At 72.2% G+C, this 114,428-nt stretch carries 97 protein-coding genes, 1 pseudogene and 1 riboswitch (2 of these 99 only partly in view); of the genes and pseudogenes, 39 read left to right on the forward strand and 59 right to left on the reverse strand.

The window, feature by feature from the left end; all coding sequences use genetic code 11:
* Nucleotides 1–1,190: the 3' portion of a phosphoenolpyruvate--protein phosphotransferase gene (gene ptsP, locus DMA15_RS05160; protein ID WP_125511471.1), read on the forward strand. Its footprint begins 481 nt before the window's first position; the window shows 1,190 of its 1,671 coding nt (coding positions 482–1,671); its start codon lies beyond the left edge, outside the window; the stop codon is at nucleotides 1,188–1,190.
* A 59-nt stretch (nucleotides 1,191–1,249) separates the two neighbouring features.
* Here the strand turns inward: ptsP and DMA15_RS05165 are convergent, their stop codons facing one another.
* Nucleotides 1,250–2,143, reverse strand: a complete 894-nt coding sequence (locus tag DMA15_RS05165; RefSeq protein ID WP_125511472.1) for a hypothetical protein — start codon at nucleotides 2,141–2,143, stop codon at nucleotides 1,250–1,252.
* Between the two features lie 84 nt (nucleotides 2,144–2,227).
* The gene (locus tag DMA15_RS05170) at nucleotides 2,228–4,213 is read right to left on the reverse strand and encodes an acetoacetate--CoA ligase (RefSeq protein ID WP_125511473.1); all 1,986 of its coding nucleotides are present in this window, start codon (nucleotides 4,211–4,213) and stop codon (nucleotides 2,228–2,230) included.
* A gap of 215 nt (nucleotides 4,214–4,428) precedes the next feature.
* Here DMA15_RS05170 and DMA15_RS05175 point away from each other — a divergent pair, with 215 nt between their 5' ends.
* The gene (locus DMA15_RS05175; RefSeq protein ID WP_125511474.1) at nucleotides 4,429–6,786 is read left to right on the forward strand and encodes a TIM-barrel domain-containing protein; all 2,358 of its coding nucleotides are present in this window, start codon (nucleotides 4,429–4,431) and stop codon (nucleotides 6,784–6,786) included.
* A 103-nt stretch (nucleotides 6,787–6,889) separates the two neighbouring features.
* On the opposite strand, the gene DMA15_RS05180 is transcribed toward DMA15_RS05175, so the two are convergent.
* A complete protein-coding gene (locus DMA15_RS05180; protein WP_240659681.1) occupies nucleotides 6,890–7,423 on the reverse strand; it encodes an NUDIX domain-containing protein in 534 nt (177 codons plus the stop codon).
* A gap of 73 nt (nucleotides 7,424–7,496) precedes the next feature.
* Here DMA15_RS05180 and DMA15_RS05185 point away from each other — a divergent pair, with 73 nt between their 5' ends.
* The 5 genes from DMA15_RS05185 to glpK all read left to right on the forward strand — a co-directional run bounded on the left by DMA15_RS05185 (nucleotide 7,497) and on the right by glpK (nucleotide 12,780).
* A complete protein-coding gene (locus DMA15_RS05185) occupies nucleotides 7,497–8,303 on the forward strand; it encodes a M15 family metallopeptidase (protein WP_125511476.1) in 807 nt (268 codons plus the stop codon).
* A 156-nt stretch (nucleotides 8,304–8,459) separates the two neighbouring features.
* Nucleotides 8,460–8,906, forward strand: a complete 447-nt coding sequence (locus DMA15_RS05190) for a zinc ribbon domain-containing protein (protein ID WP_125511477.1) — start codon at nucleotides 8,460–8,462, stop codon at nucleotides 8,904–8,906.
* The gene (locus DMA15_RS05195) at nucleotides 8,903–10,093 is read left to right on the forward strand and encodes a lipid-transfer protein (RefSeq protein WP_125511478.1); all 1,191 of its coding nucleotides are present in this window, start codon (nucleotides 8,903–8,905) and stop codon (nucleotides 10,091–10,093) included. The genes DMA15_RS05190 and DMA15_RS05195 overlap by 4 nt, the downstream gene beginning before the upstream one ends.
* 362 nt (nucleotides 10,094–10,455) lie before the next feature.
* A complete protein-coding gene (locus tag DMA15_RS05200) occupies nucleotides 10,456–11,211 on the forward strand; it encodes an MIP/aquaporin family protein (protein ID WP_125511479.1) in 756 nt (251 codons plus the stop codon).
* A gap of 48 nt (nucleotides 11,212–11,259) precedes the next feature.
* On the forward strand, nucleotides 11,260–12,780 hold the full coding sequence (gene glpK / locus DMA15_RS05205) for a glycerol kinase GlpK (protein ID WP_125511480.1): 1,521 nt from the start codon (nucleotides 11,260–11,262) through the stop codon (nucleotides 12,778–12,780).
* Nucleotides 12,781–12,893: 113 nt separating this feature from the next.
* Here the strand turns inward: glpK and DMA15_RS05210 are convergent, their stop codons facing one another.
* The 5 genes and pseudogenes from DMA15_RS05210 to DMA15_RS05230 form a co-directional block, all read right to left on the reverse strand.
* Nucleotides 12,894–13,499: an ATP/GTP-binding protein gene (locus tag DMA15_RS05210; protein ID WP_125511481.1), complete on the reverse strand. Its 606-nt coding sequence runs from the start codon at nucleotides 13,497–13,499 to the stop codon at nucleotides 12,894–12,896.
* A 336-nt stretch (nucleotides 13,500–13,835) separates the two neighbouring features.
* Nucleotides 13,836–14,111 (reverse strand): annotated as a pseudogene (locus DMA15_RS37325) (hypothetical protein); the annotation flags it as partial.
* Between the two features lie 151 nt (nucleotides 14,112–14,262).
* Nucleotides 14,263–14,724, reverse strand: a complete 462-nt coding sequence (locus tag DMA15_RS05220; RefSeq protein WP_240659682.1) for a DUF742 domain-containing protein — start codon at nucleotides 14,722–14,724, stop codon at nucleotides 14,263–14,265.
* Between the two features lie 9 nt (nucleotides 14,725–14,733).
* Nucleotides 14,734–15,174, reverse strand: coding sequence for a roadblock/LC7 domain-containing protein (locus DMA15_RS05225; RefSeq protein ID WP_125511483.1), 441 nt, complete (start codon nucleotides 15,172–15,174; stop codon nucleotides 14,734–14,736).
* A complete protein-coding gene (locus tag DMA15_RS05230; protein ID WP_125511484.1) occupies nucleotides 15,171–18,128 on the reverse strand; it encodes a nitrate- and nitrite sensing domain-containing protein in 2,958 nt (985 codons plus the stop codon). The genes DMA15_RS05225 and DMA15_RS05230 overlap by 4 nt, the downstream gene beginning before the upstream one ends.
* 451 nt (nucleotides 18,129–18,579) lie before the next feature.
* Here DMA15_RS05230 and DMA15_RS05235 point away from each other — a divergent pair, with 451 nt between their 5' ends.
* Nucleotides 18,580–19,038, forward strand: coding sequence for a hypothetical protein (locus tag DMA15_RS05235; protein WP_276314389.1), 459 nt, complete (start codon nucleotides 18,580–18,582; stop codon nucleotides 19,036–19,038).
* 97 nt (nucleotides 19,039–19,135) lie between these two features.
* On the opposite strand, the gene DMA15_RS05240 is transcribed toward DMA15_RS05235, so the two are convergent.
* Nucleotides 19,136–20,470, reverse strand: coding sequence for an FAD-dependent oxidoreductase (locus DMA15_RS05240; RefSeq protein WP_125517321.1), 1,335 nt, complete (start codon nucleotides 20,468–20,470; stop codon nucleotides 19,136–19,138).
* A 20-nt stretch (nucleotides 20,471–20,490) separates the two neighbouring features.
* Entirely contained in the window at nucleotides 20,491–20,814 is a 324-nt protein-coding gene (locus DMA15_RS05245) for a bifunctional 3-phenylpropionate/cinnamic acid dioxygenase ferredoxin subunit (protein WP_125511486.1), read from the reverse strand.
* Nucleotides 20,815–21,003: 189 nt separating this feature from the next.
* Between DMA15_RS05245 and DMA15_RS05250 the strand changes: the two genes are divergently transcribed.
* The 5 genes from DMA15_RS05250 (at nucleotide 21,004) to DMA15_RS05270 (ending at nucleotide 28,111) form a co-directional block, all read left to right on the forward strand.
* A complete protein-coding gene (locus DMA15_RS05250; RefSeq protein WP_240659683.1) occupies nucleotides 21,004–21,834 on the forward strand; it encodes an IclR family transcriptional regulator in 831 nt (276 codons plus the stop codon).
* Between the two features lie 193 nt (nucleotides 21,835–22,027).
* Complete coding sequence (locus DMA15_RS05255; RefSeq protein WP_125511487.1) at nucleotides 22,028–23,113, forward strand: S-(hydroxymethyl)mycothiol dehydrogenase; 1,086 nt, start codon at nucleotides 22,028–22,030, stop codon at nucleotides 23,111–23,113.
* Nucleotides 23,114–23,211: 98 nt separating this feature from the next.
* Complete coding sequence (locus DMA15_RS05260; RefSeq protein WP_240660160.1) at nucleotides 23,212–25,707, forward strand: FAD-dependent oxidoreductase; 2,496 nt, start codon at nucleotides 23,212–23,214, stop codon at nucleotides 25,705–25,707.
* Nucleotides 25,708–25,799: 92 nt separating this feature from the next.
* Complete coding sequence (solA, locus tag DMA15_RS05265; protein ID WP_125511489.1) at nucleotides 25,800–26,954, forward strand: N-methyl-L-tryptophan oxidase; 1,155 nt, start codon at nucleotides 25,800–25,802, stop codon at nucleotides 26,952–26,954.
* Between the two features lie 32 nt (nucleotides 26,955–26,986).
* Entirely contained in the window at nucleotides 26,987–28,111 is a 1,125-nt protein-coding gene (locus tag DMA15_RS05270) for an aromatic ring-hydroxylating dioxygenase subunit alpha (RefSeq protein ID WP_125511490.1), read from the forward strand.
* On the opposite strand, the gene DMA15_RS05275 is transcribed toward DMA15_RS05270, so the two are convergent.
* The 4 genes from DMA15_RS05275 to DMA15_RS05290 all read right to left on the reverse strand — a co-directional run bounded on the left by DMA15_RS05275 (nucleotide 28,101) and on the right by DMA15_RS05290 (nucleotide 36,307).
* Nucleotides 28,101–32,759, reverse strand: coding sequence for a hypothetical protein (locus DMA15_RS05275; protein ID WP_125511491.1), 4,659 nt, complete (start codon nucleotides 32,757–32,759; stop codon nucleotides 28,101–28,103). The genes DMA15_RS05270 and DMA15_RS05275 overlap by 11 nt on opposite strands.
* Nucleotides 32,760–32,825: 66 nt before the next feature.
* Nucleotides 32,826–33,719 (reverse strand): hypothetical protein, encoded by an 894-nt coding sequence (locus DMA15_RS05280; protein WP_125511492.1) that lies wholly within the window; start codon nucleotides 33,717–33,719, stop codon nucleotides 32,826–32,828.
* Nucleotides 33,720–33,831: 112 nt separating this feature from the next.
* Nucleotides 33,832–35,376 carry a hypothetical protein gene (locus DMA15_RS05285; protein WP_125511493.1) on the reverse strand — a complete coding sequence of 515 codons (1,545 nt, stop codon included), beginning with the start codon at nucleotides 35,374–35,376 and terminating at the stop codon, nucleotides 33,832–33,834.
* A 226-nt stretch (nucleotides 35,377–35,602) separates the two neighbouring features.
* Nucleotides 35,603–36,307, reverse strand: coding sequence for a GntR family transcriptional regulator (locus tag DMA15_RS05290; RefSeq protein WP_125511494.1), 705 nt, complete (start codon nucleotides 36,305–36,307; stop codon nucleotides 35,603–35,605).
* 148 nt (nucleotides 36,308–36,455) lie between these two features.
* Here DMA15_RS05290 and DMA15_RS05295 point away from each other — a divergent pair, with 148 nt between their 5' ends.
* The 5 genes from DMA15_RS05295 to DMA15_RS05315 all read left to right on the forward strand — a co-directional run bounded on the left by DMA15_RS05295 (nucleotide 36,456) and on the right by DMA15_RS05315 (nucleotide 40,994).
* Complete coding sequence (locus DMA15_RS05295) at nucleotides 36,456–37,757, forward strand: MFS transporter (RefSeq protein ID WP_125511495.1); 1,302 nt, start codon at nucleotides 36,456–36,458, stop codon at nucleotides 37,755–37,757.
* Nucleotides 37,754–38,560: a putative hydro-lyase gene (locus DMA15_RS05300; protein ID WP_125511496.1), complete on the forward strand. Its 807-nt coding sequence runs from the start codon at nucleotides 37,754–37,756 to the stop codon at nucleotides 38,558–38,560. Before DMA15_RS05295 ends, DMA15_RS05300 begins: the two co-directional genes overlap by 4 nt.
* A 105-nt stretch (nucleotides 38,561–38,665) precedes the next feature.
* Nucleotides 38,666–39,430, forward strand: a complete 765-nt coding sequence (locus DMA15_RS05305) for a 5-oxoprolinase subunit PxpA (protein ID WP_125511497.1) — start codon at nucleotides 38,666–38,668, stop codon at nucleotides 39,428–39,430.
* Nucleotides 39,427–40,128 carry an allophanate hydrolase subunit 1 gene (locus DMA15_RS05310; protein WP_125511498.1) on the forward strand — a complete coding sequence of 234 codons (702 nt, stop codon included), beginning with the start codon at nucleotides 39,427–39,429 and terminating at the stop codon, nucleotides 40,126–40,128. Before DMA15_RS05305 ends, DMA15_RS05310 begins: the two co-directional genes overlap by 4 nt.
* Entirely contained in the window at nucleotides 40,125–40,994 is an 870-nt protein-coding gene (locus DMA15_RS05315; RefSeq protein ID WP_125511499.1) for a biotin-dependent carboxyltransferase family protein, read from the forward strand. Before DMA15_RS05310 ends, DMA15_RS05315 begins: the two co-directional genes overlap by 4 nt.
* A gap of 38 nt (nucleotides 40,995–41,032) precedes the next feature.
* Here the strand turns inward: DMA15_RS05315 and DMA15_RS05320 are convergent, their stop codons facing one another.
* Together DMA15_RS05320 and DMA15_RS05330 are read right to left on the reverse strand one after the other, a co-directional pair.
* On the reverse strand, nucleotides 41,033–42,457 hold the full coding sequence (locus tag DMA15_RS05320; protein ID WP_125511500.1) for a HEAT repeat domain-containing protein: 1,425 nt from the start codon (nucleotides 42,455–42,457) through the stop codon (nucleotides 41,033–41,035).
* Nucleotides 42,458–42,757: 300 nt separating this feature from the next.
* Nucleotides 42,758–43,150, reverse strand: coding sequence for an ankyrin repeat domain-containing protein (locus DMA15_RS05330; protein ID WP_125511501.1), 393 nt, complete (start codon nucleotides 43,148–43,150; stop codon nucleotides 42,758–42,760).
* A gap of 276 nt (nucleotides 43,151–43,426) precedes the next feature.
* Between DMA15_RS05330 and DMA15_RS05335 the strand changes: the two genes are divergently transcribed.
* On the forward strand, nucleotides 43,427–43,621 hold the full coding sequence (locus tag DMA15_RS05335; RefSeq protein ID WP_030789254.1) for a hypothetical protein: 195 nt from the start codon (nucleotides 43,427–43,429) through the stop codon (nucleotides 43,619–43,621).
* 36 nt (nucleotides 43,622–43,657) lie between these two features.
* Nucleotides 43,658–45,241, forward strand: a complete 1,584-nt coding sequence (locus DMA15_RS05340; RefSeq protein ID WP_125511502.1) for a hypothetical protein — start codon at nucleotides 43,658–43,660, stop codon at nucleotides 45,239–45,241.
* A 69-nt stretch (nucleotides 45,242–45,310) separates the two neighbouring features.
* On the opposite strand, the gene DMA15_RS05350 is transcribed toward DMA15_RS05340, so the two are convergent.
* The gene (locus DMA15_RS05350) at nucleotides 45,311–46,810 is read right to left on the reverse strand and encodes a PLP-dependent aminotransferase family protein (RefSeq protein ID WP_125511503.1); all 1,500 of its coding nucleotides are present in this window, start codon (nucleotides 46,808–46,810) and stop codon (nucleotides 45,311–45,313) included.
* A gap of 64 nt (nucleotides 46,811–46,874) precedes the next feature.
* On the opposite strand from DMA15_RS05350, the gene DMA15_RS05355 reads away from it, so the two are divergent.
* From DMA15_RS05355 to DMA15_RS05370, 4 genes are all read left to right on the forward strand, one after another.
* On the forward strand, nucleotides 46,875–47,591 hold the full coding sequence (locus tag DMA15_RS05355; protein WP_125511504.1) for a hypothetical protein: 717 nt from the start codon (nucleotides 46,875–46,877) through the stop codon (nucleotides 47,589–47,591).
* A complete protein-coding gene (locus DMA15_RS05360; RefSeq protein WP_125511505.1) occupies nucleotides 47,588–48,355 on the forward strand; it encodes a glycerophosphodiester phosphodiesterase in 768 nt (255 codons plus the stop codon). Before DMA15_RS05355 ends, DMA15_RS05360 begins: the two co-directional genes overlap by 4 nt.
* Before the next feature lie 44 nt (nucleotides 48,356–48,399).
* Nucleotides 48,400–49,749, forward strand: a complete 1,350-nt coding sequence (locus tag DMA15_RS05365; protein ID WP_125511506.1) for an MFS transporter — start codon at nucleotides 48,400–48,402, stop codon at nucleotides 49,747–49,749.
* A 256-nt stretch (nucleotides 49,750–50,005) separates the two neighbouring features.
* The gene (locus DMA15_RS05370) at nucleotides 50,006–50,380 is read left to right on the forward strand and encodes an RNA polymerase-binding protein RbpA (RefSeq protein ID WP_030360404.1); all 375 of its coding nucleotides are present in this window, start codon (nucleotides 50,006–50,008) and stop codon (nucleotides 50,378–50,380) included.
* 123 nt (nucleotides 50,381–50,503) lie between these two features.
* On the opposite strand, the gene fxsA is transcribed toward DMA15_RS05370, so the two are convergent.
* The 4 genes from fxsA to DMA15_RS05390 all read right to left on the reverse strand — a co-directional run bounded on the left by fxsA (nucleotide 50,504) and on the right by DMA15_RS05390 (nucleotide 54,609).
* Nucleotides 50,504–51,088: an FxsA family membrane protein gene (gene fxsA / locus DMA15_RS05375; protein ID WP_125511507.1), complete on the reverse strand. Its 585-nt coding sequence runs from the start codon at nucleotides 51,086–51,088 to the stop codon at nucleotides 50,504–50,506.
* Nucleotides 51,089–51,193: 105 nt separating this feature from the next.
* Nucleotides 51,194–51,985: a polyprenol monophosphomannose synthase gene (locus DMA15_RS05380; protein WP_125511508.1), complete on the reverse strand. Its 792-nt coding sequence runs from the start codon at nucleotides 51,983–51,985 to the stop codon at nucleotides 51,194–51,196.
* A gap of 491 nt (nucleotides 51,986–52,476) precedes the next feature.
* Nucleotides 52,477–54,126, reverse strand: coding sequence for an amidohydrolase (locus tag DMA15_RS05385; protein ID WP_125511509.1), 1,650 nt, complete (start codon nucleotides 54,124–54,126; stop codon nucleotides 52,477–52,479).
* Nucleotides 54,127–54,168: 42 nt separating this feature from the next.
* Entirely contained in the window at nucleotides 54,169–54,609 is a 441-nt protein-coding gene (locus tag DMA15_RS05390; protein WP_030789227.1) for an Lrp/AsnC family transcriptional regulator, read from the reverse strand.
* 233 nt (nucleotides 54,610–54,842) lie between these two features.
* On the opposite strand from DMA15_RS05390, the gene DMA15_RS05395 reads away from it, so the two are divergent.
* Nucleotides 54,843–55,271 (forward strand): hypothetical protein, encoded by a 429-nt coding sequence (locus tag DMA15_RS05395; protein ID WP_125511510.1) that lies wholly within the window; start codon nucleotides 54,843–54,845, stop codon nucleotides 55,269–55,271.
* Nucleotide 55,272: 1 nt separating this feature from the next.
* On the opposite strand, the gene DMA15_RS05400 is transcribed toward DMA15_RS05395, so the two are convergent.
* A complete protein-coding gene (locus tag DMA15_RS05400) occupies nucleotides 55,273–56,373 on the reverse strand; it encodes a phosphotransferase family protein (protein WP_125511511.1) in 1,101 nt (366 codons plus the stop codon).
* A gap of 46 nt (nucleotides 56,374–56,419) precedes the next feature.
* Entirely contained in the window at nucleotides 56,420–57,547 is a 1,128-nt protein-coding gene (locus tag DMA15_RS05405) for a hypothetical protein (protein ID WP_125511512.1), read from the reverse strand.
* A gap of 380 nt (nucleotides 57,548–57,927) precedes the next feature.
* On the opposite strand from DMA15_RS05405, the gene DMA15_RS37005 reads away from it, so the two are divergent.
* Complete coding sequence (locus tag DMA15_RS37005; RefSeq protein WP_125511513.1) at nucleotides 57,928–58,335, forward strand: hypothetical protein; 408 nt, start codon at nucleotides 57,928–57,930, stop codon at nucleotides 58,333–58,335.
* On the opposite strand, the gene DMA15_RS05415 is transcribed toward DMA15_RS37005, so the two are convergent.
* On the reverse strand, nucleotides 58,298–59,470 hold the full coding sequence (locus tag DMA15_RS05415) for an acyl-CoA dehydrogenase family protein (RefSeq protein WP_125511514.1): 1,173 nt from the start codon (nucleotides 59,468–59,470) through the stop codon (nucleotides 58,298–58,300). The genes DMA15_RS37005 and DMA15_RS05415 overlap by 38 nt on opposite strands.
* Before the next feature lie 358 nt (nucleotides 59,471–59,828).
* Between DMA15_RS05415 and DMA15_RS05420 the strand changes: the two genes are divergently transcribed.
* On the forward strand, nucleotides 59,829–61,073 hold the full coding sequence (locus DMA15_RS05420; RefSeq protein ID WP_125511515.1) for a glycoside hydrolase family 18 protein: 1,245 nt from the start codon (nucleotides 59,829–59,831) through the stop codon (nucleotides 61,071–61,073).
* 63 nt (nucleotides 61,074–61,136) lie between these two features.
* Here the strand turns inward: DMA15_RS05420 and DMA15_RS05425 are convergent, their stop codons facing one another.
* Entirely contained in the window at nucleotides 61,137–61,760 is a 624-nt protein-coding gene (locus tag DMA15_RS05425; protein ID WP_125511516.1) for a TetR/AcrR family transcriptional regulator, read from the reverse strand.
* Nucleotides 61,761–61,967: 207 nt separating this feature from the next.
* Here DMA15_RS05425 and DMA15_RS05430 point away from each other — a divergent pair, with 207 nt between their 5' ends.
* The 3 genes from DMA15_RS05430 to DMA15_RS05440 all read left to right on the forward strand — a co-directional run bounded on the left by DMA15_RS05430 (nucleotide 61,968) and on the right by DMA15_RS05440 (nucleotide 64,415).
* Nucleotides 61,968–62,516, forward strand: a complete 549-nt coding sequence (locus DMA15_RS05430; protein WP_240660161.1) for a DUF6230 family protein — start codon at nucleotides 61,968–61,970, stop codon at nucleotides 62,514–62,516.
* Between the two features lie 65 nt (nucleotides 62,517–62,581).
* The gene (locus DMA15_RS05435) at nucleotides 62,582–63,484 is read left to right on the forward strand and encodes a DUF6114 domain-containing protein (protein WP_125517325.1); all 903 of its coding nucleotides are present in this window, start codon (nucleotides 62,582–62,584) and stop codon (nucleotides 63,482–63,484) included.
* A gap of 25 nt (nucleotides 63,485–63,509) precedes the next feature.
* Complete coding sequence (locus DMA15_RS05440) at nucleotides 63,510–64,415, forward strand: hypothetical protein (RefSeq protein WP_125511518.1); 906 nt, start codon at nucleotides 63,510–63,512, stop codon at nucleotides 64,413–64,415.
* Here the strand turns inward: DMA15_RS05440 and DMA15_RS05445 are convergent.
* Nucleotides 64,393–64,539, reverse strand: coding sequence for an SCO1431 family membrane protein (locus DMA15_RS05445; protein WP_125511519.1), 147 nt, complete (start codon nucleotides 64,537–64,539; stop codon nucleotides 64,393–64,395). The two genes, DMA15_RS05440 and DMA15_RS05445, sit on opposite strands and share 23 nt — an antisense overlap.
* A gap of 148 nt (nucleotides 64,540–64,687) precedes the next feature.
* Nucleotides 64,688–66,046: a peptidase C39 family protein gene (locus DMA15_RS05450; protein ID WP_125511520.1), complete on the reverse strand. Its 1,359-nt coding sequence runs from the start codon at nucleotides 66,044–66,046 to the stop codon at nucleotides 64,688–64,690.
* A 260-nt stretch (nucleotides 66,047–66,306) separates the two neighbouring features.
* Here DMA15_RS05450 and DMA15_RS05460 point away from each other — a divergent pair, with 260 nt between their 5' ends.
* Nucleotides 66,307–67,053, forward strand: a complete 747-nt coding sequence (locus tag DMA15_RS05460) for a hypothetical protein (protein ID WP_240659684.1) — start codon at nucleotides 66,307–66,309, stop codon at nucleotides 67,051–67,053.
* Between the two features lie 445 nt (nucleotides 67,054–67,498).
* Nucleotides 67,499–69,508: an AAA family ATPase gene (locus tag DMA15_RS05465; protein WP_240659685.1), complete on the forward strand. Its 2,010-nt coding sequence runs from the start codon at nucleotides 67,499–67,501 to the stop codon at nucleotides 69,506–69,508.
* A 44-nt stretch (nucleotides 69,509–69,552) separates the two neighbouring features.
* Here DMA15_RS05465 and DMA15_RS05470 read toward each other — a convergent pair whose 3' ends face one another.
* From DMA15_RS05470 to ribD, 10 genes are all read right to left on the reverse strand, one after another.
* The gene (locus DMA15_RS05470; RefSeq protein WP_125511523.1) at nucleotides 69,553–70,641 is read right to left on the reverse strand and encodes a hemolysin family protein; all 1,089 of its coding nucleotides are present in this window, start codon (nucleotides 70,639–70,641) and stop codon (nucleotides 69,553–69,555) included.
* Complete coding sequence (locus DMA15_RS05475) at nucleotides 70,638–72,026, reverse strand: hemolysin family protein (protein ID WP_125511524.1); 1,389 nt, start codon at nucleotides 72,024–72,026, stop codon at nucleotides 70,638–70,640. The genes DMA15_RS05470 and DMA15_RS05475 overlap by 4 nt, the downstream gene beginning before the upstream one ends.
* A gap of 229 nt (nucleotides 72,027–72,255) precedes the next feature.
* Nucleotides 72,256–72,696: a PH domain-containing protein gene (locus DMA15_RS05480; protein WP_125511525.1), complete on the reverse strand. Its 441-nt coding sequence runs from the start codon at nucleotides 72,694–72,696 to the stop codon at nucleotides 72,256–72,258.
* A gap of 21 nt (nucleotides 72,697–72,717) precedes the next feature.
* A complete protein-coding gene (hisG, locus tag DMA15_RS05485) occupies nucleotides 72,718–73,566 on the reverse strand; it encodes an ATP phosphoribosyltransferase (protein ID WP_055526585.1) in 849 nt (282 codons plus the stop codon).
* 55 nt (nucleotides 73,567–73,621) lie between these two features.
* Complete coding sequence (locus DMA15_RS05490) at nucleotides 73,622–73,894, reverse strand: phosphoribosyl-ATP diphosphatase (RefSeq protein WP_125511526.1); 273 nt, start codon at nucleotides 73,892–73,894, stop codon at nucleotides 73,622–73,624.
* Nucleotides 73,895–73,929: 35 nt separating this feature from the next.
* Complete coding sequence (gene ribH, locus DMA15_RS05495) at nucleotides 73,930–74,415, reverse strand: 6,7-dimethyl-8-ribityllumazine synthase (RefSeq protein ID WP_125511527.1); 486 nt, start codon at nucleotides 74,413–74,415, stop codon at nucleotides 73,930–73,932.
* A 34-nt stretch (nucleotides 74,416–74,449) separates the two neighbouring features.
* Nucleotides 74,450–75,748 (reverse strand): bifunctional 3,4-dihydroxy-2-butanone-4-phosphate synthase/GTP cyclohydrolase II, encoded by a 1,299-nt coding sequence (locus DMA15_RS05500; protein ID WP_125511528.1) that lies wholly within the window; start codon nucleotides 75,746–75,748, stop codon nucleotides 74,450–74,452.
* A complete protein-coding gene (locus DMA15_RS05505) occupies nucleotides 75,745–76,344 on the reverse strand; it encodes a nicotinamide mononucleotide transporter family protein (RefSeq protein ID WP_125517329.1) in 600 nt (199 codons plus the stop codon). The genes DMA15_RS05500 and DMA15_RS05505 overlap by 4 nt, the downstream gene beginning before the upstream one ends.
* 44 nt (nucleotides 76,345–76,388) lie before the next feature.
* The gene (locus DMA15_RS05510) at nucleotides 76,389–77,027 is read right to left on the reverse strand and encodes a riboflavin synthase (RefSeq protein ID WP_125511529.1); all 639 of its coding nucleotides are present in this window, start codon (nucleotides 77,025–77,027) and stop codon (nucleotides 76,389–76,391) included.
* Between the two features lies 1 nt (nucleotide 77,028).
* Nucleotides 77,029–78,087 (reverse strand): bifunctional diaminohydroxyphosphoribosylaminopyrimidine deaminase/5-amino-6-(5-phosphoribosylamino)uracil reductase RibD, encoded by a 1,059-nt coding sequence (gene ribD, locus DMA15_RS05515; RefSeq protein ID WP_125517331.1) that lies wholly within the window; start codon nucleotides 78,085–78,087, stop codon nucleotides 77,029–77,031.
* A 221-nt stretch (nucleotides 78,088–78,308) separates the two neighbouring features.
* Nucleotides 78,309–78,439, reverse strand: a riboswitch (FMN riboswitch).
* A 265-nt stretch (nucleotides 78,440–78,704) separates the two neighbouring features.
* Here ribD and DMA15_RS05520 point away from each other — a divergent pair.
* Both DMA15_RS05520 and DMA15_RS05525 read left to right on the forward strand, forming a co-directional pair.
* Nucleotides 78,705–81,035 (forward strand): chitinase C-terminal domain-containing protein, encoded by a 2,331-nt coding sequence (locus DMA15_RS05520; protein ID WP_206302662.1) that lies wholly within the window; start codon nucleotides 78,705–78,707, stop codon nucleotides 81,033–81,035.
* Between the two features lie 111 nt (nucleotides 81,036–81,146).
* On the forward strand, nucleotides 81,147–81,878 hold the full coding sequence (locus tag DMA15_RS05525) for an NAD(P)H-binding protein (protein ID WP_125511530.1): 732 nt from the start codon (nucleotides 81,147–81,149) through the stop codon (nucleotides 81,876–81,878).
* 47 nt (nucleotides 81,879–81,925) lie between these two features.
* Here the strand turns inward: DMA15_RS05525 and DMA15_RS05530 are convergent, their stop codons facing one another.
* On the reverse strand, nucleotides 81,926–83,080 hold the full coding sequence (locus DMA15_RS05530) for an ROK family transcriptional regulator (protein ID WP_125511531.1): 1,155 nt from the start codon (nucleotides 83,078–83,080) through the stop codon (nucleotides 81,926–81,928).
* A gap of 96 nt (nucleotides 83,081–83,176) precedes the next feature.
* Here DMA15_RS05530 and DMA15_RS05535 point away from each other — a divergent pair, with 96 nt between their 5' ends.
* The 4 genes from DMA15_RS05535 to DMA15_RS05550 all read left to right on the forward strand — a co-directional run bounded on the left by DMA15_RS05535 (nucleotide 83,177) and on the right by DMA15_RS05550 (nucleotide 88,052).
* Entirely contained in the window at nucleotides 83,177–84,385 is a 1,209-nt protein-coding gene (locus DMA15_RS05535; RefSeq protein WP_125511532.1) for an MFS transporter, read from the forward strand.
* Between the two features lie 85 nt (nucleotides 84,386–84,470).
* On the forward strand, nucleotides 84,471–85,877 hold the full coding sequence (locus DMA15_RS05540; protein ID WP_125511533.1) for a solute carrier family 23 protein: 1,407 nt from the start codon (nucleotides 84,471–84,473) through the stop codon (nucleotides 85,875–85,877).
* Between the two features lie 229 nt (nucleotides 85,878–86,106).
* A complete protein-coding gene (locus DMA15_RS05545; protein ID WP_125511534.1) occupies nucleotides 86,107–87,312 on the forward strand; it encodes a Cmx/CmrA family chloramphenicol efflux MFS transporter in 1,206 nt (401 codons plus the stop codon).
* A gap of 35 nt (nucleotides 87,313–87,347) precedes the next feature.
* Entirely contained in the window at nucleotides 87,348–88,052 is a 705-nt protein-coding gene (locus tag DMA15_RS05550) for a DUF5995 family protein (protein ID WP_125511535.1), read from the forward strand.
* A 16-nt stretch (nucleotides 88,053–88,068) separates the two neighbouring features.
* Here the strand turns inward: DMA15_RS05550 and DMA15_RS05555 are convergent, their stop codons facing one another.
* The 9 genes from DMA15_RS05555 to fmt form a co-directional block, all read right to left on the reverse strand.
* Nucleotides 88,069–89,763 (reverse strand): NAD(P)/FAD-dependent oxidoreductase, encoded by a 1,695-nt coding sequence (locus DMA15_RS05555; RefSeq protein ID WP_125511536.1) that lies wholly within the window; start codon nucleotides 89,761–89,763, stop codon nucleotides 88,069–88,071.
* Between the two features lie 49 nt (nucleotides 89,764–89,812).
* Nucleotides 89,813–90,610: a carbon-nitrogen hydrolase family protein gene (locus DMA15_RS05560; RefSeq protein WP_206302663.1), complete on the reverse strand. Its 798-nt coding sequence runs from the start codon at nucleotides 90,608–90,610 to the stop codon at nucleotides 89,813–89,815.
* A 212-nt stretch (nucleotides 90,611–90,822) separates the two neighbouring features.
* A complete protein-coding gene (locus DMA15_RS05565; RefSeq protein ID WP_030787310.1) occupies nucleotides 90,823–91,278 on the reverse strand; it encodes an Lrp/AsnC family transcriptional regulator in 456 nt (151 codons plus the stop codon).
* Between the two features lie 10 nt (nucleotides 91,279–91,288).
* Entirely contained in the window at nucleotides 91,289–92,758 is a 1,470-nt protein-coding gene (locus DMA15_RS05570) for an amino acid permease (RefSeq protein ID WP_125511537.1), read from the reverse strand.
* 300 nt (nucleotides 92,759–93,058) lie between these two features.
* On the reverse strand, nucleotides 93,059–94,501 hold the full coding sequence (locus DMA15_RS05575; RefSeq protein ID WP_125511538.1) for a GuaB1 family IMP dehydrogenase-related protein: 1,443 nt from the start codon (nucleotides 94,499–94,501) through the stop codon (nucleotides 93,059–93,061).
* Between the two features lie 206 nt (nucleotides 94,502–94,707).
* A complete protein-coding gene (locus DMA15_RS05580) occupies nucleotides 94,708–95,760 on the reverse strand; it encodes a sugar-binding domain-containing protein (protein ID WP_125511539.1) in 1,053 nt (350 codons plus the stop codon).
* A 78-nt stretch (nucleotides 95,761–95,838) separates the two neighbouring features.
* The gene (gene rpe, locus DMA15_RS05585) at nucleotides 95,839–96,534 is read right to left on the reverse strand and encodes a ribulose-phosphate 3-epimerase (protein WP_125511540.1); all 696 of its coding nucleotides are present in this window, start codon (nucleotides 96,532–96,534) and stop codon (nucleotides 95,839–95,841) included.
* A 250-nt stretch (nucleotides 96,535–96,784) separates the two neighbouring features.
* A complete protein-coding gene (locus DMA15_RS05590) occupies nucleotides 96,785–98,239 on the reverse strand; it encodes a transcription antitermination factor NusB (RefSeq protein ID WP_125511541.1) in 1,455 nt (484 codons plus the stop codon).
* A 33-nt stretch (nucleotides 98,240–98,272) separates the two neighbouring features.
* The gene (gene fmt / locus DMA15_RS05595) at nucleotides 98,273–99,217 is read right to left on the reverse strand and encodes a methionyl-tRNA formyltransferase (protein ID WP_125511542.1); all 945 of its coding nucleotides are present in this window, start codon (nucleotides 99,215–99,217) and stop codon (nucleotides 98,273–98,275) included.
* A gap of 264 nt (nucleotides 99,218–99,481) precedes the next feature.
* Here fmt and DMA15_RS05600 point away from each other — a divergent pair, with 264 nt between their 5' ends.
* Nucleotides 99,482–100,036, forward strand: a complete 555-nt coding sequence (locus tag DMA15_RS05600; RefSeq protein WP_125511543.1) for a hypothetical protein — start codon at nucleotides 99,482–99,484, stop codon at nucleotides 100,034–100,036.
* A gap of 177 nt (nucleotides 100,037–100,213) precedes the next feature.
* On the opposite strand, the gene DMA15_RS05605 is transcribed toward DMA15_RS05600, so the two are convergent.
* The 12 genes from DMA15_RS05605 to DMA15_RS05660 all read right to left on the reverse strand — a co-directional run.
* Nucleotides 100,214–102,394 carry a primosomal protein N' gene (locus DMA15_RS05605; protein WP_125511544.1) on the reverse strand — a complete coding sequence of 727 codons (2,181 nt, stop codon included), beginning with the start codon at nucleotides 102,392–102,394 and terminating at the stop codon, nucleotides 100,214–100,216.
* A gap of 102 nt (nucleotides 102,395–102,496) precedes the next feature.
* A complete protein-coding gene (gene metK / locus DMA15_RS05610) occupies nucleotides 102,497–103,705 on the reverse strand; it encodes a methionine adenosyltransferase (RefSeq protein ID WP_125511545.1) in 1,209 nt (402 codons plus the stop codon).
* Between the two features lie 332 nt (nucleotides 103,706–104,037).
* Complete coding sequence (gene coaBC / locus DMA15_RS05615) at nucleotides 104,038–105,240, reverse strand: bifunctional phosphopantothenoylcysteine decarboxylase/phosphopantothenate--cysteine ligase CoaBC (RefSeq protein ID WP_125511546.1); 1,203 nt, start codon at nucleotides 105,238–105,240, stop codon at nucleotides 104,038–104,040.
* Nucleotides 105,241–105,350: 110 nt separating this feature from the next.
* Nucleotides 105,351–105,623 carry a DNA-directed RNA polymerase subunit omega gene (gene rpoZ, locus DMA15_RS05620; RefSeq protein WP_005319902.1) on the reverse strand — a complete coding sequence of 91 codons (273 nt, stop codon included), beginning with the start codon at nucleotides 105,621–105,623 and terminating at the stop codon, nucleotides 105,351–105,353.
* A 52-nt stretch (nucleotides 105,624–105,675) separates the two neighbouring features.
* Entirely contained in the window at nucleotides 105,676–106,269 is a 594-nt protein-coding gene (gene gmk, locus DMA15_RS05625; RefSeq protein WP_125511547.1) for a guanylate kinase, read from the reverse strand.
* A gap of 38 nt (nucleotides 106,270–106,307) precedes the next feature.
* The gene (locus DMA15_RS05630) at nucleotides 106,308–106,631 is read right to left on the reverse strand and encodes an integration host factor (RefSeq protein ID WP_005319887.1); all 324 of its coding nucleotides are present in this window, start codon (nucleotides 106,629–106,631) and stop codon (nucleotides 106,308–106,310) included.
* A 255-nt stretch (nucleotides 106,632–106,886) separates the two neighbouring features.
* A complete protein-coding gene (gene pyrF / locus DMA15_RS05635; protein WP_125511548.1) occupies nucleotides 106,887–107,732 on the reverse strand; it encodes an orotidine-5'-phosphate decarboxylase in 846 nt (281 codons plus the stop codon).
* Nucleotides 107,729–108,835, reverse strand: a complete 1,107-nt coding sequence (locus DMA15_RS05640) for a quinone-dependent dihydroorotate dehydrogenase (RefSeq protein WP_125511549.1) — start codon at nucleotides 108,833–108,835, stop codon at nucleotides 107,729–107,731. Before DMA15_RS05640 ends, pyrF begins: the two co-directional genes overlap by 4 nt.
* A gap of 68 nt (nucleotides 108,836–108,903) precedes the next feature.
* Complete coding sequence (carB, locus tag DMA15_RS05645; protein WP_125511550.1) at nucleotides 108,904–112,212, reverse strand: carbamoyl-phosphate synthase large subunit; 3,309 nt, start codon at nucleotides 112,210–112,212, stop codon at nucleotides 108,904–108,906.
* A complete protein-coding gene (carA, locus tag DMA15_RS05650; protein WP_125511551.1) occupies nucleotides 112,205–113,356 on the reverse strand; it encodes a glutamine-hydrolyzing carbamoyl-phosphate synthase small subunit in 1,152 nt (383 codons plus the stop codon). The genes carB and carA overlap by 8 nt, the downstream gene beginning before the upstream one ends.
* Complete coding sequence (locus tag DMA15_RS05655) at nucleotides 113,353–113,922, reverse strand: hypothetical protein (protein WP_125511552.1); 570 nt, start codon at nucleotides 113,920–113,922, stop codon at nucleotides 113,353–113,355. The genes carA and DMA15_RS05655 overlap by 4 nt, the downstream gene beginning before the upstream one ends.
* Nucleotides 113,919–114,428: the final stretch of a dihydroorotase gene (locus DMA15_RS05660; RefSeq protein ID WP_125511553.1), read on the reverse strand. It continues 777 nt past the right edge of the window; only the last 510 of its 1,287 coding nucleotides appear in the window; the start codon falls outside the window, past its right edge — the gene reads right to left on this strand; it ends in the stop codon at nucleotides 113,919–113,921. Before DMA15_RS05660 ends, DMA15_RS05655 begins: the two co-directional genes overlap by 4 nt.

Below are 114,428 nucleotides of genomic sequence, written 5' to 3' on the forward strand. Positions count from 1 at the left end.
CGCCCGCGGACACCGCGCTGCTCGACCCGGCTCTGGTGCTCGGCTTCGTCACCGAGGAGGGCGGCCCGACCAGCCACAGCGCGATCCTCGCCCGTGCGCTCGGCGTGCCGGCCGTGGTCGCGCTGCCCGGGGCCGGGGAGCTCGCCGAGGGCACTGTCGTGGCAGTCGACGGCAGCACCGGTGAGATCTTCGTGGACCCGAGCATCGAGAAGCGTGAGCAGCTCGAGGCCGCCGCTGCCTTGCGCAAGGCGGCGCTGGCGGCGTCGACCGGGCCGGGTGCGACGTCCGACGGGCACAAGGTTCCGCTGCTCGCCAACGTCGGCGGGCCCGCCGATGTGCCTGCCGCCGTCGAGGCGGGGGCCGAGGGTGTCGGTCTGTTCCGTACCGAGTTCCTCTTCCTCGACGACAGCACGAAGGCGCCGTCCGAGGAGAAGCAGGTCGAGGCGTACCGCAAGGTGCTCGAGGCCTTCCCCGAGGGCCGTGTCGTCGTGCGAGTGCTGGACGCCGGTGCGGACAAGCCGCTCGACTTCCTGACGCCGACCGACGAGCCGAACCCCGCGCTGGGCGTGCGAGGGCTGCGGGCGCTGCTCGATCACCCTGAGGTGCTGCGTACGCAGCTGACCGCGCTGGCCAAGGCCGCCGAGGGGCTGCCGGTCTACCTCGAGGTCATGGCTCCGATGGTCGCGGACCGCACCGACGCCAAGGCGTTCGCGGACGCGTGCCGTGAGGCGGGGCTGCAGGCGAAGTTCGGCGCGATGGTCGAGATTCCGTCGGCGGCTCTGCGGGCGCGCTCGATCCTCCAGGAGGTCGAGTTCCTCTCGCTGGGCACCAATGACCTCGCGCAGTACGCGTTCGCCGCCGACCGGCAGGTGGGCGCCGTGTCCCGGCTCCAGGACCCGTGGCAGCCCGCGCTGCTCGACCTGGTCTCGCTCTCCGCGGAGGCGGCGCGGGCCGAGGGCAAGAGCTGTGGCGTGTGTGGCGAGGCCGCGTCGGATCCGCTGCTCGCCTGTGTGCTGACCGGTCTGGGTGTCACCTCTCTGTCGATGGGTGCCGCGTCGATTCCTTACGTGCGGGCGACTCTCGCCAAGTACACGCTTGCCCAGTGCGAGCGTGCCGCGTCGGCGGCCCGTGCCGCGGACACCGCCGAGGAGGCCCGCAAGGCCGCTCAGGCGGTGCTGTCCGGCGAGTAGCCGCACGGTCGTTGTTCCGAGGGGCGTCCCACCCGTGTGGTGGGGCGCCCCTCGGGCGTTCAGTGCGTGTGGCCGTTTTCCTGGTCGTCGTCTTCGAGGTGGGGTGCCGCGCAGTAGTCGACGCCGGATTCCGGGGCGACGAGGTCTCCTGTGATGGCGTCGGTGCAGTACGCGTCGAAGACCTCGGCCGCGGTGAGGGGCTGGAGCAGGCCGCCGTGCATGCGCCAGCCCTGCACGCGGTCGCGGGCGCCTTCCGCGCTGGTGCGCAGCACCATGCCCGCGGCGCGGTGGGTGGCGATGCCGACGGCGAGGACCGTGGCGAACTCCAGGGCCTCGGTCTCGTCGAGCAGGGCGCTGCCGTCGGCGTCGACTTCCACGTGCAGTGCGGCGAGGAGGGTCTCGGAGTCGGAGGGCACGCTGCACACCAGGTGCCGGGTGCCTGGGGCCGAGGTGTCGATGGCGCGGGTGATCAGTTCCGAGGCACGGGCGAACGCGGCTCGGCCGATGTCCTCGCCGCAGGTCGCGCAGGCGCCGGTGCGGGCGAGCACCGTCGTCGCGTACTCCCATGTGGCCTGGCGGACCGCCTCGTCGACGAGGTCGGGCAGGAGGTCGGCGAGGGGCTGGCCCTCGTAGGGAATCGTGGGGCCGCCCGCTGCCAGTTCGGCGGTGAAGCGGGTGCGGCTGGCCGGGGTGTCGGGGTCCAGGCCGGTGTCCTCGCAGTACATCTCGTACTCCTCGGGGTCGAAGAGTGCGACCGAGGTGTGCCTGCCCTGGGATGCGAGGGTCCTGAGCAGGGCTTCGACCTGCTGGAGGTAGGTGTCGTGGTCGTCGAAGGTGAAGGTGCGGTAGCGGCGCATCGCCGCGAAGTCCTCCTCATCGGCCAACAGGCCGATGGTTCCGGCGACTTCGCGGCGCAAGGCGCGTCGCATCGTGTCGGGTCGGGTGTGCGCCATGATTTCCCCCTGCACTCGGTCGATCAATGCTCACTCAGAGTAATCGTGGGCACTGACAACCGGCGCTGAGCTGCGGGGAAGGGGTCAGGAGCGGGTGCGGAAGAGGTCCTCGTAGAAGTGGAGCAGGTCGAGGTTGTCGACCGAACCGGGGTTGACCGCCTTGTTCAGCGGGGTGCCTTGGAGGAGGCGTTTGACGGGGACCTCGATGCGCTTGCCGGTGAGGGTGTGCGGGATGCCGGGGACCTCGATCACTTCGTCGGGGACGTGGCGCGGGGAGAGCTGTTCGCGGATGGTCCGCTTGATGCGGTCGCGCAGGGCGTCGTCGAGGGCCGCGCCGGGGGCGAGGTGGACGAAGAGCGGCATCCAGTAGCCGCCGTCGGGTTGTTCGACTCCGATGACGAGGGATTCGCGGATCTCGGGCAGCCGCTCGACGGCCTCGTAGATGTCGGCGGAGCCCATGCGGACGCCCTGGCGGTTGAGTGTGGAGTCGGAGCGGCCGTGGATGATCACCGAGCCGCGTGAGGTGCGGGTGATCCAGTCGCCGTGGCGCCAGACGCCGGGGTAGGTGTCGAAGTAGCTGTCGTGGTAGCGGGTGCCGTCCGGGTCGTTCCAGAAGTGGATGGGCATGGACGGCATGGGGTTGGTGACGACCAGTTCGCCGACCTCGTCGATGAGCGGCTTGCCCTGGGGGTCCCAGGACTGGAGGTCCGTGCCGAGGCAGGGTGCCTGGAGTTCGCCGATGTGGACGGGGAGGGTGGGGACGGCGCCCGCGAAGCAGGAGCAGACGTCCGTGCCGCCGCTGACCGATGCCGTCCAGAGGCCGCCGGGGGTCTGCGCGAACTCGTCGTGCAGCCAGCGGAAGCCGTCGGGGGGCAGCGGGGAGCCGGTCGTGGCGACGCACTTGACGCGGGAGAGGTCGAAGTCGCGGGCCGGGTGGACGCCGGCCTTGCGGCAGGCCATGACGTACGCGGCGGAGGTGCCGTAGAGGGTGGCGCCGGTGCGTTCGGCGATGCGCCACTGGGCGGCGGTGTCGGGGTGGCCGGGGCTGCCGTCGTACAGGACGATCGTGGTGCCGGTCAGGAGGCCGGAGACGAGGAAGTTCCACATCATCCAGCCGGTCGAGGTGTACCAGAAGAAGCGGTCGTCGGGGCCGAGGTCGCAGTGCAGGCCGAGCTGCTTGAGGTGTTCGACGAGGATGCCGCCCTGGGACTGGACGATCGCCTTGGGCAGGCCGGTGGTACCGGAGGAGTACAGCACCCACAGGGGGTGGTCGAAGGGCACCGGTTCGAAGACGGGTGCCACGTCGGCCGAGGTGAGGGCCGCCCACTCCAGGGCGCCTTCGGGGGCGTCGGTGCCGAGCAGCGGGATGTGCACGACCGCGCGGAGGCCGGGCAGTTCGGAGCGGAGTTCGGCGACGGTGTCGCGGCGGTCGTGTTCCTTGCCGCCGTAGCGGTAGCCGTCGACGGTGAAGAGGACGACCGGCTCGACCTGCTGGAAGCGGTCCAGGACGCTGCGGGCGCCGAAGTCGGGGGCGCAGGAGGTCCAGACGGCTCCGACGGCGGCGGTGGCGAGGAGCGCGACGACGGCCTGGGGGATGTTCGGCAGGTAGCCGCTGACGCGGTCTCCGGGGCGTACGCCCATTGCGCGCAGCTCCGCGGCCAGGGAGCCGACCTGGCGGCGCAGTTCGGCCCAGGTGACGGGCTGTGGGTCGTGGCTCTCGTCGACGTGGAGGAGTGCGGGGGTGTCCGCGCGCGCGGGGTCGTCGGCGGCGCGCAGGGCGTGCTCGGCGTAGTTGAGGGTCGAGCCGGGGAACCACTGGGCGCCCGGCATCGAGCGGTCGCCGAGCACGCGCGCGTAGGGGGTGGAGAAGGTGACGTCGAACCAGTCGGTGACCGCTTTCCAGAACGCTTCGAGGTCGGTCACCGACCAGTGGTGCAGCGCCTCGTAGCCGCCCTCGGCCGGGGCTCCGTATCGCTCGGCGGCCCAGGCCTGGAACCGGGTGATCTGCGCTTCGGCGATCCTCTCCGGGCTCGGCTGCCAGAGCGGCGCGGCGTTCGCTGAGGACGTCATGGGGCGGCTCCCGGACTGTACGCGTCGTGTGCGTGCGGAGTGCGCACGTGCTGGGTGTGCGCGTGAACACGGCTGAAAGGGACGATGCCACGTGATCGACTTCCGCACCAGGGTGTGCCTCACACGGCCGGCCCGGTGGTCATGTGCCGTAGCCCCAGGTGAACGGCAGCTGAACGGGCCACACAGGCGGCGTTTCCGGTGGCAGGGTGAGCAGCATGAACGGTCGTGACCTGGTGCGTTCGGTGAAGGCGGTCGGGGTGGTCGGCACGGCGCAGGGGTTGCGCACGGTGCGCTCCTCGTGGCGCAGGTGGCGGGCCGACGCGGTGGGGCTGGGCCCTCGGCGTGCCGAGCGTGCGCGGGTGCCCGGTCCTGTGGTGGGGGTGGAGCCGGGGCCCGGTGGCGGTGTGGTGCGGTTCGCCCGGTCCGAGCTGCGGGTGCGGGTGACGGCGGGTGGGGCGGTGTTCTGGGGGTGGGACGGTGCGGGGCCGGAGCCCTCGTACGCGCTGTGGGGCGGGAGCCCCGAGCCGGATCCGCGTGCGGTCCTTGAGCCCGACAAGGAGGGCGGCTGGCGGGTCGTGTCGGAGCGCACGACGGTGGTGGTCTCGCGTCAGGGCTCCGTCGAACTGCGCACTCCCGGTGGCGTGATGCTGCGGCGTGATCTGCCGCCGCGCTGGTGGGAGCCGGCCGAGGGGGGCGCGGCGCGCTGGGTGCAGCGGTCGGAGGTGCCCGCGGACGCGCGGTTCTTCGGCCTGGGTGGGCGTGCCGACGGGCCGCGGCTGCGGAACGGGACGTACCGGCTGTGGAACACCGATCCGGGCGGGTCCTTCGGGCCCGGGGACGACCCGCTGTACATCACCATGCCGGTGCAGATGGTGGTGGCCGACGCCGGTACGCATCTGGTCTTCCACGACAACACGTGGGAGTGCGAGGTCTCGGTGCGCGAGGGCGAGGAGGGGGCGGGGTCGGGCCATGACCGGGCCGGCTCGTGCGAGGTGCGGATGGACGGCGGTCCGCTGCGGTGCTGGGCGGTGGTCGGCGCTCCCGCGCGCGTGCTGCACACCTGGGCGTCGCTCACGGGTCCCCCGGCGGTGCCGCCTTCGTGGGCGCTCGGGCACCATCACGCGCGGTGGGGTTTCGGCAGCGAAGAGGAGGTACGGCGGATCGTCGCGGGCTATCAGGAGCACGGGCTGCCGCTGGACGCCGTACATCTGGACATCGATCACTACGAAGCGCATCAGGTGTTCACCGTCGACAAGGAGCGCTTTCCGAAACTGCCGCAGTTCGCCGATGAGTTGCGCAGGGAGGGGGTCCGGCTCGTCTCGATCGTGGATCCGGGGGTGAAGGCCGAGCCGGGTGTCGGGCTGTACGACAGTGGGGTGGCGGCCGACGCTTTTGTGCGGGACGCGGCGGGGCGGCTGGTGCGTGGTGTGGTGTGGCCCGGTGAGGCGGTCTATCCGGATTTCACCGACCCGCGCGCGCGGGAGTGGTGGGGCCGGCTCTACGAGGAGCGGCTCGACCAGGGTTTCGCGGGGTTCTGGCACGACATGAACGAGCCGGTGTCGTTCGCCGCGTTCGGTGAGGCGACGCTGCCCCGTTCGGCGCGGCACTCCCTGGAGGGGCGTGGCGGTGACCATCGGGAGGCCCACAACGTGTACGGGCTGGCGATGGCCCGTGCCGGGTATGAGGGGCTGTGTGAACTGCTGCCCGGGGAGCGGCCCTTCTTGTTCTCGCGTTCCGGGTGGGCGGGGATGCAGCGCTACGGAGGGACGTGGTCCGGCGACGTGTCCTCGGGCTGGCCGGGGTTGCGGGCGTCGCTGTCGCTGGTGTTGGGGCTGGGGTTGTGCGGTGTGCCGTACTCGGGTCCCGATGTGGGCGGGTTCGACGGCAGCCCCTCTCCGGAGCTGTATCTGCGGTGGTTCCAGCTGGGGGCATATCTGCCGTTGTTCCGTACGCACGCGGCGATCGGGGCCGGGCGGCGTGAGCCCTGGGAGTTCGGTGCGCAGGTGCTGGAGCACGCGCGCGTGGCGCTCGTCGAGCGCAGGCGGCTGCGGCCGTACTTCGTGACGCTCGCCCATCTGGCCAAGCGCACGGGTGCGCCTTATGTGCGGCCCCTGTGGTGGGGCCGTCCCGAGGACAGGGCGCTGCGCGACTGCGAGGACGCGTTTCTGCTCGGGGACTCCCTGCTGGTGGCGCCGGTCCTGGAGAGCGGTGCGCGGGAGCGGGTGGTGCGGCTGCCGCCGGGGCGCTGGTACGACACGGCGACCGGGCAGGCGTACGAGGGGCCTGGGCAGGTGCTCCTGGAGGCGCCGCTGTCGCGCGTTCCGGTGCTCGCGCGGGCGGGCACGGTGCACCCGGTGCGGGGCCGCGACGGGGGCCTTGAGCTGGAGGTGTGGGCGCCGGCCGCGGGGCGTACGGGCGGGGGTCTGGTGATCGCCGATGCCGGTGACGGGTGGGAGGAGCCGGAGGTCGAGCGGTTCACGACGCGGTGGAGCGGGGGGCGTGTGGTGGTCGAGAGGGAGGGGGGTGGGGTGGCGCGGGGGCGGCCGGTGCGGGTGCGGGGGCTCGCCGGGTGAGGTGCGTCGGCGGGTTCGGCGGCGTATGGCTGTGGCGTGGGGGCGCGCCTTGGGGAGGAGCGCTCGGGCCCCGGCCGGGGCTCGGCCGGGGCGGTGGTGTGCGTCAGATGTAGCGGCCCTCGAACCACGCGCGTGCCATCAGGGTGTGGAGCGGGAAGGCGAGTTCTTCGGGGCGGCGCAGCAGGTGCCAGCCTTCGGTCTCGTCCGTCGGCGCTGAGGGCGCCAGGTCGGCGGCGGGGCGTTCGGGGAGCAGGCCGAAGAGCAGGAGGTATCCGTCGGGGGCGCTCGCGGCGTCGATGAGGCGGACGTCGCGGCTCTGGGCGTTGATGCCGGTCTCCTCCTTGAGCTCGCGTACGACCGCGTGCCGCCAGTCCTCCCTGTCGTCGATGAAGCCGCCGGGCAGGGCGATGCCGCCGAGCGCGGGAGCGACGGTGCGGGTCACGACGACCAGGCCGGTGCCCTGTGTGTCGTAGACGGGCTGGAGGGCCACCGCTACGGGGAGCGGGTTGCGGTAGGCCACGGTCCCGCAGGCGGCACAGGTGCGGGGCCCGGTGGCGGGCTGGTCTTCGTAGGGCGCTCCGCAGCTCGAACAGTGGGAGCCCGGGGCGGAGTTGGCGAGGTGTGGGGATGCGGACACGCCGCGGACTGTATCCGATCTCCGCGGCGTCGGTCTTCCGTGGTGGCGGGTGATCCTGATAGACGCAGGGGGCATGACAGCATTTGCCCCCGCTCTGCGGAAACTCGCCGTCTCCGCCGTCGCCCTGCTGGCGGTGGCGGCCGCCCCCTCCCCCGCGCACGCGAAGCCCGAGCCGAAAGCCCCCGAGGAGTTCGTGGCGCTGCGCGATGTCGACCCGACGATCATCCAGGAGATGCGGTACATCACTCCGCACAACTTCGTGGGCGAGCCCATCGACGGCTACAGGAAGCCGATGTGCATCCTCACCGAGCCCGCCGCGAAGGCTCTGTACAAGGCGCAGCGGAGGCTGCTGCGCAAGGGCTACTCCCTGAAGGTGTACGACTGCTACCGGCCGCAGCGGGCCGTGGACCACTTCGTGCGGTGGGCCGAGGATCTGGGCGATGAGCGCATGAAGGCGGAGTTCTATCCCCATGTCGACAAGTCGCGGTTGTTCGCGGACGGTTACATCGCGAAGAAGTCCGGGCACAGCCGGGGCTCCACGGTGGATCTGACCGTCGTGAGGCTTCCGGCGCTGCCGACGCGCCCGTACGTCCCCGGAGAGCCCCTGACGCCCTGTGACGGCCCTCAGCGCGAGCGTTTCCCGGACAACTCCGTGGACATGGGGACGGGCTTCGACTGCTTCGACACGCTGTCGCACACGGATGATCCCCGTGTCACGGGGAAGCAGCGGGCCCACCGCGAGCTTTTGAGGGGGGCGCTGTCCAAGGAGGGCTTCGTCAATCTCCCCGAGGAGTGGTGGCACTTCACCTACAAGCCGGAACTCTTTCCCGACACCTACTTCGACTTCCCGGTGTCCCGGAGGTCCCTGACGGGGCGCTGACGGCGCGGCACGCAGGAGGGCGACCGGGACCACCCCCGTCGGCCCCGGTCGCGACCTCGGACTCCCCAGTCTCCGGCCTCCGCCGCCCCTGACGAAATCCGGTTGCCCGTGGCACACTTCTGACAGGCCGTCAGATTCAGTGCCCATGGAGGAGCCTTGTCCCGTACACGCACCCCCGTAGTGGCCGACTGGTTCGCCGGGGAGGGGGAGAGCTTCCGCCTTCTGGGCACCCGCTGCGCGGCGTGCGCCTGCGTCTTCTTCCCGCGCGAGGACGGCTTCTGCCGCAATCCCGGCTGCCCGGGCGGCGAGCTGATCGAGGTGGCGCTGTCGCGGCGCGGGCGCGTCTGGTCGTACACCGACGGGCGCTACCGGCCGCCCCCGCCTTATGTCTCCGATCCGGAACTCCCGTGGGAGCCCTACACGTTGATCGCTGTGGAGCTGGCGGCGGAGCGCATGGTGGTGCTCGGGCAGGCGGCTCCCGGCGTCTCGGTCACCGATCTGGCGGTCGGCATGGAGGTGGAGGTCGTCCCCGGAGTGCTCGACGAGGACGACGGGACGACGTGGACGACATGGCACTGGCGGCCCGTGGGGGTGGGCGGATGAGCGGCGAGGTGGCGGTGCTCGGCGCGGGCATGCATCCCTGGGGCAAGTGGGGGCGCGGCTTCGTCGAGTACGGAGTGGTGGCGGCGCGCGCGGCGCTCGCGGACGCCGGGGTCGACTGGCGGGACGTGGGCTCGATCGTCGGGGCGGACACGGTCCGGGGCGGCTATCCGGGGTATGTCGCCGGGGCCACGTTCGCCAAGGCGCTCGGCTGGCAGGGGGCGCGGGTGGCGAGTGTGTACGCGGCGTGCGCGTCCGGCGCCCAGGCCATCGCCGCCGCGCGTGCGCAGATCCTCGCGGGGCTCGCCGACGTGGTCCTGGTGGTCGGTGCGGACGCGGCACCCAAGGGGTTCTTCCGGCCCGCCGGCGGGGACCGGCCGGATGATCCCGACTGGCTGCGGTTCCGTGTGCTCGGTGCGACCAACCCCGCGTACTTCGGGCTCTACGCGCGCCGCCGGATGGCCGTGCACGGCGACACCCTGGAGGACTTCGCCCAGGTCAAGGTGAAGAACGCGGCGGCGGGCACGCTCAACGCGAACGCCCGCTACCGCAAGGCCGTCACCGCCGAGGAGGTCGCCGCCTCCGCCGTGGTCGCCGACCCGCTGCGGCTGCTGGACATCTGCGCCACCTCCGACGGGGCCGCGGCCCTGGTGCTGTCCAGCATGGAGTTCGCGCGGCACCGCGGCGCCTCGGATCCGGTGCGCATCCGCGCGGTCTCCACCGTGACGCCGACGTATCCGACCACGGTGCTGGACCTGCCCGACATCGCCACGGACTCCGCGGCGGCCGTGGCCCCGGCCGAGGAGACCTTCCGCGCGTCCATCGCGCGTGCGGCGTACGAAGAGGCGGGCATCGGCCCCGAGGACGTATCCCTGGCGGAGGTGTACGACCTGTCCACCGCCCTCGAACTCCAGTGGTACGAGGATCTGGGGCTCTGCGCCGAGGGCGAGGGGGCCAAGCTGCTGCGCGACGGCGTGACGTCCGCGGGCGGGCGGGTGCCCGTGAACACCAGCGGGGGGCTCGCGTCCTTCGGAGAGGCCGTGCCGGCCCAGGCGATCGCCCAAGTGTGCGAGATAACCTGGCAGTTGAGAGGGGCGGCTGGGGCGCGGCAGGTGGCGGGGGCACGTGTGGGGATCACCGCGAACCAGGGGCTTTTCGGCCACGGCTCCTCGGTCGTGGCGGTGCGTTGATCCACTGTTCGGGTGCTGCGGGAGGAAGGTCTCGCACCGGTTAACCGTTGCCGTCCGCGACCTTGACGCTCCATCACCACCGGTGAACACTTCCGGGTGTCAGTCGGCGTCGCCGCACCTCGGCTCCACGCACGCCCAGCACCTCTGTGCGTGCGAAAAGCCCGTATGAAGGGCCTGGTCAACGGGTCATCCCCCATGGGCGATGCGACTGCCACGGCACGCTCGTCACGGACGCCGGGCGGGGCGCGGGAGACCCCTGCCTCCGGCTGCATCAGCCGGGCGTATCCAGACGGCGGTCGTGGAAACGCACCCTGCACGGAGTACCGGGGCGCACCGCCCCGGGCGAGGGCCTAGGAGCCGCCATGTACTCAAATGGGGACATCTTCGTCGGTGAGGTCATCGGCACCGCGATTCTGATTCTGCTCGGCGCCGGCGTGTGCGCCGCCGTCACGCTCAGCCACTCGAAGGCGAAGGCCTCCGGATGGGTCGTCATCGCCTTCGGATGGGGCTTCGGGGTGCTGGCGGGCGCCTATACCGCGGGCCCGCTCTCCGGTGGCCATCTCAATCCCGCCGTCACGCTCGGCATCGCCATCGACACCGGTGAGTGGGGCGAGGTCTGGGTCTATCTGCTCGGTCAGATGGTCGGCGCGATGCTCGGCGCCGTCCTCGCCTACCTCGTATATCTCGCGCAGTTCAACGCCAATGTCACGCGGAGCGTCAAGGACAAGGTGTCCGGCGCGCACGAGCCGACGCCGACGCTCGGCATCTTCTCCACCATCCCGGAGATCAGGAACCCCGTCGCCAACCTCATCACCGAGGTCATCGCGACCATCGCGCTGGTGCTGCCGGTCCTCGCCTTCGGGCTCACCAAGGGGCTCGGTGAGTCGGGCACGCAGACGCTGATCGTGGCGTTCCTCGTCGTCGGCATCGGCCTCTCCCTCGGCGGCCCCACGGGCTATGCCATCAACCCCGCGCGCGACCTCGGCCCGCGCATCGTGCACACGTTCCTGCCGATCCCCAACAAGGGTACGTCCGACTGGAGTTACGCCTGGATTCCGGTGGCCGGACCGCTGATCGGCGGAGCCCTCGCGGGCCTCATCTACAACGCAGCGTTCTGAGTCCTCCATCCAGCTCATCCAGGTCATCCAGCTCATCAAGGGGTAGCCATGCCGGACAGCTCCGAGAAATTCGTCGCCGCCATCGACCAGGGCACCACTTCGAGCCGCTGCATCATCTTCGACCGGGGTGGCGCGATCGTCGCCGTGGACCAGCGCGAGCACCGCCAGATCTTCCCCAAGCCCGGCTGGGTGGAGCACGACGCCACCGAGATCTGGTCGAAGGTGCAGGCGGTGGTCGCGGGGGCGATCGCCAAGGCCGGGCTCCGCGCCGACCAGGTGAGCGCGCTCGGCATCACCAATCAGCGCGAGACGACGGTCCTGTGGGACCGCGCCACGGGCAAGCCCGTGCACAACGCCATCGTCTGGCAGGACACCCGCACCTCGGGGCTCTGCGACGAACTGGGCGGCACGGACGGGCAGGATCGTTTCCGCGAGCAGACGGGACTGCCGCTCGCCAGCTACTTCTCCGGGCCCAAGGCGACCTGGCTGCTCGACAACGTGCCGGGACTGAGGGCGCGCGCGGAGCGGGGTGAGATCGCCTTCGGGACCATCGACTCCTGGCTGATCTGGAACCTCACGGGCGGCACCGACGGCGGCAAGCACGTCACCGACGTCACCAACGCGGGCCGCACCATGCTGATGAACCTCCAGACGCTCCAGTGGGACCAGTCGATCCTGTCGGCGATGAACATCCCCGAGGCGATCCTGCCGGAGATCAGGTCGTCGTCCGAGGTGTACGGCACGGCGGTGGGGCAGCTCTCCGGAGTGCCCGTCGCCTCCGCGCTCGGCGACCAGCAGGCGGCCGTGTTCGGGCAGGCCTGCTACGACACGGGGACGGCGAAGAACACATACGGCACGGGCAGCTTCCTGCTGCTCAACACCGGGAACCGGCCCGTTCCCTCGAAGAACGGGCTGCTCACGACCATGGGCTACAAGATCGGCTCCGAGGCGCCCGTGTACTGCCTGGAGGGGTCCATCGCGATCACCGGGGCCCTGGTGCAGTGGTTCCGCGACCAGCTCGGCATCATCCGCAGCGCGGACGAGATCGAGACCCTCGCGGCGAGCGTGGACGACAACGGCGGGGCGTACATCGTGCCCGCGTTCTCCGGCCTCTACGCGCCGTACTGGCGTTCGGACGCGCGCGGGGTCGTCACCGGGCTCACCCGGTACGTCACCAAGGCGCATCTCGCGCGTGCCGTCCTCGAGGCCACCAGCTGGCAGACCCGTGAGGTCGTCGACGCCATGTACCAGGACTCGGGGGTGCGGATCACGACCCTCAAGGTGGACGGCGGCATGACCAAGAACAATCTGCTGATGCAGCACCAGGCGGACGTCCTCGGGGTGCCGGTGATCCGGCCGAAGGTCTCGGAGACGACGTGTCTGGGCGCCGCGTACGCGGCCGGGCTCGCGACCGGCGTGTGGAACGACCTGGACGAGCTGAAGGCGCACTGGCAGCGGGACGTGGAGTGGTCGCCGCGGATGGACGCGGCCACGCGCGACAAGGAGTTCCACAACTGGCACAAGGCGGTGGAGCGGAGCTTCGGCTGGCTGGAGGACGGCGAGGGCTGAGCCGCCCAGAGCCGCGGCCCGTACCCCGGTCGGCGGGGGTACGGGCCGTGCCGTGCGCGAGCCGTCACATGGCTCACGTGACGTACGAGTCGGTCATGTGGCGTAGGAGGCGGTCATGTGGTCGCGGGCTCCCTGGCCGCCGCGGCCGCCTGCATCGCGTGTTCGACGACGCCTACGAGGACGTCCTTGACGGACTCGCGGTCGCGCGCGTCACACAGCACGACGGGTACCGACTCGTCGAGGTCGAGCGCCTGGCGCACGGCGTCGGCGGGGTAACGGGACGCGCCTTCGAAGCAGTTGACGCCCACCACGAAGGGTATGGAGCGCCGCTCGAAGTAGTCGACGGCGGCGAAGCAGTCCTCCAGGCGGCGGGTGTCGGCGAGGACCACGGCGCCGAGCGCCCCCGTCGCCAGCTCGTCCCAGAGGAACCAGAAGCGGTCCTGCCCGGGGGTGCCGAAGAGGTAGAGGACCAGGTCCTCGCGCAGGGTGATGCGGCCGAAGTCCATGGCCACCGTGGTGGTGTGCTTGCCCGCGACGCCGCGGGTGTCGTCGACGGGACGCCCCGCCTCGCTGAGGGTCTCCTCCGTGCGCAGCGGTTTGATCTCGCTGACCGCACCGACCAGGGTCGTCTTGCCGACGCCGAAGCCTCCCGCCACCAGGATCTTCAGCGTGACCGGCTCGACGGGGGCCTTGCCGCGTTCAGAACGCCTGAAGATCATCGCTCACTTCTCCTGGATCAGTACTTGTCTCAGTGGTGTCGCGGGGGGCCGGTCCGTATCCGCCGCCGCCGGGGGTTTTGATCACGAGTACGTCGTCGGGTCCGAGGTGGGCCGAGTCGCTGCCGCTGAGTTCCGTCACGGTGCCGTCCGCGAACTCCTCCAGGAGGACGGGCAACGGCCACTCCAGGACCTCGGGGTCGGTGAGGCGCGAGTTGGTCCATGTGGGGCTGTACGCAGGGGGCGCGGGCAGCCGTCGTTGAGGGGGAGGTCGTCGTCGACGCCCTTCTGGTTGGCGGCAATCTGGGCGCGCACGGGGTCCGCGGCGGTGCTCGCGGTGGAACTCTGCGGCTCCGCGACTCGTTCCATGGGCAGGTGTCCGGTGCCCGATGTGACCGCCTGCCAGCCGTCGTCCAGGTCCGTCGTGGCGACGGCCTCGGTGGTGATCGCGGGCCCGGTGACGGTCTCTCCGGGGGGCAGCTGCTCGCGGCGGTGCAGGAGTACGTCGCGCCAGGCGCCCCCGGTGTACAGCCGGACGCCTCGCGGGTCGCCCGCTGCCACCTCCCCCGTGAGGAGGGCGGAGAGATCGGGCGGCTCGGTGAGCCCGGTGACCGCCGCGTCGCGGTGGCGGGCGGGGTGGTCCGGCAGGAGCTTGTGCGTGAGCGGGCGGCCGCCGGGGCGGCGCGCGACGATGTCGGTGAAGGTGCCGCCCCTGTCGACCCGGAACTGCCGGCCAGTCACGTTCACACTCCCGCTCCCGCGCTGTTCAGAGCGCCCGGAGGCCGCTGATCACGTCGCGCAGAATACTCTCGTCCGGCAGCTCGGCGGGGGGCACCGGCCGGGTCACGTGCACCAGTTCGTCGTCCACCAGGTCCCCGATGAGCACGCGGATCACGCCGATGGGCAGGTCCAGTTCGGCCGCCAGTTCGGCGACGGACTGCGGTGCGTCGCGGCACAGCTCGACGATGTCCACATGCTCCGGGGAGAGCGTCTGGTCCGCCTCCGGGGCACCGGCGGCACCGGCCTCGGCGATGACGACCGCGATCAGGTCGAGGCGGTGCTGGGCGGGGCTCGTGGTGCGGCCGCGCGTCATGGCGTACGGGCGCACCACGGGGCCGGCGTCGTCGTCGAACCAGCGGGGCGTCTCCTGTGGACCCGGCGTCCCTCTCGCCCCGGGTATCCCCCGCAGTGCCTTCGTCCTCTGCGTTCCTCGACCGTCGTCGCTCATGACCTCCCACTACCCTCCCGCGGGCAGGTCCGTGCGCGGCGCCGTACCCAGATGCACACCCACCCTCTTGACCAGCAGCGTCATCTCGTATGCCACGAGGCCGACATCGGAGTCCGCTTCGGAGAGGACGGCCAGGCAGCTGCCGTCGCCCGCGGCGGTGACAAAGAGGAACGCGTCGTCCAGTTCGACCACGGTCTGGCGGACCCTGCCCGCCTCGAAGTGCCGGCCCACGCCCTTGGCGAGGCTGTGGAACCCGGAGGCGACGGCGGCGAGGTGCTCGCTGTCCTCCCTGGTCAGGTTCTTGGACACGCCGGTGGGCAGGCCGTCGCCGGAGAGCACGAGCGCCTTGCGGATGCTGGCGACGCGCTGCACCAGGTCGTCGAGGAGCCAGTTCAGCTCACCCTGCCCCCCGGTCGTGGCGGTGCGTGCGTCGGCCTTCGGTGCGGTCATTGACCGTTCCCCTCAGATGTCGTTCCTGGTGCTGTGCCGTCCGTGGCGTCGTCGCCCGCGGTGTTCTCGTCCCGGCCGCGCTGCCAGCCCCGCTGGAGCGAGGCCATGCGGCTGCGTACCTCGTCCGCGTCGCGCTCCTCCGGCCGGGTCTCGGCGCGGTCGGTGCGGCGGTCGGGGCCGTCCTTCAACTGGGGGGCGAGGTTCGCCTGCCGGACCCGGCGGGGCAGTCCGCCGCCCAGGGCGGTCGTGATGGTCGTGGTGTCCTGGCCGGCGTCCGCGCGGGGCGCCGGGGCGGGGCGGGGCCTGAGCGCGGCTCCGTACGGGGAGGCGGGGTCCTCGCCGGGGCGGTCCTGGCCGGTGTGGGCGGGGCCGCGGTCCTGGAGGGCGCGGTCCTGGTGGACGCGGTCCGGGGCGGCTCCGCCCTGGGGGCCGGTGCGGCGGGTGCGGCGGGGCAGTTCCGGTGCCGCGTCGGCGGCGGGGACATCCAGGTGCGGCGGCGGGGACAGGTCGGGCCAGCCGGGCCGCCGACGGGGCTGCGCGGGCACCGGGACCTCGTCCTCGGCCGCCGGGGCCAGGGGCCTGTCCTGCGGCCTGGTGTGCGGCACGGGGCGGCCGTGCGAGCTGACGAGCTTCGGGGTCGCGCGGCGCGGCAGCGGGATGAGGCCGCCGGAGTGGGCGTCCTCGGCGAGGTCGTCGTCGGCGCGGGTCTGCGGGGCGTCCCGGCGGGTGGGTTCGGCGCGGTCGGCCTCGCGGTCGTCGCGGGCCTGCTGATGCTGCTCACCGGGGGTGCCGACGACGCGGCGGCGGGGGCGGAAGAGGCCGCCGCGCTCGCTCTCCTCGTCGCCGAGGGCGCCGGGGAAGGCGTCGAGATCCGCGAGGCCGACGGGGGCCTCGAGCTCCACGGGGCCGTCGAGTACAGAGGCGGGCAGTCCGGGCAGCTGCACCGGCACCTGGGCGAGGGCCGCCGCGCGCCCCGCCGCCCTGTCGGTGCTCGCCGCGTGCTCCTTGGGCTGCGGCCGGTCCAGGCGGAAGCCGACGCCCCCGGTGTCGGGGATGTCGTCGGTGAGCAGGGCCTCGGGGATGAAGACGACGGCGGTGGTGCCGCCGTACGGGGAGGGCTGGAGGGAGACACGGACCCGCTGGCGCTGCGCGAGCCTGCTGACGACGAAGAGGCCGAGCCTGTCGGTGTCGGACAGCTCGAACTCGGGGGTCTCCGCGAGCCGGAGGTTGGCGTCGAGGAGCGCGTCGGCGGCCATGCCGAGCCCTCGGTCGTGGATCTCCAGGGTGAAGCCGTTGGCGACGTGTTCGCCGAGGACCTGCACGGCGGTGTGCGGGGGCGAGAACACCGTGGCGTTCTCGAGGAGTTCGGCAAGCAGGTGGGTGAGGTCGGCGACGGCGGGGCCGGTGACCGCGATGCGGGGCAGGCGGCGGACCTCGATGCGTTCGTAGTCCTCGACCTCAGCGACGGCGGCGCGTACGACGTCCATGAGCTGGACGGGCTTGCGCCACTGCCGCGAGGGGGCCGCTCCGGAGAGGATCACCAGGCCCTCGGCGTGCCGCCGCATGCGGGTGGTCAGGTGGTCGAGGCGGAAGAGGTCGGCCAGTTCGTCGGTGTCCTCGGTCCTGCGCTCCATGGTGTCCAGGAGCGTGAGCTGCTTGTGGAGCAGGACCTGGCTGCGGCGGGCGAGGTTGACGAAGACCTCGGAGACGCCGCGGCGCAGGTCGGCCTGTTTGACGGTGGCCTCGACGGCGGCGCGCTGGAGGGTGTTGAGGGCCTGGCCGACCTGCCCGATCTCGTCCTTGTCGTACGTCAGCCGGGGCGCCTCGGTCTCCACGTCGATCTGTTCGCCGGCCGCCAGGCGGCGCAGCACGCCGGGCAGTCGGACGCCGGAGGCCTCGTGGGCCTCCAGTCGCAGCCGGCGCAGGTCGCGGATGAGGCCGCGTCCGATGCGTACGGACAGGAAGAGGGAGACCAGCAGCGCGAGCAGACCGAGGACGCCGGCCAGGATGGCGCGCACGATCACGTCGACGGCGGCCGGTTCGACGCGGTCCCTGAGGCGGTCGCTCGCCTCGACGTCGCGGTCGGCGAGCTGCTTGAGGGCCCGGCCCGCGGTGTCGTCCCAGTGTCCGGCGGTCACCGCGCGCGGGGTGCCGGGCGCGGACTCGATGACGTCCTTCTCCGCCTTGCGCAGCTGTGTGGTCTCGGCGCCGTTCCAGTAGCGCTCGTAGCGGCCGCGGTCCTCCTCGGGCAGCTGCGCGAGGTTCACCTCGTACAGGAGATCGCGCTGTGCCCTCAGCTCGGCGATCTGGCGGATCTCGGGCCGGGTGACGCGCCGTGCGACGAGCGCCGAGCCGAGCAGCGCGTCCTCGCGGGAGAGCAGTTCACGCGCGCGTGTCACGCCGACGAGCGCGCGGCCCTGCTCGTCGAGGTCCACATCGTCGAGGCCCGCGAAGCCGTTGAGGGTGGTGAGGAGCACGAAGCAGGGGTCGATCAGCTTGGTGTACATCTTCAGGGCGCCGGCGCGGGTGATGGTGCCCTCTTCGACCGTGCGGCGCAGGGACTCGATGCCGTCGAAGGCTTCGAGGAGTGCGGTGAGGCGCTTGCGCGAGTTCCCGTCGACGCTGTCGCGGACGTCCGCGTCCTCGGCGTTCGCGCGGACCTTGGCGATCATGTCGTCGGTCGCGTCCTGGCTGCGGCGCAGGGCCGCGTGGGCGTCGGAGGCGCGCGGGTCGGCGAGGTAGACGAGGGTCTGGCGGCGCTCCTGCTGGACCACGCGGACGGTGTCCTCGATCGGGTAGCCGATCTTGTCGACGACGGTGGTCGTGTCGAGCAGCCTGCTGGCCTCGCGACCGGTGATGACGGTGGCGAAACCCCAGATGGCGGTCAGGGAAACCAGCGGCACGAGCAGCAGCGCCACGATCTTCCGGCGGATGGACTTCCCGCGAAAGCGCATGGCCTCCCCCAGATCGGCCCCTGCGGCCGTTGCATGGGCCAGGGGCACACATGTGCGTCAACAAACGGCGCGAGCCTACTACTGACCAATGGCCAACTCGAAGACGCATCCGAGCGCTTTTCGGCCGTGACGCGAAAGAGACGTCCTCAGTTGTCCCTCCATTACGGGAGATTGCGTCCCAGCATCTGGTGCGTGGGACCCGGGCCCATCGCCCACTCCGCATACGCCAGTTGGCCGGATCTCTTCGCTTCGAGGAACCGGAACGGGAATCTTTCCGATCTCCCGTTCGTCGATGAGGGAGAGGCGGCGCAGGCTCTCGGTCCAGGGGGCGCGCTGCGGGGCAGGCGGAATAAAGCACAGTAAACCGGGCAGCCACAGGTGAGTTGGGCCAGAGGGTGACCCCAGAGGGGGTTCGTGAACGGCCGCGAAGCGGCGGGGGAGTGACGGAATGATGGGCACGGCAGAGCGCCACAAGGCGTCAGGGGCTGGCGTCGCGCGGGAGGAAGAGGGCTCGGCGCCCCGCCCGGCGCTGTGGGTCGAGGAGCCCGCGCGCAGAAGGCGACTGCCCGATCCGGCGCGGACGGCGGCCGTGCGGGCCGTGATCATCGTGGCCCTCACGCTCGTGCAGGCGATGGTCGCTTTCCTGGCCGCTCTCGCGGGGTCCTGGCTCTCCTTCCCCATGGTGCTGAGCAGCGTGGCCAGCACGATCGTGGCCACCTGGGGCGTGCTCGACGTGTGGGTGACCCGCCAGGTGTGGAATCAGCGGCACGGGGTGGTGTCGGTGCCGAGCAGCACGGCGCGGCAGCTGCGGCGTGAGCGACGCCGGGCCCGCCGTCAGGAGCGGATGGCGACGCGCGGCAAGGAGCGCATACGCGGGCGCGGAGGGGCGGGGCAGTTGTCGCACTCTTGAGGGGCCTTGGGGCCGCGACGAGGACTCCCTGGGCTCCCTGGGCTCCTTGGGCTCCTTGGGCTCCTTGGGCTCCCTGGTGGCGAGTCGCCGCCCACGCTCACATCCGCGCGGGCTCCCTCGCCGCGTCCCGCGCGTACTCCCCGTACTCCCCCGCCCGGTCCTCGGCGGCGGCCATGAGTCCCCTGCGTGCCTTCATGAACGGCCGGGCGCGGTCGAGTGCGAGGACCGCCGTCCTGCGGCCCCGGTGCTCGTAGACGGCGAGGAAACCGCCCTCGCCCAGGGCGTCCGGGGAGCCCTCGACGATGCGTACGGTGTCGCCTTCGCGGCGCCGCCCGGCGAACTGGAGGCGGGAGCCGTACTGGTCCGACCAGAAGTACGGCAGGGGGCGCGCCGCCTCCACCGTGCGTCCGGCGAGCAAGTTCCGTACGGCCACGCGGGGTTGCTCCGTGGCGCTGGTCCAGTGCTCGGCGCGGAGCCCGCCGACGCGGGCGACGTCGCCCACCGCGACGACCTGGGGGAGGGTGGTGACGCAGCCGTCGTCGCACAGCACGCCGTCGTCCAGGGCGAGGGGCGATCCGGCGAGCCAGCCGGTGCGGGGGGCCGCTCCGATACCGACGACGACCACGTCGGCGGGCAGCAGTCGACCGTCGGACAGTTCTACGGCGGTGACGGCTCCGCCGCTGGAGGAGGCGTGCGGCGCGGAGGTGTTCGGGCTGGTGCCGTGCAGCTCGGCGCCTTCGGGGGTTCCTCGGGCGGTGCCGTGCAGCTCGGTGCCCTCGGAGGTTCTCCGGGCCGTGCCGCGCAGTCCGGCGACGCCGACGCCCGCGACCAGCCGCGCACCGCCCCGCGCGTGCAGCCCCGCGCACACGGACGCCATCTCGGCCCCGAGCGTGGCGGCGAGGGGCAGCGGGGCAGCCTCGACGACCGTGACGTCGTGCCCGAGCGTCACGCACGAGGACGCGGTCTCGGCGCCGATGAAGCCGGCGCCGACGATGACCACGCGCCGCGGGCCGTGGACCAGTTCCGCCCTCAGGGCGCGGGCGTCATCCAGGGTGCGCAGGGTGTGCACGCCCGTGAGCGCGGGCCCCCGGAGGCGCCGCGCGGAGGCGCCGGTGGCGATGACCACGCCGTCGCTCGCCAGGGCGCGGCCGTCGTCGAGGACGACCGTACGGCCGCGCGCGTCAAGGGCACGTGCGCGGGTCCCGAGCATCCACTCGGCGTCGAGTTCCGCCCTCTCCTCCGCTTCGGAGAGGGCGAGTTGGCCCTCGTCGCAAGCGCCGGTGAGGAAGCCCTTGGACAGCGGCGGACGGTCGTACGGCTGATGCGGTTCCGCGCCGACGACGACCAGACGCCCGTCGAACCCCTGGGCGCGCAGTTCCCGGGCCGCGTACAGACCGGCGAGGGAGGCGCCGACCACGGTGACGGTCCTCATGCGGCCCGCGGTCGGCGGCCTCATGCGGCGGATCCTTCCTCTGCCGTGGCCAGGCGTACGTGGACGACACCGTCCTCCACGTATACCTGGTGGGTACGGACCGGCCTGCGCGCGGGCAGGCAGGTGGGGCGCCCGGTGCGAAGATCGAACGAGGCGGCGTGGAGCGGGCATTCGACCAGGCAGCCTTCGAGCCACCCCTGTGACAGGGAGGCGTCCTGGTGGCTGCAAGTGTCGTCGATGGCGAACAGCTCGCCGTCAGCGTTGAACACCGCGACGGGCGGCGTGGTGTCGAGGCGGACGGACTCGCCCGCGGGGAGGTCTTCGAGGCGGCATACGGGAATCATGGGCCCCCCTCTGATGTCGTTCGGCCCGGTCCTCGCCCCTTCGGGGGCCAAGACCCTTCGGTAACATGATGTTTCGCATGGCGCACGAGGGAGCGCTATGCGCAACAGAATCCGGTCGGGGAACCCGTCGCGTCAAGGGCTTCCCGAAGACGCGGCTTCAACGGGCCGCCAAGTGGTGAGAGTTGAGTTATGACCGGCACGCGGAAACAGGCTGATCAGAGCGGGGAGCAAGGCGGCGGAGCACGGGAGAGGCAGCCGAAGACGGCCGCCGGATCCGTCCAGTCCGTGGACCGCGCGGTGAGCGTTCTGGAGATCCTCGCGCGGCACGGCGAGGCCGGGGTGACCGATATCGCCGACGAGTTGGGCGTCCACAAGTCGACGGCCTTCCGGCTCCTCGGGGTGCTCGAGAACCGCGGCCTGGTGGGCCAGGCCAAGGATCGCGGGAAGTACTTCCTGGGTGCGGGCGTACTCCGCCTCGCGGGGGCGGCGGCAGTGCGCATGGACATCTCCCAGGAGGGCGGCCCGGTCTGCCGCGAACTCGCCGACGAGCTGGGCGAGACCGTCAACATCGCGGTCCTCGACGACGACGCCGCGGTCAACATCATGCAGGCGCGCGGCCCCGCCTCCGTGACCGCGCAGAACTGGCTCGGCAGGCGCACCCCGCTGCACGCCACCTCCAGCGGCAAGGTGCTGCTCGCGCACCTGCCGACGACGCTGCGCGAGGGGCTGATAGCCCGCACCCTGCCCCGTATGACCGAGCACACGGTCACCGGCACGGTGGCGCTGCGCGGCGAGCTGGAGACCGTCGTGGGGCGGGGCTTCGCCGTCGCCGTCGAGGAGTTGGAGGTGGGGCTCGCCGCGGTCGCCGCGCCGGTGCGCGCCCACGACGGCAAGGTGATCGGGGCGCTCAGCGCCTCGGGGCCGGTGTACCGGCTGACCGAGGACCGCCTGACCGAGCTGGCCAAGCGCACGGTCGCGGCGTCCGTGGAGCTGTCCCGGCGGATGGGGTACGGGTTCTGACGGAGTCTCATAGGCGCGTGGGCGGGACCTGGGTTTCCGGGTCCCGCCCACGCGCGTATCGGCGATGTTCCGCCACTCACCGTTGTTTCGCGAAGGGTTGACTCCGCCCTCTTGACGGCCTCTTGATGGCGTTCCCACTATGTCTCCCATAGCGCAACCGGTCGTGCAGTACGCAACAGCAGAGGAGCTGGTCGTGCCCCACGAGGTCCGTGCCGTCGTCGCCGTGAAGAAGGGCGCACCCGTAGAGGTGCAGACGATCGTCGTGCCAGATCCCGGTCCGGGAGAGGTACGTGTCTCCGTGCAGGCCTGCGGGGTCTGCCACACGGATCTGCACTACCGGGAGGGCGCCATCAACGACGACTTCCCCTTCCTGCTCGGCCATGAGGCGGCGGGCACCGTGGAGGCGGTCGGCGCGGACGTCACCGGCCTCTCCCCCGGCGACTATGTGGTGATCGCCTGGCGCGCGCCCTGCGGAGCGTGCCGCTCCTGCCTGCGCGGGCGCCCCTGGTACTGCTTCGACTCGCGCAACGCCGCCCAGCCCATGACGCTCCTCGACGGCACACCGCTGAGCCCCGCCCTCGGCATCGGCGCCTTCGCGGAGAAGACGCTGGTCGCCGCCGGGCAGGCGGTGAAGGTCGACCCCGCGGCACGCCCCGAGGCGGTGGGCCTCATCGGCTGCGGCGTGATGGCGGGGTACGGGGCCGCGGTGAACACCGGCGGGGTGGGCCGCGGCGACACCGTCGCCGTCATCGGCTGCGGCGGTGTCGGCAACGCCGCGATCGCCGGGGCGTCCCTGGCCGGGGCCCGCCGCGTCATCGCCGTCGACATCGACGACACGAAGCTGGACGGGGCGACCCGGTTCGGCGCCACGCATACCGTCAACTCCCGGGGTACCGACCCGGTTTCGGCCGTCCGTGAGCTGACCGGCGGTCATGGGGTGGACGTGGCGATCGACGCGGTCGGCACCCCATCGACGTACAAACAGGCCTTCTACATGCGCGACCACGCGGGTGTGCTTGTCCAGGTCGGGGTCCCCGATCCGGAGATGACGATCGACCTGCCGCTGATCGACCTCTTCTCGCGCGGCGGCGCGCTGAAGTCGTCCTGGTACGGGGACTCCCTGCCGACCAGGGACTTCCCGATCCTCGTCGACCAGTACCTCAACGGCCGCCTCGACCTGGGCGGCTTCGTCTCCGAGACGATCTGTCTGGACGAGGTGGAGGAGGCCTTCGCGCGGATGCGGCGTGGCGAGGTGCTGCGCTCGGTGGTGGTCCTGTGAGCCGTCCGGCCAGGGGGCATCACAGCCAGGGCACAGGCGCGGACGCGGACGAAACCGCGGCCACCGACCGGGGCGAGGGGCCGCCCCGCGTCGTCGTCATCGGCGCCGGGATCGTCGGCTGTTCGCTCGCCGACGAGCTGACCGCCCGCGGCTGGACCGACGTCACCGTGCTCGACCAGGGGCCGCTGCCCGCGCCGGGCGGTTCCACCTCCCACGCCCCGGGGCTGGTCTTCCAGACCGGACCGTCCAGGACGCTGACCGCGTTCGCGACGTACACCGTGGAGAAGTTCACCGCGCTCGAGGTGGACGGGCTCCCGTGCTTCGACGCCGTCGGCGGTCTCGAACTGGCGACCACGCCGGAGCGCTGGGCCGATCTGCACCGCAGGGCCGGTTTCGCCGCCTCCTGGGGGGTGCGGGCCGAACTCGTCGGGCCCGCGCGCTGCAAGGAGCTGTGGCCCCTCATCGACGAGAGCCTGGTGTACGGCGGTCTGCACACGCCCGATGACGGCCTGGCCCGCGCCGTGCTCGCCTGCCGCGCCCAGATGGAGCGGGCACGCGCGCGTGGAGCACGTTTTCTGGACCGGCACACTGTCACGGGCATCGAGCGGGACGGAGGCCGCGTCACCGCTGTCGTCACCGACCGCGGCACCTTCCCCGCCGACCACGTCGTCTCGGCGGCCGGTTTCTGGGGCCCGGTGATCGGGCGGATGGCCGGCGTCGACGTGCCCCTGCTGCCTCTGGCCCACCAGTACGCGAAGACGAAGCCGCTGCCCGAACTGGCGCTCGGCGACGCGCGGGGCACCGGTGATATGCGGGGCATAGGCGACGTACGAGGCACAGGTGACCCGCGCGGCCACGCCCCCGGCGCCCGCACCCCGCGCCCCGAGGCGTCGCGGCCCGTCCTCCGCCACCAGGACCGCGATCTGTACTTCCGCGAGCACTCCGACCGCATCGGCATCGGCTCGTACGCCCACCGGCCGCTGCCCGTCGACCCGTTCGCGGTGCCCGCCTACGACGACGCGGAGGTGATGCCGTCTTCGTACCCCTTCACCGAAGAGGATTTCGCGCCCAGTTGGGACGAGTGCCGCCGACTGCTCCCCGCCCTTGACGACAGCGAGGTCGAAGAGGGGTTCAACGGCGTCTTCTCCTTCACCCCCGACGGCATGCCGGTGCTCGGCGAGTCCCGGGCGCTGCGCGGCTTCTGGCTGGCCGAGGCCGTGTGGGTGACGCACTCAGCGGGCGTCGCCAAGGCGGTCGCCGAGTGGATGGTCGACGGGCGGCCCTCACTCGATCTGCACGAGTGCGAACTGACGCGGTTCGAGGACGCCCAGCGCTCCCCCGCGTACGTCGCCGAGCGCGGCGCCCGGCAGTTCGTCGAGGTCTATGACGTCATCCACCCGCTCCAGCCCCCGGACGAGCCGCGCCCCCTGAGGGTCAGCCCCTTCCACATCCGCCAGCAGGAGCTGGGCGCGGTCTTCCTGGAGGGCGGCGGCTGGGAGCGCCCGCACTGGTACGAGGCGAACGCATCCCTGACCGAGGGTCTCGAGCTGCCCCCGCGCGACGCCTGGGCGGCCCGCCACTGGTCCCCGATCGTGGCGGCCGAAGCACGCGCCACTCGCGAGAGGGTCGCCCTCTACGACATGACGCCCCTGCGCCGCCTGGAGGTCACAGGCCCCGGCTCGCTCGCCTTCCTCCAGCGCATGACCAGCAACAACCTCGCCAAGAAGCCCGGTTCGGTCACCTACACCCTCCTCCTCGACGAGGCGGGCGGCATCCGCTCCGACCTGACCGTGGCGCGCCTCGCGCCCGACCGCTTCCAGGTGGGCGCCAACTCCCCCGCTGACCTGGACTGGCTCCTGCGGCACGCCCCCGACGACGTCCACCTCAGGGACATCACCTCGGGGACCTGCTGCGTCGGCGTCTGGGGCCCGCTGGCCCGCGCGCTCGTCCAGCCGCTCACCCGCGACGACTTCTCGCACGAGGCGTTCGGCTACTTCAAGGCCAAGGAGACGTACATCGGGCACGTGCCGGTCATCGCGCTGCGCCTGTCCTACGTCGGCGAACTGGGCTGGGAGCTGTACACCACCGCCGACCTGGGGCTCCGCCTCTGGGACACGCTGTGGGAGGCGGGCCGGGCGCACGGGGTGATCGCGGCGGGGCGGTCCGCGTTCAACAGCCTGCGCCTGGAGAAGGGCTACCGCGCCTGGGGCCACGACATGACCACCGAACACAACCCCTACGAGGCGGGCCTCGCCTTCGCGGTCCGTATGGACAAGGGGGACTTCGTGGGCCGTTCGGCGCTGGAGGCACACAGGGAGCCTTCAGAGCCTGCACGGAAGCTGACCGCCCTCCTCCTCGACGACCCCGCCGCCGTCGTCCTCGGCAAGGAGCCCGCGTACGTCGACGGCGCCCCGGCGGGGTACGTCACCAGCGCCTCCTACGGCTACACGCTGGGCCGCTGTGTCGCGTACGCCTGGCTGCCGCCTCTGGAGACGGGAACGGGGGTGCACGTCGAGTACTTCGGCGAGAAGGTCCCGGCGACGGTTGCCGAGGAACCCTTGTTCGACCCGGAGATGACCCGCATCCGCCGCTGACGTCCTGACGTCCTGGCGTCCTGACGTCCTGACGTCCTGGCGTCCTGACGTCCTGACGTCCCCATCGATCCGCAGCCGCCGGGAGGCGCCAGGTGTCCCCTACATACGACGTGATCGTGATCGGCCTCGGCGGCATGGGCAGCGCCGCCGCCCACCATCTGTCCGCGCGCGGCGCCCGCGTCCTCGGCCTGGAGAGGTTCGGGCCGGTGCACCAGCGCGGTTCCAGCCACGGCGGGTCGCGCATCACCCGGCAGTCCTACTTCGAGGACCCGGCGTACGTCCCCCTGCTCCTGCGCGCCTACGAACTCTACGACCGCCTCGCACACGACACCGGCCGCGAGATCGCCACCCTCTGCGGCGGCGTGATGCTCGGCCGGCCCGACAGCCGCCCCGTCTCCGGCTCCCTGCTCTCGGCCCGGCGGTGGGACCTGCCGCACGAGATGCTCGACGCGAAGGAGATCCGCCGCCGCTTCCCGACCCTCACCCCGCGCGACGACGAGGTGGCGCTGTACGAGGCGCGGGCGGGCCTGGTCCGCCCCGAGAACACCGTGGCCGCCCACCTCCAGCTCGCCACGCGCGACGGCGCCGACCTGCACTTCGAGGAGCCGATGACGCGCTGGGAGCCCTGCCGGGACGGCGTGCGGGTGCACACCGCCGAGGACACGTACACGGCGGGCCAGTTGGTGATCTGCCCCGGCGCCTGGGCGCCGGGACTCCTCAGCGACCTGGGGGTGCCGTTCAGCATCGAGCGGCAGGTCATGTACTGGTTCCAGCCGACCGGGGGCGTGCGGCCCTTCCTGCCGGAGCACCATCCGATCTACATCTGGGAGGACGCACAGGGCGTACAGGTGTACGGCTTCCCGTCGATCGACGGGCCCGCGCGCGGCGCCAAGGTGGCCTTCTTCCGCAAGGGCACGCCCTGCACCCCGGAGACCATCGAGCGCACGGTCCACGACGACGAGGTCGCCGCGATGGCCGCACAGGTGGGCCGGCTGATCCCGTCGCTCCCCGGCCGCTTCCTCACGGCGGCGACCTGCATGTACTCCAATACGCCCGACGAGCACTTCGTCATCGCGCGCCACCCGGCGCACCCCGGGTCGGTCACCGTCGCGGCCGGGTTCTCCGGCCACGGCTTCAAGTTCGTGCCCGTGGTCGGCGAGATCGTCGCCGACCTGGCACTGGACGGCACCACCGGCCACCCCATCGAACTCTTCCACCCCAGCCGTCTCGCCGCCGCGTCCGCCTGAGGAAGCGCGCCCGCCCGAGGAGTACGAGAAACGTGACGACGACCCCCTTGCCCCCGAGTCTCCTCGCGACCCTCCCCGGCCACTACTACACCGATCCGGCACTCTTCCGGCAGGAACAGGAACGCGTCTTCGAAGCGCTGTGGTTCTGCGCGGTCCGCGCCACCGACCTCGACAGGCCGGGCGCCTTCCGCACGGTCCGGGTCGGCCGGGAGAGCGTCCTTGTCACCCGCTCGCGCACCGGGGAGCTGCGCGCCTTCCTCAACGTGTGCAGGCACCGCGGCGCCCGCCTGTGCACCGAGGAGGCCGGGCAGCTCCGCCGCGCCCTCCAATGCCCGTACCACGCCTGGACGTACGACCTCGACGGCAAGCTCATCGCCGCACCCGACCTGGCGAAGATGCCGGACGTCGACCGCTCCGCGTACGGCCTGGTGAAGGTGGCCCTGCGGGAGTGGCTCGGCTACGCCTGGGTCTGCCTGGCCGACGAACCGCCCTCCTTCGAAGAGAGCGTCATCGGCGCGGCGGCCGAACGCCTGGGCGACGTGGCGTCCATCGAGCGCTACGGCACCGAGCGGCTGGCACTCGGCAAACGCGTCACCTACGACGTACGCGCCAACTGGAAGCTGATCGTCGAGAACTTCATGGAGTGCTACCACTGCGCGACCATCCACCCCGAACTGACCGATGTCCTGCCGGAGTTCGCGGACGGTTTCGCCGCGCAGTACTACGTCGGGCACGGTGCCGAGTTCGCCGAGGAGGTCGGCGGCTTCACGGTCGACGGCAGCGCGGGCTTCGGCCGCCTCCCCGAGGTGGAGGACGGCCAGGACCGCCGCTACTACGCGGTCACCGTGAAACCGACCGTCTTCATCAACCTCGTCCCCGACCATGTGATCCTGCACCGCATGTTCCCGCTGGCCGAGGACCGCACGGCCGTCGAGTGCGACTGGCTGTACGCACCCGATGTCGTCGCCTCCGGCGCCGACCTGTCGAAGTCGGTGGAACTCTTCCACCGGGTCAACGTCCAGGACTTCGCGGCCTGCGAGCGCACCCAGCCCGCGATGGCGTCACGCGCCTACCGCGAGGGCGGGGTGCTGGTGCCGACCGAGCACCACATCGGGCTCTTCCACGAATGGCTGACGAAACAGCTCGCTACGGAGTGACCGCCGGGCGCTTGTACATCCGCGTCGCCGTGATCTCGCCGTGCACCGTCTCGCCGTCGGGGTCCTGCTGCGGCAGGCCCGGGCGCAGATGCTCCTCGACGCTGATGTACTTCAGGCCCGCCCGCAGGTCCGCGTCGTTGCGCAAGCGGATGACCAGCGGGAACTCCGCGAGTGCCGTCGTGTCGAAGAGGCCCGTCGTGTAGAGCAGCTGCACGCCGAGCGCATCGGAGACGGCCCGCTGGAGTTCCAGGAGGTACGTCGCGTTGGCGCGGCCGATGGGGTTGTCGAGGAAGAGCGTGCCGGCGTGGCGGTGCTTGTCGCGGCCCCGGTCGTTGCTGCGCAGGGCGGCCATCGTGCAGTACAGGGCGATGGCGGCGGTGAGCAGCTGGCCTCCGGAGAAGACGTCGCCCATCTGTCCGACCGGCACGCGCTCGGCGCGCAGCACGGCGTCCGGCTTCAGGATCTCGACGGCGACACCGCGCGGCTCCAGGGCGGCCTGCACGCCGCGCAGCAGCAGGGACATGCCGTCGCGCCGCATGTCCGAGTTCTTCTTCACCGCCGCGCGCGTGGCCTCGTCGATGACCTCGCCGAGGCGCTCGACGAGGGTGGCCTGGTCGGGCTCCTCGAAGCGGACGCGCAGGAACTCCTGGCCCGACCACTCCCCCAGGCCCTCGGGCAGGCGGGAGAGCCGCTGGGCGGACCTGAGCGTGGCGAGGGCCGACTCGACGAGGCCGCGCAGGCGGTCCACGATGCTGTCGCGGTTGCGCTCCAGCTGCTCCAGCTCGTCGGTCAGGACACGCAGCCGGGGCGCGAAGGCGTCGGCCCACTTCTTGGCGTGCTCGGGCAGCGCGGAGGCGGGCAGCTCGCGGATCTGCTGGCGGGCGGGGGTGCGGACCTGTTCGTAGCGGGTCGAGTTCGCGTGGCGTACGAGGATGTCGCTGGCCTCGCGGACGGCGGTCTCGGCGGCGGAGAGGTCGGCGGCGCAGCCGCGCAGGGACCGGCGGGTCTCGGCGGCGGCCTGGCGGGCCTCTTCGAGGGTGCCGGGGTAGGGGTCGGGCTCTTCTCCGGAGTCCTCGTGGTGCTCGCGCAGGAGGTCTCGCAGGAGGGCGGCCGTCTCGTCGAAGCCGCCCGCCGCGTCCTCCGTGGCGCGGTGGGTCTGGAGCAGCGCGGCGTGGGCTTCCTTGGCGCGGCCGAGCGCTTCGGTGTGCGCGGCCAGTTCGCCGGTGGCGGTGCGCAGCAGTGTCTGGGCCTGCTCGGCGTCGGCGGGGACCAGCTCTTCGGGCAGCTCGGTGTGGGCCTCGCCGTCCTCGGGGGCGTGCCGCTCGGCCTCGCCGCGCAGCCTGCCCAGCTGCTCGCTGGCGGTGGCGGCGCGGGCCTCGATGAGCTGGACCTGGGCCTCCGCGCGCGCGGCGGCGGCCTGCCGGGAGGGGCCGTCGGAGCCGTCGGTGCCTTCGAGGAGCAGGGCGGCGCGGGTGCGGACCTTGTTGCTGAGGCGGTCCAGCTCGGTGCGGGCGGCGCTCTCGTCGCTCTCGGCGCGGGCCTGCTCGGCTCGCAGGTCGGCGCCGACGCCCACCTTCTCGTAGAGCTGAGATGCCGCGCGGTAGGCCTCGCGGAGGGCGGGCAGCGAGGTCTTGGGGGCCTCGGTCTCCTCGGGGACGTCCTCGGGGGCGCCGGCGATCTCGGCGCGCTCGGCGCGCAGCGCGCGGGCGGTGCGGCGGGCGTCGTCGGCGGCGCGCTGGGCGGCGCGGCGGTCCTCGTCGGCGGCGTGGGCGCGGTCCAGGCAGGTCTGGGCGCGCGCCTCGGACTCGGCGGCCTCGTCGGCCAGTTCGCGCAGCTTGGCCTGCCAGCCGGCCCGCTCACGGAGCCGGAACGCGAGGCCCGCGAGGGCGTCGGCGGCGCGCCGGGCGCGCTGGGCGGCGTCCTGGCGCTCGTCACGCACGCGTGCCGCCTCGCCCGCGGCCTCGTCGGCCTCGGCGCGCGCGGTGCGGGCCTCGGCCAGCTCGGCCTCGGCCTCCTCGGCGAAGGCGCGTGCTTCCTGGGCGGCGGTGGCGAGTTCGGCGAGGCGGCCGCTGGGGCAGCCGGTGCGCCAGGAGGTGAGCCGCGCGGCCAGCTCGCGGTCCTTGGCGAGCCGGGCGGCGAGGGAGCGGATCTCCTCGTCGCGCTGGGCGGCCCGCGCGCGCAGCGCCTGACGCTCCTCGTCGGCGGCGTGCTCGTCGTGCATGGCCGGGTTCGGCGGTACGAGGAAGACGCTGCCGGCGGCGCTCTCCGTGGCCTGCTCACTGGGGGTGGGGGCGAGGAGGGCGGCGGCGGTGCCCACGGCGACGGCCGAGCGGGGCAGCAGGGCGGCGTCCGCGAGGGCTTCGCGGGCGCGGGCGTGGGTGTCCGGGTCGGTGATGACCACGCCGTCGACCAGCTCGGGCCTCGCGGCGAGCACGCGCGCGTGGTCGGCGGGGTCGACGGCCTGGGCGAGGTAGCGCCAGCCGGGCAGGGCGGGGATGCCGTGCTCGCCTAGGAACTCGACGGTGGCGAGGACATCGGGACCGGGCGGCAGGAGACCGCCGTCGCCCAGCGCGCCGAGGATGCGGGAGTCGTCGGCGGCCGCGGTGCGCAGGTCGAAGAGCTGGCGCTCGGCGGAGGCGACGCTCTCGTCGAGGAGCGTCCTCAGATCGTCGGCGGAGCGGTCCAGCTCCTCTACGGAGAGGGCGCTTCCCCCGGCGGAGAGGGCACCTTCCCCGGGGGTGCCGGTTTCGCCGGGAGCGCCGGCTTCCTGGCGGGGCCGCGGTACGGCGCCGCCCCCGCCCTCTGACGACAGGCTCAGCAGCTCGGCGAGCCGCTCGTCCCCGGCGATGGACTCGGCGGCGCGGCGCTCCGTGTCGTGGGCGGCCTCGGCGGCGGTCGCGGCGTCCGAGGCGCGGGCGGCGGTCAGCTCGGCGCGGGCCTCGGCGGCGGCGGTCTCCTTGGCGTGGTCCGCGGCCCGGCGGGCGGCCTCGCGCGCGGTGTCCCACGCGGCGACGGTGGTCTTCTCGGCGTCGCTCGCGGCGAGGGCCGCACGCGCGGGGTCGGCGTCGGGGGCGGTGTCGTCGAGCCAGCCCGCGCGGACGGCCTCCGCGGTCTCCTGCTCGACCTCGGCGAGGCGCTGCTTCAGGTGTCCGGCCTCGCTGCGGGCCCGCTGGGCCTCGGTGGCGGCGGCGGTGGCGTCGCGGTGCGCGGTCTCGCCGGTCTCCTGGAGGGCGGCGGAGCGCTCCTCTTCTTCATTGGCGACGTTCTCGGCGCCCTCGGCGGCGGTGTGCAGGGCGCGGACGAGATCGGACGCGGCCTTCTGGCGGGCGGCGAGGGCGGGCGCGGCGTCCCGCTCGGCCTCACGGATCGCGGCGGCCACGCGCGCGGAGCGGTCGGCCGCCGCGCGGTGGCGCAGCACGGCCTCGGCGGCCTGCCAGGCGGCGTGCAGCGTACGGGCGTCGGCCAGCTCGCGGCGCTGGGCGGCCGCGGCCTTCTCGGCGACGGTGAGCGCCAAGGAGGCGTGGCGGTAGGCCAGTTCGGCGGAGATCAGGGCGCTCTTGCCGCGGGCCCGCTCGGCCTCGGTGACGGTGTGGGCGGCGGCGGTGACCTGCTCGGCGAGGGTCGCGGCGCGGCCCCGCTCCTCGACGGCGCGCGCGGAGAGGCGGCGGGCCAGGGTGCGGGTCCTGCGCTCGGCGGCCGCGTGCACGTCACGCGCGCGTGCCCGGGTCTCGGCGGCGTCGACGATGCGCCCGAGCAGGTCGACGGAGCCCGCGGTGAAGTCGCGCTCGGCCATCAGCTCGGCCCGCCGGCCCAGTTTGTTGCCGAAGCCGTGGACGAGGTCGGCGAGGCCGTCCGTGTCGCGGGTGTCCGTGACGGCGCGCAGCAGCAGGTCGGTGAAGTCGGAGTCCTTCTTGACGGCGAACAGGCCCGCGGCCTCGCCCTCGTCGGCGTTCATCTCCCGCTGGTAGCGGAAGAGTTCGGGGTCGAGGCCGAGGTCGCCGAGGTGTTCGTTCCAGCGGTCGTGGATCTCTTCCCAGTGCACTTCGAGGTGGGGGTAGGCCTTGGCGGCCTCGGTCAGCGCGTCGCGGAAGCCCTTCATGGTGCGCCGCCGCCCCTGCGCGCCCGACGCGCCCTCCACGGAGGGACGCACGGCGGTGGACTCGGCGACCGGCAGCGAGTCCAGGCTCATGCCGGGCCCGGGCCGGAAGGAGTACCAGGCCTCGGCGAACTTCCGCGGGTCGTTGGAGACCTGCCGCCCCCGCCACTCGCTGACCTTGCCGACGACCACGCACTCGCCGGTGAGGGTGTGCTGCCACTCCAGGGCGACGTGCCCGCAGTCGTCGGCGAGCAGGAACTTGCGCAGCACGCCGGAGCTGGCGCCGCCCAGGGTGTTCCGGTGGCCGGGCAGCATCACCGAGAAGATCAGCTTGAGCAGGACGGACTTGCCGCCGCCGTTCTCCAGGAAGAGGACGCCCGCGGGGGCGGGGCGGCGCGGCGGCCCGGTCGGCTCGTCCTCGAAGAACTCCGCCTGGGTGGGCGCGGGGTCGGGCACCTCGGCGCCCACGCCGCGCAGGTCGAGCACGGTGTCGGCGTAGCGCGCACCGGCCGGACCGATGGAGTAGAGGCGGATCCGGGACAGCTCGTACATGGCGGCGGACTCTCGTCGTAAGTCGTGGGGAACGGCGGGGCGGTGGGGGGCTTCGGCGGGATGGTGTCAGGAGTGGAAGGGCAGCCCCGCGTCGGCGGCCAGCTCCAGGTCGTCGGTGTCTTCGGGGGGCAGCAGCGTGGCCGAGCCGTCCGTGACCGGGACGACGCCCAGTTCGAGGAGTTCGGCCATGGCCGCGCTGCCCGCCATGTCGCGGACCTGGAGTTGGTAGCGCGCCGTGGTGCGGTACGTGCCTCCGGAGTCGTCGCCCGTGCGCTGGAGGAAACCGGAGTCGGTGAGGAAGGCGACGGCCTTGCCGATGATGCCGGTGGTCGAACCGGCGAGGCGGCGGGCGTCCTTGGTGGCTCCGGTCGAGCTGCGCCGCGCCCAGATCCGCCAGGCGGCCTCGAGCCCGGGAGCGTCGGTGGCCGGGTCGGTGTTCTCGCCCTGTTCCGCGGCGCGCTCCTCCAGGCGGTGGCAGGCCTGGCGTACGAAAGCGTCGACGCCGTTGACCGTGACGCGGCCGATGTACCCGTCGTCGGCGAGGTCCTCGGGGCGCGGGAAGGCCATGGCGGCGACGGCGAGATGCGCGAGGCCGTGCAGGAATCGGTCGCTGGAGTCGGTCGCGGCGCGGCGGGCGTAGTCACCCATGCGGACGGCGAAGACGGAGTCCTCGGCGGCGGTCACGGCCATGCCCGCGCGTGGGGACACCTCCAGGACGACGAGCCCGAGCCCGGTGGCGACGGCGTCGGCGAGCCGCGCGAAGGGCGGGTCCTCGCGGTAGCGGCGGAGCAGTTCGCCGTACTCCTGGTCGCGGGCGGGCTGGAGCTTGGGCTGGAGACCGAAGGAGACGAGCCGGGCCGCGTCGGCGGCGTCGGCCGGGGTGACGGGTGCGGGGGCGGCGGGCGCCGTGACGGGGTCCGGCTCGCCCCACGCGGCGTGCTCTGCGGGGTGGTCGGTCACGGCGTGTGCTCCTTGGTGGGGTGGGGTCTGAACGGGCGGAGGTGCTGCCCGAAAGGGCCGGGGCTGCGCTTGGAAGGGGGGCCCGGGCGGCGCCCGGTGGCGTCGGCCCTGGTCACGCCGCCTCCTTGCGGTCGGCCGCCATACCGACGGCGTCCAGGAGGGCCGTGCCGACGATGAGGTCGGCGCCGCCGAACTCCTCGTCGTCCAGCTCGGTCCCGTCGTCCACCGCGAAGAGCAGCTTCTCCTCGCCCTGGCGGTAAGCGGTGCCGACCGGCGGGCTCGCCGCGTGGACGGCCAGCAGGGCGACCAGATACGGCAGTTCGCGGTCGCGGAGGCGGGCCTCGGCGAGCAGCCCGGAGAGGCGGCGCGGGGCGTCGGCGGGCAGATCGAGCAGTTCCATGGCGCTCGCGAGCTGTTCCTCGCTGAAGCGGCTGTCGTCCGGAGTGGCGATCAGATCCGGCTCGGGCATCTCCGCGCCCAGGTGCTCGCGCTCCATGGGAGGGGTGAGCAGTATGTCGACGAGGTCGCCGACCCGCACGGACACGGGGGTGCGCAGACCGGTGCCGCGCGCGAAGAAGGCGTCCGTCACCCGGGTCGCCTGCTCGGCGGGGAGCGGCAGGAGCGGGGCGACGAGCTGGCCGTAGAGGTCGAGGCCCGCGCGCGCGGTGGGCGCCGCGAAGGCCTGCCGGTCCTGCTCGGCGCGGAAGAGCGGGCCCGCTTCGAGCAGGCGGGACTGGAGCTGGGTGTGGCGGCGGATGCAGTCCTTGACGATGTCGACCAGCTCGGCGGCGCGGCGCTTGTGCTCGCCCGCCTTCGAGTCGGAGACGGCCTCGGACTCGTCGCGGACCTTGCGGATGTTGGTCAGGATGGCGTTCTCGTGGCGGTAGCGGTCGGCGACGTGGTCGAGCGCCTCCGCGATCATGTCGGGGACGGCCTGGAGCCAGTCCACCGCCCGGACGTTGCGCCGGGTCGCCTCGAGGGCCTTGCGGAGCGTTTCCGAATACTGCACCGTGCGGTAGCGGGCCTGTTCGGCGGCGAGCTGGGCGTCGGCGAGCCTGCCGCGCCTGATCAGGACCTCCAGCTTCACCTCGGCGGCGATCTGGGCGCTGGTGACGTCGGTGTCGAGGGCGCCCACCAGGACGTTGACGGCCTCGTCGGTCGTGCGCAGATAGACACCGCCGCCGTACCCGGGGACCTCTTCGAGGAGCTTGAAGTCGTAGTCCCTGCGGACGTACGTCCCGTCGGGCGCGAAGGTGCCGTACACCGCGCGGAAGCCGCGGTCGACGCTGCCCACGTTGATCAGGTTCTCCAGGACCCAGCGGGCCACGCGCTCGTGCTCGGCGGCAGGGCGGTGCGGGGCCTGCGCGGCGACGCGCGGGAGCAGCCTGGCGACGATCTGCTCGTGGTCGGCGCCGGTGTCGAAGTCCATGTTCAGCGTGACGAGGTCGATGGCGGACAGGGCCACCTCCGCCATCGCGTACACCGAGTACTCGCCCGCGAGGTTGGCCTTGCGCACGTCGAGGTCGTGCAGCGGAGCCGTGCAGGCCAGGGCGCGCAGGCGGCGCGCCAGGCCCTCGTCGGCGGCCGGGCCCGGAGCGGGCCGCGGCCCTGCGCTGAGCTGGGGCGGAGTGGTGTCCGTAGCGGCTGGCGAAGTCACGGTGCACAGACTAGGTCCTCGGTCTGACAACGGTCGAAACGGCGCAGAAGCGACCGGCTCGGCGACCGCCGCACCGCCCCGCGCACAGCGCCCGGCCAGCCATCCGGAACGGCTACTTCAGCCGCCCGGAATGACCGATTCAGCCACCCGGACCGGCCGGTTCAGCGGTCCGGAACGACCTGTTCGTCCGTCCGGAATGACCGGTTCAGCATCCGGCGCGCCCGGTTCAGCCCTCCTCGCCGACCCGCCGCCCGTACACCTCGACGAGGCCCGCGAGTGAGTCCTCCAGGTAGGCGGCGAGGAGCCGTTCGGCCTCCGCGGCGCGGCCCGCCCGCAAGGTGGCGAGGATCCGCCGGTTGCGTTCGAGGTACGGCTCGTGGAGGCGGCGCGGGTCGTCCACCACGTGGAAGGCCAGGCGCAGTTCGGCGAAGACGCTGCGCATCAGCTCGTCGGTGCGGGCGCTTCCCGCGAGGGCGACGAGTTCCCTGTGAAAGTGGATGTTGGCGGTGGAGACGCCTTTCCAGTCCTTCCCGGCGGCGGCGCGCAGGCCGTCCTCGACGGCGCCCGTGACCGCGCCGAGGGCGAACGGGGGCTCGCCGAGCCCGCGGACGACCGCGCACTCCACGAGGCGGCGCGTGCGGTAGATGTCCTCGACGTCCTCGACCGTGAGCACCCGTACGAAGACGCCGCGGTTGAGCTGGTGGACGAGGAGGCGCTCGTGCGTGAGCAGCCGGAACGCCTCCCGGAGCGTGTTGCGGGAGACGCCGAGCGCGCCGCCGATGCTGTCCTCGGACAGGCGCGTGCCGGGCGGGAAGTAGCCCTCGGCGATGCGGCTCCTGAGGATGTCCGAGACCCTCTCCGCCGTACTGGTGCGCCCGAGAAGCGCACGGTCCTCGGCCAGCCCGCTCAACTCAGCCATCCCCTCAGCCATGCCCGGATTCAATCGCAGACAGAAGAACGAGACAACATGGGTATTGAGGGATCGTTCAACGATCCTCTACCTTGACGGGCACGGCTGTCCCCCACGGCCCGCACCGCACCGCTCCAGCACCCGACCGTCCCTCTCCTGCGAGGTGCCCATGAGCACGACTCCACCACCCCCGGCCGCGCCGGCCGAGATCCGCGCCGACAAGGGCGAACTTCCCGACGACAGCGGAGCGTTCGGCTGGCTGCGGGCGCTCGGCCCGCGCGGCCGCCGGGCCTTCGCCGGGGCCTTCGGGGGTTACGCCCTCGACTCCTACGACTACTTCACGCTGCCGCTGAGCATGGTGGCCCTCTCCGCGTACTTCGGGCTCAACAGCGGCCAGACCGGCCTCTTCACCACCGTCACCCTGGTCGTCTCCGCCGTGGGCGGCGCCGTCGCGGGCGTGGTCGCCGACCGGATCGGCCGCGTCAAGGCACTGATGATCACGGTGATCACGTACGCGGTCTTCACCGTCGCCTGCGGCTTCGCGCCCAACTACGAGACCCTGCTGGTCTTCCGCGCCCTCCAGGGCCTCGGCTTCGGCGGCGAGTGGGCGGTCGGCGCGATCCTCGTCGCCGAGTACGCGACCGCCAAGAACCGCGGCCGTACGCTCGGCGCGATCCAGAGCTCCTGGGCGGTGGGCTGGGGCCTCGCCGCCATCGTCTACACCGTGGTGTTCCAGTTCCTGGACGACGATCTCGCCTGGCGCGTGATGTTCTGGACGGGCGCGCTGCCCGCCCTCCTGGTGATCTACGTGCGCCGCAATGTGCACGATGCTCCGGAGGCGGCCGCCGAGCGCCAGAAGAGCGCCGACAAGGGGTCGTTCACGGCCATTTTCAAGCCGGGTCTGCTGCGCGTCACGTGCTTCGCGGTACTTCTGTCCACGGGCGTGCAGGGCGGCTACTACACGCTGGCCACCTGGGTGCCGACGTATCTGAAGACCGAGCGCGGCCTGACCGTCGTCAACACCGGCGGCTATCTCATCTTCCTGATCTCCGGTGCCTTCATCGGCTACCTCACCGGCGGCTACCTCACCGACAAGCTCGGCCGGAAGCGGAACATCGCGCTCTTCGCGTTCCTCTCCGCGGCCAGCATCCTCGCGTACACGAACATCCCGGAGGGGGCCAACGGCCTTCTCCTTGTGCTCGGTTTCCCGCTGGGCTTCTGTATGTCGGCGATCTTCAGCGGCTTCGGTTCCTTCCTCAGCGAGCTGTACCCGGCCGCCGTGCGCGGCACGGGCCAGGGCTTCACGTACAACACCGGACGGGCGGTCGGCGCCGTCTTCCCCACCATGGTCGGCTTCCTCGCCGACAGCTGGGGCGTCGGCGGTGCGCTGATCTTCGGAGCACTCGGGTACGGACTCGCCGTCATCGCGCTGTTCGGCCTCCCCGAGACCCGAGGGAGGGAACTCCTGTGACCGGGCACGCGCGCGTGGGAGACGAGCCGGTGATCCGCACCGCCGAGGAGGCCCGAGCGGCGTTCCGCGCGGGCGAGACGAGTCCGACCGCGGGCCGGGCGGCGGGATTCACCCAGGCCAACCTCATCTCCGTCCCCGCCGACTGGGCGTACGAGATGCTGCTGTTCTGCCAGCGGAACCCCAAGCCCTGCCCGGTGCTCGATGTCACGGACGCGGGCTCCTGGGTCACGCCGCTGGCCCCGGACGCCGATCTGCGGACGGATCTGCCGCGCTACCGCGTGTGGGAGCACGGCGAGTTGACCGACGAGCCCACGGACGTCGTCGACCGCTGGCGGGACGACCTGGTGTCGTTCCTCATCGGGTGCAGCTTCACCTTCGAGTGGGCGCTCGCCGACGCCGGGGTGCCGCTGCGCCACATCGAGCAGGGCCGCAACGTCCCGATGTACGTGACCGCGCGCCCCTGCCGCCCCGCGGGCCGTCTACACGGCCCCATGGTGGTGTCGATGCGGCCGGTCCCGCCCGGCCGCCTCGCCGACGCCATCAGGGAGAGCGCCTTGATGCCTGCGGTGCACGGCAGCCCGGTGCACTGCGGCGACCCCTCGGGGCTCGGCATCGAGGATCTGGGCCGGCCCGACTTCGGCGACCCGGTGGCGGCCGAGCCGGACGACATCCCGGTGTTCTGGGCGTGCGGGGTGACACCGCAGGCCGCGGTGATGGCGTCCAGGCCGCCCTTCGCGATCACGCACGCGCCGGGCCGCATGTTCGTCACCGACGCCCGCGACGAGCGGTACCGCGTGGCCTGACCACCGAGAACCGAACCGGCCGACACGACGACCACCTCAGCGCCGAGAACCACCCGAGCAACGAGAATCAGCTGAGCACCGAGAACCAGCAGGAGACCTCCGCAGATGAGCACCGCCTCCATCGATCTCAACGCCGACCTCGGCGAGGGCTTCGGCCGCTGGCACCTCACCGACGACGAGCAGTTGCTGTCCGTCGTCACCAGCGCCAACGTGGCCTGCGGCTTCCACGCGGGGGACGCGGTCACCATGCGCAGGGTGTGCGAACTGGCCGCCGAGCGCGGGGTGCGGATCGGGGCGCAGGTCTCCTACCGCGACCTGGCGGGCTTTGGGCGGCGCGCGATGGACGTGCCGCCCGAGGAGCTGACGGCCGAAGTGGCCTACCAGATCGGCGCCTTGGAGGTCTTCGCGCGCGCGGCGGGCACGCGCGTGTCGTACGTGAAGCCGCACGGCGCGCTCTACAACCGCGTCGTCCACGACGAGGAGCAGGCCCGCGCGGTCGTCGAGGGCGTCCGGCTCGCCGGCGCCTCGCTGCCCCTCCTCGGGCTGCCCGGATCCCGCCTCCTGGAGACGGCGGACAAGGCCGGGCTCCCGGTCGTCACCGAGGCGTTCGCGGACCGCGCCTACACCGAAGAGGGCACGTTGGTCCCGCGAGGCAGCGAGGGAGCCGTCATCACGGAGGCGGACGCCGTCGTCGAGCGGTCCCTCGGGATGGCCCGCTTCGGTGTCGTCACCTCCCAGGGGGGCGGCGAGATCGCGGTCCGCGCGCGGTCGCTGTGCCTGCACGGCGACACTCCGGGGGCGGTGGACCTGGCCCGCCGCGTCCGGGCCCGCCTGGAGTCCGCGGGCGTGCGCGTGGAGGCCTTCGCGTGAGAGCACTGCCGGTGGGCGAGGGTGCCCTGCTCGTCGAACTCGCCGACGGCACCGAGGCCCAGGCGCTCCACGCCGAGCTGCTGCGCCGCCGCGCGGCCGGGACCCTGCGCGTACGGGAGATCGTCCCCGCGGCCCGCACAGTGCTCCTCGACGGCCTCGACGAGCCCGACCGGGTCCGGGCCGAACTGCCCGGCTGGGAGATCCCGCCGCTGCCGGAGCGCGCGGAGGCCGTCCTGGAGATCCCGGTCCGGTACGACGGGCCGGACCTCGCGGACGTCGCCGCGCACTGGGGCGTGAGCGTGCCCGAGGTGGCGCGGATCCACGCGGCGGCCGAATTCCGCGTGGCCTTCTGCGGATTCGCGCCGGGCTTTGGATATCTGACCGGGCTGCCCGAACGCTACGAGGTGCCGCGCAGGGCCACGCCCCGCACCTCCGTCCCCGAGGGCAGCGTCGCCCTGGCCGGTCCGTACACGGGCGTCTACCCGCGCGCCTCGCCCGGCGGCTGGCAGCTGATCGGCTCGACGGACGCCGTGCTGTGGGACCACGCGCGCGTGCCCGCCGCCCTGCTCTCCCCCGGCGTCCGCGTCCGCTTCGTACCCCACGAGTTCCCACCCCACGAGCCGCTAGGAGATGCACCGTTCGAGCCGCCCGTGGACCCACCGCCCGCCTCGCCCGGCCGTGCGCCGGAGGGCCGATGACCGACCGTGCCTTCGCCGTCGTGCGGGCCGGGGCCCTGACGACCGTCCAGGACCTGGGGCGCCCCGGCCACGCCCACCTGGGGGTGCCCCGCTCGGGCGCCCTGGACCCGCCTGCGGCCCTCCTGGTCAACCGGCTCGTCGGCAACGCGCCCGGCGCCGCCGTCCTGGAGACCACCCTCACCGGCTGTGCCGTGCGCCCCCGCCGCCCCGTGACGGTCGCGGTCGGCGGGGCCCCCTGCCCGGTGACCGTGGACGGCCGCCCCGCTCCCTGGGGCGCACCGGTGCGGGTGCCTGCGGGAGCGCTCCTGGACATCGGAACGGCACTCTCCGGAGTACGTTGCTATGTCGCGTTCGACGGCGGGGTGGCCGTCGAGCCGGTGCTCGGCAGCCGCTCCACCGACCTGCTCTCCGGCCTCGGCCCGCCCCCGCTCGCGGACGGCGCCGTGCTGCCGCTGGGCTCCCCGAGCGGCACGTACGCGCGCGTGGACACGGTTCCGCAGCCCGCTCCACCGCGTGAGCTCGTGCTGCGGGTGGCGCTCGGGCCCCGCGCCGACTGGTTCACGCGGGCCGCGCTGGAGACGTTCACCACGCGCGCGTACCGGGTGTCCTCGGCGAGCAACCGCATCGGTCTGCGCACCGAGGGACCCGCCCTGGAGCGCGCGCTCCAGGGGGAACTGCCGAGCGAGGGGATGGTGCTCGGCGCCGTGCAGGTGCCGCCGGACGGCAGGCCGGTCGTCTTCCTGGCCGATCACCCGACCACGGGCGGCTATCCGGTGGTCGCGGTCGTGCGGGAGGCCGACCTCGCCGCGGCGGCCCAGGCGGCGCCGGGCACGCCGGTCCGCTTCGTCCGTGCGGGCCGGCGCTGAGCCGCCGCGGCCCGGCGGGGCATCCTCGGCCGGAGGGGCTACACGGCGGGCGCGTCGGCGTCGGGCCCGATCCTGCTGCGTACCGCCGTCTGTACCTCGTCCTCCTCGGCGGGGTCCGCGGCGAGCCTCCGCAGGCGGTTGACCACGCGCGCGTCGCCGGTCTCGGCGTGCCGTGCGGCGACCCCGCGGGTGGTCTCCTCGCAGTCCCACAGGCATTCGACGGCGAAGCCCGCGGCGAAGGTCGGGTCGGTGGCGGCCAGAGCGCGGGCGGCGCGGCCGCGGAGGTGGGAGGAGGCGGTCTCCCGGTAGACGTGCCGCAGCACGGGGGCGGCGCAGGCGATGCCGAGGCGTCCCGCGCCGTCGACGAGGGTCCACAGCGTCGGCGCGTCGGGCCCCTCGCCGCGGACCGCCTCGCGCAGTGCGGCGAGGACGAGCTTGCTGTCCTCGGCGCCGCCCCGGCAGGCGAGCACGCGCCCGGCGGCGGCGCCCAGGGCGTCGGGGCGGTACGCCCAGCGCCGGGCCCGCTCGACGGCGGCGGCGCCGCCCATCCGTTCGAAGGCCTCGGTCGCGGCGTCCACCACGACCGCGGAGTGGCTCTCCGCGGCGTACTCGATGAGGTCGAAGACGGCGGGGTCGTGGGAGTCGGCCAGGTAGCGCAGGGCCGTGCCGCGCGCCCCGTCGGAGCCGTCGCGGGCGGCCTCGACGATCTCGGGCCGGTCATCGGGCCCCGCGACGGCGCTCAGGCAGCGGGCGGCGGGCACATGCAGCACGGCGCCGCGTTCAAGGCCCTCCTGCGCCCACTCGAAGACGGCCTTGACGCTCCAGCCGGGGCGGGGCCCGGCGGGTCGCATCTGGCGCTGCCAGCGGTCGAAGGAGCCCTGTTCCCGCGCGGCTCGCACACGGGCGCCGATATCGGCGCGGGGGTCCTCCTCCCACAGCCGCCAGGGCCGGGGTTCGTAGGCGTCGCGGACGGCGGCGGCCAGCTCGGCCTCGCCCTCCGCGCCGGCGGGGAATCTGGCGAGCACGGGGGCCGCGAGGGCGCGCAGGCCCGCGTCGTCGTCGCGCAGGGCCAGCTCGTCAAGGGCCCACGCCCAGTTCGCGCCGGAGGCCGCGTACCTGCGCAGGAGTCCGAGGGCGTCGTGCCTGCCGTACGAGGCGAGGTGCCCGAGGACGGCGAGGGCGAGCCCGGTGCGCGAGTCGTCCGTGTCCAGGACGTCCTCGGCATCGAAGAGGTGCCGCTCGATCTCGCCGAGCCCGCCGTGCAGGTCGAGGTAGAGCCGGGCGTAGTACAGCGAGCGGTTCTCCACCTGCCAGTCGTGGCGGGGATCGTTGAGCACGCAGTGGTCGAGGGCGGCGAGCGCCTCGGACCGAGGTGCCGTGAGTGCGTGCAGCGTGCCGTCGCCGCGGCCCCGCTGCAGCAGGCCGAGCAGCGTACCGCTGGGCGCTATGACCGGATCGAACATGGGAAACAGCCTCACATCAAGCGTCGACGCAACCGGGAATCACGCATTACCTGGCCGCGCGCCAACACGTCGGGCCGCCCGCCGTCTTTTGCTTGTCGAAGACCATCTTCCTCTGCCTCTCGTCCGTGGCCCTAAGGGATCCCGGACGGAGGTCCGGGGGCGGGCCGCTCACGGCCCACGCGGTGCGGCACTATTTGCCCCACCGTCGCGTCCGTGAATCACGTCGTCATGATGACCCGGCGGTCATGTCCGCCGCGACCACATTTCCAGCGCCCCCGTAGCTGCTGGTCGGGTACCCGCTCAGGCGGCCCCGAACAGCTCCAACAACTCCGTCTTCTGGAACATCCGGGCGGTGTCCACCGCCGACGGCGTCCCGGCGGACGGATCGGCCCCGCCGTCCAGGAGGGCGCGGATCACCGAGTCGGCGCCCTTGAAGACGGCCCCGGCGAGCGGTGTCTGCCCCCGGTCGTTGGCGCGGTTCGCGTCGCCGCCGCGCTCCAGGAGGACACGGACGGCCTCGGCGTGCCCGTGGTAGGCCGCCAGCATCACGAGCGAGTCGCCGCTGTCATTGGTGAGGTTGGCCGGGACCCCCGCGTCGACGTACGCCGCGAGCGCCGCTGCGTCCCCCTGGCGCGCCAGATCGAAGATCTTGGTCGCCAGCTCCACGACCTCGGGGTCGGGGGCTTCGCTCATGGGGTCGTCCGCCTTTCTGGGATGCGCCGCGTGTACGGCCGTACGAGTGAATCGACAGGGTACTGCCCCGGCGGGCACATGACGCGGCCTGCCCGAGGCAAAGATCACGGCAGGCACGGAAACCTTCCTGACCTGCTACTCGACGCCCCGGCAGGGCTCTGCCATTGGAGGGAAATTCAGAGAATTTCACTCCTTTGCACCTTTTGTCGTATGGATACATGCTGTGAACCTGGAAGAACTCATGGTGACTGTCCCCACCACCTCAGGAGAAGCGTCATGGTCCTTTCCATCTCGGGCGTCGTACTGCTCGGAATCATCGTCTTCCTCTTCTTCCGCAAGGACGGCCTCAAGGCCTCCCACGCCGTGGTCTGCGCGCTCTTCGGCTTCTTCATGGCGGGCACCGCCATCGCCCCGAGCATCAAGGCCGGCAGCGCGAGCCTCGCGAGCCTCCTCGGCGGCATCAAGTTCTAAAGGCTCATCCCTTCATACGCACTCCAGGAGACTGACGTGGCCAGGCGCCCACTCCCCCGCATCCTGAGTAACGGCACCGTGTGCCTCGCGCGCAGCCGGGAGCTGGCACGGTCGGCCGCGGACAGCGCCACCGACGTTCTCCACCCGCTGATCACGATCGCTCGTGGACTGCGCCGGCTGGCTGCCGCCGGGCGGCGCAGGTGGGCCGACACGCCCAAGGACAAGCGCGGGCCGCTGCTCTTCCTGGTGGCCTCCGTGGTCCTGGTCGTGGCCCTCGTCCCCTACGGGCCGATGCTCGCCCTCGTCTCCTTGATGGCGGCCGCCGGATGGACGGGCCGCGAGCGCACCGCGCCCGCGCCCGACGGCCCGGACGAGGCCCAGGCACAGCGGTTGCAGTGCCTCTACGAAGCGCTCGTCCCGTACTTCTCGGTCCCCGAGGACCCTGCCCCGGTCTTCGCGCACGGCGGTGCCTGGGACAAGGCCTTCACCACCTACGAGTTCGACGACACCGGCCGCGTCTCCCGGCTGGTGGTGCAGTACCCCGCGTACTTCACGGACGGCGAGGCCGAGTCCCGCGCGCGGATCGAACAGCTGCTGCACGCGAAGTCGGGCCGCGGACGCGAATACCACTTCGCGTGGGACGAGGAGAGCAACGAACTCACCGTCACCGTCCTGCCCCCGCTCCCCACCGACATCGCCGCCCAGCGCTTCGTCACCAACCCCGGTGAGACCGTCCTCGGCTTCACCGACGAGACCGGCGTCCAGCGCACCCTGCCGGTGACCGACGGCGAGGAGCGCCGCGACGTGCCCCCCGTCGTATGGCGCACCGGTCCCCGCTCCACGGAGCCCCACTTGCTGATCACGGGCCGGCCGGGCACCGGGACGACGACGCTGCTGCGCTCCATCGCCCTCCAGGCGCTCCAGTACGGCGATGTCCTCATCGTCGAGGGCGGCGGCACCGGCGACTACGCGTGCCTGGCGGGCCGCGACGGGGTCCTTGCCATCGAGTGCGGGCTCGCCGGGGCGCTGGCGAGCCTCGAATGGGCCGCGCACGAGACCGAGCGCAGGCTCATCGCCGCCAACCGCGCCCGGCAGGCGGGCCACCCGCCGCCGGAGGACACCAAGCGTCCCCTGTGGATCCTCCTCGACCGGCCGAGCGCGCTCGGGCACCTCGCCGCCGCCGACGGGCGCAACGACCCCCAGTCGCTGCTCCAGGTCCCGCTGCGGCACGGCAGGGCGGCGAACGTGACGGTGGCCGTGGCGGACCAGCTGGACTGCCTGGACGCCCTGAGCGACGCCGTACACCAGCACACGCGCGCGCGGGTGGTACTCGGACCGGCCGCCCCCGACCAGGTGGAGGAGGTCCTCGGAGCGCCGCCCCACACGACGCCCACCGCGGAGGTCCCGCCCGGCCGGGGCTACGCGCGGCTCGGCGCGGGCCCGGTGCACCGCCTCCAGGTCCCCGCGACACCCGATCCCTACGACGACGCGACCAGCGAAGCCCACCGCAGGGCGGTCATGGAGCTGCTGCCGGAGCGCAGCACTCCGGCGGACACGCTCCCCGCCGACGAGCTGCCCGAGGAGATCACGGAGGCGGAACCAGTCCCCGCGGAGAGCTGAGCCCCCGCCCTCGCACCCGCCCCCGACTCAGGCCCAGGCTCAGGCTCAGGCCCAGGCTCAGGCTCAGGCTCAGGCCACGAACGGGTACGCGATCTCCGCCCCCGTACCGGCGCCCGTCTCGACTAGGCGGGCGGCGGCGGCCAGGCGCACCGCGGCCTCCTCGGCCACCGCACCTCCCACGGTGAACGGCAGCCGCACATACCCCTCGAAGGCCCCGTCGACACCGAAGCGCGGCCCTGACGGCACCCGCACCCCCACGCGCTCGCCCACCTCGGCGAGCCGCGACCCCGACAGGCCCCCGGTGCGCACCCACAGCGTCAGACCGCCGCGCGGCACCTCGAACTCCCAGCCGGGCAGCTCGCGGCGCACGGCGGCGACCAACGCGTCGCGGTTCTCCCTGGCCTGCTCCCTGCGGATGTCCACGGCGGCCTCCCAGCCTCCGGTGTTCAGCAGCCAGTTCACGGCGAGCTGTTCCAGGACGGGAGTGCCCAGATCGGCGTACGCGCGTGCCGCGACGAGGCTGCGGATCACGTCGGGAGCCGCCCGCACCCAGCCGATCCGCATGCCCGCCCAGAACGCCTTGCTCGCCGAGCCGACGGTGATGACGGTGGAGCCCGCGGGGTCGAACCCGCAGACGGGGCGCGGCATGTCGAGCTCCGGTTCGAGGCTCAGTTCGCTCATCGTCTCGTCGACGACGAGGACCGTGCCCGCCGAGCGGGCCGCCTCCACCAGCTGCCTGCGCTGGTCCTCGCTCGCGAGCGCGCCCGTGGGGTTGTGGAAGTCCGCGACGACGTACGCGAGCCGGGGCGCCGCGTCGCGCAGGACCTGCCGCCAGCGGTCCATGTCCCAGCCCCGAAGCCCCTCGGCCATGGCGACGGGGACGAGCCGGGCGCCCGCCTCCCGCATCAGCTGGAGGATGTTGGCGTACGAGGGGGACTCGACGGCGATCCGTTCGCCGCGGCCCGCGAAGAGGTGGCAGATCGCGTCGATGGCGCCCATCGCGCCGGTGGTGACCATGATCTGCTCGGGCATGGTCGGGATCCCGCGCGCGGTGTAGCGCTCGGCGAGCATCTCGCGCAGCGCGGGCAGGCCCGCGGGGTAGTCGCCGTGCGTGTGGGCGTACGGCGGAAGCGCTTCGAGGGCGCCCTGGACGGAGCGGGTGAGCCAGGGCTCGGGCGCGGGCAGCGCGGCACAGCCCAGGTCGATCATGGAGCCGAGCGCCTCGGGCGGCAGCGGTTCGAGCCCGCGCGCGGGAAGCGGGTTTCCGGCCGGGACGGCCGTCCAGCTGCCCGCTCCCCTGCGGGACTCCAGGAAGCCCTCGGTGCGCAGCGCCTCATAGGCGGCGGCCACGGTGGTGCGGCTGACGGCGAGTGCCACCGCTAGCTCGCGCTCCGCGGGCAGGCGGGCGGCCACGGGGACGCGTCCTTCGAGGACGAGCAGCCGGATGCCGTCGGCGAGGGCGCGGTAGGCGGGCGGGCGGCGGGTGCCCGTGCCGGTGGGGCGCGCCTGCTGGGAGGCGAGGAGCCGGGCGAGCTGAGTCGAGCCCATCGCCGAAGTCCACTGAGCCATGATTCCCAGTCCACCTTCCCCGAATTGGCCATGGTTGCGGTGTGCTTACAAGCCACAGGGTGTCATGTGTCGGGCCACTATCACCAGCAGGGGGCACCAGTTGACCGGGACGAAGCCACATCTCACACGACGGCTGGCGCGGCTGTACGCCGGTCTGACGCTGTACGGGGCCAGCTCCGCGCTGATCGTGGCCGCGGGGCTCGGCTCCGAGCCGTGGAACGTGCTCAACCAGGGTCTGGCCACGCTGACGGGGCTGTCCATCGGTGTCGTCTCGATCATCGTCGGCGCGGCCGTCCTGCTGCTGTGGATCCCCCTGCGGCAGCGCCCGGGGCTCGGCACCGTGTCGAACGTCTTCGTCTGCGGCCTCTCGATGGACGCCACCCTGGCGCTCCTGCCGGACGCGGACACACTCGCCACCCGCGTCCCCCTGCTGCTGGCGGGCGTCGTCCTCAACGGTGTGGCGACCGGCCTGTACATCACCGCCTCCTTCGGACCCGGCCCGCGCGACGGCCTGATGACGGGCCTGCACCGGCGCACCGGCCGGTCGATCCGCCTGATGCGCACCCTCATCGAGGTGACGGTCGTCGCCACCGGCTTCGCGCTCGGCGGCACGGTCGGCTTCGGCACGGTCCTGTACGCGCTGGCCATCGGCCCGCTCGCCCAGTTCTTCCTGCGCCGCTTCGCGCTCCCCGAGCCCACGCCCACGCCCGAGCCCATGCCCGCCGCGGGAGAGGCCACGACCGTCGGCGACCCCTCGGAGCACGCGATACTTCAGCGGTGACGACGCGCGTACGCCACCCCTACCTCGACCACCCGGGCCCGCTCGCCCTCGCCCACCGCGGGGGCGCGGCCGACGGTCTGGAGAACACCGCCGCGGCCTTCCGGCGGGCCGTCGGCCTCGGCTACCGCTACATCGAGACCGACGTGCACGCCACGGCCGACGGCCGCCTCGTCGCCTTCCACGACGCGACGCTCGACCGGGTGACGGACGCGGCGGGACGCATCGTCGACCTCCCCTGGAGCGAGGTGCGGCACGCGCGCGTGGCCGGCAGCGAACCGGTGCCCCTCTTCGAAGAGCTTCTGGAGACCTTCCCCGAGGTGCGCTGGAACGTGGACGTGAAGGCCGAGCCCGCCCTCCTGCCGCTCCTCGACCTGATCCGCCGCACCGGCTCCTGGGACCGGATCTGCGTCGGCTCGTTCTCCGAGGCGCGCGTGGCCCGGGCCCAGCGCCTGGCGGGCCCCCGCCTGGCCACCTCGCTCGGCACGCGTGGCGTGGCGGCGCTGCGCCTGCGGTCGTACGGCCTCCCGGCGGCCCCGCGCCGTTCGGCGGTCTGCGCGCAGGTGCCCGAGGCGCACGCCGGGATCCGGGTGGTCGACCGCCGCTTCGTCCGCGCCGCCCACGCGCGCGGGCTCCAGGTCCACGTGTGGACCGTCAACGACGCCGAGCGGATGGCCACCCTGCTGGACCTGGGCGTGGATGGCATAGTTTCCGATCACATCGAGACGCTGCGCGAGGTGCTGAAGGACCGGGGGAGCTGGGTCTGACCGCCCGAGGGCGGCGTGCACCACGGGGAACAGCGAGGTCACGGGTGGGCACCGACACCGTGCGGACGGCGGCCGCCGAAATCGCCGAACGACGGCGTGAGCAGCGGGGCTGGTACTTCTACGACTGGGCGTGCTCGGTCTACTCGACGAGCGTCCTGACCGTCTTCCTGGGCCCCTACCTCACGGAGATCGCCAAGGCGGCGGCCGACCCCGAGGGGTATGTGCACCCGCTGGGCATCCCGGTCCGCGCGGGGTCCTTCTTCGCGTACACCGTCTCCGCCTCGGTGATCGTGTCGGTCTTCGTGATGCCGCTGGCGGGCGCCGCCGCCGACCGTACGGGGCGCAAGAAGCCCCTGCTGGCCGCGGCCGCGTATCTGGGTGCGGCCGCGACAGCGGGCATGTTCTTCCTGGACGGCGACCGCTATCTCCTCGGCGCTCTCCTGCTGATCGTCGCCAACGCCTCGCTCGCCGTCTCGATGGTCCTCTACAACTCGTATCTGCCGCAGATCGCCCCTCCGGAGGAGCGCGACGCGGTCTCCTCGCGCGGCTGGGCCTTCGGTTACGCGTCGGGGGCCCTGGTCCTGGTGGCCGACCTCGTGCTGTTCCTCGCCCATGACAGCTTCGGCGTCTCGGAGTCGACCGCGGTCCGCATCTGTCTGGCGTCGGCCGGGGTGTGGTGGGGCGCCTTCACCCTCGTACCCCTGAAGCGGCTGCGCGACCGGCGGACGGCACCGTCCGAGGGCTCCACGGAGCGCGGCGGTCTGCGGCAGCTGGTGGCGACGGTGCGGGACATGCGCCGCCATCCCCACACGCTCGCCTTCCTGCTGGCCTATCTCGTCTACAACGACGGGGTCCAGACGGTGATCTCGCAGGCGTCCGTCTACGGCTCCGAGGAGCTGGGGCTCGAACAGTCCACGCTGATCGTGGCGGTCCTGCTGGTGCAGGTGCTCGCGGTGGCGGGGGCCCTCGGGATGGGCAGGCTGGCCCGGACGTACGGCGCCAAGCGCACCATCCTCGGCTCCCTCGTCGCCTGGACGGTGACGATCGGGGCGGGCTACTTCCTGCCCCCGGGCGCGCCCGCGTGGTTCTTCGTCCTGGCGGCGGGGATCGGCCTGGTCCTCGGCGGCACGCAGGCGCTGTCCCGCTCGCTCTTCTCGCATCTGGTGCCGCGCGGCAAGGAGGCCGAATACTTCTCCGCGTACGAGATCAGCGACCGCGGCATGGCCTGGCTCGGACCGCTGATCTTCGGCCTCACCTACCAGCTCACGGGAAGCTACCGGGACGCGATCGTCTCTCTCGTGGCCTTCTTCCTGCTCGGATTCGCGCTGCTCGCGAGGGTGCCGGTGAGGCGTGCGGTGCGCGACGCGGGGAACCCCGTACCCGACCGGATTTAGCAACTGAGGGCAAAGGGCGGTAGTGTACGCGTTTGGCCTGCCAGGCGGACCGTTACTGCGAGCTGAGGAATCAGAAACGCTGGGTGACATCTGCTGCCAGATGTGACAAACCGGGCACTGGTGGGTACAACAAGGGGCGGCATACGACGGCGACGCATGACCCTGAACGGGAATCTTTACCGCCGACCGGACGTTGACCGGATGACGACGACAGCGACACCTGTCCTGTGGGCGACAAGCCCGGGAGGCACGATTCATGAGTGAGCGAGCTCTTCGCGGCACGCGTCTTGTGGTGACTAGCTACGAGACCGACCGCGGCATCGACCTGGCTCCGCGCCAGGCCGTGGAGTACGCATGCCAGAACGGACATCGTTTCGAGATGCCGTTCTCGGTCGAGGCGGAGATCCCGCCGGAGTGGGAGTGCAAGGTCTGCGGGGCCCAGGCACTCCTGGTAGACGGCGACGGACCTGAGGAAAAGAAGGGCAAGCCGGCGCGTACGCACTGGGACATGCTCATGGAGCGCCGTACCCGAGAGGAACTCGAAGAGGTCCTGGAGGAGCGCCTCGCGGTCCTTCGGTCCGGCGCGATGAACATCGCGGTGCATCCGCGGGACAGCCGCAAGTCCGCCTGACAACGGACCCGGCACACCACCGCACAGCACAAACACGAGGGCCGGGGCCACTGCTCAGCAGTGGCCCCGGCCCTCGTGCGCGTTTCCGCGGACTCGTACCCGGTCCGCGGTCCGCGGTGCGTGTCAGCGCGGCAGCTGCGGGTCGTCCGGCCGCGGGCCGCGCGCCGACGGCTCGTCCTTGATGACCTCGCCCTGGACGACCTTGCCGTCGGGGCGGTGCATGCGCGCCTGCTGGAAGGCGTCGCCGAGGCCGCCGGGCGTCGCCTCGCGCATCGTGCGCATCTTGCGTTCGATGGCCCGCTCCGCATACCGCCCGAGGGCCTTCTGGACCGGCGGCACCAGCAGGATCAGCCCCAGGGCGTCCGAGATCAGCCCCGGCAGGATGATCAGCAGGCCGCCCAGCATCGTCAGGGCCCCGCCGCCACCCGCGGCCTCGGACTGGGGCGGCACGCCGCTCTGCTGCTGTTGCACGGCCTCGCTGAGCTTGCGGAAGGCCCTGCGCCCGGCCCGCTTGATCACCGCGGAGCCGAGCACCAGGCCACCCACCAGGAGCAGGAGGACCACGAACCCGCTCGTGGCGCCCGCCACGACGGTGAGCAGCCAGATCTCCAGGACGAGCCACGCGGCGATGCCGAGCGGCAGGAACCTCAGGGGTCCCGAGCGTCTGGTCCTGGCGGGTCGGATGGGAGGCGGTGCGCCGGTCGTCATGCTCCCAGTGTGCCTGGGACGGCCTCAGGCCGGGATAAGGGGGATGATCAAGAAGGCCGGGTCCGGAAGTCGCCGATCAGGGCCGATCAGGACGGAGGGGCCCTCTCAGGGCTGCTTGCGGCCGATGACGCGGCCGACGCGCTCCCCGACGCCCCAGGCCGTGACCCGCCACAGCGCCTCGACGACGATGTTCTGGCTCATCTTGCTGTCGCCCAGCTCCCGCTCGACGAAGGTGATGGGCACCTCGACGACGTGGTAGCCCGCCTTGATCGCGCGCCGCGCGAGGTCGACCTGGAAGCAGTAGCCCTGCGACTCGACCTCGGCGAGGCCGAGGCCCTCCAGGGTCTCGCGGCGGAAGGCGCGGTAGCCGCCCGTCACGTCGCGGATCGGCACGTCCAGCAGGAGGCGCGAGTAGGTGCTGCCGCCGCGGGAGATGAACTCGCGGTGCTTGGGCCAGTTCACCACCCGGCCGCCGGGCACCCAGCGCGAGCCGAGCACGAGGTCGGCGCCCTTGAGCGCGGTCAGCAGCCGGGGCAGCTCCTCGGGCTGGTGGGAGCCGTCGGCGTCCATCTCGATGAGCACGCCGTAGCCGTTGTCGAGCCCCCAGCGGAAACCCGCGAGGTAGGCGGCGCCGAGGCCTTCCTTGCCCTTGCGGTGCAGTACGTGGACCTGCTCGTCCTCGGCCGCCAGCTCGTCGGCGAGCTTGCCGGTGCCGTCGGGGCTGTTGTCATCGGCGACCAGGACGTGCGCGTCCGGCACGGAAGCCCGCACCCGGCCGACGATGGCCTGGATGTTCTCCGCCTCGTCGTAGGTCGGAATGATCACCAAGGCCGTGCCGAGCGAGCCGAACTGCCTCCCCTGGTCCCCCGCTTCGGAGACCCGACCGCCGTCGTTCACTACTGCCCCTTCGTTTGTACGCAGAGGACCACCATAGTGGCCGCGGCCTGCGCCTCAGCGGCGGCACGGAGGTCGGCGGATCCAGGACTGCGGATCGGGGCCCGGCGCCCTTCGGGCCGGCCCGGGACCCGCTGGCTGCGGATCGACCGAAAGCCGTTGTCTACTGAGCGTCCGGGCCCGACCCGGGTCACACCTGCCGACCGGCTGATACGTTCCCGCGCCTCCGCGTCGCGGACGCTGGATCTGGCTCCCAGCGGTGGTGCGCCGGTGCGGCACACCACCCATGACCCAGCGGCGTTCGACGACTGCGTGGAGGTCCGCCGGTCGGACGTCCTGTGGTGGACCCGGCCGAACCTACCGGCCCACGGCGGCTCTCTGTCAATAGCCCTGTGAACTGCGGTGTTGTTGAAGACCGCCAGGTCAGTGCCGAGGATACGCAGGTCGTACGGAGCCCTGGCGGGCCGGGATCGGCGCCGCGCACCGCCGGGACATCACTCGTCCGGCCCCACATGGACCGGCTGACCGGCCACCACGGTGCGCAGGCAGACGGGGAGTTCGGCCCCCGGCGACAGGTCGGGCAGGCCGGGCGTGCCCGAGCGCGGGTCGGTCGACCAGCGGGCCACGCGGTCGTCGGGGGCCTGCACCACCAGATCGGCGGTGCGCCACACGGCGTAGTCCGCGGGCGCGCCCGGCACCAGGAGGCCCGCGTCGTCACGGCCGACGGCCCGCCAGCCGCCCCGGGTGTGGGCGGTGAACGCGGCGCGCACGGAGACGCGGTGCTCGGGCGTGCGGTGGAAGGCGGCGGCGCGGACCGTGCCCCAGGGGTCGAGGGGCGTGACGGGGCTGTCGGAGCCGAAGGCGAGGGGCACGCCGGTGCGCAGGAGGGCCGCGTACGGGTTGAGGGTGCGGGCCCGTTCGGCGCCGAGGCGCATGGCGTACATGCCGTCATCGCCGCCCCACAGGGCGTCGAAGGCGGGCTGGACGGACGCGGTGAGGCCGAACTCGGCGAACCCCGCGATCGTCTCGGGCGTGAGCATCTCGGCGTGCTCCACGCGGTGCCTGGCGGCCCTGACGCGGGCCGGGCCGACCTTCTCGGCGGCCAGCCGCACTCCGTCGACCACGGAGGCCACCGCGGCGTCCCCAATGGCGTGGAAGCCCGCCTGAAGGCCCGCCTCGGTGCACGCCACGACGTGGGCGGCGACCTCGGCGGCGTCCAGGTGGGCCGTGCCGGTGTGGGCGCCGTCGGCGTACGGCTCGTGCAGGCAGGCGGTGTGCGAGCCGAGGGCGCCGTCCACGAAGAGGTCGCCCGCGGCACCGGCCGCGCCCAACTCCCGGGCGCGCGCCACGCCTTCGGGGCCCTTCTCGGCCCAGTAGCCGACGACTCGGGGCCCGGCCTCCTCGGCGGCGAGCCGCAGCAGCCCGGTGAAGTCGTCCTCGTCGGAGATCTCCGGGCCCGCGCACTCGTGCACGGAGCCGATGCCGAGGGAGGCGGCGCGCTTGAGCGCCGCGCGCTGGGCCTCGGTGCGCTGGGCGGGCGTGATCGCGGCCAGGGCGGTGGCGCGCACCCCGTGGTGGGCGTCGCCGGTGAGGGGGGCGTCCGGGTGGAAGCCGGTGCGCTCGGTGATGCCGGGCACCAGGTCGAGCAGGGCGGTGGTGGCGACCGCCGAGTGGACGTCGATGCGGGAGAGGTAGAGCGGCCGTCCGCCGGTGGCCTCGTCGAGTTCCCCGCGCGTGGGCGGGCGGCCGCCGGGCCAGCGTGCGGCGTCCCAGCCGTGGCCGAGCAGGACCCTGTCGTGCGGTCGCGCGGCGGCGTGTTCGCGTACGAGAACGAGCGCGTCGTCCAGGGAGCGGGCCCCCGAGAGGTCGAGTCCCGTCAGCGCGAGACCGGTGGCCGTGGTGTGTACGTGGGCGTCCGTGAACGCCGGGGTGACCAGGGCTCCTTCGAGGTCGACGACCTCGTCGACGCCGTCCGCGAAGGCGTCCGCCGCGCCCTCGGAGCCGACCCAGGCGACATGGCCGCGCTCGATGACCATCGCGGTGGCGAACGGGTCGGCGGGGCTGTGGACGTCGCCGCCGCGCAGCAGCACGGTGCGGTGGTTCTGGGGGTCCCGGGCGTCGTCGGGGGCGGTGCTCTGGCTCATGGGTCCAGTCTCGCCCCTGCGGGCGGGTGTCCCGCGCGCGGGTCACACCTGGGGCGGGCGCGCCTCGTAGGGAGTGGAGAGCACGACGGTCGTGCGCGTGGAGACGCCGGCGAGCGCGCGCAGACGGCTCAGCAGGTGTTCCAGTTCCAGCGGGGTGGCGACGCGCACCTTGAGGATGTAGTTCTCGTCGCCCGCGACGCTGTGGCACGCCTCGATCTCGGGAACGCCCGCGAGGCGCTCGGCGATGTCGTCGGGCGCGCTGGGGTCGAACGGCTTCACCGAGATGAATGCCGTGAGCGGCAGCCCCACGGCCTCGGGGTCCACGACCGCGGCGTAGCCGCGGATGACTCCCCGCTGTTCGAGGCGGCGTACCCGCTGGTGCACGGCCGATGTGGACAGGCCCGTGGCCTTGCCCAGGTCGGTGTAGCTCATCCGCCCGTCCTTGACGAGCAGCTGCACGATCTGTCGGTCCAGCTCCTCCATGCGCCGAACCTACAGGGCTCTTGATCCCCGCGGATACCCAAGTGATCCCTTCGGATATCCGGGCACCCGCCGGACGCGCGCGGCGGGGGCAACTCCCCTGGGCATGTGACGAACGCCACACCGCGTTGACCGTGTCCGATGGGATGCCACGATTACCCCTACGACGGGACGGGAAGTGCTTGCTGTGGTCGAGGCCGCAGTGCCTTGTCGGCCCACCCAAGGGGGAGAGTCCCATGCAGAATCTGAAGCGTCCCGGCAGGTCCACTCGCGACAAGCAGCAGCAGGTCGCCGAGCCCGAGCCGGAGGGCGTCGAACCGACTGACGCCCTTCTCGACGCGTACGACACCTTTGAGATGTACCGCGTGAACTGCCCCGACTGCGGGCAGCCGATCGCACTCCTCGCCGACGAGGACGTCCTGCCCGAGCACGCGCTGTGCCCCACTCCGTGGAACCCGTTCGGGCTCACGGTCTGCACCGGCACCGGCCGAGCGGCCGCGGAGGCCACCCCCGCGGACGAGTCGATGGAGGCTCAGGAGCAGGACACCGCCCTGCTGTTGACGCTCCCTCAGGAACTGGACTGGCGGACGCAGCCGTTCTCGCACGTGGGCGGTCCGGGCTCGCGGCCCTTCCGCGTGCCGCGGCAGCAGCGCCCCGCCGCCTGAGTCACCAGTAGCTGCCCTGCACCATGGCCGCGAGGCTGCCGTGGTGCAGGATCAGCGCGTCCGCGTCCTCGGGGGCGCCGGGCGCCTCGGCCTCGCCGAAGTGGACCTGGCGGTAGGCGACGCGCAGCATGACGATCGCGTGCCGCAGCGCCGCGTACAGCGTGTAGAAGTCCATCTCCCGCGGGGTGTGACCGGTGAGCGCGGCGTAGGTCTCCTCGACGCGGTCCCGGCGCAGGAAGTCCGGCAAGCCCGGTTGGCCGAAACTCACCGTCAGATCCTGGAAGAAGCGGTGGAGGTAGACCATCCAGCCGAGGTCGACCTCGCGCGGTGCGAGGGCCGCCATCTCCCAGTCCAGGACGGCCGCGGGCTCGAAGCCAGCGTAGACGATGTTCCCGATGCGCGCGTCGCCCCAGTTGAGGACGGGTGCGCCTTCGGTGTGCGGCCACAGCTCCTCGAGACGGTCGAAGGCGCTCTCGATGAGGGGCGAGCGGGGCAGGCCGCTCACCACCCATGCGTAGTAGGCGCGTTGGGCCGTGACATGGCGGCGCAGGGGACTTCCCTCACCGGGCAGCGCGAGGAAGTGCGCGTCGCCCGCCGGGACTTGGTCGTGCAGCCGGGCCACGATCCTGACCGACGCCTCCTCCAGGTGCGCGCGTTCGGCGTCGGTCGCGGCGTGCAGCCAGTTCCCCTCGTAGGTGTAGGGCATGACGTCCGGCGGTACGCGGCCCTCGACCCGTTCCATGACGAAGAAGGGCGCGCCGAGCGGCCGGGGGTCCTCTTCCAGCCACAGGACGCGCGGCACCGGCAGGTCGGTGCGTTCGGCGACGAGCCGCATGGTGCGGTATTGGCGCGGCATGTCGCAGACGGGGAAGATCGTGTACGCCGCCGGGTCGGCCGCCAGGCGCAACGCGCAGCCGCGCAGGGGCGGTTCGGGGTGTTCGACGGTGAAGAGCAGTGTCTCGCTGGACATGCCGTTGGACTCGGGCACGGTCACGTCGGCCGCCTTGGCGCCGGGCAGGCGGGTGTCGAGCCAGGCGGTGAGACGGCGGGCGAGTTCTTCCGGTTCGCGCGTGGTGGTGCGGGGGCGGGGCGTCGATGCCATGGCCGTGCTCCTTCCTCGCGGGGCGGTGGGGCGTTCGCGACGCGTCTCAGGGCGCCACGGAGTCGAACCCGCAGAAGCCGCTCGGGTCGTGACGGCCGAAGCTGCCGTGCTCGAAAATGCCGTACCCGGTCTGCCCGTCGAGGGTGAAGCGGGCGGCGTGGTCGATGACTCCGTACGCGGCCAGGGGGTGGGCTGCGGGGTCGGAGAGGTCGTAGACGCGGCGGTCGGTCCAGTCGCGGCCGCGCCAGGTGCCGTGCTGCCAGTCGTCGGCGGGCGGATATCCGGCGCCCACGGCCAGCGGCAGCGAGGCGAGGATCTCCACGCCGAGCTCCAGGGGCTTGTGGTCGTCGGGGCCGGTGAGGTGGATGCGGGCGTGCTCGGGGTGCCGGGTGCCGGGGCGGTAGGTGATGTCGGCGCGGGGCCAGCCGAGTTGGCGGTCGCGCAGGCCCGGGCGGACGAGGGTGGCGTCGTTCAGGGTGCGGTAGCCGTCCGCGTCCTCCTGCGTGATGACCATCAGGAAGCGGTCGTCGAAGCGGACCGGGCACCAGATCCAGTGGAAGCCCTCGGTGGCGAACTCCTCTTCCAGGAGCCCGCGTTCCTCGCCGGGGATGGGCCGCACGCCCCAGCTCCGGTCGCGGGTCGCGGTCCACTCCCCCGGGGCCACGGAGATCTCCTCGCCGCCCGCGCGGATCATTCCGCGGGGGCGGCCCGCCTGGACGAAGCGGCGCCCTTCCAGGGTCAGCCGGGCGCCGCGGCGCTGGATGTGGTGCGGCTCCCAGAGGGCGGGGAAGTCGGCGGTCCAGGTCAGGTCGTACGACAGGGACGCGGGGTCGTCCGGGTCGGCGGCGCACTCCAGGCGCAGGCGGCGCAGCGGCTCGTCGACGGTGATGCGCAGCGGGCCTACGCGCAGGTCCGTCCGGTCGTCGCCGAGGGCGTCGGACGCGCGTACGGCGTGGAGCGTGTCGCCGACGCGGAGGGTGGCGTACGCGTCGATGACACCGGTGTTCGGATAGACGCCGAGGCCGAGGATGAGCAGGGCGTGGCCCGTGTGGTCGAAGAGGTGGAAGATGCACCGGTCATAGGCGTTCCGGTCGCCGGTCGCGACGTGCTTCATCGACAGGGGCACTTGGTGCACGGGGTACTCGTCGAGCGGTACCGGACGGTCGTCTTCCACGGCAGACCTCCCTGGGTGCACGGCAGTTCAGGGTGGCGGGAGGCGGTGTGGGCCCTCCGGCGCGGAGATGACGGTACGTCAGTTACCGGGACGGAGCCAGACACGGGGAGCCGCTTTCCCCTGCCCTCGGACCGGGGTCCGCCCGCGCCCCGGGCACGCCGCTCGCCTGCCGCCACACCCCACCACGCCCCCGCCACGCGCCGCCCCACGGCCACCACACCCCCGCGTACGCTGCCTCGACACGCGGAGGGCATGAACTGACGCACTAATCCGCGCGGCGGTGACCTCGGCGGCGCGGGAGGCGTTGGCCGGGCATGACCCCCACGGACATGGGCCCCCCACACGCCCCCAGCGGCCGCCGAAGGCGCACGCTGGTGACGGTGCCCGCCTCCGCAGAATCGGTTCCCCCACGTCCTCAGCAGGCCGAGCCACACCAGCAGACGCACCAGCACACGCAGCAGCAGCCCCACCAGCAGCCGTACCAGCCGCCCTACCAGCAGCCTCGTCGGCCCCCTGCCTACCAGCCGCCCCCGCAGCAGACCACGTACCAGCAGCCGCAGCAGACATATCCGCAGCCCCAGCAGGCGTACCAGCAGCAGCCGCAGCAGACGTACCAACCGCCACAGCCCCACCTCCAGGACCCGCCGATCTACCGCGCCATGATCAGCCACTGGGCCGACCGGGGCCGGACGCTGCCCGGGCGGCACGACCCCGAGTGGGCCCGGCTCATGGCACCGCCCCGCGGGCAGTTCAGCGCGTCTCGGGACCCGCGAGGTGACGGGCGATGACCATGCGCTGGATCTGATTGGTGCCCTCGACGATCTGCAGCACCTTGGCCTCACGCATGAGGCGCTCCACGGGGAAGTCCGCCGTGTAGCCATAGCCCCCGAGGACCTGCACGGCGTCCGTCGTCACCTTCATCGCCGCGTCCGTGCACAGCAGCTTGGCCATGGCCGCCTGCTTGGCGAACGGACGCCCGGTGTCGCGCAGCCTGGCCGCCGACAGATAGAGCGCCCGGCCCGCCTCGATCTGCGTCGCCATGTCGGCGAGCATGAAGCGAAGACCCTGGAAGTCCGCGATCGGCCGGCCGAACTGGCGCCGTTCGGTGGCGTACGCGAGCGCCTCGTCCAGCGCCGCCTGGGCCACCCCGATGGCGCAGGCCGCGATGCCGAGCCGCCCCGAGTCGAGCGCGGAGAGCGCGATGGCGAAGCCCTGGCCCTCGTCCCCGATGCGGCGGGAGTCGGGGATGCGTACGCCGTCGAAGTGGACCTGGGCGGTGGGCGAGCCCTTCATGCCCATCTTCTTCTCCGGCACCGCGGCGCTCAGCCCCTCGGCGTCGCCCGGCACCAGGAAGGCCGTGACGCCCCGGGCGCCCTCGCCGCCGGTGCGGGCGAGCACGGTGTAGAAGTCGGCGACTCCGCCGTGCGTGATCCAGGCCTTGGTGCCGTCGATGACCCAGTAGTCGCCGTCGCGCACGGCCTTCGTGCGCAGGGACGCGGCGTCCGAGCCGGACGCGGGCTCCGAGAGGCAGTACGCGCCCAGCAGACCGCCGCCCAGCATGGCGGGCAGGTGTTCGGTCTGCTGCTCCTTGGTGCCGTACCCGGCGAGCGCGTGGCAGGACAGCGAGTGGACACTGACGCCGAGGCCGACGGTCAGCCGCGCGGCGGCCAGCTCCTCCAGGACCTGGAGGTAGACCTCGTAGGGCTGGTCGCCGCCGCCGAACTCGGAGTCGTACGCGAGGCCGAGCAGGCCGGCCTCGGAGAGGAGGGTGAAGATCTCGCGCGGGAAGCGGCCGGCTTCCTCTTCCTCGGCCGCCTTCGGGGCGATCTCGCGGTGGACGATGTCCCGGACGAGCGAGAGCAGATCCCTGGCCTCATCCGTCGGCAGCTGACGATCCACCGGCTGCGGGGCGTGGTCGGGCATGACGCTCTCCTCCCTGTGGGGCTACGGCGGACGCCCGCGCAGGGTGAGGCGGCGACGCCGGAAACGATGCCGAGCCAGGGTCTCTTTCCGGGTCACGGAAGCGGCTGACCAGCGGCTGCGGCGCGTTGAGTATGCCCGATCGGCGGTACCCCAGTCACTAGTTAACGACCGCTTACTCGAAAGATATCCGAGATCGTCACCAGGAGGCGGGATTGGTACGAACCATTGACCGTACTGGTCTAGTCCTCCTACTCTTCCCCGCAACGTCTTACCGCGTTCATGCCAAGCGCATGGGCAGGGCGTCAGCAGGTCCTCGGCACCACTTCCCCCTCCCTGTTTCCCCCCACGAGGAGACACGATGCTCAGACCGCACTCCCCCCGCGCCGGCCTCCGGGCCGTCATCGCCACCGCCTGCTGCGCCGTCCTCGGCGCGGGCCTGCTCGCGGGCGCCGGCAGCGCCGCCGCCGAGCAGGACAAGGCCCCCACGACGGAGGCCGCCGCCGGTTCCAAGGTCGTCGGATACTTCACCGAATGGGGCGTCTACGACCGGAACTACCACGTCAAGAACATCGAGACGTCCGGCTCGGCCAACAAGCTCACGCACATCAACTACGCCTTCGGCAACGTCCAGGGCGGCAAGTGCGCGATGGGCGACGCCTACGCGGCGACCGACAAGGCCTACACCGCCGACCAGTCCGTGGACGGCGTGGCCGACACCTGGGACCAGCCCCTGCGCGGCAACTTCAACCAGCTGCGCAAGCTGAAGAAGAAGCACCCGGACCTCAAGGTGCTGTGGTCCTTCGGCGGCTGGACCTGGTCGGGCGGGTTCACCGAGGCCGCGAAGAACCCCGAGGCCTTCGCCAAGTCCTGCTACGACCTGGTCGAGAACTCCAAGTGGGCCGATGTCTTCGACGGCATCGACATCGACTGGGAGTACCCCAACGCCTGCGGTCTGACCTGCGACACCAGCGGGCGCGCGGCGTACAAGAACCTGATGGCCGCGGTCCGCGCGAAGTTCGGCACCGGCAATCTGGTGACCGCGGCGATCCCCGCGGACGCCTCGGCGGGCGGCAAGATCGACGCCGCCGACTACGCGGGCGCCGCGCAGTACGTCAACTGGTACAACCCGATGACGTACGACTACTTCGGCGCCTGGGACGCGAAGGGCCCGACCGCCCCGCACTCGCCGCTCACCTCCTACAGCGGCATCCCGAAGCCCTCGTACAACTCCGACGCCACCATCAAGAAGCTCAAGGGTCTCGGCATCCCGTCGCAGAAGCTGCTGCTCGGCATCGGCTTCTACGGCCGCGGCTGGACGGGCGTCACCCAGAAGGCGCCCGGCGGCACGGCGACCGGGCCCGCCGCGGGCAAGTACGAGCAGGGCATCGACGACTACAAGGTGCTCAAGACCAAGTGCCCGGCGAACGGCACGGTCGGCGGGACGGCATACGCGCACTGCGGGAACAACTGGTGGAGCTACGACACCCCGGCGACCATCGCGGGGAAGATGAACTACAAGAACCAGGCGGGCCTAGGCGGCACGTTCTTCTGGGAGCTGAGCGGCGACACGGCCAACGGTGAGCTGATCAAGGCCATCAACTGACGTCGTCCGTACGTGAAGTGGGGCGGGGGCCGGTCGGCTCCCGCCCCTTACGCGTGCGCCGCTTCAGGGGCGCGACGGCGCCGGGTACGACGGCTCGAACTCCTCAATGACGCGCAGCGTGTCCCCGAGCGTGCGCACGAGCAGGTCGCGGACCGTCTCGCGCGCCAGCGCGCGGTGGCCGATCCAGTCGAGCGTGACGCCCTCGACGCTGCACAGCCAGCCGAGCAGCGCGGTCCGCGCCAGGCGCGGGATGTCCTTGCGGCCGTACGTCACTTCGGCGATCGTCGCGATCACCGCCTCGCGCACGCCGTCCCGTATCGCCTGCACCTCGGCGTCGAAGCCGACACCGCCGCTGATGATCGCGCGGTAGGCCGCCTGGTGGTGCTCGGCATAGCGCAGATAGCCGTCGATGGTGCGCTGCACGCGGTCCGCGGGCGGGAGGTCGTCGTGGCGTCCGGCGCGCGCGACGAGGTCGGCGACGGAGTCCTCGATGATCGCGAGGTAGTAGCCGCGCTTGGACTTGAAGTAGTAGTAGATCAGCCCTTTGGCGACGCCCGCCTGCTTCGCGATGTCGTCCATCGACAGGGCGTCGTAGGAGGTGTCGGCGAACAACTTCCGGCCGATGGTGATGAGTTCGGCGCGCCGTGCCGCGGAGCGGTCGGTACCGCGCTGTTGACTATTATTCAATTCCGGCCCTAGTCTCCAACTGCCTCGGATTGTCCGCAGTATGGCAGAACCGCGCCACCGGCCGGTTCGGCCGCCGAGGAGCTTTCCCGCACTCCCCTTACGCACGCTTGACGACGCGGAACGACGTACGGGAGGAAGACAGTGAGCGCAGCACGCGACGCGTTACGCGAGGGCAGAACCTCCTGGAAGAAGACGGCCGTGGTGGCCATGCCGGCGGTCCTTGCCGTCGGTGTGATGGCCTCCGTGATGGCCGAGGGCGCGCTCGCCGCGTCCTTCGCCGTCTCGGGCACCAGCTTCCAGGTCTCCTCGGGCAAGCTGACCAGCGAGGGCCTGTCCTCGTACGTCCAGACCGACCGGGACATCGACGGCAAGGGGCACCCCGTGGCGCTCCTCGGGATCGGTGACGCCACCCTGACCGACATCTGCCAGGCCGCCGAGGTCAAGACCCCGCTCGGCAAGGTGGTGTTCAAGCTGACCGCGGGCGGCGACGCGGGCAATGTCACCGCCAGCAATCTCGTCATCGACGGCGAGGACCTGGTCGGCGACGCCCGCTTCGGCACCGCGGAGATCGGCCGGGACGCCTCGACGCTCGACGAGGTGCCCGGGGTCAAGGGCGAGCGGGGCAAGTTCGGGCTCCAGGCCGGGGACATCACCGTCTCCGGGGTGAAGTCGAACGCCTGGTCGGCGACCGGCGGCAACTTCCGGCTCAAGGGCATGCGGGTCGACGTCAGCCTCGGCGGCAAGAAGTGCTTCTGACCGGCGGCGGCAGGGGCGGTGTCAGAGCCTTCCGCAAGGACGGCGGCGGCTGGCTCGACCGGCGGCTGCCCTGGCCTCAGCAGCGCCGGACCGTCCGCAGATGGCGGCGGACCCGGCCGTTCTGGGGCGGGCTGCTGCTGATCCTCGGCGGCGCCGAGCTGCTGCTGGTGCCGCTCTCGCCGCTGACGGTCCTGGTGAGCCTCGGGCTCGGCGGGATCGCGGCGGTCGGCATCGGGATCGCGCTGGTCGTGGCGGGGCTCTTCCTGTGGTTCCTGCCGCACACGCACCACTACGTGAGCCTCAACGCCCTGATCCTCTCGGTGCTCTCGTTCGCCGCCACCAACCTGGGCGGGTTCCTCGTCGGCATGCTCCTCGGCATCGCGGGCAGCGCCATGGGCTTCGGCTGGACGCCGGTGCCCGAGGAGGCCGAGGAGGATCCCGCGCGGCCGAAGGTGCGGGACGGGCAGGGCACGCGGACGCTCGCGGTGCTGCTGCCCGTGGTGATCGTCGCCGGGATCGTGAACGGGAGTCCGGCCGAGGCGGCGCCCTCGGAGTCGATCGTGGCGCCGAGGACCCCGCCGACCATCACCACCACGCTCTTCGCCCCGAAGGGCTTCATCCTGGCGGGCGTCACCGAGATCCCCACCGCGGACGGGCCGTTGAAGGTCATGGTGCTGCGGATGAAGGCCGCCTCGCTCACCGACTACAGGCTGAAGACGCGGGACGGGGGCGGGGAACTGGCCCTGGGCGCCGACACGTTGGACCTGAGCGGCTCGGTCACGCTCTATCTGACCAAGTTCAAGGGCTGCCTCGAAGGCCTGCTCTGCCTGACCTTCACCCCCGACAAGCTGCCGGTGCCGCCCGTCGTGCCGCCGTTCGTCTTCATGACGGACGTGAGCGCCGAACAGGCCCTGGTCACCTCGGACTCGATCGTGGCGGGCGGGCTCTCCCTCAAGGCCTCGACGTGAGGGGCGCGGCCGGAAGGGCCTCGGCATGATCCAGATCCAGGCCGCCCTCTTCTGGGCGTACGCGGTCGGCGCGACGTTCGCGCTCTCCGCGGGGCGGCAGTTGCAGGTGTGGGAGCGGATCAACGCGGGCGAGGGGCCGCGCACCCGCGGCCGGGCCGCCAATCCGTATCTGGCGCTGACCGCGCTCTTCGCCGCCGTCCTGATGGTGCCGACCGGCCTCTTCCTGCTGTGGCAGAACCCCGCCTGGGCGACCATGCACGTCGCGGACGGCCACGAGGGCGTGTGGGCGGGGTTCGTGCTCTTCTACGCGGGCGGGATCCCGGTCGCCGCGATCATCGGGTTCCTCGTGGCGCAGGCGCTGGTGCTGGTGGGCGCGGGCTACTGGGCGTACCTGCAGTGCGTGGGCGGGTACTTCCTGCTGTTCGGGACGCTGATCCACGGCTGGGACGGCCGGGGGTACGAGCGTTTCCTGTCACCCGGCGCGGCGGACTTCGCCCGCTGGCCGAGGGAGAGCGTGGTCAATCACGTACTGGACTTCCTGACGTCCGGCACGTTCCTGGCGCTGCTGCTCTTCGGGGCCGCGGTGATCGGCACCATGCTGATGACCGAGATCGGCTGGCTCATGGAGGGCTGGTCGCTGCCGGGCGCCGACGAGGACCGCGCGGTGCCGCGGATCCTCGGCATCGCCATCGCGGCCGCCGGGGTCCACGGCCTGCCGTTCGCCGGCGCGCTCCTCGCGAGCGTGCTGGTGCGCCTGGTCGGCGGCTGGGTCGGCCTGCCGCTGTTCGCGGTGGTGGCGGGGTTCACCCTGCTGCACCGGCGGTCGCCGGTGCGCCGGCTGTACGGCCTGGTGGGCGTCCCGCACCGGCACTGGCGGGCCGGTGCGGACGGTGGCTACGAGAGCCGGGTCACAGCAGACCGGCCTGGGTGACGAGCATCGCGAGGACCACGACGAGCGTCCAGCCCGCGAGGTGCTCCAGAAGGTTCGGCCCGTCTTCCTTGGGTCCGCCGGTGCGGGCCCGGACGCGAACGGCGGTGGCAGAGGTAGCGGTCATGTCTTCTCACTGAAGTTCGACTGGCAGTGGTGTCCCCCCGGGGAACCCCTCCACCATGCCAGCCTGAAACCTCCTTGTGGGGGAGAGCTTGGTCACCCCGTACCGGAGCCCCCTCCTCTCCGGTGCGGGAGGGGGCCCTCGGCTCGGCTCAGCGGATTCCCACGGCCGCCAGTGCCTCACGTTGGCGCGCGGAGAGCCGGGTGGGGAAGTACAGGTAGCAGACGCCGCCGGTGCCGGAGACGACCTTGCCGGTGGCGTTGTAGCGCTTGGTGCGCAGCCAGATGTTCTCCCACTCGCGCCGCTTGTAGACGCGGCGCACCGCCTCGTTGCTGGGCGACGCCGGATCGTTGGCGATGACGTCGCCGTCCGCGGTGAAGCCGATGACGGTCATGAGGTGGCCCGCCGTGCCGTACCCCGCGCCCGTCAGCTCCTCCTTGAGGAAGGACTGGGACGTTATGGCCGGGATGCCCGCGGCGATCAGCGACTCCAGCTCGGTCAGCGAGGCGAGGCGGGTCACGACGCCCTGGAGGTCCTTGTACGTCGCCGCGTACGCCGCGTTGAAGGGCCAGTTGCCGCAGCCGTTGTACTGGTAGTCGAAGGTGAAGCGGGCCGCGTGGCACACCTGCGGGTCGGCGTAGGAGGGGTCGACCCAGGCCAGGTCCTCGGGGGTGGGCCTCCGGCCCCAGTACTCGATGATCATCTGCGAGGAGGTGGGGCTGCACCAGGCCTCGCCGCCGTTGTCGTACTCCGGGTACTGGCCGATGTGGGTCTCCTGCGAGTAGCGCGGGACCGTCAGCTCTTTGGTGAGGCCCGGCTCCGAGGCGGGGACCTGGAAGCGGTCGGGCACCGCGGAGGCCATCGCGCCGAGCCGCCAGACCGTGGGCGTCACGGTCGCGCCCGGCCTGCGGTACAGCGTCACACGCAGCTGGTACGAGGTGACGCGCGGGCCCGCCTCCGCGTCGTCCAGGGCGAGCGTGTCCGTCCACACCGTCGACTTGCCGTCGCTCTGGTCGTCGACGGAGGTCCGCCGGATGTCGGCCTCCTTGTCGTCTCCCGAGGCCCAGCGGCCCATCACGTACCAGGGGCTCGTCGTCCCGTCCGCGTACGTGCCGCGCAGCTCGATCTGGATCCAGGTGCCGGCCGGGGTGCGCGCGTTCCAGGAGGCGATCAGTTCCGTCGCGGGGACGGTGGAACGGTGCGTGGGCGAGGTCCACCGGGCGTACTCCCAGGTGGCGACCGTGCCCGTGTGGGGGTCGGCGTAGTCGGCTCGGCCCGCGGGCTTCGCGATGCGCAGGCCGGCGCGGGCCGCGGAGACGACCGCGGTGCCCTCGGCGGTGCCGGTGCGCCAGTCCGCGCACGAGGTCCAGAAGCGGTTGTCCACGGGGCGGTCCGCGCGCGGCTTCGCGCGGCGCGGGGACGAGGTGCCCCCCGCGGCCAGGGCGGGGCCCGCGGTCGCCGCGAGGGCCGCCACCGCGGCGGCGGTGCCGAGCACGGTTCTGCGGGACATGCCGTCTGCTCGGTCTCGCCGGTCTGCTCGGTCTGCTCGGTCTGCTCGGTCTGCTCTGTCGGAACGGTCGGGGCGGACGGAACGGTCGGGTCGGTCAGCTCGGTCCATCAGGGGGACCCCCAGTCGACGTGGTTTCCGGCGGGATCCGGAACGGGTCGGAACAGGTGCGCGGAAGTGGGCCAACTATGGCCGGTCCCGGCCGACTTCTGCCAGCGCTTCGGGCACCGCCGCGCGCGTCAATATTGGCCTCAACCACTGGCATGACCAGCGGCGGCGCGCGGAACACCTGCTTCCGCACGCCGCCGCCGGTCGTACGCTTGCCGATGATGACCCCTGACCCGCGCGCCCCGCGCACCCCCCGGCCCCCGCTCCACCGGACCCCGCTCCCCCGCCTCGCCGACGCCCTGCGCGGGCTGCCGCCGTCCTGCGGCCCCGTCCGGCTGGTCGCCGTGGACGGGCACGCGGGCTCGGGCAAGTCGACGTTCGCGCGGTGCCTCGCCGAGGCGCTGGGCGGCGCGCCGGTCCTGCGGCTCGACGACATCGCGAGCCACGAGGAGCTGTTCGACTGGACGGACCGGTTGGACCACCAGGTCATCGCGCCGCTCTCGCGCGGCGAAACGGCGCGCCATGCCCCGTACGACTGGAACGAGCGCCGTTTCGGCCCGGCCGAGCGGAGTCTGCCGCCCGCGCCCGTGGTGATCGTCGAAGGGGTCGGCGCGGGCCGCCGCGCGCTGCGGGCGCACCTCGCGGCCGTGCTGTGGATGGATGTGCCGCGCGAGGAGGCATGGCGGCGGGGGCGCCGACGGGACGGGACGGTCCAGCGGGACTTCTGGGACGAGTGGGAACCGGCGGAACTCCGGCACTTCGCCGAGGACCCTTCGCGCCCCTTCGCCGACCTTTTGGTGCGGCAGTGCCCAGAGGGATATGAGGTGCGACCGGGACCCAGTGGGACGCCAGTCGGAACCCAATTCGTCACGCAGGGTGATGGTTCATCGGCGGTCCGCTGAACCCCTGGAAAACAGCTTCCAGTTGGCCCGGGGAGTTTTCATGAGTGCCCCAACTCCGCTTGACCCAGGGGCCTTACAGGACTTACGTTCTGAATGTGCGGCCTTCCGAGACCGCCCGCAGACGCGAAGCCCCCGGTTGTTCCCCCGTGATCGGGGGCTTCGTTCTGCCCTCAGGGCCTCATTTTCGGCCGCTGCGAGCCGCCATTCGCTTACCCTCGGTCACCATCGGACCCGCTGCCCGAGGGCCCTTCCCGGCCGATCCGCCGGCGTCGCACCCTACGGCCGACCGCTCCCCCGCAGGTACGATGCCTAACGGTGCGCCTTTTTCGGACGGCTGCTCTGCGCGCCGAGTCAACTCCCGTCCGCAGCACGGCGGTTCAGCGAAGTGGCCGACGGGCACCGGCCCGGTGGCACGCAAACGGGGGCACGGTTTGTGGGGGACGCGATGGACTTCGACGCGGTGGGCTCACCCGCCCCGGCCGACCTCGCCTGGCTGAGGGGTGTCGACGCCTACACGATGGGCGCCTATCCGCAGGCGGAGGAGGAGTTCCGTTCGGCGGTACGGATGGACCCCGGGATGGCCGACGGCTGGCTCGGGCTGCACGCGCTGCGCGTCGACACCACGACGGCGCTGCTGCGGATGTTCCAGCACCGGGACAGGTTCGGGGAGCAGCGCGCACGGCACCGCCGCCCCCTCAACTCCTGGTACTGGCTGGGCTGGTGGGTCCAGCCCGTCCTGGAGAGCACACGCGATCTGCTGCTCGCGCACGCCTCGCACTGGCTGGACGGCCGCCACGTCCCGGAGCTCGACCGGGCGCTCGCGGGCCTGCCGCCGGTCGACGCCGACCCGCAGGTGCGCTTCCTGCACGCCTGCCGCTCCTACCTGGTCAAGGACTGGGAGCAGTTGGTGCGGCACACGGACCCCCTGATCGACGACCCGATGCTCGGCATCGAGGCCGGCCTCTTCGGCGGCATGGCCCGGGTGCGCCTGGAGATGTACGGGCAGGCCGAGCCGCTGCTCTCCGCCGCCCTGATGCGGTGCCGCAGCGAGCAGCCCCAGCGCAAGGAGCTGCGCTACTGGCTGGCCCGCGCGCACGAGGGCACCGGACGCTCGGCGGCGGCCCTGCCGCTGTACCGGGCGGTCCACCGGGTCGACGCCTCGTTCATGGACACCTCGGCGCGGCTCGCCGCGATCGCCGAGGGCGACGGCTATGACGAAGCGGCCGATCTGGCCGCCGCGATCAGCCTGGCGGGCGGGGGCCAGGACGTGCTGGAGGGTCCCGACGGCATCGACGTGCTCTTCGGCACCGAGGGCCGCGACGTGAAGGTCACCGACCCCCAGCTGCCGCCGGGCGGCATCCCTCCCGGGCCCGGCGGCCCGCCGGGTCAGACCGGCCCGCCGGGTCAGACCGGCACGTCAGGGCAGAGCGGCGCGGCCGGACAGAGCGGCACGTCAGGACAGACCGGCCCGGCCGGACAGAGCGGCGCGGCGGGCCGCTCCGAGGCCGACGCCGTCCGCGAGAAGGCGATCATCCCGATCAAGCCGAGCCCCGCACAGCCGCCTCCCGGCCCCACCGACCCCGCCCTCCTTGAGGCCGCGCTCTCCGAGCTGGAGTGCATGGTGGGCATGGAGCCGGTGAAACGCCAGGTCAAGGCGCTCTCCGCGCAGCTGAACATGGCACGCCTGCGGGCCGCGCAGGGCCTGCCCGTACAACCGCCGAAACGGCACTTCGTCTTCTCGGGCCCCTCGGGCACCGGCAAGACCACCGTGGCCCGCATCCTCGGCCGGGTCTTCTACGCGCTCGGGCTGCTCGGCGGCGACCACCTGGTCGAGGCGCAGCGCGCCGATCTCGTCGGCGAGTACCTGGGCCAGACGGCCGTGAAGGCCAACGAGCTGATCGACTCGGCGATCGGCGGTGTCCTCTTCGTCGACGAGGCCTACTCCCTCTCCAACTCCGGCTACGGCAAGGGCGACGCCTACGGCGACGAGGCGCTTCAGGTGCTCCTCAAGCGGGCCGAGGACAACCGCGACCACCTCGTGGTGATCCTCGCGGGCTACCCCGAGGGCATGGACCGGCTGCTCGCCGCCAACCCCGGACTCTCCTCGCGCTTCACGACACGCGTCGACTTCCCCTCGTACCGCCCCCTCGAACTGACCGCGATCGGCGAGGTGCTGGCCGCCGACAACGGCGACGTGTGGGACGAGGAGGCGCTCGAGGAGCTGCGCTCCATCAGCGGGCACGTCGTCGACCAGGCGTGGATCGACGAGCTGGGCAACGGCCGCTTCCTGCGCACGCTCTACGAGAAGAGCTGCGCCTACCGCGATCTGCGGCTCTCCGGCTACCCCGGCGAGCCGGGGCGCGAGGACCTGTCGACGCTGCGGCTGCCGGATCTGATGCAGGCGTACGGCGAGGTGCTCTCGGGACGGGGGCCGCAGGACACGCCGGGGAGCTGAGCCCGGGCGCGGTCCCGCGGCCCTTCGTTCGGCCGGTCCGCCGCTCAGCTGACCAGCGCGCCGTCCCGGCTTCCGTGCGTGCCCCTGTTCTCCTGGGCCCTGCGCGGCAGCGCGACGCGGTGCGCCGGGTCGCGGACCTCGCCGACCAGGAGTTCCAGTACGTCCTCCAGGGCGACCAGGCCGAGCACCTTGCCCGACGCGTCGGCGACCTGCGCCAGGTGCGTCGCGGCACGGCGCATCACCGTCAGCGCGTCGTCCAGCGGCAGCTCCGCCCGCAGCGTGGTCATCGGCCGCCACACCTGCTGCGGCACGGCCCGGTCGGTCTCCTCCAGATCCAGTACGTCCTTCACGTGGAGGTAGCCCATGAAGGCGCCGTTCTCCGCGCGGATCGGGAAGCGGGAGTAGCCGGTGCGCCCGGTGAGACCGATGACCTGGCCCGGGGTGACCGAGGCGTCCACGGTCACCAGCGCCGCGCGGTCGAGGAGTACGTCGGTGACCGGGCGCGAGCCCAGCTCAAGGGCGTCCTCCAGGCGCTCCTGCTCCTCGGGGTCGAGCAGTCCCGCCTGGCCGGAGTCCTCCACGAGGCGGTTGAGCTGTTCGCTGGTGAAGACCGCCTCCACCTCGTCCTTGGGCTCGACCCGGAAGAGCCTCAGGACCATCCGCGCGCACGCCCCGAGCGCGACCGTCACCGGCCGGCACAGCCGGGCGAAGGCGACAAGCCCCGGGCTGAACCAGAGCGCGGTCTTCTCGGGGGCCGCCATCGCGAGGTTCTTCGGAAGCATCTCGCCGACGACGAGGTGCAGGAAGACGACGACGGCGAGCGCGATCACATAGCCGAGGGGGTGGATCATGCCCTCGGGGAGACGGACCGCGTGGAACACCGGCTCCAGAAGATGCGCGACGGTCGGTTCGGCGACAGCGCCGAGCGTCAAGGAGCAGACGGTGATGCCGAACTGGGCGGCCGCCATCATCTGCGGCAGGTGTTCGAGGCCGTAGAGCACCTGCCGGGCCCGCTTGGTGCCCAGGGGCTCGATCTGGCTGCGGCGCACGGAGACGAGGGCGAACTCGGCACCGACGAAGAAGCCGTTGGCAAGCACCAGCAGCAAGGCGAAGAGGAGTTGGAGCAGGCTCATCGCAGTGCCTCCGCGGCGGCTACGGGGGCCGGGGCGTCCGCCGTCACGGCGGCCCCGGTCATGGCGGCCCCATGCGGGGCGGACCCGGTCATGGCGATCCTGACCCGCTCGGCGCGGTTGTGCCCGACCTGGCGCACCGAGAGCCGCCAGCCCGGCAGTTCGGCCCGGTCGCCGGGGGCCGGGATGCGCCCGAGCAGGTCGGCGACGAGGCCCGCGACGGTTTCGTAGGGCCCTTCGGGTACGTCGAGTCCTATGCGGCGCAGGCTGTCGACGCGGCAGCCCCCGTCGGCGTCCCACGCGGGCCTGCCGTCCTCGGACGGCGCGGCGCACAGCTCGGGCACGTCCAGCAGGTCGTGCTCGTCGCGCACCTCGCCGACGAGTTCCTCGACGATGTCCTCCAGGGTCACGACCCCTGCGGTGCCGCCGTACTCGTCGACGACGACGGCGATGGGCTGCTCGCTGCGCAGCCGCGCCAGGAGGGGCTGCACGGGAAGCGTCTGGGGGACCAGGAGCGGGGACTGCGCGATGCGGCTCACGGGGGTGCGCAGCCGGTCGTGCGCGGGGACCGCGAGGGCGTCCTTGAGGTGGACCATGCCGACGATCTCGTCGATCCGCTCGCGGTAGACGGGGAAGCGGGACAGGCCGGTGGCGCGCGTCAGGTTGACCACGTCCTCGGCGGTCGCCGACGTCTGCAGCGCGCTGACCTTCACGCGCGGCGTCATGACGTGCTGCGCGGTCAGGTCGCCGAGGGAGAGGGTGCGTACGAACAGGTCGGCGGTGCGCTGCTCCAGGGCGCCGGCCTGCGCCGAGTGCCGGGCCAGGGAGACCAGTTCGCCGGGGGTGCGGGCCGAGGCCAGCTCCTCGGCGGGCTCGACGCCGAGGGCGCGCACCAGGTGGTTGGCCGTGGCGTTCAGGAGGGCGATCACCGGCCGGAAGAGCCGCGAGAAGGCGTGCTGCGGGCCCGCGACGAACCGTGCGACCTGGAGCGGTCTGGACACCGCCCAGTTCTTGGGCACCAGTTCACCGATGACCATCTGCACGGCGGACGCGAGCAGCATGCCGACGACCACGGAGACACCGCCGACGGCGCCTTCGGGGACGCCGATCGCCGTGAACGGGCCCGCGAGCAGGTGCGCGAGGGCCGGTTCGGCGAGCATGCCGACGACGAGCGAGGTGAGGGTGATGCCGAGCTGGGTGCCGGAGAGCTGGAAGGACAGCTCCTTGAGGGCACTGACGACCGTGCGGGCGCGGCGGTCGCCGTCGGCCGCGGCCATCTCCGCGTCGGGCCGCTCCACGGTGACGAGGCCGAACTCGGCCGCCACGAAGAAGCCGTTGGCGAGAATGAGCAGGAATGCCGCCCCGAGGAGCAGGAGGGGGACTGTCATGCCGCCGCCTCCCAGGTCGCGTGGGTCCCGGAATGCCGGGCGGGGGCGGCGCAGGTACTACAGGACGATCCGTCCATCGCCGGAGGGAGTCACTCCTCGGGTAGCAGGGGCCCCCGGGGGCCGGGCGGGCCCGTCAGGGGCGGGGCGGCACACCTTGCGTGCCCCGCCACCAGATTAATCAGAACGTCAAGGCGTCGCGCGGAAGGAGCAGCGGGTGCCGCGGGCGGCGTCACTCCCCGAGCGGGGTGCGGGCGTCGACGAGCGCGCGCAGCGCCTGGGAGTCGGCGATGGCCTGCTGCCTGGCGATACCGGGCTGGATGCCGAGGGCGGGCAGGCTGGTGCCGTCGCTGAGGTTCAGGAAGACCCAGGGGTCGCCGGGGCGGAGGGTGACCTGGACGATCTCCGCCCAGGCCAGACGCCGGCTCGTCGCGATGTTGACGACGGTCACGCCGGAGTCGTCGGCGACCACCTTCGGCCTGCTGAGCAGCATGAGCACGCCGAAGAGCAGCGCGCCGGTGAAGACGAAGCTGGCCCGCTCCCCCGGGCTGAGCTTGGGGAGCAGCAGGGCGATCACCGTGAGGACCACGAACATCGCGGCGCCCGCGGTGAGCATGACGACCCGGGTCCGCTTGGGGCGGAAGGTGACGGGCAGGGCGGGAAGGTCAGACATGGGGTGCGGGCTCCGGCCGGTTCAGAGACGGCAGGCGTGGATGGCGGTGGTCAGGATGGCCCGCGCGCCGAGGGCGTACAGGTCGTCCATGACGCGCTGCGCCTCCTTGGCGGGAACCATGGAGCGCACGGCCACCCAGCCCTCGTTGTGCAGCGGGGAGATCGTGGGCGATTCGAGGCCCGGGGTGAGGGCGACGGCCCGCTCCAGGTGCTCGGCGCGGCAGTCGTAGTCCATCATCACGTACGACCTGGCGACGAGGACGCCCTGGAGGCGGCGGAGGAACTGCTGCACCTTCGGGTCGTCGCCGTCGGCGCCGGTGCGCCGGATGACGACCGCCTCGGACTTCATGATCGGCTCGCCGAAGACCTCCAGGCCCGCGTTGCGCAGGGAGGTGCCGGTCTCCACGACGTCGGCGATGACCTGGGCGACGCCCAGCTCGATGGCGGTCTCGACGGCGCCGTCGAGGTGGACCACGGAGGCGTCGACCCCGCTGTTCGCCAGGTGCTTGGCGACGATGCCCTCGTAGGAGGTCGCGACGGTCTTGCCCGCGAGGTCCTCGATGCCGGTGGCCGTGCCGGGCTTGGCGGCGAAGCGGAAGGTGGAGCGTGCGAAGCCGAGCGGCAGGATCACCTCGGCGTCGGCACCGGAGTCGACCAGCAGGTCCTGGCCGGTGATGCCGATGTCGAGCCGGCCGGCCGAGACGTAGATCGCGATGTCCTTGGGGCGCAGGTAGAAGAACTCGACCTCGTTCTCGGGGTCGACGAGGACGAGTTCCTTGGACTCCTTGCGCTGCTGGTATCCGGCCTCATGGAGCATCGCCGACGCAGGTCCGGACAGTGAACCCTTGTTGGGGACGGCGATGCGCAGCATGAGGTCGGATTCCTTTGCGTGAAGGGGGGTTGAGCGGGCTTGGCTGACGTACGGCTCAGAGGTGGGCGTAGACGTCGTCGAGGGAGATGCCGCGGGCGACCATCATCACCTGCACGTGGTAGAGGAGCTGTGAGATCTCCTCGGCGGCGGCTTCCTTGCCCTCGTGCTCGGCGGCCATCCAGACCTCGGCGGCCTCCTCGACGACCTTCTTGCCGATGGCATGGACGCCCTTGCCGACCAGCTCGGCGGTGCGGGAGGTCGCTGGGTCGCCGTTGGCGGCCTTGTGCTGCAGCTCGGTGAAGAGCTGCTCGAAAGTCTTCTTGGACATGATGCCGTTCACTCTACGCGGCCGGGCGGCGCCGCTCAGCGCCAGGGTTCGGAGACGGTACGGAGCGTGGTCGCGGTGGCCACGGCCGCGGTGACCGCTTCGTGCCCCTTGTCCTCGCGGGAGCCCTCGATGCCCGCGCGGTCCAGGGCCTGCTCCTCGGTGTCGCAGGTCAGTACGCCGAAGCCGACGGGGACCCCGGTGTCCACGGAGACCTGGGTGAGGCCCTGGGTGACGCCCTGGCACACGTACTCGAAGTGCGGGGTGCCGCCGCGGATGACGACGCCGAGCGCCACGATCGCGTCGTAGCCGCGGCCCGCGAGGACCTTGGCGACGACCGGCAGCTCGAAGCTGCCCGGCACGCGCAGGACGGTCGGCTCACTGATGCCCAGCTCGCCCAGGGCGCGCAGGGCGCCGTCGACGAGGCCGTCCATGACCTTCTCGTGCCACTGGGCGGCGATCACCGCGACCCGCAGGTCGCCGCAGTTCTTCACGCTCAGTTCGGGTGCGCCCTTGCCGCTCACGCGCTTCTCCTTCGGTGTGGTGGTTGCGGGGTGGTTACTGGTTGCCGCAGGCGGAGACGCCGGGGGCGTCGAGCCAGGGCAGGTCGTGGCCCATCCGGTCCCGCTTGGTGCGCAGGTAGCGGAGGTTGTGCTCGCCCGCCTGGACGGGCATGGGCTCGCGTGCGGTGACCCGCAGGCCGTGCCGCAGGACGGCGTCGACCTTGTCGGGGTTGTTGGTCATCAGCCGTACGCTGCGGACGCCGAGGTCGTCCAGGATCCGCGCGCCCGCGCCGTAGTCCCGGGCGTCGGCGGGGAGCCCCAGCTCCAGGTTGGCGTCGAGGGTGTCGCTGCCGCGCTCCTGGAGTTCGTACGCGCGCAGCTTGGAGAGCAGGCCGATGCCGCGTCCCTCGTGGCCGCGGAGGTAGACGACGACGCCGCGGCCCTCCTCGGTGATGCGCCGCATGGACTCCTCCAGCTGCGGGCCGCAGTCGCAGCGCAGGGAGTGGAAGACGTCGCCGGTCAGGCACTCGGAGTGGAGCCGGGCCAGGACCTCTTCGCCCTCGCCGACGTCGCCGTGGACGAGGGCGACGTGCTCGACGCCGTCGACGGTCGAGCGGTAGCCGTAGGCGGTGAAGTCGCCGAAGGCGGTGGGCAGCCTGACCTCGGCCTCGCGGCGGACGGTGGGCTCGGCGGAGCGGCGGTAGGCGATCAGGTCCTCGATGGAGATGATCGTCAGGCCGTGCTTGCGGGCGAAGGGGATCAGCTCCGGCAGGCGCAGCATCCTGCCGTCCTCGCCGGCGATCTCCACGATGGCACCGGCGGGGCGCAGGCCCGCGAGGCGGGCGAGGTCGACGGCGGCCTCGGTGTGGCCGTTGCGGGCGAGCACGCCGCCGGAGCGGGCGCGCAGCGGGAAGATGTGGCCGGGGCGCACGAAGTCGTCGGCCGTGGCCGCGCCGCCCGCGAGGAGCTGGAGCGTGGTGGCGCGGTCGGCGGCGGAGATGCCGGTGCTCACGCCGTGCGCGGCCGAGGCGTCGACGGAGACGGTGAAGGCCGTGCTCATCGACTCGGTGTTGTTCTCGACCATCTGCGGCAGGCGCAGCCGGTCGAGTTCGTCGGCCTCCATGGGCGCGCAGATCAGGCCGCGGCACTCGCTCATCATGAAGGCGACGATCTCGGGGGTGGCCTTCTCGGCGGCGACGACGAGGTCGCCCTCGTTCTCCCGGTCCTCGTCGTCGACGACCACGACGGGGCGGCCCGCGGCGATGTCGCGGATCGCCTGCTCGACGGGGTCGAGGGAGAGGTCCGAGACGTCCTCGTCGTGGGCGGTGCTGTACCAAATGGATGCCGCGGTCATGCCGGGGCTCCTTCCATGACGGGCTGAGAGGCCGCCGCGCGGGAGCGCAGCCACCAGTCGCGCATGCCCCACAGGACGAGGGCGAGGTAGACGACGTACACGAGACCGGAGAAGGCGAGGCCGCTGCTGAAGGCGAGCGGCACACCGACCAGGTCGACGAGGAGCCAGGCGAACCAGAACTCGACGAGGCCGCGGGCCTGGGCGACCATCGCGGCGAGCGTGCCGACGAAGATGTAGGCGTCCGGCCAGGGGTTCCAGGAGAGCGAGGGCACGGCGGTGAACAGGGCGCCGACCGCGAGCGTGCCGACGGCCGTGCCGGCGAGCAGGATCCCCCGCTCCTTCCAGCTCGCGAACCGGATGGCGATGGAGCCGTCCTGCGCCTGCTGCTTGCCGCGCGTCCACTGGCGCCAGCCCCACAGCGCGACGCCGATGACGAGGAACTGCTTGCCGACGCCGCCGGACAGCTCCGCGGAGGCGTAGGCGGCGACGAGGATGACGCCGGAGAGGAACTGGGCGGGCCAGGTCCATATCGAGCGCCGCCAGCCGAGCGCGAGGGCGATGAGGCCGATGGTGTTGCCGATCATGTCGGACCACATGATGTGCTGGTCGAAGGCGGTGAAGGCCTCGGCGTTGAGCCAGTTCACTTGGTGGCCTCCTGAACCGGGGCGTCGACGGGGGCCGGTGCCTGGGCGCGGTCGCCGAGGAGGCGCTCCACGTACTTGGCGATGATGTCGACCTCGAGGTTGACCGGGTCGCCGGGCTGCTTGAGGCCGAGCGTGGTCAGCGCGAGCGTGGTGGGGATCAAGCTGATGGTGAAGTGGTCGGGGCCCGCGTCGACGACGGTGAGGCTGACGCCGTCGACGGTGATGGAGCCCTTCTCCACGACGTAGCGGGAGAGGTCGGCGGGGAGGGAGACCTTCACGATCTCCCAGTTCTCGGAGGGCTTGCGCTCCACGATCTCGCCCGTACCGTCGACGTGCCCCTGCACGATGTGTCCGCCCAGGCGCGCGCCGACCGAGGTGGGCCGCTCCAGGTTGACGCGGGAGCCGACGGTGAGCGCGCCGAGGCTCGAGCGGTTCAGGGTCTCCGCCATCACGTCGGCGGTGAACTCGTCGCCCTCGTGCTCCACGACCGTCAGGCATACGCCGTTGACCGCGATGGAGTCGCCGTGCTTGGCGCCCTCGGTGACCACGGGGCCGCGCAGGCGGAACCGGGACGCGTCGGGGAGGTTCTCGACGGCGGTGATCTCGCCCAGCTCTTCGACGATTCCGGTGAACACTTCAGTGCTCCTTCGCTACGAGGGTCGCGGTGACGCGCAGGTCGGGTCCGATGCGGACGGTCTCGCTCACGTCGAGCCGCAACGCTTCGGTGATGGTCGTGATTCCGCCGCCGGTCAGGGCGGCGGGGCCCGCGCCCAGCAGGACGGGGGCGAGGTAGGCGATGACGCGGTCGACGGCCCCGGCGGCGACGAAGGCACCGGCGAGTGTCGGGCCGCCTTCGAGGAGCACGGAACGCACCCCACGCGCGTGGAGCACCTCAAGGAGGGCCGGAATGTCCAGCCCCCGCTCCGCGCGCGGGAGCCGGACCATCTCTTCGGCCTCGTACGCGGGTGTGGCGTCGCCGGCGACGGCGATCAGTGTCGGCGCCGCGTCGTCCAGGACGCGGGCGCCGGGCGTGACGGCGGTGCCGTTCGTGTCGACGACGACCCGCAGCGGCTGGACGGCCCCCTCGATCCCGCGCACGGCGAGGTGCGGGTCGTCGGCGCGCTGGGTGCCGGAGCCGACGACGACGGCGTCGCACTCGGCGCGCAGCCGGTGGACGTCGGCGCGGGAGTCGGCGGAGGTGATCCAGCGGCTTGTGCCGTCGGCGGCGGCGATCCGGCCGTCGAGCGTGGCCGCGTACTTCCAGGTGACGTGGGGGCGGCCGAGTCGCACCGAGGTGAGCCAGGCGGCGTTCCCCTCGGCGGCCTCGGCCTCCAGGAGGCCCGCTTCGACGGAGATCCCGGCGGTGCGGAGGGTCTGCGCGCCGCCGGTCGCGGTGGGGTTCGGGTCGCCGACCGCGTAGACGACGCGGGCGACACCGGCGTCGATGAGGGCCTGGGCGCAGGGGCCGGTGCGGCCGGTGTGGTTGCAGGGCTCCAGGGTGACGAGGGCGGTGCCGCCACGCGCCTTGTCGCCCGCCGCGCGCAGGGCGTTGACCTCGGCGTGCGGGCCGCCCGCGCGCTGGTGCCAGCCTTCGCCGACGACCTCGCCGGAGGCATCGAGGATGACGCAGCCGACGACGGGGTTGGGGCTCGTGGCTCCGAGACCGAGCGCGGCCAGCGTGATGGCGCGCCGCATGGCGGCTGCTTCGGCTACGGCGGTGGCCACCGGGTCCTCCTGCCTCTTCGGGCACGGACTCCGGGGCTGTCGATGAGACGACACGTACGGGCAGCGGCACCTGGAGACGCGCCGACGCCGAAATGAGACCTGTCCCCCGGGAAAACGCATCCCAGGAACCACCCCTGACCGAGGCCAGGAACAAGCCATTACGGCGGCACGCATACGAAGATGCCCGCCCGCCGCGCACTGCCTCCCATCCGGACTTTCACCGTCGGTCCAGGAATTTCACCTGGTCAACCGGCCGCTGGAGGCGGCCGGGTCGCGGACTATAACCGCCGGTTCGGAATTACACCGACCCCGGAGTGCGCTGCTTCTGGTACGAGGCCAGTCTGCCACGCCTGATCGACGGCCATGCGGGCGATGACTGTGGGCTGGCTCACAACATTCCCTTTCAATCATTTCTTCAACATCTTGGTCCAGACCTGTTGACGCACTGGTCTAGTCCTTTTAATCTCTGCGTCACCTCCCAGGAGCCGGAGCCTGCGGTGTGCGCACACCGGGCCCCCGAACGATCCACATCTGTGCCAGCTGTGTTGTTCCGCCCGTCCGCGTACCAGCCGCCCCTGGAGGACCCCTTGCCATCCCTCGATCGCGCGAGACCCGCGCTGTTCGCGACCGGCGCCGCCGTCGCCGGACTGCTGCTCAGCATGGTCTCCACCGGCGCCTCGCACGCCGCCGACAACGCCTCCTGCCGCCCCGACGGCCTCTACCGGACGCCCGGGGTCGACGTTCCCTACTGTTCGGTCTACGACAGCGAGGGCCGCGAGAAGATGGGCGCCGACCACCAGCGGCGCGTCATCGGCTACTTCACCGGCTGGCGCACGGGCAAGAACGGCGAGCCCGCCTACCTCGCCTCCGACATCCCGTGGGAGAAGGTCACCCACGTCAACTACGCCTTCGGGCACATCGACAAGGGCAACAAGCTCTCCGTCGGCTCGGACGGCGAGAAGAACGCCGCCACCGGGATGACCTGGCCGGGCGTCGCGGGCGCCGAGATGGACCCCGCGCTCCCCTACAAGGGCCACTTCAACCTGCTCAACAAGTTCAAGAAGAAGCATCCGAACGTCAAGACGCTGATCTCCGTGGGCGGCTGGGCCGAGACCGGCGGCTACTTCGACGACGAGGGCAAGCGCGTCGGCTCCGGCGGCTTCTACTCGATGGCGACCAACGCCGACGGCTCGGTGAACCACGCGGGCATCGACACCTTCGCCGACTCCGCGGTCAGCTTCATCAAGAAGTACGGCTTCAACGGCGTCGACATCGACTACGAGTACCCGACCTCGATGAAGGACGCGGGGCACCCCGCCGACTTCCCGATCTCCAACGCCCGGCGCGGCGGCCTGGTCAAGGGCTACGCGGCGCTGATGAAGTCCCTGCGCGAGAAGCTCGACAGGGCGGGCGCGGCCGACGGCAAGCACTACATGCTCACCGTGGCGGCCCCCTCCTCCGGCTATCTGCTGCGCGGCATGGAGACCTTCCAGGTCCAGAAGTACCTGGACTACGTCAACATCATGTCGTACGACCTGCACGGCGCCTGGAACGAGTACGTCGGCCCGAACGCCTCGCTCTTCGACGACGGCAAGGACGCCGAACTGGCCGCGGCCGGCGTCTACGGCAGCCAGCAGTACGGCGGCGTCGGCTATCTGAACACCGACTGGGCGTACCACTACTTCCGCGGCTCGATGCCCGCCGGGCGCATCAACATCGGGCTTCCGTACTACACGCGCGGCCACAAGAACGTGCAGGGCGGCACCGACGGGCTGTGGGGCAAGGCGGCGGCGAGCAGCTGTCCGGCCGGTTCCGGGCTGACCAAGTGCGGTGACGGCGCGGTCGGCATCGACAACCTGTGGCACGACAAGGACGACAACGGCAAGGAGTCCCCGGCGGGCTCCAACCCGATGTGGCACGCCAAGAACCTGGAGAAGGGCATCGTCGGCGACTACGTCACCAAGTACGGCTTCTCGGCGGACACCAAGCTGACCGGCACCTACGCCCGCAAGTACAGCTCCTCGCTGGTCGCGCCGTGGCTGTGGAACGCGGAGAAGAAGGTCTTCCTGTCCACGGAGGACGAGGAGTCGGTGGCGAAGAAGGCCGACTACGTCGTCGACCGGGGCATCGGCGGCACCATGGTCTGGGAGATGGCCGGGGACTACGACTGGAACGCCGCCAAGGGCCAGTACGAGATCGGCGACACGCTCACCTCTCTGATGTACGACAAGTTCAAGACCGCCAAGCCGTACGGCGCGAAGGTCGCGAACAGGGAGATGCCGGCCAAGGCCCTCGACATCGGCGTGGAGTTCGGCGACTTCAAGCTCGGCGACTCCAACTACCCGATCACGCCCAAGCTGAAGATCACCAACAACACGAAGACGGCGCTGCCGGGCGGCACGGAGTTCCAGTTCGACTACTCCACCTCGGCGCCGGGCAACGCGTCCGACCAGTCCGGCTTCGGTACGAAGGTCATCAGCAGCGACCACACGGGCAGCAACGTGGGCGGCCTGAAGGGCGACTTCCACCGGGTCTCGCTGAAGCTGCCCGCCTGGCAGTCGCTGGCGCCCGGGGCCTCCGTGGACCTCTCCTTCAACTACTACCTGCCGGTGTCGACCCCGTCGAACTGGACGGTGAACGTCAGCGGCACGACGTACGCGCTCGCCGGTGACCTGGCGCGCGGCACCACGGTCGTCGAGCCGGGCACGGGCACGGGTCCGACCGACCCGCCCGGGCCGACGGACCCGCCGGAGCCGGGCAAGTGCACGGCGCCCGCGTGGAGTTCGTCGTCCGAGTACGGATCCGGGACGACCGTCTCCCACAAGTCGCACACCTGGAAGGCCAAGTGGTGGACGAAGGGCGAGGAGCCCGGCGCCGGTGGCCAGTGGGGCGTGTGGCAGGACCTCGGCGCCTGCTGATCCTCCCCTGCGGGCCCGGACCGGAATGGGATGTCACAATTCCGGGGGCCGCCCCCTCCTGAGCCGGGTGGGGAGCGGCCCCCGCTTCCCCGCCCGCGAAGGAGCCCTGTGATGACCACGATCCTGGTGACCGGCGGCACCGGAACTCTCGGCCGCGTCGTGACCGAGCGGCTGCGCTCGGCCGGACACGAGGTGCGGGCGCTCAGCCGCCACTCGCAGCCGTACGCGGTCGATCTGCGCGAGGGCACCGGCCTGGACGCGGCCGTCGAGGGCGTGGAGGTGGTCGTGCACTGCGCGAGCACTCCGCGCGGCGGCGACGAACAGGCGGCACGGCACCTGATCGAGGCGGCCCGGAAGGCCGGAGTCGCGCACCTGGTCTACATCTCCATCGTCGGCGTCGACCGGGTGCCGCTCGGCTACTACAAGGCGAAGCTCGCCGTGGAGCAGCTGATCGAGGAATCCGGACTCGGCTGGACCGTGCTGCGGACCACGCAATTCCACGACCTGGTCCTGAAGTTGCTCGACACGGCGGCCCGGCTTCCCGTGCTGGTGTCGCCCTCGGGCGTCAGCGACCAGCCCATCGATGTCGGCGAGGTCGCGGAGCGCCTCGCGGAGCTGGCGACCGCTCCCCCGGCCGGACGGGTCGCCGACATGGGCGGCCCCGAGGTCCGCACCTTCACCGACCTGGCCCGCGCCTACCTGCGGGCGACCGGCAGGCGGCGCCCGGTGCTTCCGGTGCGCCTCGCGGGCAAGACGTACCGCGCGCTGCGCGCGGGCGGCCACCTCACGCCCGAACAGGCCGTGGGGAAGGGCACGTTCGAGGAGTTCCTGGCGCGGCGGTGACCGAGGTGTTCCTGGCCCGGCGGTAAGCAAGGCCTGAACGCCCGAACTCAGGGGCGCGGCCCGAAGAGTTCGTCCTGGGCCGCGTCCCTGGCGGCGAGCAGCGCGCCGCGCGAGACCGCCGAGCCGCCGAGCGCGCTCGCGCGCACCTCCGTACGCAGGGGCGACATGGCGGCGATGCGCTCCGTGACGCGGTCGGCGAGCGCGGCACCGCCCGCGCGGCCCACCTCGCCGCCGAGAACGACACAGCCGGGGTCCAGGATCGCGGCCATCGCGGCGGCACCGACGGCGACGCGGTCCGCGACGGCGTCCAGGAAGGCGCCCTCCCCCGCCTCCACCGCGTGCCGCACGACATCGGCGGCGGACATGTCCGGCTTCAGCAGCCCGTGCTCCGCGCCGAGTCCGCGCAGGGCCGCGGCGCAGGCCAGCGAGTGGAAGCCGCCCTCGCAGCCGGTGGCGGAGGGCAGCCCGCCGGTGCCCGGCACCGGCAGGAAGCCGATCTCGCCCGTGCCCCCGGAGGCCCCCCTGCGCAGCGCCCCGTCGAGCACGACGGCCGCGCCCACCCCCTCACCGAGCCAGAGCAGCACGAACGTGTCCCGGTCGTGGGCGGCGCCGTCCCGCTGTTCGGCGCGGGCCGCGAGGTTGGTCTCGTTCTCCACCAGGACCCGCGCGCCGAGCCGCTCCTGGAGGGCGCCGGGGAGACGGCGGTGCCAGGCCGGCAGCGAGGTCGTGTCGTGCAGGTCGCCGGTGGCGGGGTCGATGAGGCCGGGCGCGCCGACGCCGATGGTGTGCAGCCGCTGGGCGCCGCCGTCCCGCGCGGCGCGCTCGACGAGCGTGACGGCGCGCTCCACCGCGGGCCCGGTGTCGCCGCCGACGGGCGCCGAGGCCTCGGCGAGGACCGCGCCGAGCAGATCGGTCACCACCACGGAGACGCTGTCGGTGCGTACGTCGAGCGCGGCGAGGTGCGCGCGGGCGGCGACGATGCCGTAGAGCCGGGCGTTCGGGCCGCGCCGCTGGGCACCCGCCTCGCCGACGACGGTGATGAGCCCGCAGTCCTGGAGGCGCTCGACGAGGTCGGCGACCGAGGGCCGTGAGAGTCCGGTGAGCTGCTTCAACTGGTTGGCGGTCAGGGGACCTTCGCTCTGCAGGAGGCCCAGCGCGAGCCGGTCGTTGAGGGCCCGAGCGGTACTCGGTGAGGCAGGCATGCCGCGATCCTTCCACAGAGTGCTTCTATTTATCAGGCAGGGTTCCTGATAGTTTACGTCGCCGTATCGGGGCACGCGCCGGGAGGGCGGAACGGGATGAGTGAAGTGGTCTACGACAAGGGCCGGTTGCGGCGCGCGCGGGTCGCCGTCGCGGCGGTGTTCTGTGTGCACGGCGCGGTCACCGGTTCCTTCGCGACCCGGGTGCCCTGGATCCAGGAACACGCCTCGGTCGGCGCGGGCATGCTCGGTCTCGCCCTCGCCTTCCCGGCGATCGGCGCCTCCGTCGCGATGCCGCTGGCGAGCCGGATCAGCCACCGCCTCGGCGCGCGCAACGCGCTGCGCGGGCTGCTCGCGCTGTGGACGCTCTCCCTCGTCCTGCCGTCGCTCGCCCCGAACCTGCTCACGCTCTGCCTGGCGCTCTTCGTGTACGGCGCGACCTCGGGCATGTCGGACGTGGCGATGAACGCGCTCGGCGTCGAGACCGAGAACCGGATGCGGAAGTCGATCATGTCCGGGCTGCACGGCATGTGGAGCGTCGGCGCCCTGATCGGTTCGGCCGCGGGCACGGTCGCCGCCCACCTCGGCTCCGACGCCCGGCTGCACCACGCGCTCGCCGCCGTCGCGCTGACCGCGCTCGGCCTCGCCGCCTGCCAAGGCGTACTCGACCTCCAGGCGGCGCCCGGCGACGAGGTTCCGCCGCGCTTCTCGCTGCCGCCCAAGTCGGCGCTGCTCATCGGCGCGGTCGGCTTCTGCGCGGTCTTCGCGGAGGGCGCGAGCCTGGACTGGTCGGCGGTCTATCTGCGGGACGTCCTCGACACGTCGGCCGGTGTCGCCGCCGCGTCCACCACCGGCTTCACCCTCACCATGGCGATCGCGCGGCTGGCGGGCGACGCGGTGGTCAACCGGTTCGGGGCGGTGCGCACGGTGCGCGTCGGCGGGGTGCTCGCGGCGCTCGGCGGCCTGCTCGTGGTCCTCGCCTCCCACCCGGTCATGGCCATGGGCGGCTTCGCGCTGCTCGGCCTCGGCATCGCGGTCGTGGTGCCGCTCGCCTTCGCCGCGGCGGGGCGCAGCGGCCCGAACCCCAGCCAGGCCATCGCGGGCGTCGCCACCATCACGTACACCTCGGGCCTGATCGCCCCGTCCGCGATCGGCACGCTGGCGGACGCGACGAGCCTGGTGACCTCCTTCGGCCTGGTGACGCTGCTCGCCTGCGGCCTCGCGGTCTTCGCGGGCGTGCTGCGCACGGACGGCCGCGAGGCGGCGCAGGCCGGGAGCCCCCAGCCGACCGGGAAGAAGTCGCGCTGACGCCGCACTAACATGGCGTCGATCATTTCGGGCCACGCACCACGACACCGCGGCCCGGTTCAGCGCACAGAAAGCGATACTCACCATGGATCTCGGCGTGCGCTGGAAACTGCACGGCGACGGCCGCACCCCCGCCCCCGGCGCGGTCGTCCGGCCCGATGAGCGCCTCTCGTGGCCGCGGACCTTCGGGCTCGGCGCGCAGCACGTGGTGGCCATGTTCGGGGCGTCCTTCGTGGCGCCCGTGCTGATGGGTCTCGACCCGAATCTCGCCATCATGATGTCGGGCGTGGCGACCGTCATCTTCCTGCTCGCCACGCGCGGCCGGGTGCCCAGCTATCTCGGCTGCTCGCTCTCGTTCGTGGGGGTCGCCGCCGTCATCCGGGCGCAGGGCGGCTCCAGCGCGACGGTGACCGGCGCGGTCTTCGTGGTCGGCGCCGCGCTGTTCCTGGTGGGGCTCGCGGTGCAGAAGTTCGGGGCACGGATCATCCACGCCGCGATGCCGCCGATCGTGACCGGCGCGGTCGTCATGCTGATCGGCTTCAACCTGGCGCCGGTGACCGCGTCGACGTACTGGCCGCAGGACCAGTGGACGGCCCTGCTGGTGATGCTCTTCACCGGCCTCGCCGTGGTGTGTCTGCGCGGCTTCTGGTCGCGCATCGCGATCTTCCTCGGGCTGATCTTCGGGTACGCCATCTCCTGGCTCCTCGACCAGGTCTTCGGCAAGATCCACTCCGCGGACGGCTCCGGCAAGGTCGTCGACCACTGGCGGCTCGACTTCTCCGCCGTCGGCAACGCCGACTGGATCGGTCTGCCCTCCTTCCACGCCCCGAGCTTCGAGTGGTCGGCGATCCTTGTGGCGCTGCCCGTCGTCATCGCCCTGGTCGCGGAGAACGCGGGCCACGTCAAGGCGGTCGGCGAGATGACCGGCGACAACCTCGACGACAAGCTCGGCACGGCGATCTCCGCCGACGGCGCCGCGTCCATGCTCTCCACCGCGGTCGGCGGCCCGCCCAACACGACGTACTCCGAGAACATCGGCGTGATGGCGGCCACCCGCGTCTACTCCACGGCCGCGTACTGGGCGGCGGCCGCCTTCGCGCTGCTCTTCGGCCTGTGCCCCAAGTTCGGCGCGGTCGTCGCGGCGATCCCGGGCGGCGTGCTCGGCGGCATCACCGTCATCCTGTACGGCATGATCGGCCTGCTCGGCGCGCAGATCTGGATCAACGCCAAGGTCGACCTGCGCAATCCGCTGAACCTGGTCCCGGCCGCCGCGGGCATCATCATCGGCGTCGGCGGCGTCTCGCTGAAGATCACCGACAACTTCGAGCTGAGCGGCATCGCGCTCGGCACGATCGTCGTCATCACGGGCTACCACGTGCTGCGCGCGTTCGCCCCGCCGCACCTCAAGTCCCAGGAACCGCTGCTGGATTCGGGCACGTCGACGTACGACGAGAAGGGCGAGAAGGGCAGCGACAGCGACAGCGCCCGGTAATCCGGTGGACGTGGTGCGCACCGGCTGGCTAGCGTGCGCACCATGTCAAGCCCCGAGTCCGACAGACTCCGGCCACCGGTCGTCCGGTGGCTTCCCGCGCCCTCGCACTGACGCTTCCGCCGCTTTCGCGCGGCCGTCACGCGCGCCGTCGGCGCTCTCGCAGAGCCCCCGGATCACCGCTCCCGTGTCCTGATCGTTTCGATCCACACCGTGGTTGCGGAGTTTCGCTGTGCCCTTTGCCCTCTACCTCCTCGGACTCGCCGTCTTCGCGCAAGGCACCTCCGAGTTCATGCTCTCCGGCCTGGTGCCGGACATCGCCCGGGACCTGGACGTCTCCATCCCGTCCGCGGGCCATCTGACCTCGGCGTTCGCCGTGGGAATGGTCGTCGGCGCGCCGCTGATGGCCCTCGTGAGCCGGCGCTTCTCGCGCCGGAGCGCGCTGCTGGTCTTCCTGGTCGCCTTCCTGCTGGTCCACCTCGTCGGCGCGCTCACCACGAGCTTCGCCGTGCTGCTCGCCACGCGCGTCGTGGGCGCCCTCGCCAACGCCGGGTTCCTCGCGGTCGCCCTGGTGACCGCCGCGAGCATGGTCGAGCCGAACGCCAAGGGGCGCGCCACGTCGACGCTGCTCGGCGGCGTGACCCTCGCCTGTGTCGCGGGGGTGCCCGCGGGCGCGCTGCTCGGCGAGGTGTGGGGCTGGCGCTCGGCGTTCTGGGCCGTGGCCCTGCTCTCCGCGCCCGCCGTCCTCGCCCTCGCGCGGGCCGTACCGGCCGGGGCGCCGGACGCCGCTGGAACGGACCTCGCCGGACCGGGCGCGCTCGGTGAACTGCGTGCGCTGCGCGGTCCCCGGCTCCTGCTGACCCTGCTGCTCGGGGCGCTGGTGAACGGCGCGACCTTCTGTACGTTCACCTACCTCGCGCCCCTGGTCACCGAGGTCACCGGGCTCGGCCCGGGCCGGGTGCCGGTGGTGCTCGCGCTCTTCGGCATCGGCTCGTTCGTCGGCGTCAGCGTGGGCGGGCGCCTCTCGGACGGGCGGCCCGTGCCGCTCCTGGTCTGCGGCACGCTCGCGTTGCTGGCCGGCTGGGTCCTCCTCGCGGTGACCGCCGCGCACCCGGTGGCCGCGGTCGTCCTGGTCCTGGTCCAGGGCGCGCTGTCCTTCGGCGTCGGCTCCACGCTGATCTCGCAGGCCCTCTACGCGGCGACCGACGCGCCCCGCCTGGCGGGCGGCTTCGCCACGGCCGCCTTCAACGTGGGCGGCGCGTTCGGCCCCTGGGCCGGTGGCCTCGCGATCTCCGCGGGGCTCGGCTACCGCTCGCCGCTGTGGGTCAGCGCGCTGCTCGTGGCGCTGGCCCTGGCCGTCGGCGGCACGGCGCTCGTCCCGCGGCGCGGGCGGCGCGCGGCCGGGTCCCTCGTTTCGGGGAAGCTGCCGGTGCGCTGACACCCCCGCCGGGCCGGTGCTGGGATCCTGCCCCCATGGCGCAGTTGGAGCGGTTCGCAGAGAGCGGGGCCTCGCGGCGCGGGGTCGACGGCGTGGTGGCACGGATGCGCGCGCTCGGCGACGACTGGCCGCCGCGCGACGGGGTGGCCGTCTTCAACCGGGTCTACCTCTCGGTCACCGAGGAGGTCCACCGAAGCATCGGCCTCGGCGCCTTCGCCGACACCCGCGCCGCGGCCACGCTGGGCGTACGGTTCGCCGAGCGCTATCTGGCGGCCGTCGACGCGGCGGCCGAAGGGCATCGGCCGCCCGCCTGCTGGCGCCCGCTCTTCCAGTACCGCCGCCATCCCGGCGTACACCCGCTGCAGTTCGCCCTCGCGGGCATCAACGCGCACATCGGCCACGATCTGGCGCTCGCCCTCGTGGACGCCTGCCGTACGCTCGGCTGCGAACCGGCCGAGCTGGAGGACGAGTTCGACCGCGTGGGCGACATCCTCGTATCGCTGGAGGAGCGCATCCGCGAGGAGCTGATGCCCGGCCCCGACCTCCTCCAGATCGGCGACCCGCTGACGCATCTGGCGGGTTCCTGGAGCCTGGAGCGGGCCCGCGACGGCGCGTGGGCGGCGGCCCGCACCCTGTGGGCCCTGCGCGAACTCCCCGGCGTGGCCGGGGAGTTCGGGGAGCGTCTCGACGGGGCGGTGGGACTGGTGAGCCGGATCCTGCTCACCCCGCTCCCGGACTGAGCGCGGCGCCCGGCGACTAGTCCTCCGGCAGCTCGACCGGCGCGATCTCGTCGTACACGTCGCCCGGACCGGGGTTCGTGGTGTCCGAGGAGCCGCCGAAGTGGTGCATCACGCCCCACACCGCGTTCAGCGCGGTCTGGATCGCGCCCTCGGCCCAGCCCGCCGTCCAGGAGATGTCGTCGCCCGCGAGGAAGATGCCCCGCTTGTCCTCGGGCAGGCGGTCCTGCATGAAGTGGGTGAACAGACGCCGCTGGTAGCGGTAGTGGCCCGGCAGGTTCGCCTTGAAGGCGCCCATGAAGTAGGGCTCGTTCTCCCACGAGACGGTCACCGGGTTGCCGATGATGTGGCTGCGGATGTCGACCTTGGGGTAGATCTCGCCGAGCGACTTGAGCATGACCTCCATGCGCTCGTTCGCCGACAGGGGCAGCCACTTCAGGCTGTCGTCGCACCAGGTGTAGGAGAGGCAGATGACGGCGGGCTTGTCCGGACCGTCGTCGAGCAGGTAGGTGCCGCGCGTCATGCGGTCGGTGAGCGTCATCGACATGACGTCACGCCCGGTCTCCTCGTCCTTGTCCAGCCAGAACGGCCGGTCGACGGGCACGAAGAGCTTCGAGCTCTCCATGTAGTGGGTGCGCTCCATCGCCGTCCAGTGGTCGATGGGGAAGAGCGAGTCGTCGCACTCGATCTTGGAGAGCAGCATCCACGACTGGGCGGTGAAGATCGCCGCCTGGTAGGTGCGGATGTCACCGGAGGCGTCGGTGACGGTGACACGGTTGCCCGCGGTGCGGGTCAGGCGGGTCACGGCGGGCTTGGGCTCGCCGCCCTCGTGCAGCGACTTCAGGGACGTACCGAGTTCCCAGTGCACGATCTTCCGCGGCTCGCGCGCCCACAGGCGCAGGGGCAGCTGCTGGCTGCCGCCGACGATGCCGCGGTGATGGTCGTCGGCCTCGGTGTAGACGACGCGCAGGATCTCCAGGATGGAGTTCGGGAAGTCGGTGTCCCAGCCGCCGGTGCCGAAGCCGACCTGGCCGAAGATCTCGCGGTGCCGGAAGGACTTGAAGGCCTCGGACTCGCAGAGGAAGCCGTAGAAGGTCTGGTTGTCGAGCTTCTCGACGAGCTTGGCCCAGATCTCCCGGATCCTCGGCACGTCCCGCTCGCGCAGCGCGCGGTTCATGTCGGAGAAGTCCGCACCCTCCTCCAGGCAGTCGGCCCACGCCTTGGCCACGTCGCGGTAGACCTGGGGCAGGTCCTCGACGGTCTCGGCGTAGTGCGACTCGCCCTTGAGGTCCACGACCGTCGACGGCGTCGACTCGGCGAGCGGGTTCGGGAACGCCCGCGTCTTCAGGCCCACCAGGTCGATGTAGTGCTGGAGCGCCGTCGAGGAGGGCGGGAAGCGCATCGCGCCCATCTCGGCGGTCAGATCGCCGTCACAGCCCTCGAACCCGACGGTGCGCAGGCGTCCGCCGATCTGGTCGGCCTCGTAGACGACGGGCTTGAGGCCCATCTTCATCAGCTCGTACGCGGCGACGATGCCGGACAGGCCGCCGCCGATGACGGCGACCTCGGTGCCGTGCTCGGTCGCGGGTATCTGGCCGAGGCCCGCGGGGTGCGCGAGGTAGTCGTCGTACGCGTAGGGGAAGTCCGGACCGAACATGGTGATCGGCGGCTGGGCGTCGGTGTGCTGAATGGCGGTGGGCACCGTGGACGTCATGGGGTACGGACTCCTTGCACGGAACTGAAAAGTCAGGTGAGGGGGTGGCTCAGACGAGGGACGCGTACAGGCCGGGGCGGCGGTCGCGCAGGTAGGGGTTGGTCTCGCGGGACGCGCTCAGGAACTCCGGGTCGACGTCGCCGACGACCAGCTCGGTGCCGCGGCCCGCGCGGGCGCGCGCCACACCGTCGGGACCGACCAGCGTGGAGAGCCCGACGAACTCGAACTCCCCTTCGGGGCCGACCCGGTTGACGTACGCGACGTACATCTGGTTCTCGAAGGCCCGCACCGGCACCACGGACTCGGCGACGAACTGGAAGGGGTGCATCTGCGCGGTGGGGACGATCAGCAGGTCGGTGCCGGCGAGGGCGTGCGCGCGGACGTTCTCCGGGAACTCGACGTCGTAGCAGATCATGAGGCCGATACGTACGCCGCCCAGCTCCACCTGGACGACGGACTGCTCGCCCGGGGTGAAGGCGTCGCGCTCGAAGCAGCCGAAGAGGTGGGTCTTGCGGTAGTTCGCGAGGCGGGCCCCCTCGGGGCCGATCAGCTGCACGGAGTTGTAGACCACCTCGCCCTCGCGCTCGGGGTAGCCGTAGGCGACGCCGATCTTGTGGCGGGCGGCGATCTCGGCGACGGCCTTCGCGGACGCCCCGTCCGCGGGCTCGGCCAGGCGGGCCACGTCGTCACCTATGGCGTACCCGGTGAGGAACAGCTCGGCCGCGACGAGCAGCCCCGCTCCCTGGGCGGCGGCACGCCCCGCCGCCTCGTCGAGCGCCGCGAGGTTCTCGGCGACGGATCCGAGCTGCCCGGAACTCTGGAGCAGGGCGGTGCGCAGCGCAGGCATGGCAGATCCTCAAGGCGTACGAAGGGTTTGGTGGGGTCCGTTAGACGGTACGGTCGGCGGCCACACGGGTACAAGACGCGACCGTTGCGGGCAGCCGCACGATCTGTTGCGCGTACGAAGCCCGGATCGACGATTCGTTGCGCGCGAGGGAGGCGTCCCGTCAGGGGCGCGGGGAACTGCGCGACCAGCCAGAGCACACCCGCAGCGAACGACTACGCAGGCGACCCGGAAGAGAACCGCCGCATAAGGGGCGAAAGGACCAGAACGGACTTCGTCCGTTCCACGAACGGCTCCCCCGCGATCCGCTCAAGCACCCGCTCGAAATGCCGCATGTCCGCGGCGAAGATCTGAACGATCGCGTCCGCGTCCCCCGTGACGGTGGACGCGGACGCGACTTCCGGATACCGCTCAAGCCCCCGCTTGATCGCCTCCGGCGAGGTATTGCGGCGACAGTAGATCTCGATGAACCCCTCGGTCTCCCAGCCGAGGGCCGCGGGGTCCACCCGTACGGTGAACCCCGTGATGGCACCCGTCGCCCGCAGCCGGTCCACGCGCCGCTTCACGGCGGGCGCGGAGAGCCCGACCAGCTGGCCGATGTCGGCGTAGGAGCGGCGGGCGTCCTCGGCGAGGGCGTGCACAATGCGTTCGTCGAGATCGTTCAGTCGCACGGGGGGTGGATCACTTCTCTGCTGTGGCCAATCGGGAGCGGCTCACGCCGTACAGGAAGTAGAACACGAGCCCGACGGCCATCCAGACACCGAACACGGTCCAGGTCACGGAGTCGAGGCTGAACATGTTGTACGCGCAGAAGCCGAAGCCGAGCACCGGGAAGAGCCAGCCGAGCGGCACCCGGAAGGTGCGCGGCATGTCCGGACGCGTCCGGCGCAGCACGATGACGGCGATGTTGACCAGGCCGAACGCGAAGAGCGTACCGATGCTGGTGGCGTCGACGAGCTTGCCGAGCGGGACGACCGAGGCGAGCGCGCCGCAGAAGAGCGACACGATGACGGTGTTCACCCGGGGCGTGCCGGTCTTCTTGCTGACCCGGCCGAACACCTTGGGGACGAGACCGTCGCGGGACATGGCGAACAGGACGCGCGTCTGGCCGTACAGCACGGTGAGCACGACGCTCGCGATGGAGATGACGGCACCGGCGGCGAGCAGCGTGCCCCAGAAGGACTGACCGCTGACGTCGTTCATGATCGCGGCGAGCGTGGCCTCGGAGCCCTCGAAGTCCTTCCAGTTCCAGGCGCCGACGGCGACCGCGGCGACCAGGACGTAGAGCGCCGTGACGATGATCAGCGACAGCATGATGGCGCGGGGCAGGTCGCGCTGCGGGTTCTTGGCCTCCTCACCGGCGGTGGAGGCGGCGTCGAAGCCGATGTAGGAGAAGAAGAGGCTCGCGGCGGCCGCGCTGACGCCGGCGGTGCCGAGCGGCATGAAGTCGGCGTAGTTGCCGGACTTGAAGCCCATGAAGCCGATGGTGCAGAAGAGCACGAGCGCGGCGATCTTCACGATGACCATGATCGTGTTGGCGGTCGCCGACTCCTTGGCGCCGCCGAGCAGGAAGACCATGGCGAGCAGCACGACGATCAGGCCGGGCAGGTTGATGATCGCGCCGTCGACCTCGCCGGGCGCCGCGGAGAGCGCGTCGGGGATGGTGACGCCGATCGTCCCGTCGAGCAGTTCGTTGAGGTACTCACCCCAGCCGACGGCGACCGCAGCCACGGACACGCCGTACTCCAGGACCAGGCACCAGCCGCAGACCCAGGCGATGAGTTCACCCATCGTTGCGTACGCGTACGAGTACGAGGAGCCCGCGACCGGTATGGAACCGGCCAGCTCCGCATAGGAGAGGGCGGAGAAGAGGGCGGTGAGGCCGGCGATCACGAAGGAGATCGTGACGGCGGGCCCGGCCTTGGGGACGCTCTCGCCGAGGACGACGAAGATGCCGGTGCCGAGCGTGGCACCGATGCTGATCATGGTCAGCTGCCACATGCCGAGGGAGCGGCGGAGCGAGCCACCCTCGCCCTGGCCACCCTCCGCGACCAGGGCTTCGACCGGCTTACGGCGCATGAGACGGCGGCCGAGGCCAGGGGCGCCCGGGGGGCTGGGGCGGTTCTGCGGGGGTGCGCCTTGGTCGAGCACGCGCTGGCTCCTTCATCGCTGCCGGTCAGGGCGGCGGGGACCCGTGGCACCCGTGTTTGAAGACGGGAGCCACCGAGCAGGCAGTCCCCGCCACACCACGTACAGCGCCTGACTCTAAGGTCCATGCCTTCCCGACCGTAATGCAGCAACCTTGCGCACCAGCGGTGGATCATTGCGCACTTCCGCCCCACGCGTCGGTTCGTTGCGCGGTCCGTTTCGTCCGTTGCGTTCCGGGTGTCGCCGGGCACGGCAAAGGCCCCCGCGGAGGTGTCCGCGGGGGCCTTCCAAAGCAGGGGGCGACTAGCTCCAGCTGGCGTGCAGCGGCTTGCCCTCCGCGTAGCCCGCCGCGCTCTGGACGCCGACCGTGGCCTTCTCGGCGAACTCCTCCAGGGAGGCCGCGCCCGCGTACGTGCAGGAGGAGCGGACGCCCGCGATGATCGAGTCGATCAGGTCCTCGACGCCCGGACGGCTCGGGTCGAGGAACATGCGGGAGGTGGAGATGCCCTCCTCGAAGAGCGCCTTGCGCGCACGGTCGTACGCCGACTCCTCGCTGGTGCGGTTGCGCACGGCGCGGGCCGAGGCCATGCCGAACGACTCCTTGTAGGCACGGCCCTGGGCGTCGTGCTGGAGGTCGCCCGGGGACTCGTAGGTGCCCGCGAACCAGGAGCCGATCATGACGTTCGAGGCACCGGCGGCGAGCGCCATGGCGACGTCGCGCGGGTGGCGGACACCGCCGTCGGCCCAGACGTGCTTGCCGAACTTCTTGGCCTCGGCGGCGCATTCGAGCACCGCGGAGAACTGCGGGCGGCCGACGCCGGTCATCATGCGCGTGGTGCACATGGCGCCGGGGCCCACGCCGACCTTGATGATGTCGGCGCCGGCCTCGATCAGGTCGCGCACACCCTCGGCGGCGACGATGTTGCCCGCGACGATCGGGACCTGCGGGTCGAGCGCGCGCACGGCCTTGACCGCGGCGATCATCGACTCCTGGTGGCCGTGGGCGGTGTCCACGACGAGCGTGTCGACGCCCGCGTCGAGGAGCTGCTTGGCCTTGCCCGCCACGTCGCCGTTGATGCCGACGGCGGCGGCGATGCGCAGGCCGCCGTTGGCGTCCACGGCCGGGGTGTAGAGGGTCGCGCGCAGGGCGCCCGTGCGGGTCAGGATGCCGGCGAGGCGGCCGTCCTTGTCCACGGCGGGGGCGTACCGCCGGTTGGCGTGGTCCAGCTTGTTGAACGCGTCGCGCGGGTCGATGTCGGCGTCCAGGAGGAGCAGGTCCTTGGACATGACCTCGGAGAGCTGCGTGAAGCGGTCCACACCGGTCAGGTCGGTGTCGGTGACGACGCCCACGGGCTTCTGGTCGGCGTCGACGACCACGCCCGCGTTGTGCGCGCGCTTGGGCAGCAGGGCGAGCGCGTCCGCGACGGTCTGCGAGGGGGCCAGGACGATCGGGGTGTCCAGGACGTGGTGGCGCGTCTTGACCCAGGAGACGACCTCGGTGACGACCTCGATCGGGATGTCCTGGGGGATGACCACCAGGCCGCCGCGGCGGGCGACGGTCTCGGCCATGCGGCGCCCGGCGATGGCGGTCATGTTGGCGACGACCAGCGGGATCGTCGTGCCCGTGCCGTCGGGCGAGGCGAGGTCGACAGCCTGGCGGGAACCGACGGCGGAGCGCCTCGGGACCATGAAGACGTCGTCGTACGTCAGGTCGTACGCAGGCTGGATGTCATTGAGGAAGCGCACGTGCTGCTCATCCCAGTCGATCAGAGGTGGCCCCCGGACAGTTAGGCCGAGGGAAAAGCACGTACTTCATTCTCCCATGCCGCAGGCCGTGCGCCTCCTGGGACGATCACCCAGGCAGCCCGGGACCCCACTGGTCGAATCATCCAAAGGGCAGCGCCCCGAAGGGGCGCGGGGAACCGCGCCAAGCCCCCACGCACCCGCGGGAATCAGCTGCCGTCCGGATCCGCCCGGTCGAGCGCGGGCCGCGGGGCGGGCCCCGCAACCAGCAGCTGGTCGGCGGCGGCCGTATCCGTGACCAGGCTGGTCACAAGCCCCGACCGAAGCACCGCGTCGATGGCGGCGGCCTTCCGCTGTCCGCCGGCGATGGCGACGACCTCAGGAATCCGCCGAAGCCGATCGGCTTCGACGGTGATGCACCGCTCCCCCAGGTCCCGCCCGACCCGACGCCCCTCGGCGTCGAACAGATGGGCGGACATCTCCGCGGCCACTCCCAGCGAGGCGTAATGCGCCCGCTCCTCGTCGCTGAGCATGTCGTGGACGGTGGAGATGCCCGGCTCCCAGGAGCCGATGGAGACCGCGGCGACCGTGACCTTGTCGAAGTAGTCGAAGGCGCGGGCGATCCCGGTCTGGTTGCGCAGCGCCGCCGCGGTGGCCGGGTCGGGCAGCAGCATCGGCGCGTAGATGGGGTGCGCCTCGCCGCCGGAGACCTGGGCGGCCCGGCGCACGGCCTCGACCGAGCCGCGCTCGGCGGTCCCCGCGTCGTAGACACCGGTCAGCTGCACGACCGTGCACGGCGGCAGCTGGTCGAGCGCCGCCGCCATGTGGATCGTGGAGCGCCCCCAGGCGAGGCCGAGCACATCGCCCTCGGTGACCAGCTCGCCGAGCAGGTCCGCCGCGACCTCGCCGAGGTTCTCGGGGTCGGGCGAGTCCTCGATCTCGTCGGTGGGCGCGGGCGACTCCACCACGACCGCGTGCCGCAGGCCGTACCGGGCGCGCAGCGCGTCCGAGCGCTCGGCGTCCAGCTCCGCTGGGACCCGGATCTCGATGCGTACGAGATCCCGCTCCAGGGCGGTCTCAAGGACCCGGGCCACCTTGAAGCGGCTGACGCCGAACTCCTCGGCGATCTGGATCTTGGACTTGCCCTCGAGGTAGAAGCGGCGGGCCATGGCCGCCGCCTGCACCAGCTCCGCGGGTCCCATCCGCATGGCTGACCGACCCGCCGACATGGCCGACACGGCGCTCTCCTCACTGCTGTTCACAAACTGGGTTCGCCGTTCATCCTTGCAGATCCGGCCTAGTTGATCAGCCCTGAGGGACTGCGTTCACGTTCCCGTGGTTCAGTGGTCGCATGCCCAGGCACTTGACGCGGTCTTTGCCGCCGCTTGGGCACGCAATGAACGTACCGCTTCCGCCGGATCCGTGGCGCCGTAGACCGCGGAGCCCGCGACGAAGACGTCGGCCCCGGCCTCCGCGCAGCGCTCGATGGTGTCGGCGGAGACCCCGCCGTCGACCTGCAGCCACAGCTGGAGTCCGTGCTTGCTGATCAGCTCACGGGTGCGGCGGATCTTGGGCAGCATGATGTCGAGGAACGCCTGGCCGCCGAAGCCCGGCTCGACCGTCATGATCAGCAGCATGTCCAGCTCGGGGAGCAGGTCCTCGTACGGCTCGATGGGCGTCGCCGGCTTCAGCGCCATGGAGGCGCGGGCGCCCTTGGCGCGGATCTCGCGGGCGAGGCGGACGGGGGCGGCGGCGGCCTCCGCGTGGAAGGTCACGGACCCGGCGCCCGCCTCGACGTACTGCGGGGCCCAGCGATCGGGGTCCTCGATCATCAGGTGGCAGTCCAGGGGCGTGTCCGTGGCACGGGCCAGCGACTCCACGATCGGCACGCCGAGCGTGAGGTTCGGGACGAAGTGATTGTCCATCACGTCGACGTGGAGCCAGTCGGCGCCCTCTGGGCCCGAAACGGACTCCGCCTCCTCGGCAAGGCGGGCGAAGTCGGCGGACAGGATGCTGGGATTGATCTGCACGGCCATGCCCCAAGCCTGCCATGCCCGGCGCGTATCGCCGACCGCGGTCCGAGCGGTGGTCACGGCACCTCCCGTGCCGGGATGCCGCGCGCCCCGCGCCGGCCCGCCTCGTGCGCCGCGCCGGCCCGCCTCGTGCGCCGCGCCGGACGGCGGCGTACCACCGTCCGGCGACCGCGACCGCCCCGCCGATCTCCCCCGATCCCGCCCAACTCGCGTACGTCCGCGTCGAGTTCAGGGTACGGTCACGACGGTCGGCTCAGGCGGTGCGCCTGATCAGCGCCAGATACATCGCGTCCGTCCCGTGCAGATGCGGCCACAGCTGTACGTCGGGGCCCTCGCCCAGCGCCGGGACGCCCGGCAGCAGCGGTCGCGCGTCGAGCAGTTCGCCGCCCCCGGTCTGCTTGAGGACGTCGTCGACGACCGCGCGGGTCTCGGCGAGGTGCGGCGAGCAGGTGGCGTAACCGACGACGCCGCCCACGCGCACGGACTCCAACGCCGTGCGCAGCAGGCCGCGTTGGAGCGGGGCGAAGCCCTCCAGGTCCTGCGGGCGGCGGCGCCAGCGGGCCTCCGGACGGCGGCGCAGCGCGCCGAGCCCGGTGCAGGGCACGTCCATCAGGATCCGGTCGAAGGTGCCGGGGCGCCACGGCGGGCGGGTGCCGTCGGCGGCGATGACCTGGTACGGGCCGGGGTTGCCGGCGAGCGACTGCGCGACGAGACCGGCCCGGTGCGGCTGCTTCTCGGCGGCGAGCAGCGTGGCGCCGCGCTGGGCGGCGAGCCCGGCGAGCATGGCGGCCTTGCCGCCCGGTCCCGCGCAGCCGTCGAGCCACTTCTCGTCGGGCCCCTCGACCGGGGCGTTGGCCAGGGCGAGCGCGACGAGCTGGCTGCCCTCGTCCTGCACGCCCGCGCGGCCCTCGCGCACCGCCTCGATCAGTCCGGGCTCCCCGCCCTCGGTGAGCCGCACGGCATAGGGCGACCAGCGGCCCGGCAGCGCCGAGTCCTCGCCCACGGAATCGAGCAGCTCCTCGGCGGTGGAGCGGCCGGGGCGGGCGACGAGCGTGACCTCGGGGCGTTCGTTGTCGGCTTCGAGCAGGTCCTCGATCCCGGCGCGGCCGCCGCCGAGCGAGTCCCACAGCGCCGAGACGACCCAGCGCGGGTGCGAGTGCACGATGGCGAGGTGGTCCTCGGGGTCCTCGTCGTAGGGCGGCGCGACCTTCTCCACCCAGCCGTCGAGGTCATCCCGCGCGACCTTGCGCAGCACGGCGTTGACGAACTTGGCCCGCCCGTCGCCGAGCACCACGCGCGCCAGCTCCACCGAGGCGGAGACGGCGGCGTGCGTGGGGATGCGGGTGCCGAGCAGCTGGTGCACGCCCAGGTTGAGCACGTCGAGCACCGGCGGGTCAACCTCGCGCAGCGGCCGGTCGACGCAGGCCGCCACGATCGCGTCGTACGTGCCCTGGCGGCGCAGCGTCCCGTAGACGAGCTCGGTGGCGAGCGCCGCGTCCCGCGCGTCGAACTTCTCGGGCCCCTCCTTCTCCCTGGCCTTGCGCAGCAGGGGCGGCAGGACGAGGTTCGCGTACGCGTCACGCTCGTCCACGGCCCGCAGCGCCTCGAAGGCGAGGAAGCGGACGGGGTCCTTCTGGGGCCGGCGATAGGGCTTGCCGCCCGCCTTGCCGGAGGGCTTGCGGGGAGGCCGGTTCGGCTGGTCGTTCAAAGGTGCTCCGCTGCTGGAATGGGTCGAACCTACTCAGCGTACGTCGCTGTCGCCCACGCGCTCACCGGGGGCGATCCGCACCCCGCGCGCCCAGTCCGCGCCCCGCATCGGCTTCTTGCCCTGCGGCTGGACCCAGAGCAGCTCGACGGCGTGCGAGCCGGAGCCGACGTACACGTTGTTCTTGGCGGCGGACAGCTCGCCGGGCGCGAGGTCCGTGCGGTCGGGCACGAGCGCCGCCTGGATGATCTTCAGCCGCTCGCCGCGGAAGACGGTCCAGGCACCGGGCGCGGGGGTGCAGCCGCGCACCACGCGGTCGACGCGCAGGGCGGGCGCGGCCCACTCCACCTGGGCGTCCTCGACGGTGATCTTCGGGGCGAGGGTGACGCCGTCGGCCGGCTGCGGGACCGCCTTCAGGCTGCCGTCCTCGATGCCGTCCATGGTCGCCACGAGGAGCCCCGAGCCCGCGAAGGCGAGCCGGGTGAGCAGGTCGCCGCTGGTGTCGGTGGGCCGCACCGCCTCCGTGACCGTGCCGTACACCGGCCCGGAGTCCAGCCCCTGTTCGATCAGGAACGTCGACGCGCCGGTGATCTCGTCGCCCGCCATCACCGCGTGCTGCACGGGCGCGGCACCGCGCCAGGCGGGCAGCAGCGAGAAGTGCAGATTGACCCAGCCGCGGGCCGGCACGTCCAGGGCGGCCTTGGGGAGCAGCGCGCCATAGGCGACGACGGGGCAGCAGTCGGGCCCGATCTCCCGCAGCCGGGCCAGGAACTCCTCGTCGCGCGGCTTCGCGGGCTTCAGCACCTCGATGCCGGCCTCCTGCGCGCGCTCCGCGACCGGGCTCGCCACGAGCCTGCGGCCACGGCCCGCGGGCGCGTCGGGGCGGGTCACGACGGCGGCCACCTCGTGCCGGTCGGAGGCGATCAGGGCGTCCAGCGCGGGGACGGCGACCTCGGGAGTGCCTGCGAAGACGAGCTTCACTGGGTGGTACCTCGGATCTCTGGTGGGAGCGGCGGCAGCGCACCAGTCTATGGGCCGCCTCGGGGCCCCGCCCAGGACGGTCCCGCCGGTGACTCGCGTTGACGGCCCTGGGGGCGTACGAAGTGGCGCGCGCCCCGTGCATATGCGCATACGCCCCTGCACCGTGACCCCACACGAGGTAGCGCGTTGGTCAAGAAAGAGTTGACCACAATGGGCCGCGGATGCGGCCCGATCCTTTTCAACGCCGGTTCGAGAGGCTTGTTCATGGCCGACCACGCAACCCACGACGCCCAGGCACGGGCCAGCCTGCACCTCCTGGTGCGGGACATCGAGCGGGTCCGCCGGCAGGTGGACGCGCTGCGTACGCTCACCGCCCAGCTCGGTAACGTCTACCGCCCGCGCCGCTCCAGCCCCTCAGCGGGCTTCGTCGTGTACGGGCGCGCCCCCGCCCCGACCGTCCGCCTCGCCCAGGAACTGCGGGACAGCGTCGAGACGCTGGTCACCGCGGCGGTGGACTTCGACCGCTCGCTCGGCTTCTCGTGGGACGCGGTCGGCTCGGCCCTCGGGGTCACCAAGCAGGCCGTCCACCGCCGTTACGGCGCGCGCCGGGCCACGACGCAGGCGGCGGCCGACGCGGAGCGCGCGACGGAGGTTCCGGCGCCGACCGCCACGACCACGGCGCCCCGCCCGGTCCCGGTCGGCGCCCCGCTGCCGTCCGTGCCAGCGGCCCGCACGATGCCGACGCAGCCGACCGCGGGCAGCCCCACCCTCCGCGACGACCCCAGGCCACCGGCCTTCCCCGGCCCCCGCAACGGCTGACCCGCCCCCGCCCCACCTCCTTGCGACTGCCCCCTGCCGTCGGCTCGCACCCGGCGAGGGGGCAGTCGCATGCCGACGCCCGTGGGCGCGCGCCGCCCCAACGACCGCGCCCCTGGCGGCTCCCACGAGGTGGAGGCGCTTGCCGCGAGGTGGAAGCCCGGCCTCCCCCGCCCCGCCTCAGCCGATGTCCAGCGGATCCACCCGGATCCGCACCGCCTCGGTGCCGCCCTCCCTGGCTCCCTTGGCGCCCCGGGCCATCCGCGCGGCCTGTGCGGTCTTCAGGGCAGCGGCCAGGGCGGCGCCGCTTCCCGGGGGAACCCGGATCAGCACCCGCTCCCACTGCTCGCCGACCGGCGCCGCGCCGGGGCGGCGGGCAGGGCCGGGGCCCGCGTCCCGCACCGGCACGGGACCCAACACCACCGCGTCCGGAGGCAGTTCGGCACCGGCGAGGAACCCCGCAAGCGCCTCCGGCGGCCCGGAGACCGCCGCCATCCGCGACACCGGCGGAAATCCCAGCTCGGCCCGCTCCGACAGCTCCCGCACCGCGTGCCCCACGGGGTCCCACCGCACGAGCGCCTGCACGGGCCGCAGCGTCGGCTCGGCGACGACCACCACGGTGCCGCCCGCCCCCTGGGGACGTACGAGCGACGCGGCCGCCATCCACCGCCGCAGCGCGTCCTCCCCCGCCCGCAGATCGGGCCGCCCGAGCATGGCCCAGCCGTCCAGGAGCAGCGCCGCCGCGTATCCGCCCTCGGCGACGGGCTCCGCGCCCGGTGTGCTCACCACCAGCGCGGGCGCCCCCGGCACCGTGTCAAGCACCTGCTCGCGCCCCGAGGTCCGCACCGGCACGGCCGGGAACGCCCGCCCCAGCTCCTCGGCGGTCCGCTTCGCCCCCACGACCTGCGCCCGCAGCCGGAAACCGCCGCAGGAACCGCAGTGCCACTCGGCCTCCGCCACCCCGCACCAGCCGCACCGCAGGGCCGCCCCGCCCTCCTGCGCCTCCAGCGGCCCGGCGCACCGGCGGCACCGCGCGGGCTCCCGGCACCGCTCGCACGCCAGCCGGGGCACATATCCGCGCCGCGGCACCTGCACCAGGACGGGGCCGTGCTTCAGCCCCTCCCTGACGACCTTCCAGGCCAGCGTCGGCAGCCGCGCGGCCCGCGCCGCCTCGTCCCGCGCCAGGTCCCCGTCGCCCACGGTCCGCACGAGCGGCGCGGCCCCCCGCACCTGCTCGCGGTCGGCGACGAGAGGCGCGGCCCAGCCGGTCTCGACGAGCTGTGCGGCCTCGACCGTGCAGCTCCAACTCCCCAGCAGGAAGCCGCACTTGTCCCGGGCGGCCCGCAGCTCAAGCACCTCCCGCACATGCGGGAAGGGAGCATGGTCATCGCTGTGATTGGGGTCCCCGTCGTCCCAGATGACGACGAGCCCCAGATCCCGTACGGGCGCGAACATGGCGGCCCGCGTCCCGACGACGGCCCGCACCGCCCCGCGCCGCACGGAGAGCCACTCCCGATAGCGCCGCTCCTGCCCGGCGTCGGCGGTGAGCAGCGCGTGCTGCCCCTCGCCGAGGAGTGCGGTGAGCGCGGCGTCCACGCGCGCGGCGGGCCGCCCGGTCGGCACGACGACGAGCGCCCCCCGCCCCGAGGCCAGCGTGGCCTGCACGGCGCGGGCGATCTCCTCGGCCCACTGCGGCCCGGGCAGCGCCGTCCACACCGCACGCGGCGACCCGCCCGAGGCCAGCGCCCCGACGAAGTCGGCCCCGTGCCCGTACCGCCGCCAGGTCCCGGGGTCGGGCGCGGCCGGTGGGGCCGGGGGCGCGGACGCCGCCCGCGACTCGGCCCGCCCGTGCCGCGGCGGGATCGCCAGTTGCAGCACGTCGGCGAGGCTCCCCGCATAGCGGTCGGCGACCGCACGGGCCAGTTCGAGCAGCCCGGGGTCGAGCACCGGCTCCGGGGAGACGACCTGGGCCAGAGCGGCCAGCGGCCCGGTGTACTCGCTCTCGGCCCGCCGCTCGACGATGAACCCGTCGATGAGCCCGCCGCCCTCACGCCGCCCCTCGCGCACGTTCCGCGACCCGGCGCCGAACCGCACCCGGACCCGCACCCCCGGCCTGGCGACCTCGTCCAGCTCCTCCGGGACCGCGTAGTCGAAGTACCGGTCGAGGTGGAGCACGCCCTTGTCGACGAGGACCCGCGCCACCGGCAGCTCCTTGGCCAGCGCGGCCCCCCGCCACGTCCGCGGCTTGGCCCGCGGCACCTTGGCCTTGCGCACGCTGTCCCGAATCAGCGCGAGCTGCTCGGGCTCGGGCACCCCGCCCCCGGCACCCTCGCCCGCACCCGACCCGTTCTCCCTGCTCACAGCAGCATTCCTACCAGACCGCTCTGACACCGCCGCAAGAACGGCGAAGGCCCGGCACCCCGCGAAGGGGTACCGGGCCTCAGGAGCCGGAGCGCCGGGGAGCTACAGCCCCGCCGCCTTCCGCAGCGCCTCCACGCGGTCCGTGCGCTCCCACGTGAAGTCGGGGATCGCCCGGCCGAAGTGGCCGTACGCGGCGGTCTGCGCGTAGATCGGGCGGAGCAGGTCGAGGTCGCGGATGATCGCGGCCGGACGCAGGTCGAAGACCTCGCTGATGGCGGTCTCGATCTTGTCCGTGTCGACCGTGGCCGTACCGAAGGTCTCCACGAAGAGACCGACCGGCTCGGCCTTGCCGATGGCGTACGCCACCTGGACCTCGCAGCGGGCCGCGAGGCCGGCCGCCACCACGTTCTTGGCGACCCAGCGCATCGCGTACGCCGCGGAACGGTCGACCTTCGACGGGTCCTTGCCCGAGAAGGCACCGCCGCCGTGGCGGGCCATGCCGCCGTACGTGTCGATGATGATCTTGCGGCCGGTCAGACCGGCGTCGCCCATCGGGCCGCCGATCTCGAAGCGGCCGGTGGGGTTGACCAGGAGGCGGTAGCCCTCGGTGTCCAGCTTGATGCCGTCGTCGAGGAGCGCCTTCAGCTCGGCCTCGACCACGAACTCGCGGATGTCGGGGGCGAGCAGCGAGTCCAGGTCGATGTCGCTGGCGTGCTGCGAGGAGACCACGACGGTGTCGAGACGGACGGCCTTGTCGCCGTCGTACTCGATGGTGACCTGGGTCTTGCCGTCGGGGCGCAGGTAGGGGATGGTCCCGTTCTTGCGCACCTCGGACAGGCGCCGCGAGAGGCGGTGCGCCAGGTGGATCGGGAGCGGCATCAGCTCGGGCGTCTCGTCGCAGGCGTAGCCGAACATCAGGCCCTGGTCGCCCGCGCCCTGCTTGTCCAGCTCGTCCTCATCGCCCTCGACGCGCTTCTCGTACGCCGTGTCGACGCCCTGCGCGATGTCGGGGGACTGCGAGCCGATGGAGACCGAGACGCCACAGGAGGCGCCGTCGAAGCCCTTCTTCGAGGAGTCGTAACCGATCTCGAGGATCTTGTCGCGCACGAGCTGCGCGATCGGCGCGTACGCCTTCGTCGTGACCTCGCCGGCCACGTGGACGAGGCCGGTGGTGATCAGCGTCTCCACGGCGACCCGGGACGTCGGGTCCTCCCGCAGAAGCGCGTCGAGAATGGTGTCGCTGATCTGGTCAGCGATCTTGTCGGGGTGACCCTCGGTCACAGACTCCGAGGTAAAGAGGCGCCGGGACACATCGCTCCCTGTGGTTGCAGCGGCTGCTGGCTGATCATTGGTGAACGGCCGGGAGCTGCGCCCGACGTCGTTCGAGACCAGTTTATCGGTCACACTCGTCCGCCGGACCACATGTCTCGCCACTTGGGAGCCCTGTGACCTGCGGCACTGCATTGTGCGGTACGACGATCAGTCTCCACCAGAGGGTCTCACGCCCCATTTTCACGGGTTTGAGGCCTCTGGTGGAACGAAAATGACATTGAGCACCGGCGACGGTGATCCGGTCAAGTAACGAGTCGCATTGTGGCCCAGTTCCGCCAAGAGGCGAAAGAAGGCGAAAGCCGACGCGTGCGTCAGGGAAGCCGCGCGGCGACCAGGTCCCAGACCGTGTCGGCCAGCGCCTCCTTCGGGCCGTACGGCACCGGCGTCTCGCTGCCGTCCGCGCCGAGCACCACGGCCTCGTTCTCCTCGGAGCCGAAGGTCTTGCGCTCACCGACCTCGTTGACGACCAGCAGGTCGCATCCCTTGCGGGCGAGCTTGGCCCGGCCGTTGGCGAGGACGTCGTCCGTCTCGGCGGCGAAGCCGACGACCACCTGGGCGGGGCGCGGCCTGTCCCCCGCGATCTCGGCGAGGATGTCGGGGTTGCGGACCAGGGTGAGGGGCGCCGGTTCCTGGCCGTCCTTCTTCTTGATCTTCCCGGCGGCGTACGTCTCGGGGCGGAAGTCGGCCACCGCGGCCGCCATCACGACGGCGTCGGCGTCGGCCGCCGCCTTCAGGACGGCCTCGCGCAGCTGGACGGCGGTGCCGACCGGCACCACGTCGACGCCGGCCGGGTCGGGCAGCGCGGTGTTCGCCGCGACGAGCGTGACGCGGGCACCCCGCGCCGCCGCGCTGCGGGCGAGCGCGTACCCCTGCTTGCCGGAGGAGCGGTTGCCGAGGAAGCGGACCGGGTCCAGGGGTTCCCGGGTCCCCCCGGCGCTGACCACCACATGTCGCCCCGCGAGGTCCCGCGCCAGGTCGCCGCGGGCGAGGACCCTGCGTACGACCTCGAACAGCTCGGCGGGCTCGGGGAAGCGGCCCTTGCCGGTGTCGACGCCGGTGAGCCGGCCCACCGCGGGCTCGATGACGAGGGCGCCGCGGCGCCGCAGGGTGGCGACGTTCTCCTGGGTGGCCGGGTGCTCCCACATCTCCGTGTGCATGGCCGGGGCGAAGACCACCGGACAGCGAGCGGTCAGGAGCGTGTTGGTGAGCAGGTCGTCGGCGAGGCCGTGGGCCGCCTTGGCGAGCATGTCGGCGGTGGCGGGGGCGACGATCACGAGGTCGGCCTGCTGGCCGATACGGACGTGCGGCACCTCGTGGACGTCGGACCAGACCTCGGTCGAGACCGGGTGGCCGGAGAGCGCGGACCAGGTCGCGGCGCCGACGAAGTGCAGCGCCGACGCGGTCGGCACCACACGCACGTCGTGGCCCGACTCGGTCAGCCGCCGCAGCAGCTCACACGCCTTGTAGGCGGCGATGCCACCGCTGACCCCCAGAACGACCTTGGGCTTGCTCACCCGTGCCTCCCCGCACTCGGATCTCCGCACTCGGAGACGTACGACTCCATGACACACCACAGGCCCGGCAGTCGCGCTGCCGGGCCTGTGGTGAAAGAACGGAACAACGCCTACTGGGCGGGGCCCTCGATGGCCTCGGACGTCAGCAGGCCCGCGTTGATCTCGCGGAGCGCGATCGAGAGCGGCTTCTCGTGGACGTGGGTGTCCACGAGGGGGCCGACGTACTCCAGGAGGCCCTCACCGAGCTGCGAGTAGTACGCGTTGATCTGGCGCGCGCGCTTGGCGGCGTAGATCACGAGGCTGTACTTCGAGTCGGTGGCTTCGAGCAGCTCATCAATCGGCGGGTTGATGATGCCCTCGGGCGCGGTGATGGAAGAGGACACTCTTCGCCTTCCGATGGGGTCAAGACCAGAAGGGTCAAGACAGGGGTAAAGATCAAAGAACTTTCATCAAGGCTAGCAGCTCGCGCGCCACGTCCTCGACGGAGGTGTTGACCAGGGTCGTGTCGAACTCGGCCTCGGCGGCCAGCTCGATCTTGGCGGCTGCCAGCCTGCGCTCGATCACCTCGGGCGCCTCGGTCCCCCGGCCGGTGAGCCGGCGGACCAGCTCGTCCCAGCTCGGCGGGGCGAGGAAGACCAGCTGCGCCTCGGGCATCGACTCGCGCACCAGGCGCGCGCCCTGGAGGTCGATCTCCAGGAGGACGGGCTCGCCCGCCTCCAGGCGCTCGATCACCGCGCGGCGCGGGGTGCCGTAGCGGTTGCCCGCGAACTCGGCCCACTCCAGCAGCTCGCCGTTGGCGATGAGCTTGTCCATCTCGTCGTCGGAGACGAAGAAGTACTGGACACCGTGCTTCTCACCGGGGCGCGGCTTGCGCGTGGTGGCCGAGACGGAGAGCCAGACCTCGGGGTGTTCCTTGCGCATATGGGCGACGACCGTGCTCTTGCCGACCCCGGAGGGGCCGGAGAGCACGGTCAGCCGCGGACGTACGTCCGGGGGTACGGGGGTCGTCCCCCGGGATGTTGCAGCCATGCAGCGATTATCCAGGTTCTCAGGAGTGCCTGAGAACGTCAGGCAGCGCCACCGCCGAACTCGCGCTCAAGAGACGCGATCTGGTTGGAGCCGAGACCGCGCACACGGCGGCTCTCGGAGATGCCAAGACGCTCCATGATCTGCTTGGCGCGGACCTTGCCCACGCCCGGCAGGGACTCCAGGAGGGCGGAGACCTTCATCTTGCCGATGACATCGTTCTCCTGGCCCTGCTTGATGACCTCGTGAAGCGAGGCACCGGAGTGCTTGAGTCGATTCTTGACCTCGGCCCGCTCCCGGCGAGCCGCGGCGGCCTTTTCGAGCGCGGCTGCGCGCTGTTCAGGGGTAAGGGGCGGAAGAGCCACGCCTACGTCACCTCGGATGTCGAACTGTCGGATACGGACCGGTGAGGAACCTAGTCGCCCCACACCTGGGGAGCAACGTGCAACGCGCTCGCCCGTTGACTCCCTCGGAGACTAGCGGCCATGGCCGCTGGAGTCAGCGAGAACAGACGAAAAGTCCTGGTCAGCCTCTGTCGAGCCGTACATATCGGGCAATTCGCCCGCTATTTTGGCTGGTGAACAGTCGGCGGGACCCGCGCGCGGGTCCCGCCACCCCGCTCAGGCCGCTTCGGCGGCCGCCCGGATCTCGTCCGCGAAGCGCTCCGCGGCCTCCCGCAGGCCCGCGGCGTCGGGTCCGAACCGCAGGACGCCCCGGCTGACGCTCGGCACCACGTTGCGCACGGCCGCGCCGAAGACGCCCGGCAGATCGGCCGGGGTCGCGCCCTGCGCGCCGATGCCGGGGGCGAGCAGCGGGCCGTTGATGTCGAGGTCGTACGACGAGAGGTCGCCGAGCGTCGCGCCGACGACCGCGCCGAAGGAGCCCAGGGGCTCCTGTCCGGCGTTCTCGGCGGCGAGGTGGCCGAGGACGGTGGCCGCGACCGTACGGCCGTCCTCGCGGAGCGCGTGCTGCACCTCGGCGCCCTCGGGGTTGGAGGTGAGGGCGAGCACGAAGAGTCCGGCGCCGTTCTCGCGCGCGAGTTCCACGGCCGGCTTCAGCGAGCCGTAGCCGAGGTAGGGCGAGACCGTGAGGGCGTCGCTGAACAGCGGCGAGTCCTTGTGCAGGAAGGCCTCGGCGTACGCGGCCATGGTCGAGCCGATGTCGCCGCGCTTGGCGTCCATGACGACCAGGGCACCGGCCTCGCGCAGCTCCGCGACGGCCTTCTCCAGCACGGCGACGCCCCGCGAGCCGAAGCGCTCGAAGAAGGCGCTCTGCGGCTTGAAGACGGCGACGGTCCCGGCCAGCGCCTCGACGACGGTCCGGGTGAACCGCTCCAGGCCCGCGATGTCGTCGTTCAGGTCCCACGCGGACAGCAGCGAGGCGTGCGGGTCGATGCCGACGCAGAGCGGGCCGCGCTCGTCCATGGCGCGGCGCAGGCGCGTGCCGAACGGGTCGAGGGCACTCATGCGGACTTCCTCACGTCGGCGCCGACGGCGTCGGCGAGGGTGGCGTACGGGCTCGTGCGCAGGCGTGCGGCGAGGCCCTTGTGGATCGCGCGGGCCCAGAACGGCCCTTCGTAGATGAAGGCGCTGTAGCCCTGCACCAGGGTGGCGCCCGCCAGGATGCGCTGCCAGGCGTCCTCGGCGTTCTCGATGCCGCCGACGCCCACGAGCGTGATGCGGTCGCCCACGCGCGCGTAGAGGCGGCGCAGGACCTCCAGGGAGCGCGCCTTGAGGGGCGCTCCGGAGAGTCCGCCGACCTCCTCGATCAGCAGGGGCGGGGAGTGCAGCCCGAGGCTCTCGCGCGCGATGGTCGTGTTCGTGGCGATGATGCCGTCCAGGCCGAGTTCGACGGCGAGGTCCGCGACGGCGTCGATGTCCTCGTCCGCGAGGTCGGGGGCGATCTTCACCAGGAGCGGTACGCGACGGCCCTCGACGCTGCGGTCGGCGGCCTCGCGCACGGCGGTCAGCAGGGGCCGCAGCGACTCGGTGGCCTGGAGGTTGCGCAGGCCCGGGGTGTTCGGGGACGAGACGTTGACGACCAGGTAGTCGGCGTGGCGGGCCAGGCGCTCGGTCGACTTCACGTAGTCGGCGGCGGCCTCCTCCTCGGGGACGACCTTGGTCTTGCCGATGTTGACGCCCACGACGGTCTTGAAGACGGGCCTGCGCGAGGCCAGGCGCTCGGCGACGGCGGCCGAACCGTCGTTGTTGAAGCCCATGCGGTTGATCAGCGCGCGGTCGGGGACGAGGCGGAACAGCCGCTTCTTGGGGTTGCCGGGCTGCGGCTCCCCGGTGACCGTGCCGATCTCGATGTGGTCGAAGCCGAGCATCGACATGCCGTCGATCGCGACGGCGTTCTTGTCGAAGCCCGCGGCGAGCCCGAAGGGCCCGTGCATCCGCAGCCCGAAGGCCTCGGTGCGCAGCTCCTTGTGGCGGGGGGCGAGGGCGGCCGCGACGAAGGTGCGCAGGACCGGGACGCGGGCCGCGAGGCGGATCCAGCGGAAGGCCATGTAGTGGGCCTGCTCGGGGTCCATGCGCTGGAAGACGAGGTTGAAGAAGAGCTTGTACATGTTCGATGTCCTCAGAAAGGGCCTCACGAAGAGGGGGACACCGTTTCCGGTGTCCCCCTTCTGGGCTGCTAGTCGCGGGCCGCGGTCAGGCGTTCCGCGTGCTCCTGGAGTGAGCGCACGCCCACGTCCCCGCGGTTGAGCGCGTCGATGCCCTGGACGGCTGCGGCGAGCGCCTGGACCGTCGTGAGGCACGGCACGGAGCGCGCCACGGCCGCCGTACGGATCTCGTAGCCGTCCAGGCGGCCGCCGGTGCCGTAGGGGGTGTTGACGATGAGGTCGACACCGCCGTCGTGGATGAGCTGGACGATGGTCTTCTCGCCGTTGGGGCCCTCGCCCTCGGACTGCTTGCGCACGACGGTGGCGTTGAGGCCGTTGCGCTTGAGCACCTCGGCCGTGCCGGAGGTGGCGAACAACTCGAAGCCGTGCGCGACCAGTTCGCGCGCCGGGAAGATCATCGAGCGCTTGTCGCGGTTGGCGACGGAGATGAAGGCGCGGCCCTTGGTCGGCAGCGGGCCGTAGGCGCCCGCCTGCGACTTGGCGTACGCGGTGCCGAACACCGAGTCGATGCCCATGACTTCACCGGTGGAGCGCATCTCCGGGCCGAGGACGGTGTCGACGCCGCGCCCGTGGATGTCGCGGAAGCGCGACCACGGCATGACGGCCTCCTTGACGGAGATCGGCGCGTCCATGGGCAGCGTGCCGCCGTCGCCGTGCTTGGGCAGCATGCCCTCCGCGCGCAGTTCGGCGACGGTCGCGCCCAGCGAGATCCGGGCGGCGGCCTTGGCCAGCGGCACCGCGGTCGCCTTCGAGGTGAAGGGGACCGTGCGCGAGGCGCGCGGGTTGGCCTCCAGGACGTAGAGGATGTCGCCCGCCATGGCGAACTGGATGTTGATCAGGCCGCGGACGCCGACGCCCTTGGCGATGGCCTCCGTGGAGGCGCGCAGGCGCTTGATGTCGAAGCCGCCGAGGGTGATCGGGGGCAGCGCGCACGCCGAGTCGCCGGAGTGGATGCCGGCCTCCTCGATGTGCTCCATGACACCGCCGAGGTACAGCTCCTCGCCGTCGTAGAGCGCGTCGACGTCGATCTCGATGGCGTCGTCCAGGAAGCGGTCGACGAGGACCGGCCGCGAGGGGCTGATCTCGGTCGACTCCTCGATGTAGGAGGCGAGGCGGATCTCGTCGTACACGATCTCCATGCCGCGGCCGCCGAGCACGTACGACGGGCGTACGAGGACGGGGTAGCCGATCTCGTCGGCGATGGCCTTGGCCCCGGCGAAAGTGGTGGCGGTGCCGTGCTTCGGCGCGGGCAGCCCGGCCTCCGCGAGCACCTGGCCGAAGGCGCCGCGGTCCTCGGCGGCGTGGATGGCCTCGGGCGGGGTGCCGACGACGGGCACGCCGTTGTTCTTGAGGGCCTGCGCGAGGCCGAGCGGGGTCTGGCCGCCGAGCTGGACGATGACGCCCGCGATCGGGCCGGCCTGCGCCTCGGCGTGCACGATCTCCAGGACGTCCTCCAGGGTGAGCGGCTCGAAGTAGAGCCGGTCGGAGGTGTCGTAGTCCGTGGAGACGGTCTCGGGGTTGCAGTTGACCATGATGGTCTCGTAGCCCGCGTCGCTCAGCGCGAAGGAGGCGTGGACGCAGGAGTAGTCGAACTCGATGCCCTGGCCGATGCGGTTCGGGCCGGAGCCCAGGATGATCACCGCGGGCTTCTCGCGCTCGGCGACCTCGGACTCCTCGTCGTACGAGGAGTAGAAGTACGGCGTCTTCGCGGCGAACTCGGCGGCGCAGGTGTCGACCGTCTTGTAGACCGGGCGCACGCCGAGGGCCTGGCGCACCTCGCGGACGACGTCCTCGCGCAGACCGCGGATCTCGGCGATCTGGGCGTCGGAGAAGCCGTGCCGCTTGGCCTCGGCGAGCAGGCCGGCGTCCAGGCGCTCGGTGGCGGCCAGCTCGTCCGCGATCTCCTTGATCAGGAAGAGCTGGTCGACGAACCACGGGTCGATCTTCGTGGCGTCGAAGACCTCCTCGCGGGTCGCGCCCGCGCGGATGGCCTGCATGACGGAGTTGATGCGGCCGTCGGTGGGGCGGACGGCCTCTTCGAGGAGCTGGGCCTTGTCGCCGGGCTCGCCCACGAACGTGAACTGTGAGCCCTTCTTCTCCAGCGAGCGCAGCGCCTTCTGGAGGGCCTCGGTGAAGTTGCGGCCGATCGCCATGGCCTCGCCGACCGACTTCATGGTGGTCGTCAGGGTCGAGTCCGCCGAGGGGAACTTCTCGAAGGCGAAGCGCGGGGCCTTGACGACCACGTAGTCGAGGGTCGGCTCGAAGGAGGCCGGCGTCTTCTCGGTGATGTCGTTGGGGATCTCGTCGAGCGTGTAGCCGACGGCCAGCTTGGCGGCGATCTTCGCGATCGGGAAGCCGGTGGCCTTGGAGGCGAGCGCGGAGGAGCGCGAGACACGGGGGTTCATCTCGATGACGATGACCCGGCCGTCCTCGGGGTTGACCGCGAACTGGATGTTGCAGCCGCCGGTGTCGACGCCGACCTCGCGGATGATCGCGATGCCGACGTCGCGCAGGATCTGGTACTCGCGGTCGGTCAGCGTCATCGACGGGGCGACGGTGATCGAGTCGCCGGTGTGCACGCCCATCGGGTCGAAGTTCTCGATGGAGCAGACGACCACGACGTTGTCGTTCTTGTCGCGCATCAGCTCAAGCTCGTACTCCTTCCAGCCGAGGATGGACTCCTCCAGGAGCACCTCGGTGGTCGGCGAGAGGGTCAGGCCCTGCCCGGCGATGCGGCGCAGCTCCTCCTCGTCGTGCGCGAAGCCGGAACCGGCGCCGCCCATGGTGAAGGAGGGGCGCACGACGACGGGGTAGCCGCCCAGCTCCTCGACGCCCTTGAGGACGTCGTCCATGGAGTGGCAGATGTAGGAGCGGGCGGACTCGCCGTGCCCGATCTTCTTGCGGACCTCTTCGACGACGCCCTTGAAGAGGTCGCGGTCCTCGCCCTTGTTGATCGCCTCGACGTTGGCTCCGATCAGCTCGACGCCGTACTTCTCCAGGACGCCCTGCTCGTGCATGGAGATCGCCGTATTGAGGGCCGTCTGGCCGCCCAGCGTCGGCAGCAGCGCGTCGGGCCGCTCCTTGGCGATGATCTTCTCGACGAACTCGGGGGTGATCGGCTCGACGTACGTGGCGTCGGCGATCTCCGGGTCGGTCATGATCGTCGCCGGGTTGGAGTTGACGAGGATGACGCGCAGGCCCTCGGACTTCAGGACCCGGCACGCCTGGGTGCCGGAGTAGTCGAACTCGGCGGCCTGGCCGATGACGATCGGACCGGAGCCGATGACCAGGACGGACTGGATATCGGTGCGCTTAGGCACGCTGGGCTCCTTCTGCGGTCATCAGGGATACGAAACGGTCGAAGAGGTACGCGGCGTCGTGCGGACCGGCGGCCGCCTCGGGGTGGTACTGGACGCTGAACGCGGGCTGGTCGAGGAGCTGGAGCCCCTCCACCACCTGGTCGTTGAGGCACACGTGGGAGACCTCGGCGCGCCCGTAGGGGGTGTCGGAGACCTTGTCGAGCGGCGCGTCGACGGCGAAGCCGTGGTTGTGCGCGGTGACCTCGACCTTGCCGGTCGTGCGGTCCTGCACCGGCTGGTTGATGCCGCGGTGGCCGTACTTCAGCTTGTAGGTGCCGAAGCCGAGGGCGCGGCCGAGGATCTGGTTGCCGAAGCAGATGCCGAAGAGCGGCGTCCTGCGCTTGAGGACGGCGCCCATCAGCGCGACCGGTCCCTCGGCGGTGGCCGGGTCGCCGGGGCCGTTGGAGAAGAAGACTCCGTCGGGGGCGACGGCGTACACGTCCTCCTCGGTGGCGGTCGCGGGCAGCACGTGCACCTCGATGCCGCGCTCGGCCATCCGGTGCGGGGTCATGCCCTTGATGCCGAGGTCGATGGCGGCGACGGTGAACTTCTTCTCGCCGACGGCCGGGACGACGTAGGCCTCCTTGGTGGCGACCTCCTCGTACAGGCTCGCGCCCTTCATGTGGGGCTGCGCCTGGACGCGGGCGACCAGCTCGGCGTCGGCGGCCAGTGCCTCGCCGGAGAAGATCCCGGAGCGCATGGAGCCGCTCTCGCGCAGGTGACGGGTGAGGGCGCGGGTGTCGATGCCGGAGATGCCGACGACGCCCTGCGCGACCAGCTCCTCGTCGAGCGAACGCCGGGCACGCCAGTTGGAGGGGACGCGGGCGGGGTCGCGGACCACGTAACCGGAGACCCAGATGCGGCCCGACTCGTCGTCCTCGTCGTTCCAGCCGGTGTTGCCGATCTGGGGGGCGGTGGCGACCACGATCTGGCGGTCGTACGAGGGGTCGGTCAGCGTCTCCTGGTAGCCGGTCATGCCGGTGGAGAACACCGCTTCGCCGAAGGTTTCCCCCACGGCCCCGTAGGCACGGCCGCGGAAGATGCGGCCGTCCTCCAGGACGAGTACGGCGGGAGCCTTGCCGGCTCCCCGGGTGGAGGTCGTCATCGTGCGGTGCCTTCCGTAGTAGCGGTATTGATCATGGTGTTGATGGTCTCGACCCACTCGGCCTGCTCGGCCGCGTGGTCCGAGCGGAAGCCGGAGTCGATCAGCTTCTCGCCGTGTTCCCACGTGACGATCAGCAGGCCGCCCTCGGCGAGGACTTTGCCGGCGATGCCCTTGTCGAGGCGGGCCCCGCGCAGCCGGGCCGCCGGGACGAAGAAGTCGGCGGCACCGGGGCGTACGACGTCGAGTCCCGCGTCGGTGAGCGTCAGCTCCACGCGGCTGCGGGTGCCCAGGCCGTGCGCCACGATGCGGTCGAGCCACTGCCCCGCCGTGGTGGAGCCGTGGTAGCGGCCGGTCAGCTCCAGTCTCGCCGGGCCCGGGTCATCCGGCGCGGCGGGCAGCTCGGGCAGGTCGCCCTGGAGGGTGCCGCGCCATTTCCAGCCCTCGCGCATCAGCCAGTAGACGAGCGCGATGAAGAGCAGCAGTCCCACGACCCAGCCGAGCCGTGCGGCCCAGTCGGTCACGTCCGCCGATTCCTTCTCGGCGGCCAGTTCCACAAGAGTTGTCACGCGAGCTTCCCGTCGACGAGCGTGGCCCGGCCCCGGAGCCACGTGTGCGTGACGCGGCCCGGCAGCTCGCGGCCCTCATAGGGAGTGTTGCGGCTGCGCGAGGCGAAGCTCGCGGGGTCCACTTCCCCACGGTAATCGGCGTCGACGAGGACGAGGTTCGCGGGCTCACCTGCCGAGACGGGGCGGCCGTGCCCGGTGGCCCGGCCGATCTTCGCGGGCTTGAAGGACATCCGGTCGGCGACCGCTTCCCAGGTCAGCAGCCCGGTCTCGACCATCGTCTGCTGGACGACGGAGAGGGCGGTCTCCAGGCCGACCATGCCCATGGCGGCCGCGGCCCACTCGCAGTCCTTGTCCTCGTGGGGGTGCGGGGCGTGGTCGGTGGCGACGATGTCGATGGTGCCGTCGGCGAGGGCCTCGCGCAGCGCCATGACGTCGCGCTCGGTGCGCAGCGGCGGGTTGACCTTGTAGACGGGGTTGTACGAGCGGACCAGCTCGTCGGTGAGGAG

This window comes from Streptomyces sp. WAC 01529 (assembly GCF_003945545.1).
GTDB classification, from domain to species: Bacteria; Actinomycetota; Actinomycetes; order Streptomycetales; family Streptomycetaceae; genus Streptomyces; species Streptomyces anatolicus.

Excerpts from the sequence above, each read along its gene's own strand:
- DMA15_RS05165 (WP_125511472.1), bottom strand. The coding sequence starts at position 2,143 with ATGGCGCACACCCGACCCGACACGATGCGACGCGCCTTGCGCCGCGAA.
- DMA15_RS05170 (WP_125511473.1), bottom strand. The coding sequence starts at position 4,213 with ATGACGTCCTCAGCGAACGCCGCGCCGCTCTGGCAGCCGAGCCCGGAG.
- DMA15_RS05175 (WP_125511474.1), top strand. The coding sequence starts at position 4,429 with ATGAACGGTCGTGACCTGGTGCGTTCGGTGAAGGCGGTCGGGGTGGTC.
- DMA15_RS05185 (WP_125511476.1), top strand. The coding sequence starts at position 7,497 with ATGACAGCATTTGCCCCCGCTCTGCGGAAACTCGCCGTCTCCGCCGTC.
- DMA15_RS05195 (WP_125511478.1), top strand. The coding sequence starts at position 8,903 with ATGAGCGGCGAGGTGGCGGTGCTCGGCGCGGGCATGCATCCCTGGGGC.
- DMA15_RS05200 (WP_125511479.1), top strand. The coding sequence starts at position 10,456 with ATGTACTCAAATGGGGACATCTTCGTCGGTGAGGTCATCGGCACCGCG.
- glpK (WP_125511480.1), top strand. The coding sequence starts at position 11,260 with ATGCCGGACAGCTCCGAGAAATTCGTCGCCGCCATCGACCAGGGCACC.
- DMA15_RS05210 (WP_125511481.1), bottom strand. The coding sequence starts at position 13,499 with ATGATCTTCAGGCGTTCTGAACGCGGCAAGGCCCCCGTCGAGCCGGTC.
- DMA15_RS05220 (WP_240659682.1), bottom strand. The coding sequence starts at position 14,724 with ATGAGCGACGACGGTCGAGGAACGCAGAGGACGAAGGCACTGCGGGGG.
- DMA15_RS05225 (WP_125511483.1), bottom strand. The coding sequence starts at position 15,174 with ATGACCGCACCGAAGGCCGACGCACGCACCGCCACGACCGGGGGGCAG.
- DMA15_RS05230 (WP_125511484.1), bottom strand. The coding sequence starts at position 18,128 with ATGCGCTTTCGCGGGAAGTCCATCCGCCGGAAGATCGTGGCGCTGCTG.
- DMA15_RS05235 (WP_276314389.1), top strand. The coding sequence starts at position 18,580 with ATGGGCACGGCAGAGCGCCACAAGGCGTCAGGGGCTGGCGTCGCGCGG.
- DMA15_RS05240 (WP_125517321.1), bottom strand. The coding sequence starts at position 20,470 with ATGAGGACCGTCACCGTGGTCGGCGCCTCCCTCGCCGGTCTGTACGCG.
- DMA15_RS05245 (WP_125511486.1), bottom strand. The coding sequence starts at position 20,814 with ATGATTCCCGTATGCCGCCTCGAAGACCTCCCCGCGGGCGAGTCCGTC.
- DMA15_RS05250 (WP_240659683.1), top strand. The coding sequence starts at position 21,004 with ATGACCGGCACGCGGAAACAGGCTGATCAGAGCGGGGAGCAAGGCGGC.
- DMA15_RS05275 (WP_125511491.1), bottom strand. The coding sequence starts at position 32,759 with ATGTACGAGCTGTCCCGGATCCGCCTCTACTCCATCGGTCCGGCCGGT.
- DMA15_RS05290 (WP_125511494.1), bottom strand. The coding sequence starts at position 36,307 with ATGGCTGAGGGGATGGCTGAGTTGAGCGGGCTGGCCGAGGACCGTGCG.
- DMA15_RS05295 (WP_125511495.1), top strand. The coding sequence starts at position 36,456 with ATGAGCACGACTCCACCACCCCCGGCCGCGCCGGCCGAGATCCGCGCC.
- DMA15_RS05305 (WP_125511497.1), top strand. The coding sequence starts at position 38,666 with ATGAGCACCGCCTCCATCGATCTCAACGCCGACCTCGGCGAGGGCTTC.
- DMA15_RS05315 (WP_125511499.1), top strand. The coding sequence starts at position 40,125 with ATGACCGACCGTGCCTTCGCCGTCGTGCGGGCCGGGGCCCTGACGACC.
- DMA15_RS05320 (WP_125511500.1), bottom strand. The coding sequence starts at position 42,457 with ATGTTCGATCCGGTCATAGCGCCCAGCGGTACGCTGCTCGGCCTGCTG.
- DMA15_RS05330 (WP_125511501.1), bottom strand. The coding sequence starts at position 43,150 with ATGAGCGAAGCCCCCGACCCCGAGGTCGTGGAGCTGGCGACCAAGATC.
- DMA15_RS05335 (WP_030789254.1), top strand. The coding sequence starts at position 43,427 with ATGGTCCTTTCCATCTCGGGCGTCGTACTGCTCGGAATCATCGTCTTC.
- DMA15_RS05350 (WP_125511503.1), bottom strand. The coding sequence starts at position 46,810 with ATGGCTCAGTGGACTTCGGCGATGGGCTCGACTCAGCTCGCCCGGCTC.
- DMA15_RS05355 (WP_125511504.1), top strand. The coding sequence starts at position 46,875 with ATGTGTCGGGCCACTATCACCAGCAGGGGGCACCAGTTGACCGGGACG.
- DMA15_RS05370 (WP_030360404.1), top strand. The coding sequence starts at position 50,006 with ATGAGTGAGCGAGCTCTTCGCGGCACGCGTCTTGTGGTGACTAGCTAC.
- fxsA (WP_125511507.1), bottom strand. The coding sequence starts at position 51,088 with ATGACGACCGGCGCACCGCCTCCCATCCGACCCGCCAGGACCAGACGC.
- DMA15_RS05385 (WP_125511509.1), bottom strand. The coding sequence starts at position 54,126 with ATGAGCCAGAGCACCGCCCCCGACGACGCCCGGGACCCCCAGAACCAC.
- DMA15_RS05390 (WP_030789227.1), bottom strand. The coding sequence starts at position 54,609 with ATGGAGGAGCTGGACCGACAGATCGTGCAGCTGCTCGTCAAGGACGGG.
- DMA15_RS05395 (WP_125511510.1), top strand. The coding sequence starts at position 54,843 with ATGCAGAATCTGAAGCGTCCCGGCAGGTCCACTCGCGACAAGCAGCAG.
- DMA15_RS05400 (WP_125511511.1), bottom strand. The coding sequence starts at position 56,373 with ATGGCATCGACGCCCCGCCCCCGCACCACCACGCGCGAACCGGAAGAA.
- DMA15_RS05415 (WP_125511514.1), bottom strand. The coding sequence starts at position 59,470 with ATGCCCGACCACGCCCCGCAGCCGGTGGATCGTCAGCTGCCGACGGAT.
- DMA15_RS05420 (WP_125511515.1), top strand. The coding sequence starts at position 59,829 with ATGCTCAGACCGCACTCCCCCCGCGCCGGCCTCCGGGCCGTCATCGCC.
- DMA15_RS05430 (WP_240660161.1), top strand. The coding sequence starts at position 61,968 with ATGCCGGCGGTCCTTGCCGTCGGTGTGATGGCCTCCGTGATGGCCGAG.
- DMA15_RS05440 (WP_125511518.1), top strand. The coding sequence starts at position 63,510 with ATGATCCAGATCCAGGCCGCCCTCTTCTGGGCGTACGCGGTCGGCGCG.
- DMA15_RS05445 (WP_125511519.1), bottom strand. The coding sequence starts at position 64,539 with ATGACCGCTACCTCTGCCACCGCCGTTCGCGTCCGGGCCCGCACCGGC.
- DMA15_RS05450 (WP_125511520.1), bottom strand. The coding sequence starts at position 66,046 with ATGTCCCGCAGAACCGTGCTCGGCACCGCCGCCGCGGTGGCGGCCCTC.
- DMA15_RS05460 (WP_240659684.1), top strand. The coding sequence starts at position 66,307 with ATGACCAGCGGCGGCGCGCGGAACACCTGCTTCCGCACGCCGCCGCCG.
- DMA15_RS05465 (WP_240659685.1), top strand. The coding sequence starts at position 67,499 with ATGGACTTCGACGCGGTGGGCTCACCCGCCCCGGCCGACCTCGCCTGG.
- DMA15_RS05470 (WP_125511523.1), bottom strand. The coding sequence starts at position 70,641 with ATGAGCCTGCTCCAACTCCTCTTCGCCTTGCTGCTGGTGCTTGCCAAC.
- DMA15_RS05475 (WP_125511524.1), bottom strand. The coding sequence starts at position 72,026 with ATGACAGTCCCCCTCCTGCTCCTCGGGGCGGCATTCCTGCTCATTCTC.
- DMA15_RS05480 (WP_125511525.1), bottom strand. The coding sequence starts at position 72,696 with ATGTCTGACCTTCCCGCCCTGCCCGTCACCTTCCGCCCCAAGCGGACC.
- hisG (WP_055526585.1), bottom strand. The coding sequence starts at position 73,566 with ATGCTGCGCATCGCCGTCCCCAACAAGGGTTCACTGTCCGGACCTGCG.
- DMA15_RS05490 (WP_125511526.1), bottom strand. The coding sequence starts at position 73,894 with ATGTCCAAGAAGACTTTCGAGCAGCTCTTCACCGAGCTGCAGCACAAG.
- DMA15_RS05500 (WP_125511528.1), bottom strand. The coding sequence starts at position 75,748 with ATGACCGCGGCATCCATTTGGTACAGCACCGCCCACGACGAGGACGTC.
- DMA15_RS05505 (WP_125517329.1), bottom strand. The coding sequence starts at position 76,344 with ATGTGGTCCGACATGATCGGCAACACCATCGGCCTCATCGCCCTCGCG.
- ribD (WP_125517331.1), bottom strand. The coding sequence starts at position 78,087 with ATGCGGCGCGCCATCACGCTGGCCGCGCTCGGTCTCGGAGCCACGAGC.
- DMA15_RS05525 (WP_125511530.1), top strand. The coding sequence starts at position 81,147 with ATGACCACGATCCTGGTGACCGGCGGCACCGGAACTCTCGGCCGCGTC.
- DMA15_RS05530 (WP_125511531.1), bottom strand. The coding sequence starts at position 83,080 with ATGCCTGCCTCACCGAGTACCGCTCGGGCCCTCAACGACCGGCTCGCG.
- DMA15_RS05535 (WP_125511532.1), top strand. The coding sequence starts at position 83,177 with ATGAGTGAAGTGGTCTACGACAAGGGCCGGTTGCGGCGCGCGCGGGTC.
- DMA15_RS05540 (WP_125511533.1), top strand. The coding sequence starts at position 84,471 with ATGGATCTCGGCGTGCGCTGGAAACTGCACGGCGACGGCCGCACCCCC.
- DMA15_RS05550 (WP_125511535.1), top strand. The coding sequence starts at position 87,348 with ATGGCGCAGTTGGAGCGGTTCGCAGAGAGCGGGGCCTCGCGGCGCGGG.
- DMA15_RS05555 (WP_125511536.1), bottom strand. The coding sequence starts at position 89,763 with ATGACGTCCACGGTGCCCACCGCCATTCAGCACACCGACGCCCAGCCG.
- DMA15_RS05560 (WP_206302663.1), bottom strand. The coding sequence starts at position 90,610 with ATGCCTGCGCTGCGCACCGCCCTGCTCCAGAGTTCCGGGCAGCTCGGA.
- rpe (WP_125511540.1), bottom strand. The coding sequence starts at position 96,534 with ATGGCCGTGCAGATCAATCCCAGCATCCTGTCCGCCGACTTCGCCCGC.
- DMA15_RS05600 (WP_125511543.1), top strand. The coding sequence starts at position 99,482 with ATGGCCGACCACGCAACCCACGACGCCCAGGCACGGGCCAGCCTGCAC.
- gmk (WP_125511547.1), bottom strand. The coding sequence starts at position 106,269 with ATGGCTGCAACATCCCGGGGGACGACCCCCGTACCCCCGGACGTACGT.
- pyrF (WP_125511548.1), bottom strand. The coding sequence starts at position 107,732 with ATGAGTGCCCTCGACCCGTTCGGCACGCGCCTGCGCCGCGCCATGGAC.
- DMA15_RS05640 (WP_125511549.1), bottom strand. The coding sequence starts at position 108,835 with ATGTACAAGCTCTTCTTCAACCTCGTCTTCCAGCGCATGGACCCCGAG.
- carA (WP_125511551.1), bottom strand. The coding sequence starts at position 113,356 with ATGACGACCTCCACCCGGGGAGCCGGCAAGGCTCCCGCCGTACTCGTC.